The sequence below is a fragment of the Streptomyces sp. NPDC037013 genome (assembly GCF_055607265.1).
Genome location: NZ_JBVJRV010000005.1, coordinates 225,592 through 339,738, shown reverse-complemented (window position 1 = coordinate 339,738; position 114,147 = coordinate 225,592). Strand labels below are relative to the sequence as shown.

94 protein-coding genes and 1 pseudogene (2 of these 95 cut by a window edge) are annotated in these 114,147 nt (G+C 73.1%); 38 read left to right on the top strand and 57 right to left on the bottom strand.

The window, feature by feature from the left end:
• The 5 genes from rbsD to ACZ7DY_RS20505 form a co-directional block, all read right to left on the bottom strand.
• Positions 1-285, bottom strand: the 5' portion of a protein-coding gene (gene rbsD, locus ACZ7DY_RS20525) for a D-ribose pyranase (protein WP_471137251.1). Its footprint begins 105 nt before the window's first position; only the first 285 of its 390 coding nucleotides appear in the window; its start codon is at positions 283-285; its stop codon lies off the left edge, out of view.
• Positions 282-1,208 carry a ribokinase gene (locus ACZ7DY_RS20520; RefSeq protein ID WP_471137249.1) on the bottom strand — a complete coding sequence of 309 codons (927 nt, stop codon included), beginning with the start codon at positions 1,206-1,208 and terminating at the stop codon, positions 282-284. Before ACZ7DY_RS20520 ends, rbsD begins: the two co-directional genes overlap by 4 nt.
• Positions 1,209-1,269: 61 nt before the next feature.
• Positions 1,270-3,216, bottom strand: coding sequence for an ABC transporter permease/substrate-binding protein (locus ACZ7DY_RS20515; protein WP_471137248.1), 1,947 nt, complete (start codon positions 3,214-3,216; stop codon positions 1,270-1,272).
• On the bottom strand, positions 3,206-4,792 hold the full coding sequence (locus ACZ7DY_RS20510; protein WP_471137246.1) for a sugar ABC transporter ATP-binding protein: 1,587 nt from the start codon (positions 4,790-4,792) through the stop codon (positions 3,206-3,208). Before ACZ7DY_RS20510 ends, ACZ7DY_RS20515 begins: the two co-directional genes overlap by 11 nt.
• Entirely contained in the window at positions 4,789-5,829 is a 1,041-nt protein-coding gene (locus tag ACZ7DY_RS20505) for a LacI family DNA-binding transcriptional regulator (protein ID WP_471137244.1), read from the bottom strand. The genes ACZ7DY_RS20510 and ACZ7DY_RS20505 overlap by 4 nt, the downstream gene beginning before the upstream one ends.
• Before the next feature lie 400 nt (positions 5,830-6,229).
• Between ACZ7DY_RS20505 and ACZ7DY_RS20500 the strand changes: the two genes are divergently transcribed.
• A complete protein-coding gene (locus tag ACZ7DY_RS20500) occupies positions 6,230-6,484 on the top strand; it encodes a Pycsar system effector family protein (RefSeq protein WP_471137242.1) in 255 nt (84 codons plus the stop codon).
• A gap of 118 nt (positions 6,485-6,602) precedes the next feature.
• Here the strand turns inward: ACZ7DY_RS20500 and ACZ7DY_RS20495 are convergent, their stop codons facing one another.
• Positions 6,603-7,937 carry a cytochrome P450 gene (locus ACZ7DY_RS20495; RefSeq protein WP_471137238.1) on the bottom strand — a complete coding sequence of 445 codons (1,335 nt, stop codon included), beginning with the start codon at positions 7,935-7,937 and terminating at the stop codon, positions 6,603-6,605.
• Positions 7,934-8,824: an alpha/beta fold hydrolase gene (locus ACZ7DY_RS20490; RefSeq protein WP_471137236.1), complete on the bottom strand. Its 891-nt coding sequence runs from the start codon at positions 8,822-8,824 to the stop codon at positions 7,934-7,936. The genes ACZ7DY_RS20495 and ACZ7DY_RS20490 overlap by 4 nt, the downstream gene beginning before the upstream one ends.
• Positions 8,825-9,023: 199 nt before the next feature.
• On the opposite strand from ACZ7DY_RS20490, the gene ACZ7DY_RS20485 reads away from it, so the two are divergent.
• The 4 genes from ACZ7DY_RS20485 (at position 9,024) to ACZ7DY_RS20470 (ending at position 14,449) form a co-directional block, all read left to right on the top strand.
• Positions 9,024-11,399, top strand: a complete 2,376-nt coding sequence (locus ACZ7DY_RS20485) for a GTPase-associated protein 1-related protein (RefSeq protein ID WP_471137234.1) — start codon at positions 9,024-9,026, stop codon at positions 11,397-11,399.
• A 130-nt stretch (positions 11,400-11,529) separates the two neighbouring features.
• Positions 11,530-12,189, top strand: coding sequence for a vWA domain-containing protein (locus ACZ7DY_RS20480; RefSeq protein WP_471137716.1), 660 nt, complete (start codon positions 11,530-11,532; stop codon positions 12,187-12,189).
• Complete coding sequence (locus ACZ7DY_RS20475) at positions 12,186-13,106, top strand: protein phosphatase 2C domain-containing protein (protein ID WP_471137232.1); 921 nt, start codon at positions 12,186-12,188, stop codon at positions 13,104-13,106. The genes ACZ7DY_RS20480 and ACZ7DY_RS20475 overlap by 4 nt, the downstream gene beginning before the upstream one ends.
• Positions 13,100-14,449: a protein kinase domain-containing protein gene (locus tag ACZ7DY_RS20470; protein ID WP_471137230.1), complete on the top strand. Its 1,350-nt coding sequence runs from the start codon at positions 13,100-13,102 to the stop codon at positions 14,447-14,449. The genes ACZ7DY_RS20475 and ACZ7DY_RS20470 overlap by 7 nt, the downstream gene beginning before the upstream one ends.
• Before the next feature lie 28 nt (positions 14,450-14,477).
• Here the strand turns inward: ACZ7DY_RS20470 and ACZ7DY_RS20465 are convergent, their stop codons facing one another.
• Genes ACZ7DY_RS20465 through ACZ7DY_RS20425 form a run of 9 tightly spaced genes read right to left on the bottom strand, consistent with a single transcriptional unit; the run spans position 14,478 to position 31,361 of the window.
• The gene (locus ACZ7DY_RS20465) at positions 14,478-16,574 is read right to left on the bottom strand and encodes a hypothetical protein (RefSeq protein ID WP_471137228.1); all 2,097 of its coding nucleotides are present in this window, start codon (positions 16,572-16,574) and stop codon (positions 14,478-14,480) included.
• Positions 16,575-16,577: 3 nt separating this feature from the next.
• The gene (locus ACZ7DY_RS20460) at positions 16,578-17,069 is read right to left on the bottom strand and encodes a hypothetical protein (RefSeq protein WP_471137227.1); all 492 of its coding nucleotides are present in this window, start codon (positions 17,067-17,069) and stop codon (positions 16,578-16,580) included.
• Positions 17,066-18,559: a hypothetical protein gene (locus ACZ7DY_RS20455; RefSeq protein ID WP_471137225.1), complete on the bottom strand. Its 1,494-nt coding sequence runs from the start codon at positions 18,557-18,559 to the stop codon at positions 17,066-17,068. Before ACZ7DY_RS20455 ends, ACZ7DY_RS20460 begins: the two co-directional genes overlap by 4 nt.
• Positions 18,560-18,587: 28 nt before the next feature.
• Positions 18,588-20,621: an Hsp70 family protein gene (locus ACZ7DY_RS20450; protein ID WP_471137223.1), complete on the bottom strand. Its 2,034-nt coding sequence runs from the start codon at positions 20,619-20,621 to the stop codon at positions 18,588-18,590.
• Positions 20,618-22,759, bottom strand: coding sequence for an Hsp70 family protein (locus ACZ7DY_RS20445; protein WP_471137221.1), 2,142 nt, complete (start codon positions 22,757-22,759; stop codon positions 20,618-20,620). Before ACZ7DY_RS20445 ends, ACZ7DY_RS20450 begins: the two co-directional genes overlap by 4 nt.
• Positions 22,756-23,190 carry a nucleotide exchange factor GrpE gene (locus tag ACZ7DY_RS20440; RefSeq protein ID WP_471137220.1) on the bottom strand — a complete coding sequence of 145 codons (435 nt, stop codon included), beginning with the start codon at positions 23,188-23,190 and terminating at the stop codon, positions 22,756-22,758. The genes ACZ7DY_RS20445 and ACZ7DY_RS20440 overlap by 4 nt, the downstream gene beginning before the upstream one ends.
• The gene (locus ACZ7DY_RS20435) at positions 23,183-23,551 is read right to left on the bottom strand and encodes a hypothetical protein (protein WP_471137219.1); all 369 of its coding nucleotides are present in this window, start codon (positions 23,549-23,551) and stop codon (positions 23,183-23,185) included. Before ACZ7DY_RS20435 ends, ACZ7DY_RS20440 begins: the two co-directional genes overlap by 8 nt.
• The gene (locus ACZ7DY_RS20430) at positions 23,548-29,595 is read right to left on the bottom strand and encodes a CHAT domain-containing protein (protein WP_471137218.1); all 6,048 of its coding nucleotides are present in this window, start codon (positions 29,593-29,595) and stop codon (positions 23,548-23,550) included. The genes ACZ7DY_RS20435 and ACZ7DY_RS20430 overlap by 4 nt, the downstream gene beginning before the upstream one ends.
• Positions 29,568-31,361, bottom strand: a complete 1,794-nt coding sequence (locus ACZ7DY_RS20425; RefSeq protein ID WP_471137216.1) for a hypothetical protein — start codon at positions 31,359-31,361, stop codon at positions 29,568-29,570. Before ACZ7DY_RS20425 ends, ACZ7DY_RS20430 begins: the two co-directional genes overlap by 28 nt.
• 1,692 nt (positions 31,362-33,053) lie before the next feature.
• Here ACZ7DY_RS20425 and ACZ7DY_RS20420 point away from each other — a divergent pair.
• Entirely contained in the window at positions 33,054-33,374 is a 321-nt protein-coding gene (locus ACZ7DY_RS20420; protein WP_471137214.1) for a hypothetical protein, read from the top strand.
• Between the two features lie 374 nt (positions 33,375-33,748).
• Here ACZ7DY_RS20420 and ACZ7DY_RS20415 read toward each other — a convergent pair whose 3' ends face one another.
• Positions 33,749-34,261: a hypothetical protein gene (locus ACZ7DY_RS20415; RefSeq protein ID WP_471137212.1), complete on the bottom strand. Its 513-nt coding sequence runs from the start codon at positions 34,259-34,261 to the stop codon at positions 33,749-33,751.
• A gap of 322 nt (positions 34,262-34,583) precedes the next feature.
• On the opposite strand from ACZ7DY_RS20415, the gene cyc2 reads away from it, so the two are divergent.
• Positions 34,584-36,749: a germacradienol/geosmin synthase Cyc2 gene (gene cyc2, locus ACZ7DY_RS20410; protein ID WP_471137210.1), complete on the top strand. Its 2,166-nt coding sequence runs from the start codon at positions 34,584-34,586 to the stop codon at positions 36,747-36,749.
• A 185-nt stretch (positions 36,750-36,934) separates the two neighbouring features.
• The gene (gene phsA, locus ACZ7DY_RS20405) at positions 36,935-38,848 is read left to right on the top strand and encodes an O-aminophenol oxidase PhsA (protein WP_471137209.1); all 1,914 of its coding nucleotides are present in this window, start codon (positions 36,935-36,937) and stop codon (positions 38,846-38,848) included.
• On the opposite strand, the gene ACZ7DY_RS20400 is transcribed toward phsA, so the two are convergent.
• Positions 38,845-39,639, bottom strand: a complete 795-nt coding sequence (locus tag ACZ7DY_RS20400) for a CTP synthase C-terminal region-related (seleno)protein (protein ID WP_471137207.1) — start codon at positions 39,637-39,639, stop codon at positions 38,845-38,847. The genes phsA and ACZ7DY_RS20400 overlap by 4 nt on opposite strands.
• An 85-nt stretch (positions 39,640-39,724) precedes the next feature.
• Here ACZ7DY_RS20400 and ACZ7DY_RS20395 point away from each other — a divergent pair, with 85 nt between their 5' ends.
• The 3 genes from ACZ7DY_RS20395 to ACZ7DY_RS20385 all read left to right on the top strand — a co-directional run bounded on the left by ACZ7DY_RS20395 (position 39,725) and on the right by ACZ7DY_RS20385 (position 42,554).
• Complete coding sequence (locus ACZ7DY_RS20395; RefSeq protein ID WP_471137205.1) at positions 39,725-40,603, top strand: LysR family transcriptional regulator; 879 nt, start codon at positions 39,725-39,727, stop codon at positions 40,601-40,603.
• A 49-nt stretch (positions 40,604-40,652) separates the two neighbouring features.
• Positions 40,653-41,306 (top strand): PDZ domain-containing protein, encoded by a 654-nt coding sequence (locus ACZ7DY_RS20390; protein WP_471137203.1) that lies wholly within the window; start codon positions 40,653-40,655, stop codon positions 41,304-41,306.
• Positions 41,307-41,405: 99 nt separating this feature from the next.
• Positions 41,406-42,554 (top strand): aminopeptidase P family protein, encoded by a 1,149-nt coding sequence (locus tag ACZ7DY_RS20385; protein ID WP_471137201.1) that lies wholly within the window; start codon positions 41,406-41,408, stop codon positions 42,552-42,554.
• Positions 42,555-42,601: 47 nt separating this feature from the next.
• Here the strand turns inward: ACZ7DY_RS20385 and ACZ7DY_RS20380 are convergent, their stop codons facing one another.
• Both ACZ7DY_RS20380 and treZ read right to left on the bottom strand, forming a co-directional pair.
• Positions 42,602-43,615 (bottom strand): aldo/keto reductase, encoded by a 1,014-nt coding sequence (locus ACZ7DY_RS20380; protein WP_471137199.1) that lies wholly within the window; start codon positions 43,613-43,615, stop codon positions 42,602-42,604.
• Between the two features lie 102 nt (positions 43,616-43,717).
• Positions 43,718-45,463 (bottom strand): malto-oligosyltrehalose trehalohydrolase, encoded by a 1,746-nt coding sequence (gene treZ / locus ACZ7DY_RS20375; protein ID WP_471137197.1) that lies wholly within the window; start codon positions 45,461-45,463, stop codon positions 43,718-43,720.
• A 145-nt stretch (positions 45,464-45,608) separates the two neighbouring features.
• Between treZ and ACZ7DY_RS20370 the strand changes: the two genes are divergently transcribed.
• Entirely contained in the window at positions 45,609-46,160 is a 552-nt protein-coding gene (locus ACZ7DY_RS20370) for an FHA domain-containing protein (RefSeq protein WP_471137195.1), read from the top strand.
• A 37-nt stretch (positions 46,161-46,197) separates the two neighbouring features.
• On the opposite strand, the gene ACZ7DY_RS20365 is transcribed toward ACZ7DY_RS20370, so the two are convergent.
• On the bottom strand, positions 46,198-47,445 hold the full coding sequence (locus ACZ7DY_RS20365) for a M14 family zinc carboxypeptidase (protein WP_471137194.1): 1,248 nt from the start codon (positions 47,443-47,445) through the stop codon (positions 46,198-46,200).
• 323 nt (positions 47,446-47,768) lie between these two features.
• Between ACZ7DY_RS20365 and ACZ7DY_RS20360 the strand changes: the two genes are divergently transcribed.
• Positions 47,769-48,869 (top strand): cytochrome P450, encoded by a 1,101-nt coding sequence (locus ACZ7DY_RS20360; RefSeq protein ID WP_471137192.1) that lies wholly within the window; start codon positions 47,769-47,771, stop codon positions 48,867-48,869.
• 12 nt (positions 48,870-48,881) lie between these two features.
• On the opposite strand, the gene ACZ7DY_RS20355 is transcribed toward ACZ7DY_RS20360, so the two are convergent.
• The 3 genes from ACZ7DY_RS20355 to treY form a co-directional block, all read right to left on the bottom strand.
• Positions 48,882-50,012: a N(5)-(carboxyethyl)ornithine synthase gene (locus tag ACZ7DY_RS20355; protein ID WP_471137190.1), complete on the bottom strand. Its 1,131-nt coding sequence runs from the start codon at positions 50,010-50,012 to the stop codon at positions 48,882-48,884.
• Positions 50,013-50,159: 147 nt separating this feature from the next.
• Positions 50,160-50,582, bottom strand: coding sequence for an ester cyclase (locus tag ACZ7DY_RS20350; protein ID WP_471137188.1), 423 nt, complete (start codon positions 50,580-50,582; stop codon positions 50,160-50,162).
• 49 nt (positions 50,583-50,631) lie between these two features.
• Positions 50,632-53,067: a malto-oligosyltrehalose synthase gene (gene treY / locus ACZ7DY_RS20345; protein WP_471137713.1), complete on the bottom strand. Its 2,436-nt coding sequence runs from the start codon at positions 53,065-53,067 to the stop codon at positions 50,632-50,634.
• Between the two features lie 90 nt (positions 53,068-53,157).
• Here treY and ACZ7DY_RS20340 point away from each other — a divergent pair, with 90 nt between their 5' ends.
• Positions 53,158-54,510, top strand: a complete 1,353-nt coding sequence (locus ACZ7DY_RS20340; RefSeq protein ID WP_471137186.1) for an MFS transporter — start codon at positions 53,158-53,160, stop codon at positions 54,508-54,510.
• Here ACZ7DY_RS20340 and glgX read toward each other — a convergent pair.
• A complete protein-coding gene (gene glgX / locus ACZ7DY_RS20335) occupies positions 54,485-56,593 on the bottom strand; it encodes a glycogen debranching protein GlgX (protein WP_471137184.1) in 2,109 nt (702 codons plus the stop codon). The two genes, ACZ7DY_RS20340 and glgX, sit on opposite strands and share 26 nt — an antisense overlap.
• A 157-nt stretch (positions 56,594-56,750) precedes the next feature.
• On the opposite strand from glgX, the gene ACZ7DY_RS20330 reads away from it, so the two are divergent.
• The 4 genes from ACZ7DY_RS20330 (at position 56,751) to ACZ7DY_RS20315 (ending at position 61,113) form a co-directional block, all read left to right on the top strand.
• Positions 56,751-57,542, top strand: coding sequence for a Tat pathway signal sequence domain protein (locus ACZ7DY_RS20330; RefSeq protein ID WP_471137182.1), 792 nt, complete (start codon positions 56,751-56,753; stop codon positions 57,540-57,542).
• A 64-nt stretch (positions 57,543-57,606) separates the two neighbouring features.
• Complete coding sequence (locus ACZ7DY_RS20325) at positions 57,607-58,926, top strand: copper amine oxidase (protein ID WP_471137180.1); 1,320 nt, start codon at positions 57,607-57,609, stop codon at positions 58,924-58,926.
• A 101-nt stretch (positions 58,927-59,027) separates the two neighbouring features.
• Positions 59,028-60,269: an SAV2148 family HEPN domain-containing protein gene (locus ACZ7DY_RS20320; RefSeq protein ID WP_471137178.1), complete on the top strand. Its 1,242-nt coding sequence runs from the start codon at positions 59,028-59,030 to the stop codon at positions 60,267-60,269.
• A gap of 139 nt (positions 60,270-60,408) precedes the next feature.
• A complete protein-coding gene (locus ACZ7DY_RS20315; RefSeq protein WP_471137176.1) occupies positions 60,409-61,113 on the top strand; it encodes an exonuclease domain-containing protein in 705 nt (234 codons plus the stop codon).
• Positions 61,114-61,132: 19 nt separating this feature from the next.
• On the opposite strand, the gene ACZ7DY_RS20310 is transcribed toward ACZ7DY_RS20315, so the two are convergent.
• Together ACZ7DY_RS20310 and ACZ7DY_RS20305 are read right to left on the bottom strand one after the other, a co-directional pair.
• Entirely contained in the window at positions 61,133-62,176 is a 1,044-nt protein-coding gene (locus ACZ7DY_RS20310) for a hypothetical protein (RefSeq protein WP_471137174.1), read from the bottom strand.
• 205 nt (positions 62,177-62,381) lie between these two features.
• Positions 62,382-63,245 (bottom strand): phosphotransferase enzyme family protein, encoded by an 864-nt coding sequence (locus ACZ7DY_RS20305; protein ID WP_471137172.1) that lies wholly within the window; start codon positions 63,243-63,245, stop codon positions 62,382-62,384.
• A gap of 238 nt (positions 63,246-63,483) precedes the next feature.
• Here ACZ7DY_RS20305 and ACZ7DY_RS20300 point away from each other — a divergent pair, with 238 nt between their 5' ends.
• Genes ACZ7DY_RS20300 through ACZ7DY_RS20290 form a run of 3 tightly spaced genes read left to right on the top strand, consistent with a single transcriptional unit; the run spans position 63,484 to position 66,535 of the window.
• On the top strand, positions 63,484-64,407 hold the full coding sequence (locus tag ACZ7DY_RS20300) for a carbohydrate ABC transporter permease (protein WP_471137170.1): 924 nt from the start codon (positions 63,484-63,486) through the stop codon (positions 64,405-64,407).
• A complete protein-coding gene (locus ACZ7DY_RS20295; protein ID WP_471137168.1) occupies positions 64,404-65,240 on the top strand; it encodes a carbohydrate ABC transporter permease in 837 nt (278 codons plus the stop codon). Before ACZ7DY_RS20300 ends, ACZ7DY_RS20295 begins: the two co-directional genes overlap by 4 nt.
• Positions 65,240-66,535 carry an ABC transporter substrate-binding protein gene (locus ACZ7DY_RS20290; RefSeq protein WP_471137166.1) on the top strand — a complete coding sequence of 432 codons (1,296 nt, stop codon included), beginning with the start codon at positions 65,240-65,242 and terminating at the stop codon, positions 66,533-66,535. The genes ACZ7DY_RS20295 and ACZ7DY_RS20290 overlap by 1 nt, the downstream gene beginning before the upstream one ends.
• Before the next feature lie 26 nt (positions 66,536-66,561).
• Here the strand turns inward: ACZ7DY_RS20290 and ACZ7DY_RS20285 are convergent, their stop codons facing one another.
• Positions 66,562-67,278, bottom strand: coding sequence for a response regulator (locus tag ACZ7DY_RS20285; RefSeq protein ID WP_471137164.1), 717 nt, complete (start codon positions 67,276-67,278; stop codon positions 66,562-66,564).
• On the bottom strand, positions 67,275-68,480 hold the full coding sequence (locus tag ACZ7DY_RS20280; RefSeq protein WP_471137162.1) for a sensor histidine kinase: 1,206 nt from the start codon (positions 68,478-68,480) through the stop codon (positions 67,275-67,277). Before ACZ7DY_RS20280 ends, ACZ7DY_RS20285 begins: the two co-directional genes overlap by 4 nt.
• Before the next feature lie 277 nt (positions 68,481-68,757).
• On the opposite strand from ACZ7DY_RS20280, the gene ACZ7DY_RS20275 reads away from it, so the two are divergent.
• Positions 68,758-70,986 (top strand): MMPL family transporter, encoded by a 2,229-nt coding sequence (locus tag ACZ7DY_RS20275; protein WP_471137160.1) that lies wholly within the window; start codon positions 68,758-68,760, stop codon positions 70,984-70,986.
• Between the two features lie 75 nt (positions 70,987-71,061).
• Here the strand turns inward: ACZ7DY_RS20275 and ACZ7DY_RS20270 are convergent, their stop codons facing one another.
• The 3 genes from ACZ7DY_RS20270 to ACZ7DY_RS20260 form a co-directional block, all read right to left on the bottom strand.
• Positions 71,062-71,295 carry a helix-turn-helix domain-containing protein gene (locus tag ACZ7DY_RS20270; protein WP_471137158.1) on the bottom strand — a complete coding sequence of 78 codons (234 nt, stop codon included), beginning with the start codon at positions 71,293-71,295 and terminating at the stop codon, positions 71,062-71,064.
• Entirely contained in the window at positions 71,295-71,879 is a 585-nt protein-coding gene (locus ACZ7DY_RS20265) for a DUF2975 domain-containing protein (RefSeq protein WP_471137156.1), read from the bottom strand. The genes ACZ7DY_RS20270 and ACZ7DY_RS20265 overlap by 1 nt, the downstream gene beginning before the upstream one ends.
• Positions 71,880-71,987: 108 nt before the next feature.
• Positions 71,988-73,061 carry a hypothetical protein gene (locus ACZ7DY_RS20260; RefSeq protein WP_471137154.1) on the bottom strand — a complete coding sequence of 358 codons (1,074 nt, stop codon included), beginning with the start codon at positions 73,059-73,061 and terminating at the stop codon, positions 71,988-71,990.
• A gap of 143 nt (positions 73,062-73,204) precedes the next feature.
• On the opposite strand from ACZ7DY_RS20260, the gene ACZ7DY_RS20255 reads away from it, so the two are divergent.
• The 7 genes and pseudogenes from ACZ7DY_RS20255 to ACZ7DY_RS20225 all read left to right on the top strand — a co-directional run bounded on the left by ACZ7DY_RS20255 (position 73,205) and on the right by ACZ7DY_RS20225 (position 79,462).
• Entirely contained in the window at positions 73,205-73,657 is a 453-nt protein-coding gene (locus ACZ7DY_RS20255) for a MarR family winged helix-turn-helix transcriptional regulator (protein WP_471137712.1), read from the top strand.
• A pseudogene (gene mgt / locus ACZ7DY_RS20250) lies at positions 73,647-74,973 on the top strand (macrolide-inactivating glycosyltransferase). Before ACZ7DY_RS20255 ends, mgt begins: the two are co-directional and overlap by 11 nt.
• Positions 74,974-75,165: 192 nt before the next feature.
• Positions 75,166-76,152, top strand: a complete 987-nt coding sequence (locus ACZ7DY_RS20245; RefSeq protein ID WP_471137152.1) for a CDP-alcohol phosphatidyltransferase family protein — start codon at positions 75,166-75,168, stop codon at positions 76,150-76,152.
• Positions 76,153-76,500: 348 nt separating this feature from the next.
• A complete protein-coding gene (locus ACZ7DY_RS20240; protein ID WP_471137150.1) occupies positions 76,501-77,709 on the top strand; it encodes a S8 family peptidase in 1,209 nt (402 codons plus the stop codon).
• A gap of 73 nt (positions 77,710-77,782) precedes the next feature.
• Positions 77,783-78,334 carry a DUF1697 domain-containing protein gene (locus ACZ7DY_RS20235; RefSeq protein ID WP_471137148.1) on the top strand — a complete coding sequence of 184 codons (552 nt, stop codon included), beginning with the start codon at positions 77,783-77,785 and terminating at the stop codon, positions 78,332-78,334.
• A gap of 4 nt (positions 78,335-78,338) precedes the next feature.
• A complete protein-coding gene (locus ACZ7DY_RS20230; RefSeq protein ID WP_471137711.1) occupies positions 78,339-78,710 on the top strand; it encodes a nuclear transport factor 2 family protein in 372 nt (123 codons plus the stop codon).
• Positions 78,711-78,805: 95 nt separating this feature from the next.
• Positions 78,806-79,462, top strand: a complete 657-nt coding sequence (locus ACZ7DY_RS20225; protein WP_471137146.1) for a mycothiol-dependent nitroreductase Rv2466c family protein — start codon at positions 78,806-78,808, stop codon at positions 79,460-79,462.
• 2 nt (positions 79,463-79,464) lie between these two features.
• Here the strand turns inward: ACZ7DY_RS20225 and ACZ7DY_RS20220 are convergent, their stop codons facing one another.
• The 16 genes from ACZ7DY_RS20220 to ACZ7DY_RS20145 form a co-directional block, all read right to left on the bottom strand.
• Positions 79,465-79,980: a GNAT family N-acetyltransferase gene (locus ACZ7DY_RS20220; protein WP_471137144.1), complete on the bottom strand. Its 516-nt coding sequence runs from the start codon at positions 79,978-79,980 to the stop codon at positions 79,465-79,467.
• A gap of 67 nt (positions 79,981-80,047) precedes the next feature.
• The gene (locus ACZ7DY_RS20215; protein WP_471137142.1) at positions 80,048-80,905 is read right to left on the bottom strand and encodes an SCO6745 family protein; all 858 of its coding nucleotides are present in this window, start codon (positions 80,903-80,905) and stop codon (positions 80,048-80,050) included.
• A gap of 11 nt (positions 80,906-80,916) precedes the next feature.
• The gene (locus ACZ7DY_RS20210; protein ID WP_471137140.1) at positions 80,917-81,687 is read right to left on the bottom strand and encodes a sirohydrochlorin chelatase; all 771 of its coding nucleotides are present in this window, start codon (positions 81,685-81,687) and stop codon (positions 80,917-80,919) included.
• Positions 81,688-81,693: 6 nt separating this feature from the next.
• The gene (locus tag ACZ7DY_RS20205; RefSeq protein ID WP_471137138.1) at positions 81,694-82,644 is read right to left on the bottom strand and encodes an ABC transporter permease; all 951 of its coding nucleotides are present in this window, start codon (positions 82,642-82,644) and stop codon (positions 81,694-81,696) included.
• Positions 82,631-83,422: an ABC transporter ATP-binding protein gene (locus tag ACZ7DY_RS20200; protein ID WP_471137136.1), complete on the bottom strand. Its 792-nt coding sequence runs from the start codon at positions 83,420-83,422 to the stop codon at positions 82,631-82,633. The genes ACZ7DY_RS20205 and ACZ7DY_RS20200 overlap by 14 nt, the downstream gene beginning before the upstream one ends.
• A gap of 36 nt (positions 83,423-83,458) precedes the next feature.
• On the bottom strand, positions 83,459-84,562 hold the full coding sequence (locus tag ACZ7DY_RS20195; RefSeq protein WP_471137134.1) for an ABC transporter substrate-binding protein: 1,104 nt from the start codon (positions 84,560-84,562) through the stop codon (positions 83,459-83,461).
• Between the two features lie 237 nt (positions 84,563-84,799).
• A complete protein-coding gene (locus ACZ7DY_RS20190) occupies positions 84,800-86,170 on the bottom strand; it encodes a sulfate adenylyltransferase subunit 1 (RefSeq protein WP_471137132.1) in 1,371 nt (456 codons plus the stop codon).
• A 2-nt stretch (positions 86,171-86,172) separates the two neighbouring features.
• Positions 86,173-87,108 carry a sulfate adenylyltransferase subunit CysD gene (cysD, locus tag ACZ7DY_RS20185; protein WP_471137130.1) on the bottom strand — a complete coding sequence of 312 codons (936 nt, stop codon included), beginning with the start codon at positions 87,106-87,108 and terminating at the stop codon, positions 86,173-86,175.
• Positions 87,105-87,686, bottom strand: a complete 582-nt coding sequence (gene cysC, locus ACZ7DY_RS20180) for an adenylyl-sulfate kinase (protein WP_471137128.1) — start codon at positions 87,684-87,686, stop codon at positions 87,105-87,107. The genes cysD and cysC overlap by 4 nt, the downstream gene beginning before the upstream one ends.
• Positions 87,683-88,399, bottom strand: a complete 717-nt coding sequence (locus ACZ7DY_RS20175; RefSeq protein ID WP_471137126.1) for a phosphoadenylyl-sulfate reductase — start codon at positions 88,397-88,399, stop codon at positions 87,683-87,685. Before ACZ7DY_RS20175 ends, cysC begins: the two co-directional genes overlap by 4 nt.
• Positions 88,396-88,575, bottom strand: coding sequence for a hypothetical protein (locus tag ACZ7DY_RS20170; protein ID WP_471137124.1), 180 nt, complete (start codon positions 88,573-88,575; stop codon positions 88,396-88,398). Before ACZ7DY_RS20170 ends, ACZ7DY_RS20175 begins: the two co-directional genes overlap by 4 nt.
• A complete protein-coding gene (locus tag ACZ7DY_RS20165) occupies positions 88,572-90,269 on the bottom strand; it encodes a nitrite/sulfite reductase (RefSeq protein ID WP_471137122.1) in 1,698 nt (565 codons plus the stop codon). Before ACZ7DY_RS20165 ends, ACZ7DY_RS20170 begins: the two co-directional genes overlap by 4 nt.
• A gap of 145 nt (positions 90,270-90,414) precedes the next feature.
• Positions 90,415-90,498: a putative leader peptide gene (locus ACZ7DY_RS20160; RefSeq protein WP_317850861.1), complete on the bottom strand. Its 84-nt coding sequence runs from the start codon at positions 90,496-90,498 to the stop codon at positions 90,415-90,417.
• Between the two features lie 124 nt (positions 90,499-90,622).
• Positions 90,623-91,210 (bottom strand): GNAT family N-acetyltransferase, encoded by a 588-nt coding sequence (locus tag ACZ7DY_RS20155; protein ID WP_471137120.1) that lies wholly within the window; start codon positions 91,208-91,210, stop codon positions 90,623-90,625.
• Positions 91,211-91,237: 27 nt separating this feature from the next.
• Positions 91,238-92,494: a GAF domain-containing protein gene (locus ACZ7DY_RS20150; RefSeq protein ID WP_471137118.1), complete on the bottom strand. Its 1,257-nt coding sequence runs from the start codon at positions 92,492-92,494 to the stop codon at positions 91,238-91,240.
• Positions 92,495-92,803: 309 nt separating this feature from the next.
• Entirely contained in the window at positions 92,804-94,438 is a 1,635-nt protein-coding gene (locus ACZ7DY_RS20145) for an acyl-CoA dehydrogenase family protein (RefSeq protein WP_471137116.1), read from the bottom strand.
• Positions 94,439-94,455: 17 nt separating this feature from the next.
• Between ACZ7DY_RS20145 and ACZ7DY_RS20140 the strand changes: the two genes are divergently transcribed.
• Positions 94,456-95,646, top strand: coding sequence for a YihY/virulence factor BrkB family protein (locus tag ACZ7DY_RS20140; protein ID WP_471137114.1), 1,191 nt, complete (start codon positions 94,456-94,458; stop codon positions 95,644-95,646).
• Between the two features lie 23 nt (positions 95,647-95,669).
• Here the strand turns inward: ACZ7DY_RS20140 and ACZ7DY_RS20135 are convergent, their stop codons facing one another.
• Complete coding sequence (locus ACZ7DY_RS20135) at positions 95,670-96,527, bottom strand: Rossmann-fold NAD(P)-binding domain-containing protein (protein WP_471137112.1); 858 nt, start codon at positions 96,525-96,527, stop codon at positions 95,670-95,672.
• 80 nt (positions 96,528-96,607) lie between these two features.
• On the opposite strand from ACZ7DY_RS20135, the gene ACZ7DY_RS20130 reads away from it, so the two are divergent.
• Entirely contained in the window at positions 96,608-97,546 is a 939-nt protein-coding gene (locus tag ACZ7DY_RS20130; protein WP_471137110.1) for an AraC family transcriptional regulator, read from the top strand.
• 25 nt (positions 97,547-97,571) lie between these two features.
• Positions 97,572-98,297, top strand: a complete 726-nt coding sequence (locus ACZ7DY_RS20125) for a helix-turn-helix domain-containing protein (protein ID WP_471137107.1) — start codon at positions 97,572-97,574, stop codon at positions 98,295-98,297.
• On the opposite strand, the gene ACZ7DY_RS20120 is transcribed toward ACZ7DY_RS20125, so the two are convergent.
• Positions 98,280-98,708, bottom strand: a complete 429-nt coding sequence (locus tag ACZ7DY_RS20120; protein ID WP_471137106.1) for a VOC family protein — start codon at positions 98,706-98,708, stop codon at positions 98,280-98,282. The genes ACZ7DY_RS20125 and ACZ7DY_RS20120 overlap by 18 nt on opposite strands.
• Positions 98,709-98,936: 228 nt before the next feature.
• On the opposite strand from ACZ7DY_RS20120, the gene ACZ7DY_RS20115 reads away from it, so the two are divergent.
• Positions 98,937-99,347 carry an NUDIX hydrolase gene (locus ACZ7DY_RS20115; protein WP_471137105.1) on the top strand — a complete coding sequence of 137 codons (411 nt, stop codon included), beginning with the start codon at positions 98,937-98,939 and terminating at the stop codon, positions 99,345-99,347.
• A gap of 38 nt (positions 99,348-99,385) precedes the next feature.
• Here ACZ7DY_RS20115 and ACZ7DY_RS20110 read toward each other — a convergent pair whose 3' ends face one another.
• Both ACZ7DY_RS20110 and ACZ7DY_RS20105 read right to left on the bottom strand, forming a co-directional pair.
• Positions 99,386-100,147 carry a cupin domain-containing protein gene (locus tag ACZ7DY_RS20110; protein ID WP_471137104.1) on the bottom strand — a complete coding sequence of 254 codons (762 nt, stop codon included), beginning with the start codon at positions 100,145-100,147 and terminating at the stop codon, positions 99,386-99,388.
• A gap of 41 nt (positions 100,148-100,188) precedes the next feature.
• Positions 100,189-101,598, bottom strand: coding sequence for a hypothetical protein (locus ACZ7DY_RS20105; RefSeq protein ID WP_471137103.1), 1,410 nt, complete (start codon positions 101,596-101,598; stop codon positions 100,189-100,191).
• 63 nt (positions 101,599-101,661) lie between these two features.
• Here ACZ7DY_RS20105 and ACZ7DY_RS20100 point away from each other — a divergent pair, with 63 nt between their 5' ends.
• The gene (locus ACZ7DY_RS20100; protein ID WP_471137101.1) at positions 101,662-102,474 is read left to right on the top strand and encodes a dienelactone hydrolase family protein; all 813 of its coding nucleotides are present in this window, start codon (positions 101,662-101,664) and stop codon (positions 102,472-102,474) included.
• Between the two features lie 47 nt (positions 102,475-102,521).
• Here the strand turns inward: ACZ7DY_RS20100 and ACZ7DY_RS20095 are convergent, their stop codons facing one another.
• A complete protein-coding gene (locus ACZ7DY_RS20095) occupies positions 102,522-105,392 on the bottom strand; it encodes a glycoside hydrolase family 2 TIM barrel-domain containing protein (RefSeq protein WP_471137099.1) in 2,871 nt (956 codons plus the stop codon).
• Positions 105,393-105,646: 254 nt separating this feature from the next.
• Between ACZ7DY_RS20095 and ACZ7DY_RS20090 the strand changes: the two genes are divergently transcribed.
• Positions 105,647-106,312 carry a pyridoxamine 5'-phosphate oxidase family protein gene (locus ACZ7DY_RS20090; RefSeq protein WP_471137708.1) on the top strand — a complete coding sequence of 222 codons (666 nt, stop codon included), beginning with the start codon at positions 105,647-105,649 and terminating at the stop codon, positions 106,310-106,312.
• Between the two features lie 16 nt (positions 106,313-106,328).
• On the opposite strand, the gene ACZ7DY_RS20085 is transcribed toward ACZ7DY_RS20090, so the two are convergent.
• On the bottom strand, positions 106,329-107,597 hold the full coding sequence (locus tag ACZ7DY_RS20085; RefSeq protein ID WP_471137097.1) for a hypothetical protein: 1,269 nt from the start codon (positions 107,595-107,597) through the stop codon (positions 106,329-106,331).
• Positions 107,594-108,856: a hypothetical protein gene (locus tag ACZ7DY_RS20080; RefSeq protein ID WP_471137095.1), complete on the bottom strand. Its 1,263-nt coding sequence runs from the start codon at positions 108,854-108,856 to the stop codon at positions 107,594-107,596. Before ACZ7DY_RS20080 ends, ACZ7DY_RS20085 begins: the two co-directional genes overlap by 4 nt.
• A gap of 188 nt (positions 108,857-109,044) precedes the next feature.
• On the opposite strand from ACZ7DY_RS20080, the gene ACZ7DY_RS20075 reads away from it, so the two are divergent.
• Positions 109,045-111,597 (top strand): polysaccharide lyase family 8 super-sandwich domain-containing protein, encoded by a 2,553-nt coding sequence (locus ACZ7DY_RS20075; RefSeq protein WP_471137093.1) that lies wholly within the window; start codon positions 109,045-109,047, stop codon positions 111,595-111,597.
• Positions 111,598-111,657: 60 nt separating this feature from the next.
• Here the strand turns inward: ACZ7DY_RS20075 and ACZ7DY_RS20070 are convergent, their stop codons facing one another.
• On the bottom strand, positions 111,658-111,867 hold the full coding sequence (locus ACZ7DY_RS20070) for a ferredoxin (protein ID WP_471137091.1): 210 nt from the start codon (positions 111,865-111,867) through the stop codon (positions 111,658-111,660).
• Positions 111,868-111,875: 8 nt separating this feature from the next.
• A complete protein-coding gene (locus tag ACZ7DY_RS20065; protein ID WP_471137089.1) occupies positions 111,876-113,093 on the bottom strand; it encodes a cytochrome P450 in 1,218 nt (405 codons plus the stop codon).
• Between the two features lie 359 nt (positions 113,094-113,452).
• On the opposite strand from ACZ7DY_RS20065, the gene ACZ7DY_RS20060 reads away from it, so the two are divergent.
• Both ACZ7DY_RS20060 and ACZ7DY_RS20055 read left to right on the top strand, forming a co-directional pair.
• The gene (locus ACZ7DY_RS20060; RefSeq protein WP_471137088.1) at positions 113,453-114,010 is read left to right on the top strand and encodes a GNAT family N-acetyltransferase; all 558 of its coding nucleotides are present in this window, start codon (positions 113,453-113,455) and stop codon (positions 114,008-114,010) included.
• A 42-nt stretch (positions 114,011-114,052) separates the two neighbouring features.
• A protein-coding gene (locus ACZ7DY_RS20055; protein WP_471137087.1) for an aminoglycoside phosphotransferase family protein crosses the window boundary here: on the top strand, positions 114,053-114,147 show its 5' portion. It continues 805 nt past the right edge of the window; only the first 95 of its 900 coding nucleotides appear in the window; it begins with the start codon at positions 114,053-114,055; its stop codon lies off the right edge, out of view.

Genomic DNA, 114,147 nt, shown 5'->3' with positions numbered 1-114,147 from the left:
CGGCACGAGATCGAGCGCGGGCAGGGACTCCCGCAGCAGCCGCGCCGCCGCCGGGTTCGCCTCCCGCACCTCGTGCGCCGCCGTGCCGCCCTCCACCACCAGCTCGGCGAGGAGGCCGTCGAGGACCTCCGCGAAGGAGGGGACCCCGGCGCGGAACGCCAGGTCCACCAGGCGCGGCCCGGCCGGCACGGGCATGCCCGCGTCGCAGACGAGCACGGTGTCGCCGTGCCCCAACTCCGCGAGCGCGCCCGCCAGATGACGGTTGAGGATGCCCGACTTCTTCACCGGGACGAGGCCTCGGGGGCGGCGGGCAGCTCCGCGGCCGTCGGATAGGAGTCCTGCGCCCCCTTGCGGGTGACCGCGGCGGAACCCACCCGTACCGCGTACGCCACCGCCGTCGCCAGATCCTCGCCGAGGCCGAGCCGCCAGCCGAGCGCGGCGGTGAAGGCGTCGCCCGCGCCGGTGGTGTCCACCGCATCGACCTTCGGGCTCGGAATCCGTACGGACGAGCCGTCCGGGCCGTCCGCGGCGAGCGCGCCCTCGGCGCCCAGCGTGATCACCACGGAGCGGGGGCCGAGCGCGAGCAGCCCGCGCGCCCACTCCTCGGGCGCCTCGCCCGCGTCCTCGCCGAGGATGACGCGCGCCTCGTGCTCGTTGACCACCAGCGGGTCGCACGCGGCGAGCACCTCGGCGGGCAGCGGGGCCGGCGGGGAGGGGTTCAGGACGAAGCGGGCCCCGGGCCGCAGCGTGCGGATGACCTCGGCGACCGTCTCCAGGGGGATCTCCAGCTGGCTGGAGACCACCCGCGCCGCGCCGAGCAGGCCGCCCGCCGCACGGATGTCCCCGGGGGTGAGCCGGGCGTTGGCACCGGGCGACACCACGATGCTGTTGTCGCCCGACGGGTCGACCGTGATCAGCGCGACACCGGTGGGCGCGCCGCCCACCAGGACCCCGTCGGTCTCCACGCCGGCCGCGCGCTGGGCGTCCAGCAGGAGCCTGCCGTGGGCGTCGTCGCCGACCCGGGCGAGCAGCGCGGTGCGGGCGCCGAGCCGGGCGGCGGCGACCGCCTGGTTGCCGCCCTTGCCACCCGGGTGGACGGCCAGGTCGGAGCCGAGGACCGTCTCGCCGGGCGCGGGGCGGCGCTCCACGCCGACCACCAGATCGGCGTTGGCGGAGCCCACGACAAGGAGTTCGTAGTCGTCGTTCATGTGGGGATTCCTGCTTTCGTACGGTGCGGGGGCGGCGGTCACCCGCGGTGCGGGGCCGCCGTCACGAGAAATTGTCGACGTTCTTCGCCGTGACGATCTTCACCGGCACCTTCACCGTCTCGCGGACCTTCTCGCCGCGCGCCGACCGCACCGCGTTGCGGACCGCGATCTTCCCGAGCTCCCTGGGCTGCTGCGCCACCGACGCGTACAGCGTGCCCGCCTCGACGGCCTTGAGCCCGTCGGGCGTGCCGTCGAAGCCGACCACCGGGACGGACCCGCGGGCCTTGCCGCCGAGCGCCTTGACCGCGCCGAGCGCCATCTCGTCGTTCTCCGCGAAGACACCGTCGACGCCCTTGTGGGACTGGAGGAGGTTCGTCATGACGTCCAGGCCCTTGGTGCGGTCGAAGTCCGCGGGCTGCCGGGCGACGACGTCGATCCCGGGGTACGCCTTGATGCCCTCGGCGAAGCCCTGCCCGCGCTCGCGGCTCGCGGAGGTGCCGGGCGTGCCCTGGAGGACGATCACCTTGCCCTTGCCGCCGAGCCGCTCGGCGAGCGTCTTCGCCGCCAGCCTGCCGCCCGCGACGTTGTCGGAGGCGACCAGGGTGGCGGTCTCCGCCTTGTTGACGCCGCGGTCCGCGGCGATCACCGGGATGTCCTGCTTGTTGGCGCCCCGCACGGCCGGGCCCACCGCGTCGGAGTCCACCGGGTTCACGATGATCGACTTCACCCCCGATCCGGTGAAGTTCTGCAGCTGGTTGCTCTGCTGCGAGGCGTCGTTCTGCGCGTCGGTGACGGTCAGGTCGATGCCCGCCTTCTCGGCCTCCGCCTGCGCGCCCTCCTTCATCTGCACGAAGAAGGGGTTGTTGAGCGTGGACAGCGACATGCCGACCTTCGTCGAGGTGCCGGACGAACCCGGGTCGAAGTAGGAGACCGCGCCGATCACCGCGGCCACGACCACGGCGGCGACCGCGTACTTCACCGCCTGCGGCCCCTTGCCCCGCACCCCGCCCGCGGCGCCCGAGGAGGCGCCGGGCGTCGCGCCCGCCTTGCGCCGCAGCGTGTCCAGGAGGACCGCGAGCGCGATGACGACACCGATGACCACCTGCTGCCAGAAGGCCGACACCGACAGGAGGTTGAGGCCGTTGCGCAGCACCGCGAGGATCAGCGCGCCGATGAGCGTGCCCGACGCCTTGCCGACGCCGCCCGCCAGGCTCGCGCCGCCGATGACGACCGCGGCGATCGCGTCCAGCTCGTACCCCTGCGCGGCCTGCGGCTGCGCGGAGACCAGGCGCGAGGCGAGGACGATGCCCGCGACGGCGGCGAAGAGGCCGGAGAGCGCGTAGATCACCAGTTTCTGCCGCTTGACCCGCAGACCGGAGAGGCGCGCCGCCTCCTCGTTGCCGCCGATCGCGTACATGGAGCGGCCGATGAACGTGCGCCCGAGGACGAGCGCCGTCACCAGACCCATGCCGACCATCACGATGACCGGTACCGGCAGCCGGCCGCCGATCGTGTCACCGAGGTGCGAGACCGAGTCGGGGAAGGCGATCGGGCTGCCCTGCGATATGACCAGGGAGAGGCCGCGGGCCACCGACAGCATGGCGAGCGTCGCGATGAACGGCGGCAGCTTCCCGTACGAGACGAGCAGGCCGTTGACGAACCCGCAGGCCATGCCCGTCGCCACGGCGAGGACCACCGCCAGCCAGACCGGCAGCCCCTGTGAGGTCGCCGTCCAGGCGAGGACGGTCGCCGACAGCGCGGCCACCGAGCCGACCGACAGGTCGATGCCCGCCGAGACGATCACGAAGGTGACGCCGAACGCCAGGATCGCGGTCACCGCGGCCTGCACGCCGACGTTGAGCAGGTTCTGGGTGGTCAGGAAGTCGCCGGAGAGCAGCGACATCGCCACCACCAGCACGATCAGGGCGCTGAGCGCGCCGTTGTCCAGCAGGACGCGGCGGAGCGTCGGTGCGCCACCCGCGTCGCGCTTCAGGGTTTCAGTGGCCACGGGAGCCCTCCGCTGTCTCGTCGTCCACGTTCCGTACTGTTTCTGCCTTTTCCGCCGCCGGGGCGGCCGCGTCCGCCGGACCCGCCGCGGCGCTGCTCACGGCGAGGGCCATCACGGCGTCCTGGGTGGCCTCTTCGGCCGTCAGCTCACCGGCGATCCGGCCCTGCGCCATCACCAGCACCCGGTCGCTCATGCCGAGCACCTCGGGCAGATCGCTGGAGATCATCAGGACCGCGTGGCCGGACGCCGTCAGCTCGTTGATCAGCTGGTAGATCTCGACCTTCGCGCCGACGTCGATGCCGCGCGTCGGCTCGTCGAGGATGAGCACCTTGACGTCGGCGAGCAGCCACTTGCCGATGACGACCTTCTGCTGGTTGCCGCCGGAGAGGGTACGGACGTGCTGGCCGAGCCCGGCCATCCGCACCCCCAGCTGCTCGGCGATCCGGGCCGCCGCCCGGTGCTGCCCCTTCAGGTCCACAAGGCCCGCCCGCGTCGCCGAACGCAGCGTCACCAGGCCGAGGTTCTCCCGCACGGACGCGTCCAGGACGAGCCCCTGCCCCTTGCGGTCCTCCGGGACCAGGCCGATGCCCGCGCCCATCGCCGCGTTCACGTCGTGCCGCGGCAGCCGCTCACCGTGTACGTCGACGGAGCCGCGGTCGTACGCGTCGGCGCCGAAGACGGCGCGCGCCACCTCCGTCCGGCCCGCCCCGACCAGACCCGCGAGACCCACGACCTCACCGGCCCGCACCTCGAAGCTGACGTCGTGGAAGGCGCCGTCGCGGGTGAGACCCTCGACCCGCAGCAACGGGGGCCCGATCTCGGGGCGTTGACGCGGATACTGCTGCTCGATGCTGCGCCCCACCATCAGACGTACGAGCTCGTCCTCGTCGGTCGACGCGGGCACCTGGGCGACGCTGCGGCCGTCGCGCAGGACGGTGACGCGGTCGCCGAGCGCGGCGATCTCCTCGAGGTGGTGGGTGATGAACACGACGCCGACGCCGTCCGCGCGCAGCGTGCGCACGATCCCGAAGAGCTTGTCGACCTCTTCGGAGGTGAGGACGGCGGTCGGCTCGTCCATGATCAGTACGCGCGCGTCCAGGCTCAGCGCCTTGGCGATCTCGACCATCTGGAGCCGGGCGATGCCCAGTTCGCGGACCTTCGCGCGCGGCGACACGGCCACGCCGACCCGCTGGAGCAGCTCCTCGGCATCGGCCTCCATCCTCTTGCGGTCGACGAGACCGAAGCGGCGCGGCTGGCGCCCCAGGAAGATGTTCTCGGCGACGGTCAGGTCGGGGACGAGGTTGAACTCCTGGTAGATGGTGGCGATGCCGAGCCGTTCGGCGTCCTGCGCGCCGTGGATGCGCACCTCGCGCCCCTCGGCGAGGATCCGCCCGCTGTCGGGGCGGTAGGCGCCGGAGAGCATCTTGATGAGGGTGCTCTTGCCCGCGCCGTTCTCACCGAGCAGGACGTGCACCTCGCCGCGGCGCAGATCGAAGTCGACGGAGTCGAGCGCGACGACACCGGGGAACGTCTTGCGTATGCCCTCGATGCGCAGCAACTCCTGCTGGCTGCTCACGGGTTGCTCCTTCGTGCGGAGGTGTCCCCGCCGGCCGGCTCGCCGCAGGAACGGCGGACGACGAGGCGGGCGGGCAGGGTGACGGAGTGCGGGCGCCTGCCCTCGATCAGGTCGATGAGCGCCCCGACGGCGGCCCGGCCGAGGTCGCCGGTGGGCTGGGCGATCGCCGTGACGGGCGGATCGGTGTGCACGAACCACGGGATGTCGTCGAAGGCGGCGAGCCCGACGTCGTGCGGGACGCGCAGGCCGTGCGCGCGGATCGCGTCGAGGGCGCCGAGCGCCATCAGGTTGTCGGCGGCGAAGACGACGTCGGGCGGCTCGGGCAGGGCGAGGAAGCGCTCGGTGGCGCGCCGTCCGCTGTCGGCCTGGAAATCGCCCTGCCCGATGTACGCCTCGGGCAGCGCGGTGCCGTGCTCGCGCAGCGCGTCCCGGAAGGCCTCGACGCGCTCGCTGCCGGTGGTGGTGGCGGCCGGGCCCGCGATGATGGCGAGCCTGCGGTGGCCGAGCCCGTGCAGGTGGGCGACGAGGTCGCGGACGGCCTGCCGGCCGTCGGAGCGGACGACGGGGACGTCGACGCCGGGGATCCACCGGTCCACGAAGACCATCGGGGTGCCGGCCCGGACGGCGTCCAGCATAAGCGGCGAGCCACCGTCGGTGGGGGAGACGAGCAGTCCGTCGATCCGCCGGTCGAGCAGGGTCCGCACGTGGTGGTCCTGGAGCTCGGGCCGCTCGTCGGCGTTGCCGATGATCACGCTGTAGCCCAGCGCGCGGGCGGCCTCCTCGACGGAGCGGGCCAGCTCGGTGAAGTACGGGTTGAGCACGTCGCTGATGACGAGCCCGAGGGTGCGGGTCTGGTCGGTGCGCAGGGACCGGGCGACGGCGTTGGGCCGGTAGCCGAGCGCCTCCACGGCGGCGAGCACCCGGCCGCGGGAGGCGGGGCTGACGGAGGGGTGGCTGTTGAGCACGCGCGACACGGTGGCGACGGACACGCCGGCCTCGGCCGCGACGTCCTTGATGCTCACCGAGCTGGTTGCCATCGTCGGTCCACCTCCTCGTGGAATCGATTACATCGAGGATTGGAAACGATTACACGGGGGCGTGACAAGGGGGTGAGGGGGCGTGAGACCTGATCGTGATGTGGGGGGCAGGTTGGTGCTGGGCCCGAGGAGACGGGGGGAGGCGGAACCTCACGGGCGGCGCGCCGCGTCGAACGGAGCGGACGCGGGGTCCCGACGGGAGGGGGTGCGGGTATGGCTTCCCGTGCGCAGGAGGAATCGGCCGTGGTCCGCTCCGAACTGCATAGCGCCAACACCCAGGCCTCGATCATGCTCGCTGGGCTCGCGGTCGCGGTGGCCTCGTTCGGCGGGCGGGCCGGGGACCTCTTCCGGCAGCCGTGGCCGGTCACGGTGCTGGGCGCCACCGGGAGCGGGGCGGCCCTTGCGGCGGGTCTGGACGCTCCTCGGGGTCGTCCTCCCGCGCCTCGACGCCTCGGGGCGCGGCAGTTTTCTGACGTGGGCGGAGTGCGAGCCGGACCGCCTGGGCGAGGCACTCGAAGCGGACCACGACCTCGACGAACTCCGGGTGCTGTCACGCATCGCCGTGGCGAAGTACAGGGGTCTGCGCCGGTCCGGGCGACTGATCAAGGTGGCGCTGGTCGCGTCGGCGGCGGCTTCGGTCCTTGGTGCGTGGTGAGGGTGGGGCGGGGGGTGTGGCGGTGGGGTCGTGGTCGGGGTGGGATTACGCGGCGGGGCGCGCGTCGATCCCGCGCCTTACGCGGCGACGCGCCCCGTACCTCACACGCCCCCGCACATCACACTGCCCTCCCGCCCCGCGCGGGTGCCTCGATGCGTAGCGTCTTCAGGCCGTTGATGAAGTGTGAGACTAGTCGGCGTGGTGGCTCCGTCAGGCGGATGACTGGCAGTGTGCGTGTCAACTCCTCCAGGAACACCCGGAGTTGGAGTCGGGCGAAATGGGCGCCCAGGCAGATGTGTGGGCCGTCGCCGAATGCCACGTGTGGGTTTGGTGAGCGGGAGAGGTCCAGGCCATGGGGGGTGGTGAAGACGCGTTCGTCGTGGTGGGCGGAGGCGTGGAAGACGACGACCTTGTCCCCGGCCGCGATGCGCGTACCGGCCAGCTCGGTGTCGCGGGCCGCCGTGCGGCGGAAGCTGAGCACCGGCGGGTGGCTGCGCAGCAGTTCCTCGACCGCGCTCGCGGCGGTGACCCGCCCTGCGCGCAGCCGCTCGTACTCGCCGGGGTTCTCCGCGAGCGCGAGCACCCCGCCGGGCGCGGCGCTGCGCACGGTGTCGTTGCCCGCGACGGTGAGCAGGAAGAAGAACATCTCCAGCTCCGCCGCAGTGAGTTCGGGGTCCGTGGCGAGCGTGGTCAGCACGTCGTCGCCCGGGTGCACGCGCTTGTGCGCGGCCAGCGTGTGCGCGTACGCGAACATGTCGCGCAGCATCGCGGGCGAGCGCGGGTTCAGCGGCCGGCCGTCGGGACCCGGCACCGGCGGGGCGGCCTCGTCCGGGTCCTGGTAGCCGATGACGCGCTGCGTCCAGCGCAGCAGCAGGCCGCGGTCGGAGGCCGGGATGCCGAGCAGGTCCGCGAGGCCGAGCAGGGCGTAGTCGTCGGTGACGGCGGTGACGACGTCGAACGTGCCGTCACCGTCCCTGGCCGCGTCCACCGCGGCCGCGAGCAGGGTCCGCGCCCGCTCGCGCGCCCCCGCCTCGAAGCGCTCGATCCGCCGGGGCGTGAACGCCCGGCTGACCAGTCTGCGCAGCCTGCCGTGGTCGGCGGCGTCCGCGCCGCCGGCCGGGGCGCGGGCCCCCGCGGAAGGGTCCTGGTTGAGCATCATGCGGCGGATGAACGGCAGATCCCCCGGCGCGGGATCGCGGATCTGGGTGGCGCCCAGGTACGAGGAGTACGTCGCCGGATCCTTGAGGACACGCACCACGTCCGCGTGCCGGGTGACCGCCCAGAAGCCCGGGCCCGCCGGCCAGCCGAGCACCTCCCGTTCCTCCTGCCACGCCACCGGATGGTGGTCGCGCAGCACGCGGTAGCGCTCGTGCGGGATGCCCTGCGCGTAGAGGCGCGGGTCGAAGACGTCGGGGACGGGCGGTGCCCCGGAGGGGGCGGCGCGCACGCTCACGCGGCGCCCCCGTGCGAGGGGCCTCCGGTGCCGCCGGTGTCGCCGTCCGGGGTGGCACCAGCACCAGCATCGGCACCGGTACCAACACCAGCATCGGCACCAGCACCCGCACCCGTGTCGGTGTCTGCGCGCAGGAAGTCCTCCACCGTGCGGATCAGGTCCAGGGGAGCCTCGTCCATCGCGTAGTGCCCGGCGCCGGGCAGCTCCGCGAGCTCACCCTGCGGGAAGGAGCGCAGCCAGGTGCCGCGCATGAGGTCGGCGGAGAGCGCGGGGTCGAGCGCCCCGGTGACGGCGAGCGCGGCGACGGGCGAGCCGTCCACCTCGTCCCGGAAGTCCTCGCCCGCCCAGGAGTCGAGCCAGGCGCGGACCGCCTTCACGTCGCTGACCGCGAAGGAGCGGCGCACCATCCGGTCGAGCCAGGCCCCCGGACGTACGCCGCCCGTGGTGAAGTCGATGATGGTGCGCCGGTTCTCCGGGGTGTGCGCGGCGGAGGCGAACAACTCCCATTGTTCCGGCGGGAGTCGAAGGCCCGTGGCCGGGACGGGCGAGACCCCGACGAGGCGGCGCACCCGGTCCGGGGCCGCGGCCAGGACGCGCTGGGCGACGCTGCCGCCCATGGAGTGCCCGACGAGCGAGAACCGCTCCCAGCCGAGCCGGTCGGCCAGCGCGAGCACGTCGGCGGCGCCCTCGGTCGTGGTGTACGCGCCCGCGGCGTCCTTGGCCTCGCCGTATCCGCGCAGATCCACCACCGCGTACTGGAACGCGCCGCCGTCGAGGTCCGCGAGCACCGGCGCGTACGCCGTCCGGTCGGCGAACCAGCCGTGCACCGCGATCACCTTGTGCGGGCCTTCGCCGAGCAGGGTGTGGGGGAGCAGGAAGGGGGTCACTGCGACTCCGATCGCCGACGGGTCCGGGCGGCTCCGGCCCGGAGCGGGGCCGTGACCACGGTGTCCCCAACCGGTGCGCCGCGCAAGAGTGCCCCCGGGCCGTCGTGTGTTCGACCGGGGGTGTGCGCGGTGTGTCCCGGGCGGGGGTGAACTTGGCGGACGGCCTGCGGGCCGGTGCCGCGGTTGGTCAGAATGTGGCATGGCCATCCGTCGCCTCAGTTTCCGGTTCGACCAGGAGCCGGACACCGGAACCGCCTGTCTGGTCCCCGCGGATCCGCCCGGGACCGCAGAGCAGCAACACCCGCCGGAATCGGCAGAGTTAGGGCCCGTCGTCGAGCGCGTCACGGGTGCCGGTGCCGGACTGAGCTACAGCCTGCTCCCGGACGGCGGCCGGCTCCTGTGCGCCGCCCTGCCCGAGCGGCGCGTGGAGGCCCTGCACCTGAGCGCCGACACCCCGGGACCGGGGCCCGCGTGGCCGATCGACACGTGGGACGCGGCCGTCTGGGAGCCGGACGCCGGGGCCGATCTCGGCGCCGGGTTCGTCGAGTCCGGACTGCCCGCGCCGAAGCCGCACTTCGACCGCGAGCCGCTCGTGGAGTTCGCCCGGGCGCGCGCGGACCGCCTCGCGCCCTTCCTCACCGATGTGCGCCGGCTCTTCGAGGACCCCGCCGGGCGGCAGATCGTCCTCGTCGAGGAGGACCCCGGGACCGTGGCCCGCTGGATCGCGCTCGCCTGCGCCTCCCTGCCCGAGATGTACGTGCCCGCGCTGACGTTCACCACCTGGACCACCGACCCGTGCCGCGCCCCGCAGCAGATCATCGGCGTCGGCCCGGACGCCGGGTTCGACCGCTCCGACGACGCGACCGTCGAGTATCTCTACCGGGTGTACGACAGCACGGGCGGCCCCGAGAGCCCGCCGCCCGCCGCACCCGACGCCTGGGCCCGCCTGACGGCCGAGCGGTGGCTCGCGGGGAACCCGCCGTGCCCCGCGGCGGGCCCCGAAGACCCCTTCGCCCTCCTCCCGCTGCTCTCCGCGGCGCCGGCCGACGCGGCAGCACCCGACGGGGCGGACGGTCTCTCCGGTGCCCAACTCGCCGGGCTGAGCGGCGAGTCACTGCGCGTCCTCTTCGACGCCCTCGCCGGCTCCGTGAGCCGGGGCGAGAGCGGCCCACACACCCTCGACGACCTCGACCGGCTCTGCCGCGGCCTCGACGGCGACCACGCCCTCGCCGCACGCCCCCTCGCCCTCGCCCTCGTCAGACACCGGCTCGACGCGTCCCGCGGCCACGGGACCCTCCCCGACCTGGCCGCCTTCGAGGGGCTCCCGCTCGGCCAGGAGGCCTGGCGGGAGCTGCGCGAGGAGTACGGTGACCGCGCCGACGGAGCGCTGCGCGCCCGGCTGCGCGACCCCATCTCCGCCTGGACGGAGCCGCTGCGCCTCGCCCTCGCCGTGGGCGCCGACGGCGGGCCCGGCCTCGCCGAGGCCATGGACCGGCTCGCGGACGCCCTGCTGCACCCCGAGCGGCGCGAGTGCGCCCAGGCGGTCGAGGTCCTGACGGCGCTCGACCACGTCGGGTTCAACCGCCGCGTCTTCCGGCTGATCCTGGTCGACTTCACCGAGCGCAAACTGGACCGCCTGCGCGCCCTCGCCAACTCCGCCCAGGGCGACTGGCTGCGCCGCAACATCGAGGACGCGCCGCTCACCATCCGCCTCGCCGCGGCCGCCGCGCACTGGAGCGGACCCCCGGACCACCTGCGCGGCGCCGAACTCTTCGAGCGGCTCACCGAACTCCTCGCCGGGCAGCGGGTCGAGGACGTCAGGACGCTGCGCCTGCTCTGGCGCCTCGTCTGGCGCAACGAACCGCCCGACCGCGCCGAACAGCCCTGGGTCGCCCGTACCTGCACGCCCCGCCTGATCGTCGAGGCCGACCTCGGCCGCCGCGTCATGGGCTGGCTCAAGGCCCCGGACCGCTGCGACCTCGAACTCGTCGAATTCGCCCGGGAGATGCGCCTCGACCGCAAGCTCGGCGCCCAGGACCGCGACACCGCCGAACTCCTCGTGACGGCCCAGGACCTCGCCGACGGCCGGCTCCCCGTGCGCCGCTCCTCCGTCGACCGGGTCAGGGAACTCTCCCGGAAGGTGGCACCGATCGGCGTCGTCCTGCAACAGGGCATCGACGAGCGGCTCGGCCGCGCGCTCGCCCGGGCCAACCCCCGCGACGTCTGCGAGTCGCACGGCCTCGAACTCCTCGTCGCCGGCCGCCCCGACCTGCTGAAGATCTACCGCGCACAGATCCTGGACCCCGGACACACCGACCGTATGATGCGCGAACTGCCGTCCAAACCAACCGAGTTGGCGGCCTACTACCATCTCTGGCGGCCCCGCAGACGGCACGGCGTCACCGAGCGGTGGCGGACCGTCGCGGCGGAACTCCTCGACCAGGCCCTCGCCCCCGTCCTCTGCCACCTCGACGAACACCACCTTGGACAGGTGGCGACCGTCCTTCAGCGCAAGGGACAGGACGTACAGGAATGGACGGCGTGGCGCCACCGGGTGGCCCAGGAGCAGAACTGACCGCGCCCGGACCGCGTCCAGTACGGAGCGGCACACCGGCCGCGCGTGCGGCCGTCCCCACCCTCTTCCCCACGAAAGGACCAGCGTGAGCGAGTCCCAGACCATCGTCGACAACTTCCCCGGCGGCAGTATGGCCAGCCGCCCCGTGCACTTCATCTGGATGCTCGACTGCTCGGGCTCCATGGGCGTGAACGGAAAGATCGGCGAACTGAACTTCGCCATCCGCGAGGCCATCCCCGAGATGCAGCAGGCCGCCCAGTCCAACCCCGCCGCCTCCCTCCTGGTGCGCGCCATCACCTTCGCCAGTGGCGCCAGCTGGCACGTCGGCGAACCCACCCCCGTGGACCGGTTCTCCTGGGAGGACGTGCACATCTACGGCGGTACGGACATGGGCGCGGCCTTCAAGCTGGCGGCCGGCGCGCTGCAGACCCCGCCGATGCCCCAGCGCGCCCTGCCGCCGGTGCTCGCCCTCGCCTCCGACGGGCAGCCCACCGACGACTGGCGGGCCGGACTGCGCGCCATCGACGCGACGCCGTGGGGCAAGCGCGCCGTGCGCGTCGCCGTGGCCATCGGCGACGACGCGGACAAGAGCATGCTCAAGGAGTTCCTCGGCAACCCCGAACTGGAGCCGCTCCAGGCGAAGAACCCCCGCCAGCTCGCGGCCGCCATCCGCTGGATGTCCACCGCGGTCGTCAAGGACGCCTCCACCCCGAAGGTCGACGACGGCACGAAGACCACGACGCCGATCGACGTGCCGTCGCTGACCAAGGGCGAAGACGACATCTGGTGACCGGACCGCAGACGACGACCGGCGCGGGAACCGGGACGGCCGCGCCCTGGGCGCTGCTCAGCGGGGCGGTCAAGGGAGTGGCGAAGAAGTACAGCCAGGACCGCGGCGCGGCGCTGCCCGCGGCCGGCGGCCGTGCCGTCGTCCTCGCGGTCGCCGACGGGCATGGCAGCGCCGCGCACTTCCGCAGCGACCTCGGGGCCGGCTGGGCGGTCGAGGAGTTCACGCGGTGCGCGCGGGCCTTCGCGCACGCGGCCGTCCGCGTCGGCGACGATGCCGCGCGCTGGCCCGCGCTGCGCGAGGAGGCGCGCCGCCTGCCGCAGCAGGTGGGCCACCGCTGGCACGAGTGCGCCCTGCTGTACGACGCCAACACGCCGGCCCACGGCGCCCGGCCGCTCCCCGCGGTCCCCCCGGCCGGACCCGCCGAGCGCCGCGGCACCCCGGACCTGGCCGCCTACGGCAGCACCCTCATCGGCGCGGTCATCACCGAACACATGCTGTTCGCCTGGCAGTTGGGGGATGGCGACATCGTGCTCGTCGACGACGCGGGCGTCCCGCACACCCCGCTCTCCACCGGGCCCGACATGGGGGACGAGACCGACTCGCTCTGCGAGCCGGAACCCTGGCGCAAGATGCGCTTCCACTGGCAGCCCTTCACCGGCGGGGCGCCGCCGTGCGTGCTGCTCTCCACCGACGGACTCTCCAAGAGCTTCGCCGACCACCAGGGGTTCCTGGATTTCGCCACCGGCCTCGGCGAGCGCGCCGCCGGACAGGGCGTGGCGGCGGTCCAGGCCCAGCTCACGGACTGGCTGGGGCGGGCCGCCAAGTTCTCCGGGGACGACACGACCCTCGTGGGCGCCATAACGGTGCCCCCACAGCGCAGCGACGAAGATCAAGGGCAGAGAGGAACAGAATGGTGAACGGCATGCTCGCCGCCGGAAAGACCCTGGTGGCCGAGTCGGGGGAGAAGCTCAAGGTCGCCGAGCTCTTCGGCTCCGGCGGCCAGGGCGAGGTCTACCGCGTCCAGAGCCCCACCGGCGACCGGGCCGTCAAGTGGTACTACCCCCAGCTCGCCGACGCGCGCCAGCGGGAGATCCTCGAAGGGCTCATCGCCAAGGGCTGGGACGACCCGCGCTTCCTGTGGCCCCGCTCCATCGTCATGGACCCCGAGGGCAGGCAGCCCGGCTTCGGCTACCTCATGGACGTACGTCCCGCACGCTTCTGCGACCTGCCCGCACTGTTCCGCCGTGACCCGTCGGTGGCCTCCGCCACGATGCGCACCCTGGTGACCGTCGCCCTGCACACCGTCGAGGCCTACCGCGCCCTGCACTCCCGGGGCATCGCCTACCGGGACATCAACTGGGGCAACATCTTCTTCGACCCGCGCACCGGTGACGTCCTGATCTGCGACAACGACAACGCCGTCGTGGAGGGCGCGGAGGCCGGCGTCGCGGGCACGATGGACTTCATGGCCCCCGAGCTGGTCCGCGGCGACAAGGGGAAGCAGCCCGGCACCCAGAGCGACCTGCACTCCCTGGCCGTCCTGCTCTTCCTGCTCCTGATGAACGACCACCCCTTCAACGGCGCCCTCGCCCTGAAGATCCGCTGCATGGACGAGGCCGCCAAACGCCGGCTGTACGGCACCGACCCGGTCTTCGTCTACGACCCTTCGGACACCCGCAACCGCCCCGTGCCCGGCGAACAGCCCACCGTCGAGGCGACCTGGGCGGCGCTGCCGAAGATCCTGCGCGACCTCTTCATCGACACCTTCACCAACGGCCTGCGCAACCCCGCGGTGCGGGTGCGCGAGACGGTGTGGCGCGACGCGCTCAGCCAGGTCCTCGACGCCATCACCCAGTGCGGCGCCTGCGGCAAGCAGAATCTGACCCAGCCCGACGGCGCCCCGCCCAACTGCTGGAAGTGCCGCACCGTCCTGACGCTGCCGCCCCGCCTCGAACTGTCCACCGGCACCGGCACGTTGCGCTCCAGGCGCAGCATCAGGCTCGCCCCGAGCGCCCGCGTCTACGCCCACCACCTGCGCGACGACCCCGACCGGCACGACTTCTCCGCGGTGGTCGGCGAGGTCACCGAACACCCGCAGCAGCGCGGCCGGTTCGGCCTCACCAACCGCACCACGTCCGTCTGGACGGCGCGCAAGGACGACGGCACGGTGCGCGACGTCGACCCGGGCAAGACGATCGCCCTGCGCTCGGGGCTGCTGATCGAGTTCGGCGGCGGGACGGAGGCGGTCGTCAAGGAGTGACGCCCTCCAGGGTCCTTCGCGCGCCGCGTCAGGACCACAGCCGCCTCCAGCGGCGCCACCAGCCGGTCCACCGGGGCGGCGCCGGAGGCGGCGGGGGCGGCGGGGGTGCGGCGGGCAGCACCGCGCGGGTGGCCGGCGCGCCGATCGCCACGGCGTCGGGGCGGGGGAGGGGGGTCACCGTGACGACGCACTCCGCGGCGGAGACGGGCAGGGTGACCGCGTGGCCGGCCCGATGTGTGCTGCGGGGCACGTGGTGTTCGCCGCCGCGCCGGCCGTCGGTCCACGCGGCGCGCACCAGGACCGCAGGCTCCGGCCAGTCGAAGTACAGCTCGGCACAGTCGTCGGAGACCCGGATCACCTGCAACTCGCCGATGGCAGCCGGGCGTTCGATGACGACGCTGGGCCCGGAGACGGCGCGCCCGCCGAGCACGCTGACCGCCGTGACCCTGACCCGGCGCTCCGGCGGCGGCGTCACTTCGGCGCTGGACTCCGCGCCGGTCACGGTCGCCGGGATCCGGTCCACGCGGCCCACCACATCGGAGACGTCGGTGCCCGGCGCGACCGGGCCCGCCGTCCACGGCAGAAGCAGCCCGTCGCCGACCTCGGGCCGCCGCCAGCCGATCGTGACCCGCCCGTCGTCCTCGTGCCGCCGCACGGTGAGCTCCGCCACCTGGGACGGCCACTGTTCGGCGCGGACGGTGACGGTGACACCGCGGGACCACTCCAGGCCGCCGCCCAAGTCGCGGTAGCCGCACCGCACTTCGTACGTGTACGTCCCCGCGGCGAGCGGCACGTCGAGCACCCGGTCGCGCTCGCAGGGGACCCGCACGAGAGAGGAACCGCCCCAGCCCTCGCTCTCCGTACCCGTCCCCGACCGGGTGACCCGCACCTCGGCGGCGGCCGGGTCGGGCCGCCAGTCGAGCCGTACCCCGCCGGGTACGACGGTGCCGCGCAGCTCGGTGACGACCGGGGTGAGCAGGACCGGGGCGGTCACGCGCGGCACCCCGGCGACGCGGCCCCGGCAGAGCGGGACGACGGCGTACCGCAGCGGACGGCCGACGGGCGCGTCCCGGTCGACGCCGCCGAGCCCCGTCCCGCCCGCCGCGGTCTCGACCGCCAGGTGCGGCGCGCCGTCCGGGAAGCGCAGGACGCGGTACGACACGTCGGCCGCGCGCCGGGTCGGGGCGCACCAGGACAGGCGTACCGCACGGTCGTCGGTCGCGGCGGTCACCCGCGAGGCGGCCGGGGTGGACGGGGCGCCGGCGAGGAGCGCGGCCGCCCGCAGCAGCCCCGTCCGCGCGTGCGGGTCGTCCCGGGCCAGGCGGAGCGCGCGGAGCCAGGCGCGGGCGGCGGTGTCCGGGGCGCCCGCGGCCTCGGCGGCGGCGCCGTCGGCGGCCAGCCGCCGGACCTCCGCGGAGCGGGCGCGGACGGAGTCGACGAGCGCGGCGAGGCGGTGGTCGTCCGGCCCGTCCGGGTAGTCGGACGGGTGGGGGAGCTGGGCGACGAGCCGCTCGGCCGCGCGCAGCCGCTCGCCCGGCCAGATGTCGTTGAGGGTCTCGGCGGCCTGCCGTCCCGGGCCGGCCGCGGGGAACCCCGCCGTGACGGCCGCGGCGAGCAGGGCCGCCTCGCTGCCGTGCACGCCGAGGGCGGTGGCGTCGGCCTCCGTGGGCTTCTCGGAGCCGTCCCGCAGCAGACAGCAGACCTCCCACAGGACCAGGCGCCGCAGCCCCATCGCGTCGTCCCGCACCAGGGTCTCCAGGGTGTCCACCAGGGCTGCCGCGGTGTCGGCACGCGGGTCCGACGAGGAGAGCCACCGACCGCGCGCCTGGCGGACGAAGGGCAGGTCGACGCGTTGCCAGATGCCGCCGCGCCCCGGGAACCAGAGCCCGTCGAGGATCCGGAAGCCGTCGTCCGTGGCGGCCCTGGGCAGGGTGCCGAAGACGGTCTCGTTCGTGGGGGCGGGCGCGGGGGCGCGCAGGACGTCCGCAGCGTGCCTGAAGCGCAGTTGGCGCAGCGCTTCGTGCAGGGGGACGTAGCCGCGCAGGCCGGGGCAGCGCGGCAGGGCGGGCAGCGGCGGGCGGCCGCCGCTCGCCTGCGGGTGTTCGCCGGGGCGCAGCACGGCCATGGCTCAGCCGCCCGGCGCCGTGTAGAAGTACACGCGGACCACGGCGGTCTCCGTGCGTCTGCCGAGGTTGTGGTAGTCGTCCGTGGCCGTCTTCCGCGTGAACATCCCCGGCCGGGCCTTGCCGAGCAGGGTGTTGACGCGGTGGGCGTAGACGGTGCCGTTCGAGCTGCCGCCGAAGGTGAGCACGAGCGCGGCCTCGCGCCCCGACCACTTGCGGGTGTCCCGGGTGATCTGTTCGACGAGGTCGCCCTTGTCCGCGCCCGCCACCTCGAACTCCTCGAAGTGGCGGTCCACGGAGCGGGGGCCCGTCGGGGTCGGGTGCGCCGTACGGCTCTTGGACGGGCGGGGCCCGGGGTGGTCGTCGGCCTTCGGGTCCGGGCGGTCGGCCATCGACACCAGCGCGAGCACCAGCAGCAGATCGGCGAAGAGCCACCCGGCGAGGACGACGACCCCGACCCGTCCGCCGCGCCGCCGCGCGGTCCGGCCACGGCTCACGCGGCGCCCCCGCCCCTCGGCCCCGGCGGCGGCAGACGCGTCGTCGGAGCGTCGAGGGGGGTGTCCAGCGGGGGATCGAGGGGGGTGTCGAGCGGGGGATCCACGGGCGGTTCCGCGGTTCGCCCCGGCGCCGGGACGGAACTGCCGTCGGTGGGACGGCCGTTGGCGTGCCCGCCGTTGGCACCGGTGACGGTATTCCCGCCGTACGTGCCGCCGCTCGGCGCGTACGCACCCGCGCCGGGGTCGTACGCCCCGCTCCGCTGCGGGGGCGGCGACGTGGCCGAGGACGGTGATCGCGGGTGCTGCGACTGCGGGTGCTGCGGGTGCTGTGGCGGCTGGTGGGGCAGTGAGGGCAGTACGCCCGCCAGCGTGTCCATGCGGGCGTCGAGCCGCGCCGCCGCGTCCTGCCAGTGGGCCGCCGCCGCGTCCCAGCGCTCAGTCGCCTCGCGCATGCCGTCCACCGCCTCGCCGGTGCGGCCGGTGCTCGACACGAGGGCCCGGGAGGCCTGTTCGGTCGCCTTCGCCACCGACTCGGACTTCGCGACGAGCGACTGCTGGGCGGCGACCAGGGCCTTGAGGGAGGCCTCCACGGTGTCGCCCGCCGACTTGACGTGGTCGGCGATGCCCCGGGCCGCGAGCGCGTTGGCCCGGCCCGCCTTCGCGGTCGCCTCCGTGCCGTTGCGCAGGGTGGTGTCGATGCGGTTCGCCGCGTCGCCGAGCTTGGGCACCTCGGTGGTGAGGGCCTGGGTCGCCTGTCGGAGCGCGTCGATGGCCTGGCCGACCGAGGCCGTGGCGCCGGTGAGCGCCTTGTGGCTCTTCTCCGCCTTCTCCGTCACCAGCTGCATCTTGTGGGCGGCCTTGGTGAGTTCGGCGGTGAACTGCTGGGGCGAGGCGCTGCGGTGCGAGGCGAGGAGCATCTGGGTGCGGGTGAGCACCGACGCCAGCTCCGCAAGGATCTTCTCCCTCTCCGCCTCCTGGGCATCCTCGTCGCGCTCGGCGCGCACCCGCACGCGCGCGTGCCACACCGAGAGCGTGACGAGGAGTGCGATCAGGAGGACGGCCATCAGGGCCACGTTCTCGAAGCGGCCGAGCGAGGCCAGGTGTCCGCCGAAGCCGGTCTGCCACAGCTGGAGGAAGGGGCGCGTGGCCTGGTCGGGGCGCTCCTCGGCGAGTTCCCCGTACGCGCGCACGGCCTCCCGCAGGCCGAACCAGGTGATCAGGAGCGGCACGAAGACCAGTACGCCGAGCGCCGCCTCCAGCAGGCGGTCGTGCCGCCCCGAGGCCGGGCCGGCGGCCGTCCGGACGCTCTCCGGGCGCGCGTAGGCCTGGACGAGGTCGATCTCGGCCCAGCGGTCGAGCTGGTTGGACGCGGCCAGATCCTGGTGCAGGACGGTCAGTTCGGCCGAGCGCGGGGCGAGCGCGGGCCGGTCCGCAAGGCGCCGCAACTCCTTGACGATCAAGGCCTTGTCGAGCAGTTGTGCGGGCGTCAAACGGGTCCCTCCCTGGCTTGCGGGGCGCTCACGGGGGCGGTTCGAGGGGTCTCTGTCCGAGGACGTCCCCCCTGCCGCGCCGGTTCCTGCCGTCACGGTTCAACCGCCGCAACAACGCTTCCGCGTCGGCGTGTTCAGGATCCCATGTCAGGCACTTCCCCAGGGCCTCAATCGCCTCATCCCGCTCCCCGCGCCGGTCGAGTTCCACCGCGTGCCGGAAGGTGCGCTCGGCGAGGAGCCCGCGCACCCGCACGTTCGTCGGGTCGTGGTTGTACGCGCAGTTGAGCCACTGCTCGGCGTCGGCGAAGTGCTCGGGCGCCATGTCGGCCATCGCGGCCGCGCAGTGCACGTCGATCATCGCGTCCAGCATGTCGGCGCCGGCCGGCCTGGTCGCCGCGTCCTGCCAGGCGAGGTGCGCCGCCTGCACCGCCTGGTCGTACCGGCCGAGCGACAGGAGCTCCCGGGCGCGGGCGAGCCGGCGCCGCGACGCGGGATCGAGGGCCGGCGGGTCGGCGGGCCCGGCCGACTGCTGGGGGACGGTCTCCGGGGCGGCCCGGGTGCGGGCCTGCGGGGGCGCGGGACGGTCCAGCGCGGCGAGCAGCTCCTGCGCCTCGCCGATGATCTCGCGCAGCAGCGCGGCGGCCTCCGGCTCGCGCCCCTGCCGGACGAGCAGCCGCGCCCGCTCCACGCCCAGCCCCCCGTCCCCGTCCTGCGCGACCCGCGGGTCGCGGTGCACGGCCGTGTCGTGGACCATGGGCGCACCGCTCGCGGCGCCCGTCTCCCGGACCGCCCGAACCTCCCGTACGCCCCCGTCCCGCACCCCTCCGTCGCGCGCGCCCCCCTCCCGTACACCTGACCCGTCGGATCCCTGCTCCTCCGCGCCCACCAGCGTCGCCGTGAGCGGCGGGGCGTCGGAGAGCGTGTCCTGGGCCGGCGCGGCAGGTTCGAGCGGGCCCTCCTCCAGGGCCGCCGGGCCCGAGGACGCCGCGCCGCCCGCCAGCCGCACCGCGTGCTTCAGCGCGCCGAGCGCCAGCAGCTCGGGCGGCGCCTGCACGCTCCGCCGGCCGAGCACCGCCACCCGCGAACGCACTTGCTCCATACGGGTGCTGCCGCCCACGAGCAGCAGCGTGTCGATGTCCGACGGCACCATCCCCGACTGGTCGAGCAGCGCCCTGGCCCGGTCCAGAGTGCGCCCCACATGACGCTCCAGATACGTGTCGAGATCGGGCCGCGCGAACCGCACCCAGAGCGCGGGACCCGCACCGAGCTCCAGGTCGAGCACGGCCGCCCGGGGACCGTCCGGCACACCGAGCGCCTCCCGCGCCCGCTGCCCCCGCGCGCGCAGGTCCTGCCAGACGGCCGGGTCGACACCGGTCACCGAGCCCGAGCCGCGGTGCCTGCGCAGCAGCCGGACCGCCGACGACAGCGCCTCCGCGTCGAACGCGCGCCCCCCCGACGTCGCCCCGCCCTCGTACCCGAGCGAGCGGAAGTGGCCGCGGACACTGCGGATCAGGCCGAGCTCGAACCCCTCGTACCCCATGCCGTAGACCAGGCACGTACCGCTGTCCCGCTCCGTCATGTGGCCGATCACCGCGGCCATCGAGTCGCTGACGAGCCGGGCCGGGTCGAGCCCGGCCTCGCGCGCCGCGTCCCGCAGCGCCGCCCGCTGCGCCGAACCGAAGTGCGCGGGCACGCTGATCACGGTCTGGGTCACCCGCCCCGGTGCCGCCGCCTCCACCCGCTCCCGCACCGACCGCAGCAGCCGCGCCACCACCCGGTCCGCGTCCAGCGCCTTGCCCCCGACGTGCACCGGACGGCCGCTGCCCAGCCGGCTCTTGAGGCTCGGGAAGGTCACCGGCAGCTCGCCCACGTCGGCCGGTTCGCACAGCAGCCACGGACCGTCGCCCCACTCGGGCTCCAGCCGCCGCCCCACGCCGTCCCGGGGCGCGTAGAGCGCCCGGATGCCCGTGGCGCCGAAGTCGATGCCGAGGCTGACCGGTGCCGCCTCCGCTCCCGTCCCCGCCCCCGTCGCGGGCAGGGCCGCCGGCCGCGCCTGCGTCATCCGCCCGCCGTCTCTTCGGCGAACCGCAGGATGCCCTCGTAGTCCGGCTTGTCGGGCAGCGCGGGCACGGCCCGCTCGGACTGGGCGATCGCCACCAGGTTGACCAGGTTGCGCGCCTGCTGCGCGGTGGTGACCTGATTGCCCTGCCGGTGCGCCTGCTTGACGTACTCGACGGCCTCGTTGATCTGCCGAACCGTCTCCGGCGGCGCGCCCTCCGAGGCGAGCTCGGCCTGCCGGAACTGGCTCGCCAGGCCGCACTGCCGGTACATGTCGTCGAGCAGCAGCTCGGTCAGCCGCTTGTACTCGCCGCTGTCGCCCATCGCCACCGCCCGCTGCGCCTGCTCGATGTCGCGGCGCACCTTCATCGCCTGCACCGGCTCGATGTAGGGCCCGTACCGCTTCAGGAAGTGGTCGGCCTCCCGCTCGGCGTAGCCCAGCTGTTCGCGCAGGACCGCGCTGTCCAGCTCCTCGACGGGCTCCGGGGGCGGGGTGCGCGGTTTCTCGCGGTTGGGGGTGGCCTCCAGGACCATGTCCGTGCCGCGCACGGAGATCTTCACCGTGATGATCCGGTCCGCCGAGTAGTTGAAGGAGACGTCCACCTGGCGGTTGATCTCGATCTCCTGCGGCAGCTCGAACTCGACCACGCCCTGCTCGTGGTTCTCGCTCGCCACCTTGCTGTCGCCCTCGTAGACGGGCACCCGGATGCGGCGGCTGTCCGTCGCGTGGAACGTGCGCCGGCGCGGCTCGGAGAGCGGATAGGGCGAGCCGGCCTCGATGATCTCGACGAACACGTCGCGCTGGCTGCCCTTGATCGCGGCGATGCCCATCGCCATCGGCGTCGACTCGTAGAGCCCCGTGTCGCCCTTGGAGCGCCCGTCGGCCAGGCTGCGGCCGCACGCCGCGCACGCGTCGGCACCGTACTCGTTGACCCTGGCGCACTCCGGGTCCGAGCACTCCACGCCGTGCAGCGTCTCGGCGAGCACGCCCGCGCCGAAGGCGACGCACTCCATGGGGTTGATGTTGCGGCGGACCTTGTCCGCCCCGAAGAACGTCTCGACCGCCTCGTACACCGGCCGGGTGAGCGTACCGCCGCCCACGAGCAGCACGTCGGAGATGTCGTCGGTGGAGAGCTCGTAGCGGGCCAGGGACTCCTGGACCAGGTTCATCGTCTGCGCGACCAGCGGCGCGATCATCGCCTGGAACTCGCCGCGGGTCAGCTTCATCTCGACGTCGAGGACGCCGTTCTCGCTGCGGTACGCGGCCGGGATCACGATGTACGTCTCCGGCAGGTCGTTCAGCTCCCGCTTGGCGCGCTCGGCGGCCTTCTTCGCCTGGAACAGGAACGCCTTGTCGCCGGCCGGGTCGACGTGGTGCTCCTCGCGCATCCACGTGATGATCCGCTCCACGATCGCCAGGTCGAAGTCGTCCCCGCCCAGCCAGATGTCCCCGGCCGCCCGCAGGACCTGGAACTGGCTCCTGCCCTCCTTGTCCTTGACCGTGTTCAGGATCGAGATGTCGAAGGTGCCGCCGCCCAGGTCGTAGACGAGCACCCGGCTGCGCTCGCCGCCGGGCTTGTGCAGACCGAAGGCGACCGCGGCCGCCGTCGGCTCGTCGACGATCTTCTTCACCACCAGGCCGGCCTTCTCGGCGGCCTCGCGCGTGGCGGCGCGCTGGGCGTCCCGGAAGTAGGCGGGCACGGTGATCACCGCGTGCGTCACGGGCTCGCCGAGGACCCTGGAGGCGTCCCTGACCAGCTTGTCCAGGATCACGCTGGAGATCTCGGCGGGGGTGCGGGCCCGCCCGCCGAGCAGGACGTAGGCGCGGGGGTCCTCGTCGGGGCCCTCCACGATGTCGTAGCTCATCCGGGCGCGGGCCTGCGCCACCGAGTCGTCGGCGAAGTCCCGGCCCATCAGCCGCTTCACGGAGACGATGGTCTCCTTGGGCTGCCTGATCGCCCAGTTCAGCGCGTCCTCGCCGACCAGCGGCTGGTCCTTGCCGTCGCGGTGCACGACGCCGACGACGGACGGGGTGAGCCGCTCGCCCTTGCTGTTGGTCAGCACCGCGATGTCAGCGCGGTGCGGATCGTGGGCGGCGACCGCGCTATTGGTGGTGCCGAGGTCGATGCCGATGGCCTTCATTCCCGCTCCGTCCCTTGCTCCGTGCCGCCGTCGGCGGCGACGACCACCCGGGCGGCGCGCAGCACTTGCCCCCGGTATCGATACCCGCGCTGGAGGATCTCAAGGACCTCGTCGCCGGCCGTTCCCGGCGGCGCGGGCCGCACGTCGGCGATGTGGTGCGTGGCGGGTTCGGCGCGCTCGCCGACGTGCCCGACGCGTTCGAGCCCCTCCTCGGCCAGTCCCCGCTCCAGCTGTCCGGCGATCAGCGCGAGGCTCCTGCGGTACGCCGCCACGTCGTCCGTCGTGCCGTCCCCGGCGAGGAGCCGGTCGAAGGAGTCCAGGACGTCGGCGCAGCGCAGCAACAGCCGTTCGGTGAGCGCCCGGTGGGCGGCGTCACGGGCGGCGAGCGCGCGGGCGTGCTCGTAGGCGAGCCGGGCCGTCGGGTCAGACATCGAACCGGATCAGTTCGTCCAGGAGCCGCGCGGTGGCCTCCGGGAGCGGCCCCGGCGGCGCCTGCGCCTCGTCCTCGACGCCGGGCCCGGCCGCGAGCGCCCGGTCGATGTCCGCCAGGGCGGGCGGCAGTTCGGCGGCCAGGTCCACGTCGTACAGGAACAGGTCGACGAGCAGCCTGCGGCGCACGCCGCGCAGCGCGTCCCACGCCTGCTGGGTGGCGGGCGTCATCAGATGCCGGGCCAGCAGGTCGAAGGAGACGTCCTGCATCTCCTTGTGGGTCGTCCAGGGGGTCACGCCCGCCGGGGCGAGCACGTCGTAGGGGGTTGATCCGGTCCCGTCCGCGGAAGGATCCTTGATCACGTGAGGCTGCCTCCTTCTTCGACTTGTTCGACTTCTTCGGCTTCTTCAGCTTCTTCGCCCGCTTGTCCCGCCTCGCCCGCCTCGCCCGCCTCGCCCGCCTCGACCGCTTCGTCGTCGAGTGCGCGGGTGCCGGGGTCCAGCTGGGCGAGCCAGCGGTGCACCGCGTCGAGCAGGGCCCGTCTGATCCGGCTGTCGGTGGGCTCCGCGCGGGTGGCGCGGATCAGGTGGTGCAGGGCCCACAGGATGTCGCCGCCGAGCAGCGCGCGCTCCGCACGGGCCGTCAACTCCGCCGCCCAGGCAGGCAGATCGTCGTCGTCCGGCGGGGCCTCCTGCCCGTCGCTGCGGATCAGGTCGCCCATGCCCTTGACGCCGAGGTGCCGGGTGAGGAGCTTCTCCATCTCGTCGAGGGCCTCGCCGAGCGTCTCGCGGTACCGATGGGTCAGCGCCTGGCCGAGGCCCACGTCGAGGAGACCGAGCGCCTCGTGGAGCAGCTTCAGCCGTGCGGGCACCTCATGGGTGCGGTCGTCGAGGGTGAAGACGAGGGCCCGCGCCAGATTGTCGCGGGCGTGGCTCGACTCGGGGTTGAGGGCGAGCGCCCGGCGCAGGTCGTTCTCGGCGCCGTACGTGTCGGAGCGCATGCCGTGCTTGGTGCGGGTGTAGCCCCGCCACACGCCCCGCATGGACAGCAGCGCCGACAGTTTCGCGTGCAGCTGGCTGAGCAGCTCGCGGTCGAGCGGGTGCAGGACGGTGATGACCGACTCGACGAGCGTGACGGCCTCGTCCAGGCAGTCGCCCAGCTGGACGCCGTCCTCGTCGGTGAGCGCCTCGACACGGCCGAGCACGGTGCGGATCACCGCCTTCTTGGAGCGGGCCTGCATGCCCGCGTCGCGGGAGACCCGCACCAGCTCGCCCCAGTGGGCCAGCGCCTCGTCGAGCCCGCCGTCGCCGCGGGTCAGGGCCGCCCTGCCGAGTGCGAGCCGGACGTGCACGGCGAGTTCGACGCCGTCCTGGAGGAGGCGGGCGTGCCGGCGCGGCAGCCGGACGTAGGCGGGGTTGCGCCGCACGAAGTCCGCGCAGTGTCCGCACCCCTCGATGTGGCCCGGGTCCGCCGAGGGCCCCGCGCAGTCGTCCGGCAGGGTCGTCAGGGTGCGAAAGCCCGGCAGCGAGCGCAGTGCGGCCTCGAACTTGCGCACCTCCGAGAGGGCGAAGCTCTGCGCCAACTCCGAGAACGCCCACCGCAGTTCGCGTGCCGCGTACTCTCCGGGGTCCTTGCCCCGCTGGGCGGCCGCGTCGAGCCCGGCGGCGAGCTCGGCGAGCGGCTCCTGGAGCCGCAGCAGCCGCAGATAGCGCGGCCCGCAGGCCAGCGTGGAGCCCGCACCCGGCACGGACGGCAGGCCGCCCACGTCCTTGAGGATCCGCGCGCCGCCAAGCTCCGACTCCAGGAGGGCCGCCAACTCCCGGTAGTCGGAAGCCTGTTGGGGCCTGTCCTGCTCGGTGTGGCGCTGCTCGTACGCCGCCAGCTGACCGAAGAGGTGCCGGCTGAGCTCCCAGCGCAGCGACGCCATGTCGTCGTGGGTCAGCTCCCGCCGGTACGCGGCGGCCCGCTCGGCACGCCAGCCGTCCCAGTACTCGTCGTCGCTGAGCAGCGTCGCCCAGTACGCGAGCGCCGACTCCCAGGCGCGCACCGCGTGTTCCCACGCCCCGCTCTGCTCCAGCTCCTGCGCCTGCCACAGCCTGGCCGCCGCGAGACCGTGCACCACGGCCATGTCACCGGGCGCCCGGCGCAGCCGCCGCTCCCACTCGGCGGCGGCCGTCTCCCGGTCCCGGGCGAGGAGGAGCAGCAGCGGCGCGTCCTGCGGGGAGCGCGCGCACAGCGCGTCGAGCAGGCCGGGCCCGTCGTCCGGCGAGAGCTCGGCGAGGGCGTCGCGCAGGGTGTCGGGGGAGTGCCAGCGGTAGAGCAGCGCGTCGAGCTGGAGGCGCCGCCCGGGCAGCCGCAGCCGCTCCAGGGCGACGCGCTCGTGCCAGGACATGGTGCCGCGTTCCAGCAGGGTGTACGAGGCGTTCTTGACGACGTCCATGGAGGCGCCGGGGTCCACACCGGCGTCCCGCAGGGCGAGGTAGGGGAACGCCCGGTCCCGTACGGCGAAGGGGTCGGCGACGAGCGGCGCGCTGATCAGCCCGTCCGCCCACGGGAGCAGCCCGATGAGCCGCCGCAGCCTGCGGCATCGCACGTCGGCCCGGTCCAGGGCGCCGCCCGCCCGCTCGTACGCGGCGACGGCCTCGCTCCACCGCCCCGCCGCCTCCAGCAACCGCCCCTCCGCGTACGCCAGATGGGCGTCGGCGTCCCGGTGGCCCCGGCACTCCCGGAACGCGTCCGCCGCCCGCTCCCACTCCTGGTGCGCGTCGGCGAGACGGCCGCGGGCGTAGGCGGCGACGGCGGGCGCGTCGCGGTGCGGGCCCAGCGCGTCGGCCTCGGCGGCCACGCCGGCCCAGTCCGCCTCGGCCTCGGCGGCCCGCACGCGCGCGTACCGCCCTCGCGCGGCGGCGTCCACGCCCGGGAGCTCCTCCCGCTCCAGGGCCGCGTAGGCCTCGGCGACGCGCTGCCACGCCGCCGCGTCCGCCGCCGCCTCCTCGTCGAGCCGCGCCTCCACGTACCGCCTGCGCACCCCGACGTCGCACCAGTCGTCGTCCATCTGCCGGCAGACGTCGAGCGCCTCCCGCCACTCCCCGGCCGCCTCATGGGCGCGGGCGAGGGCGTAGCGGTAGAGGTGGACGGCCTCATGGTCCGGCTCCTTCCCGGCCGCCGCGCCGGGTGCTGTCGCCTTCGGCACGCCTCGCGGGAAGGCACGCGCGTGGATCCCGCACGCAGCCGCCCAGTCACCGTTCTCCTCGGCGCGGCGCCCCTCCGCCTTGCGGCGCAGGGCGGCCACGGCGCCCTCACGTGCCGTGTCCGGCACGCCGGCCAGGAGGCTGAGGACCGCGGCCCAGTCGCCGCGCAGATCGGCGGCCACGCGCGCGCGTGCGTAGAGCCGCCGGGCGCCCACTTCACCCTCCGCGTACGTGTCGGGCAGCCGCCCGAACCCGTCGATGACGCCGTGCCAATCGCCGCGCGCGTCGGCGGCGCGCCCGCGCGAGTAGAGCACCCGGTCCGACACGTCCGCCAACGCGACCGGCAACGCCCCGAACAGCGCCACCGCGTCGTCCCACCGTCCCTCGGCCTGACACAGGCGTCCTTGGGCGTACGTGCAGCGATCGTGCGCGTCGGCTAGGACGCGGGGGGTGGCGGTGGGTGGGCCTGTGGCTGTGGCTGTGCTGGTGGCTGTGGTGGTGCCCGTGGCTGTGGTTGCGGGGGTGGCTTCGGGTTTGGTCGTGGTGGGGTGGTGGGGGGTGTGGGGCGGCCGGGATGGCCGAGGGGTGTCGTTCGGGCTGTCGGGGCCGTGGTCTCCGTGATCTCTGTGGTCTGTGTGGTCTCCGTGACCTGTGGGGCCGGTGTGGTCGGCCGGGCGGCGGGGTGCGCGGCCCGCCTCCCCGGCGGCGGGCGCGCCCGTCGTCCCGCCGCCCGCGGACGCGTCCGCCGTGCACTCGCCGAACGCCCGCGCCGCCGCGGACCAGTCGCCCTCCGTCGCCGCGAGCCGCCCTTCCGTGTACCGCCGCAGGGCCCGTGTGGCGTGGAAGTCGTCCGGGAGCGGGGCCGCATGGGTGAGTACGGACGGCCAGTCGCCCGCCTCCGCGGCGGACAGGGCCGCCTCGTACACGCGGCACCGCAGCTCACCGAGGAACGGCTCGGTGTCCCACCCCTGCGCCGACGCCGCCGCCAGGTCCGTCAGCGCGTCGCCGAAGCGGCCCGCGTCCGCCGCGCCGCGCCCCCGCGCGTAGAGGAGGCGTACCGCGCTGTCCAAGTGGCCGTCGGCCGCCGCGTAACCCTCCGCCGCCGCATCCCACAGCCCCGCCGCGTCGGCCGCCCGCCCCGCCGCGTACCCGCCCCACGCCCGGCAGTCGGGCCCGGCCTGCGCGAAGGCGTCCCGCGCCGCGGCCCAGTCGCCGCCGTCCGCCGCTTCCCTGCCCCGCGCGTACGCCGCCCGGGCCGCCGCGTCGCCGAGCTCCGCGCAGGTGGCGTACGCGGCCTGCGCCGCCCGCCAGTCCCCGCCCGCCTCGGCGGTCCGCCCGGCGACATAGGAGACCCAGGCGGTGGCCGTCCCGTGGCCCGGGCGCAGCGCCAGGACGGCCGCGTACGCCTGCGCCGCCGCGTCCCAGTCGCCCGCGTGCCGGGCCCGCTCCGCGTCCTCGCAGATCCGTGCCACGTGCAGTTCGTCCCGGGCCGCCGCGAGCCGTTCGGCCACGTCCCGCAGCCCGTCCGGCCTGGCCGCGAGCACCTCCTCGTAGCGGGCGATCGCCGTAGGCCAGTCGCCCGCCGCCTCCGCGGCCCGCGCCTCCCCGACCAGTGCGGCGAGCCGCCGCAGCCCGTCCACCTCCGCCGCGAGCGCGCCGGGCACCGGCCCCGGCAGCCGCTGCCGCACCACGTCGAGCTGGGCCTCCGCGCCCGCCGCGTCGCGCTCCCCGGCGAGCAGCCCGCACAGCTTCTCCAGCTCGGGCCAGGCCAGTTCGAAGGCCGCCTCCGCGCGCATCCGACGCTGCTCGTCGGCGTAATCCCGCGTCGGTGTCCGCAGGATGCGCTGCACTTGCTCCCAGTGCCCGAGATCGCGCTGGAAGCGGGCCGCGCCGATCAGGACGGCCGATCCGACGTGGCCGACAGGGCTCTGGAAGGTCCGCAGGGCCTCCGCGCCCTCGCGCAGCGGATCGGCCGCCGGGCCCGCGCCGAACGCGTCGTCACGCACCTCGCGCGCCTTGAACAGCCAGCCCTGCCTGCACTCCTCGTGCAGGAACAGCGCGGGGGTCGCCCACTCCACCGCCGTGTGCTCCGGCTGGTTGTAGAGGCGCAGCCGCGCGGCGGCCATCGCCTCGTCGACGGTCTTGTTCGCCGCGATGCCCTTCAGTAGCTCCGGGCTGAACGCGCCCGCGGAGACGTCGCTGACCCGCCCCCGCATCGCCACCACGGCCGGCACCCCGCCGCCGATCAGGGCCTGGGCGAGCCCGGAGAAGGGTTCGAGGTGCGAACTGTCCGCCCCGGAACAGAGATTGAGCGCGACGAGCCTGAGCCGCCGGGCGTTGAGGAGGGTGGCGCTGAGCAGATCCGCGGGCACCCGGTCGATGCCGCCGCTCTCCGTCTCCAGGGCCACCACGCCCTTGCCGATCTCCCGGTCGTACGCTCCGTGGGCGATCAGCAGCACGGCGGTGGGCAGTTCGGGGTGGCTGCCGAGCGCGGCGTCCAGGCTCGCCCGTGTGGTGCGCTCCAACACCGTGAGCTGCACGGTCACTTCGGGAAGATCCTGGCGCAGTACGGCCACCTCGTCGGCGGCGCGCAGCGGGTCGAGGCCGCGGGGGGAGGCGCAGGCCACCAGGAGGCGGATCACGCTGGGCTCGTCCGACGGTTCGGGGAGCCGCCGGCCCAGCGGGCCGCCCGGCAGTGAACGCACCAGCGAATAGCCGTGGTTGAGGGCGAGCGTCTGCTGTGGGCTGCCGGGCGGCGCGCACAGCGACTCCAGGGGCAGGTCGCGCAGTTCGGGCGGCAGGTCGAAACGGACCCGCAGCCCGCGCGCCGGACGCATCCGCTGGGCGCGGTCGAACGACGTGTCGACGCACCGGCCGACGCGCGCCCCCACCCCCTCGCACGGCCCCTGCCCGCCCCCCTCCTCGGCGGGCCCGCCGTCGCCGAAGAGCAGCCGGAACACGCCGCGCCCCAGCGCCCGCAGCTGGGGCACCGTGTGCTGCTCGCCCATCGGACCGAGCCCGAGCTCCGCGGTGATCAGCCGGTCCCACTGCTCGCGGAAGGCCGCGGGCTCCGAGCCGACCGCGATCACCTCGGCGGCGCACGCCGGGCCGCTCGCGGTCATCAGATAGCGGGCCGCGCCGACACGGCGGACCCGGATGCGGAGTTCCTCGTAGGCGAGCACGGCCGTCACTGCTCGCTCTCGTCGGGCTGCCACATCACGTGGTTGAGGTCGGCGACCGCGGCTTCCCGCTGCTCCTCCAGGTCGGGGTCGTCGGGGAAGTACGTGAGGGCGTCGGTGAGTTGGTCGATGGCCTCGCGCAGGGTGGCGCGCGCGCCCGAGAGACTCCCGGAGCTCCAGCGGGCCGCGGCGAGACCGCGCAGCACGATGCCGAGACTGACCTGCGCCCGCAGCAGATGAGGGTTGAAGGCGACGGACCGGCGCAGGTCGGCGACGGGCTGGTCGAGGAGTGCCTCCGCGTCGTTCGCCACCGAGATGCCGCGGTCGGCGAGGACCCGGGCCAGCTGCCCCTCCAGGCGGGCGCGCGCGTTGGCGCCGATCACCGCGCGGGTCGTGTCGAGCGTGGCGACGGCGAGACTCAGCCGTCCCGCGTGGTGGGCCGCGCGCGCCGCGCCGAGCGCCATGTCGACGATGGCGGTCTGTGTCTCGCGGTACCGGTCGAGCTCCCTGCTGTGCACCAGCGCACGCCGCCAGTACGCGGCCGCCGCCCCGAAGTCCGGTCGTACGGCGGTGAGTTCGCTCAGCCCCATGGTGAGCCGCGCCTCCAGAGCGAGCCCCCGCGCGTCGAGGGAGAGCCTGCGGTGTTTATCGGGGAGACCCGCGTAGCCGGGGTTCAGCGCGTCGAAGCGCGCACACCCGGGCTCACACACGGCCGCCGCCCGGGGTCCGCCGCGCGCCCGGCAGCCGGCGCAGCGCAGCTCGCTCAGGGCGGCGAGGGCCTCGGCGGGCTTGTCCTGGCCCAGGAGCAGCCGGGCGAAGCCGAGTTCGGAGAAGGCGTACGTGAGCGCGGGCTGCACGCCCGCCACGTCCTGCGCCGCCGCGAAGGCGCCGAACTCCGCCGACCTGCCGAGCTCCGCGACGCGCAACGGCCCGCAGAACAGCGGCCCGCTCCCCACGGACGGAAAGCCACCGACGGCCGCGAGCAGCTTCGCCGCGTCGGCCTCGCGGCGGAGAAGCGGCCCGGGCGGGACGCGCGTGCCGATGTCACCGTCGGGCATGCGCTGTTCGAGCGCCTCGCGCAGCCCGGCACGCAGGGCGGGCACGAGCCCGGCCTCCACGACGACGCCGTACCGCCGGGAGGCGGCCCCCAGGACGTGCTCCCAGAAGCGGGGGTCGTGCAGCAGGGCGGCCCAGGCGGCGATGCAGGGTTCCCAGAGGGGGGTGGGGGCGACACCAGAAGTGGGGTCGGCCGGGGTGGAGTTGAGGAGGGCCAGGGCGAGGGCGTGGGTCACGCGGTGGTCGGCGGGGTCGTCCCGTACGGCATCGGAGAGCAGCGCGACGGCGGCCTCCCGCCGTCCACCGCGTACGAGCGCCACGGCGTGCAGCGGGACGAACGACCAGGTCTCCCCGCCGACTCCCTCGGCGGCCTCGACCTCGCGCGCGGCCGCGATCAGCTGCCCGGCGCGCTCCCACTCCTGCGTGTCCGGCGACTCGTGCGTCGGCCCGGCGGCCCCCGCCAATGCGGAAAGGGCCGCTCTACGGAGCCGCAGCGCCACCTCACGCGCGGAACGGCACGACAGCGCGGCCAGCACCCAACGGGCATCGTCGTCCAGCGGCCCGGCCAGCGCGGCGGCGTGCAGATCCCTGCGGGCGGCCTCGGGGTCGCCCGCACGGGCGTGGACGTAGGCGCGCTGCACCAGACTGCGACGGTGCGGGACGGCGCAGGCGAGGGAGGCGGTGAGATGCCGCTCGGCCGCGACGAGATCCCCACGGTGCGCTGCCGCGCAGCCCAGCCAGTGCAACGGCCCCGCGGCGCCGGGCCGCAGGGCATGCGCACGCCCGAACTCGGCCTCCGCATTGTCGATCTCACCGCGAGCAAGCCGGACACGCCCGGCCCCGGTACGGGCCCGAGCAACAAGACGCGCCTCACCGGGCGTACGGGGGGCGCTGTTTGGGGCGCTGGGGGGCTGGGTTGTGTCGCTTTCGGCGTGGCGAGCGGGGGTGGGGCGGGGGTCGGGGGAGAGACCTTGGGCAGCTGGGCCCGGGGCATCCGGGGCCGGCGCATCCGGGCTCGGCGCGCCGTGGCCTGGTGCGGGGACGCTGGGTACGGGGTGGCGCTGACCCTGGGCCGGAGCGTTCTGTGGGGACACGCCCTGCACCGGAACGTTCTGAGGGGGCACGCCCTGCACCGGAACACCGGGTGCGGGACCGCCCCGTGAGGGCACGTCCCGCGCCGGACCGCTCGGCGAGGGAACCTCCCGCGCCGGACCGCTCCGTGGGGGCGCGTCCCGCGCCGGAACGTCCCGTACGGGCACGGTCTGCGCGCCCGCGCCCGGGCCCCCAGCGAGAATTCCCTGCGCCGAGCCACTCTGAGCCGGCACTCCGTCCGCGTCCGCATCCTGAGCCGGGCCGCCGTGAGCCTTCGCATCCTCACCCGGCTCGCCGTGCACGCCTGCATCCCGTGCCAGCGCTCCGTGCGCGGCCGCATCCTGCGCCGGGCTGCCGTGCGCGCCCGCATGCTGAGCCGGGTGGTCATGTGCGCCCGCATCCTGAGCCGGATTGCCGTGCGTCCCCGCATCCCCTGCCGGGTCGTGGTGCGCGCCTGCATTCCGTGGCAGCGTTCCGTGCGCGTCCGCACCCTGCGCCGAGCTGCTGTGCGCGCCCGCGTGCTGAGCCAGACGGCCGTGCGCCCCCTCATCCCGTGCCGGGTCGTGGGCGCCTGCATCTTGTACCGGGTCGTCGTGCGCGTCTGCGTCCCGTGTCAGCGCTCCGTGCGCGGCCGCGCCCTGCGCCGGGCTGCCGTGCGCGCCCGCGTGCTGAGCCGGGTCGCCATGGGCGCCCGCATCCTGAGCCACACCGCCGCGCGCCTCCGCATCCCGTGCCGGGTCGCGGCGCGCGTTCGTATCCTGAGCCGGGCTGTCGTACGCGTCTGCATCCCGTGCCAGCCCTGTGCGCGCCGCCGCCGCTCCCTGAGCCGGGCTGCCGTAGGCGCGCGGATCCGGTGCCGGGTCGTGGTGCGCGTCTGCATCCAATGCCGGGCTGCCGTGAGCCTTAGCCTCCTGAGTCGGCACCCTGTGCGCGCCCGTCCCCTGAGCCGGTCGGTCGTGCGCCCCCGCGCCCTGCGCCGGGCTGCCATGGGCGCGCTGATCCTGAGCCGGATTACCCTGCGTCCCCGCGCCCCGTGCTAAGTCGTCGTGTGTGTCCGCGTCCCGCGCCGGCGCTCCGTGTGCCCTCGCTCCTTGAGCCGGGCTGCCTTGGGCGCCTACATCCTGAGTCGGTACTCCGCGCGCTCCCGCACCCTGCGCCGGGCCGTCATACGCGCCCGCGCCCTGTCCAGGCCCGCCGTGCGCGCCTGCATCTCCTGCCGGGCCGTCCTGCGTCTCGGCATCCCGCGTCAGCGCTCCGGGTGCCTCCGCTCCTTGAGCCGGGCCGTCGTAGGCGTCCGCACCCTGAGCCGACCCGTCGTACGCGTCCCTACCTTGTGCCGAAACGTCGTGCGCGCCCCCATTCCGTGCCGGAACGCCGCCCGCACCCGCCCCCTGTGCCGGATCCCCGTGCGCCCCCGGACCCTGAGCCGTACCGCCGCGCGTCCCCGCACCCCGCCCCGGAACACCCGGCCCGCCCAAGCCCGAGCCGGCCACGCCCCGCTCGGTCATTTCCTCCGCAACGTCGTCCTGGCCGGCGTCGCCGTCACCGCTTCGGCCCCTGCCCCCGTCACTGCTCCGGCCGCCGCCGAGGTCACCGTCCCGGTCGGCGCCGACGTGACCGTCCCGGCCGCCGCCCTCCCCGTCACCGCTCCCATCTCCGTCCCGTAAACCGTCCCCCTCACCACCCCAGACGCCACCCCCAGAGCCGCTTCCCTCACCACCCCAGACGCCACCCCCAGAGCCGCTTCCCTCACCGCCCCAAGCGCCACCCCCAGAGCTGCCTCCCTCACCGTCCCCGTGTCCGTCCCCGGAGTCGTCCTCGGAGCCACCCCCGCCCCAACCCCCTGCACCCGTCGCCCCCACCAAAGACAGCGCGCGCCGGAAATGTTTCTCTGCCGACGGGAGGTCACCGCGCGCGAGGGCCGATTCGCCGTCGGCGCAGGCCTGTTCGGCGTGGGTCAGTTCCGCCGTGGCGGTCTGTGCAGTCACAGTCAGCCCCCCGATCCGCGGCGGCCGGCCCGCCGCGTCCTGTGGCCGGCGGGTCAGCCGGCGGCCTCGTCAAGGACCGAACGCCAGCGGCCCTGGGCGCGGTCGTAGTGCAGTGGCCCCACCGCGTACTCGCCCAGGTCCAGTGCGGCGAGCCTTGCGTACGCCTCGGCAGGAAGGTCGGGCTCCAGCACGACGTCGAGCCCCGTCGCCGCGTCCTGCAGCACGATGGGCCGCCCCGCGCGCGGGGAGCCGCCGTTCCCGCCCTGGGTGCCCGGCGTCCCCGGGTCGGCGTCCGACGCCGCCCGGCCCGTCCGCCGTACGACACCCTTGAACGTCTCGTACGCGTCCCTGACCGCCTCCGCCCCAAGCCCGCTGAGGAACGCCTGGAGCGGCAGCGACGCCAGGACGAGCCAGGGGATGTCGGCGGCCCCGCGGTGGCCGAGGGCGCGACGGACCCGCACCGGTGGGGCGCCGAGCCCGTCGAACGCGGCCACCAGCTCCTGGCGGAGATCCTCGGGGACCTCCCGGTCCAGGAGCAGCTCCGCTCGCAGCGGCGCATCGGTCATGAAGGTGCTTCCTTCCGGGGACGTGAACGGCAGCCTAGAGGCGCGGGTCCCGCGTACGCGGGGAAACCGGCGATTCGGTGGATGGACCTGGGCCATCGACTCGGGACCCGGCCAACGACTAGGGACCCGCGCCCCCGGCCCCGCGCCCCCGGCCCCACGAAGCCACGAAGCCCCGAAGCCACGAAGCCGCACCCACCCCCCACCCGCGCCCCCCTTCCCCCCGCACGCCCCCACCACCCCCCACACGCCCCCGATTCACGCGATGGTGCGATCATGTGCCCTGCCCCGGATGGCAGGTGGGCGCCCCGGGTAGGGCCGGGCCATGACGCAGCCGTTCGAACTGCCGCACTTCTACATGCCGTACACCGCCCGCCTCAATCCCCACCTGGACGAGGCGCGGGCGCACTCCGCGCGGTGGGCGCGGGACATGGGCATGCTGGAAGGTTCCGGCATCTGGGAGCAGAGCGACCTCGACGCGCACGACTACGGTCTGTTGTGCGCGTACACGCATCCGGACTGCGACGGCCCGGCGCTGTCGCTGATCACCGACTGGTACGTATGGGTCTTCTTCTTCGACGACCACTTCCTGGACACGTACAAACGCACGCAGGACAGCAAGGCGGGAAAGGCCCACCTGGACCGTCTGCCCCTGTTCATGCCGATGGACCTCTCCACCCCGGTGCCCGAGCCGCGGAACCCCGTCGAGGCGGGCCTCGCCGACCTGTGGGCGCGCACCGTGCCGGCCATGTCCGTCGAGTGGCGGCGCCGCTTCGCGGAGTCGACGGAGCATCTCCTCAACGAGTCGATGTGGGAGCTGTCCAACATCAACAGCGGGCGGATCGCCAACCCCGTCGAGTACATCGAGATGCGCCGCAAGGTGGGCGGCGCCCCCTGGTCGGCGGGGCTCATCGAGTACGCGACGGCCGAGGTGCCCGCCGCCGTCGCCGGGTCGAGGCCGCTGCGTGTGCTCATGGAGACGTTCGCCGACGGCGTGCACCTGCGCAACGACCTCTTCTCGTACCAGCGGGAGGTCCAGGACGAGGGCGAGCTCAGCAACGGCGTGCTCGTCCTGGAGACCTTCTTCGGCTGTACGACGCAGGAAGCGGCCGACATGGTCAACGACGTGCTGACGTCGCGGCTGCACCAGTTCGAGCACACGGCGGTCACCGAAGTGCCCGCGCTCGCCCTGGAGAAGGGCCTCACGCCGCCCGAGCTCGCGGCGATCGCTGCGTACACCCGTGGACTCCAGGACTGGCAGTCGGGCGGCCACGAGTGGCACCTGCGCTCCAGCCGGTACATGAACGAGGGCGCGCTCACCGCCTCGCCGCTCGCCGGGCCCACCGGCCTCGGCACGTCCGGCACCGACGTGGGCACGCTGCTCGCCGCCGCCGGTGCGGAGCGCCTGCGGGCCTTCACGCACGTGCCGTTCCAGAAGGTGGGGCCCTCGCGGATCCCCGAGCTCCACCAGCCGTTCCCGCTGCGGATCAATCCCGGCCTGGAGACCGCGCGGCAGCGGCTCACCGGCTGGGCGCGGGCGATGGGGGTGCTGTCCGAGGGCGTCTGGGACGAGGACAAACTCGCGGCGTACGACCTCCCGCTGTGTTCCGCCGGGATCGACCCGGACGGCACCCAGGAGGCCCTCGACCTCAGCGCGCAGTGGCTGGCCTGGGGCACGTACGGCGACGACTACTACCCGCTGGTCTTCGGCCACCGCCGCGACCTCGCCGCCGCGAAGCTGTGCACCCAGCGCCTCGTCGCCTGCCTGTCCCTGGAGGGCGAGCCGACCCAGGTGCCCGAGAACGCGATGGAGCGCGGCCTCGTCGACCTGTGGGCGCGCACGACCCGCGACATGACCGGCGAGCAGCGGCAGTCCCTGCGGCACGCCGTGACGATCATGGTGGAGAGCTGGGTGTGGGAGGTCTTCAACCAACTGCACAACCGCATCCCCGACCCGGTGGACTACCTGGAGATGCGCCGCGCCACCTTCGGCTCCGACCTCACCATGAGCCTGTGCCGGATGGGCCACGGCCCGGCCGTGCCGCCGGACATCTACCGGAGCGGACCTGTCCGCTCCCTGGAGAACGCGGCCATCGACTACGCCATGCTCGTGAACGACATCTTCTCGTACCAGAAGGAGATCGAGTACGAGGGCGAGATCCACAACGGCATCCTGGTGGTGCAGAACTTCTTCGGCTGCGACTATCCCGCGGCCCTGCGCGTCATCCACGACCTGACGACCCGGCGGATGGAACAGTTCGAGCACGTCGTCGCGCATGAATTCCCGGCCCTGTACGCCGACTTCGAGCTGTCCGGCGAGGGGCGTGCGGCCATGGACGGTTACGTCGACGATCTGCGGAACTGGCTGGCGGGCATCGTCAACTGGCATCGTGGCTGTCGCCGTTACGGCGCCGACGACCTGGCCCGGCGCGCGCACGGCTTCGTGCCCGACCTGGTGCCGCGGGCGCCCGCCGTGGCCGGCCTCAGCTGACCCACGAACCGCCGTTCCGGGCACCCGGGAGGGGGCTCCACCGGGCGAACCGGAGTGCCCCCTTCGGGCTATTTGATCCGGAATGCAGGATTCGCGGAACTGCACGGGTGCGCCGGGAGTCTTCATGAGTGAAGGCGGTCGGCGACGGCCGCGACACGGGGGAAAGAACACGGGGGTGTTCGACCATGACCGACATCATTGAGCGCGTCACGGACCGGCGCGCACATGAAGGAGCGGAGAAGGAGAGGCCCGCCGACGGTGAACTGACGCCGTTCGTCGCGCCGTTGACCGTCCCGCCGATCCTGCGGCCCTGCTCCGCGGACGTGCGCGAGGAGACGGAGATCGCCCTGCGGCCGACCTGGATCCGGCTGCACCCGCAGCTGCCGCCGACCCTGATGTGGGGGTATGACGGCTCGGTGCCCGGACCCACCATCGAGGTCCGGCGCGGACAGCGGATCCGCATCGCCTGGACCAACCGCATACCGCGCGGCGAGTATCCCGTCACCGCCGTCGAGGTCCCGCGCGGCGACCCGCGGACGGACCCGCCCGGCACCAAGCCGGGCCGCGCGGGCGTCGCACCGAACAAGGACGTGGCGGCACTGCCCGCCTGGACGGTCACGCACCTGCACGGCGCGCAGACGGGCGGCGGCAACGACGGCTGGACGGACAACGCCGTGGGATACGGCGACGCCCAGCTCTCCGAATATCCGAACGACCACCAGGCCGTCCAGTGGTGGTACCACGACCACGCCATGAACATCACCCGGTGGAACGTGATGTCCGGCCTCTACGGCACCTACCTCGTCCGCGACGACGAAGAGGACGCGCTGCAACTCCCGTGCGGAGACCGCGAGATCCCCCTCATCATCGCCGACCGCAACCTCGACACGGACGAGCACGACGGCCGGCTGAACGGCCGCCTGCTCCACAAGACCACGATCATCGACCCGAAGAACCCCGAGACCGGCAAGCCCGTCACCCTGCCCTTCCTCGGCCCGTACACCACGGTCAACGGCCGTATCTGGCCGTACGCCGACGTGGACCCGGCCTGGTACCGCTTCCGCCTGGTCAACGCGTCGAACGCACGCATCTACGACCTCGTCCTGATCGACGAGGACGACAACCCCGTCCGGGGCGTCCTCCACCAGATCGGCAGCGACGGAGGACTCCTGCCGCGCCCCGTGCCGGTCGACTTCGACGGGGCGCTGCCCACGCTCACCGTGGCGCCTGCCGAGCGCATGGACCTGCTCATCGACTTCAGGGAGCTCGCCGGACAGCGGCTGCGCCTGGTCAACAAGGGGCGGGACGGTGCGCCGGGCGAGCCCGACGTGGCGAACGACGTGCGCTATCCGCAGGTGATGGAGTTCCGGGTCGGCGAGTGGGCCGAGCCGGACACCTTCGAACTGCCGGAGATCCTCTCGGGTTCGTTCCGGCCTCTCACGCACGACGTCGCGCACGGCCACCGGATGATCGTGCTGACCCCGCCCGTCACGAAGGGCGGCGGCGGGCACCCCGAGATCTGGGAGATGGCCGAGGTCCCGGAGCCGGGCGACATCCAGATCCCCACCGAGGGGATCATCCAGGTCCGCGGCGAGGACGGCAGGGTCAAGACGTACCGCCGGATCGCCCGCACCTTCAACGACGGCCTCGGCATCACCATCGCGGAGGGCAGCCACGAGCAGTGGAGCTTCCTCAACCTCGCGGTGAACCCGCCGGTGACCCACCCCATGCACATCCACCTGGCCGACTTCCAGCTCCTCGGCCGCGACGCGTACGACGTCTCGGGCTTCGACGTCACCATCGGCGGCACCCGCGCCCCCATCGCCTTCGACCCGGGGCGACCGATACCGACGGCACCGAACGAGCGCGGCTGGAAGGACGTCTACCGGGTCCCCGGCGGCCAGCTGGTGCGCATCATGGGCCGGTTCGACGGCGCGTACGGCCGCTTCATGTACCACTGCCACTTCCTGGAGCACGAGGACATGGGGATGATGCGGCCCTTCGTGGTGATGCCGGCGGAGGCCATGAAGTTCGACCACGGCGCGGGGCACGGCGGCCACGACGGCCACGAGGGTCACCCGGGCCAGGACACGCCCTAGGCGGGCACGCACGCGTGGCGTACGGCGGCTCGGGCCAGCGCCCGCACGATCGGGTGCGGCCGCGAGCCGTCACCGGCCAGTTCCGGCTGGAAGAGGGTGGCCAGGAAGAAGGGGTGGCCGGGGAGTTCGGCGATCCGGGGCCGGCCCGCCTCGTCGGCGCCGCTGAAGCGCAGCCCGTGGGCGAGCAGCGTGTCGAGGTGCGCGCTCGGTCCGTAGGAGCAGTGGTAGCGCTCCAGGGTCCGGTCGGCGCCGAGCACCGACTCCGCGAGCGAGCCGGGGGCGACCGTCACCGTGCCCTCGTGCCCGACGAGCGAGCAGGCCAGGGGGGCGATGACCAGATCGTCGGCGTCGGCGTCAGGGTCGTTCTCGGCGTGCGCGGCATCGGCGAGGCCGCACACGTTCCGCGCGTACTCGAGCAGCGTGTGCTGGAAGCCGCCGCACGTGCCGAGGAAGGGCACGCCGTCCTCGCGCGCCGTGCGGATCGCGGCCAGCACGCCCGCCTCGCTGCGGTAGGGGCTGCCCGGCAGCACCCACACCGCGTCGAAACCGCGCACCGCGTCCGGCTCCTCGGCGTCCTCGGTCGGGATCCAGTACGCGTCGAGGACGAGGCGGTCGCGGACCGCGAGGGCTTCCAGGAGGAGAGGGATCCGGGTGTGGGAGACGACGTTCGGCGAGCGGTCACCGACCAGGGCGATACGGGCGGTGCGGGAACCCTGCGGGGCATCGGCGGTGTCGAAGGTGGCGGCGTGGCCGACGGCTTCGGTGGCGGCGTGAGTCTGCATGCCGTTCATCCTGGGCGCGCTCCCCAGATCACGTCCAACGACGAAATCTGCACCCTCCATAAGCGTCTCTGATGGCGCAGGTCATCCTTGCCGCATGGACCCGCATCTCCTGCGCACCTATGTGACGGTGGCCCGCCTCGCCTCGTTCTCCGAGGCCGCACGGCAGCTCGGCTACACCCAGTCCGCCGTCTCCCAGCACATCGCCGCCCTGGAGCAGGACCTCGGCGCACCCCTGCTGACCCGCCGCCCGGTCGCGCCCACCCCGGCCGGCGCCCGTCTCCTCGAACACGCGGGCCCCTTGCTGCTGCGCCTGGACGCCGCCCGCGCCGAGGTCGTCCGCATGGCGGCCGTCGACGGCGAGCAGGGACTGACGCTCGCGGCCGCGCCGACCGCGCTCTCCCCGCGTACGCTCAGGTCCCTGCCCCCGGCGGGCGTCACCCTGTCCGTGCTGCCCCGCGACGAGATACCCGCCGCCGTCGCGAGCGGCGCCGCCGACCTCGGCCTCGTCGACGGACTCGCCGCCCCCAGCGACCCCCTGCGCCTGCCCGACGTCGCGCCGCTGACCGCGCGCGGCATCGCCGAGGAAGCGGTCTCCGTGCTGCTCCCCGAGGGGCATCCGCTGGCCCGCCGTGCGGGACTGCGCCTCGGCGACCTCGTCGACGCCCGCTGGCTCGACGCCCCGGGCACCGGCCTGCCCCTGGCCCAACTCCGTACGGCCAACGGCACATCGGGGTTCCGGCCCGCGCTGCGCTGCGACGGCACGGACCTGCGCACCCTCGCCGCGCTGGCCGCCGCGGGCCACGGTCTCACCCTGCTGCCGCGGACGGTGGCCGAAGAGACGCGGGGCCGGGGCACCGTCGCCGTGCCGCTGACGGCACCCCGTGTCGTGCACCGCACCGAACTGCTGCACACGGGCGCCCTGAGCGGAGCCGCGGCGGCGCTGACCGCACAGCTGGACGTCACCCGTTCGTGAGGCGTCGGCGCGGGGTCACTCCGGGTAGAGCTGTGGCCGGAGGCGAGCCATGGATCAGACCACGTTGCGTCCCAAGCCGATGCCGGGCCGGCACCCCGGCCAGACCCCGGGCCCGGCCCCCGGAAAACGCCCGGGATGGTTCTCCCGTACGAAGAAGAGCCGCCGGCCGCATGCCGCGCGACGCCGGGGGAGGCGTCTGACGACCCTGCTGTTCGGGGTGGTCTGCGCGCTGGTCCTCCTGCTCTGCGGAGTCGGACTCGGCACGGTCGGCGCGACCGTCGTCGGCATGAGCAAACTCGCGGACATGCAGAAGGCGGCATCGCGCTCCGGTGGCGGCGCCCCCGGAGCGAAACCACCCGGCGCCCCCGCCCACGCCCCTGCTCCCGCTCCCACCCTCGCCCCGGCTCCCAAGCCGCTGGCCCCAGCCCCGGCCCCGACCGCCACCCTCGGCGTCGAGGCCATCGACGCGCCCGGAGGCGCGGGCGCGCTCCTCGTTGGGGTGCATGTCCCCGGCCCTGGCTACACCGCGGGGCTGGTGCGCGGCGACACCCTGGTCCTGTTCGGCAGGCGGCGCATCGACTCGGCGGCCGAACTCGCACGGTTCGTCGGCGCCGCGCGCCCCGGCAGGCAGGTGACCCTGACGGTCCGCCACCACGGCGGCACCCGCCAGGCCCTGTCGATCCGACCGGGCATCGTGACCTGACCTGACCTGACCTGACCTGCCCCCCCCACCCCCCCAATACAGGCTCGCGGTCGCCCCCGGGTGCAGGCAAGATGCAGGCGTAGCCAACAGGAGGTCTCCATGAGCACCGCGCCCTCGCCCGCGTCCGCGCCCACCCCCACGCCCTTCACCGCCGACGACTACAAGGCCCGCATGGAACGCGCCGCGCAGGCCGCCGCCGACGCCGGTCTGGCGGGCGTCCTCGTCGCCCCGGGCCCCGACCTCGTGTGGCTCACCGGCTACCAGCCGACCGCGGCGACCGAGCGCCTGACCCTCCTGGTGATCGCGCCCGGACAGGAACCCGTCCTCGTCGTGCCCACCCTGGAGGCCCCCGACGCCGAGCGCGTCGCCGGAGCGTCCGCGCTCACCCTGCGCGACTGGACCGACGGCAAGGACCCGTACGCCATCACCGCCCCCCTCCTGGACGCGACCGGTCGCTTCGGAGTGAGCGACAACGCCTGGGCGATGCATCTGCTCGGCTTCCAACAGGTGCTGCCCGGCACGTCGTACGTGTCGCTCACCGAGGGCCTGCCGATGCTCCGCGCGGTCAAGGACGCCGCCGAGCTCGAGCGCCTCGCGGCCGCGGGCGCGGCGGCCGACGCCACGTACGAGGAGATCCAGAAGGTCTCCTTCGCGGGCCGCAGGGAGAGCGACGTCGCCGCCGATCTCGCGGACCTGCTGCGGCAGTTCGGGCACTCGCAGGTCGACTTCACGGTCGTCGGCTCGGGCCCCAACGGCGCCAACCCGCACCACGAGGCGGGTGAGCGCGTCATCGAACGCGGGGACATGGTCGTCCTCGACTTCGGCGGCCTGCTGCACGGCTACGGCTCGGACACCTCCCGCACGGTCCACGTCGGGGAGCCGACCGCCGAGGAGCGGCGCGTCCACGACGTGGTGCGCGAGGCGCAGGCGGCCGGTTGCGCGGCGGTGCGGCCCGGCGTCGCCTGCCAGGAGGTCGACCGCGCGGCCCGCGCGGTGATCACCGAGTTCGGCTACGGCGAGTACTTCATCCACCGCACCGGCCACGGCATCGGCGTCACCACGCACGAACCGCCCTACATGATCGAGGGCGAGGAGCAGCCGCTCGTGCCGGGCATGTGCTTCTCCGTGGAGCCCGGCATCTACCTGCCGGGCCGGTTCGGGGTGCGCATCGAGGACATCGTGACGGTGACCGAGGACGGCGGTCGGCGGCTGAACACCACCGCCCGCGAGATGGCGATCGTCGACTGACCCCAGCACACCGAACGACCCCGCCAAAAATATGAAGTGACGGCCCCTCAGGCGTATTCGGTGCGCGGGCCGTCGCGCGGCTCGCGGCCCGGGTAGTTCGCCAGGACGTCGTACGGGTAGGGCAGCGGGCGCGCGCTCGCCGTCGTCAGCCGCTCCACCTGCCCGGGCGTCAACTCCCAGCCCACCGAGCCCAGGTTGTCGGTGAGCTGCTCGACGGAGCGCGCCCCCACGATGGGCGCGGTCACCCCCGGCCGCTGGAGGAGCCAGCGCAGGGCCACCTGGGCCGGCGTGCGCCCGGTCTCCTCGGCGATCTCCAGGACGGCGTCGACGACCCGCCACGTCTCCTCGGTGGCGCGCTCCCGCCACGTCCCCGCGCCCCGCGCCCCCTCGGGCGGCGCGGCCATCCCGCGCCGGAACTTGCCGGAGAGCCAGCCTCCCTGGAGCGGGCTGTACGGGATGACGCCGACGCCTTCCGCCTCGCTGAGCGGCAGCAGCTCCCACTCGGCCTCGCGGGCGAGGAGGTTGTAGAGCGGCTGCAGACAGGAGTACGGCTCCCAGTCGTGGGCCCGCGCCACGTCGAGCGCCTTTTGCAACTGTGCCCCGGAGTGGTTGCTCGCCCCCAGATAGCGGACCTTTCCGGCCTTCACGAGGGTGTCCAGGGTGGACAGGGTCTCCTCGACGGGCGTCGTCGCGTCCCACACGTGCGTCTGGTAGAGGTCGATGTAGTCGGTGCCGAGCCGCCGCAGGCTCGCCTCGACCGCCGACAGGAGGTTCTTGCGGCTCAGGCCGCCGGCGTTCGGTCCGTCGCTCATCGTCGCGAACACCTTGGTGGCCACGACGAGTTCGTCCCTGCGGCGGCCCTTGAGCCAGCGGCCGAGGATCTCCTCGGACACCCCGCGCCCGTACATGTCGGCCGTGTCGATGAACGTGCCGCCGGCCTCCGTGAACGCGTCCAGCATCCGGTGCGAGGTCGCCTCGTCCGCGCCGCTGCCGAACATCATGGCGCCGAAGCAGAGTTCGCTGACGCGCAGGCCGGTCCGGCCCAGGAAACGTTGCTTCATGATCCGACTCCTCGGGATGGCTCACTCACGCCGGATAATACGTACGGCCCCGCCCGCCGGTCCGCGCCGACCCGCGCGCCGACCCGCGCGCCGGGCGGCCCGTCACGCGGTGGCCAGGATCACGCACGACTCGGCGGGCAGGCGCACGACCCCGTCCGTGCCGGGCGCGGCGACGGGCTCCCAGGCGGCCAGCACGCGCGCGTGGCGCCCGTCCAACGGTACGACGACGGGCTCCTTGCCGAAGTTCACCGCGATCCGCAGGTCCCCGCGCCGGAACGCGAACCACCGGGCGCCCTCGTCGTACGCGACCCGCACCGCGGCGAGGTCCGGGTCGGTGAGGTCGCCGCGGGTGCGGCGCAGCGCGATCAGCTCGCGGTACCAGGCGAGGAGCCGGGCGTGGTGGCCCCGCGACGGTTCGGACCAGTCGAGGCAGGAGCGGTCGCGGGTGGCGTGGTCCTGCGGGTCGGGGATGTCCTCCTCGGCCCACCCGTGCGTCGCGAACTCCCGGCGCCTGCCCCGGCGTACGGCCTCGGCGAGCTCCGGATCGGTGTGGTCGGTGAAGAACTGCCACGGTGTGGCGGCGCCCCACTCCTCGCCCATGAACAGCATCGGGGTGAAGGGGCTCGTGAGGGTGAGGGCGGCCGCGCAGGCGAGCAGGCCGGGGGAGAGGGTGGCCGAAAGGCGGTCCCCCTGGGCGCGGTTGCCGACCTGGTCGTGGGTCTGGCTGTAGCCCAGGAACCGGTACGCGGGGGTCCGTGCGCGGTCCACGGGCCGCCCGTGGCCCCGGCCGCGGAAGGTCGAGTACGTCCCGTCGTGGAAGAAGCCGTGGGTCAGCGTCTTGGCGAGCGCGGCGAGCGGGGCCCGCGCGAAGTCCGCGTAATAGCCCTGCGATTCGCCGGTGAGCGCCGTGTGCAGGGCGTGATGGAAATCGTCGTTCCACTGCGCGTGCAGACCGAGGCCGCCCCCCGCGCGCGGGGTGACCGTCCGCGGATCGCCGAGGTCGGACTCGGCGATCAGGGAGAGCGGCCTGCCGAGCTCCTCGGACAGGGAGTCGACGGCCGCGGAGAGTTCCTCCAGGAAGTGGCACGCGCGCGTGTCCCGCAGCGCGTGCACCGCGTCGAGCCGCAGTCCGTCGATGCGGTAGTCGCGCAGCCAGGCGAGGGCGCTGCCGATCAGATACGCGCGGACCTCGTCCGAACCGGGCGCGTCCAGGTTGACCGCGGCCCCCCAGGGCGTCTGGTGGGTCTCCGTGAAGTAGGGGCCGAAAGCCGGCAGGTAATTGCCCGACGGGCCGAGGTGGTTGTGGACGACGTCCAGGACGACACCGAGGCCGTGCGCGTGCGCCGCGTCGACAAATCGTTTCAGCGCCTGCGGGCCGCCGTACGGTTCGTGCACCGCCCACAGCGACACGCCCTCGTACCCCCACCCGTGCCGGCCGGGGAAGGGGCACAGCGGCATCAGTTCCACATGGGTGACGCCGAGCTCCGCCAGGTGGGCCAGCCGGCCCGCCGCCGCGTCCAGCGTGCCCTCGCGTGTGTACGTCCCCACGTGCAGCTCGTACAGGACCGCGTCCCGCACCCCGCGCCCCGGCCACGGCGTGCGCCACGCGTACCGGTCGTGGTCGACGACGGCGCTCCGTCCGTCGGGGCCGTCCGGCTGGCGCCGTGAGCGCGGGTCGGGCAGGACGGGGCCCCCGTCGAGGGAGAAGCCGTAACGCTCCCCGTCCTCGGCCGGCGCCTCTCCCGACCACCATCCCGCGCGGTCCGCGTCGCGCTCCAGCGCGCGCGTGGCACCCCCGCACTCCAGCTCGACCCGCTCGGCCTCCAGCGCCCACACTTCGAACCTCACCGACGGTTCCCCTTCGTCCGCTGTCCGTCACACCGTGTGGTCCATGGTGCGTCAGAAACCCTCCTGTCGTGGCGGGAAGCCACCGATCGGCCGACCGTCGCGGCCGTTCTGGACACCTGTGGTGCGGTTGCCCGACAATCTCCTGGTGACCTCCTCTTTCGAGTTCTCCACGTACCCCGCGCGGGTGACGGACGCGGAGCGCGACCGGGCGCTGGACGCACTCAAGGAGGGTGCGGCCGTCGGCAGGCTCTCCCACGACACGTTCGTGCGCCGCATGGAGCTCGCGCTCGCCGCCCGCAGGCCGGAGGAACTCGCCGTGCTCACCGCTGACCTGCGCACCGAGGGCCGCTGGACGCGCCGGCTGCTCGACGGCGTCGGGGCGGTCTCCGGGTTCACGATGAAGCTGCGCAGGGCCTGGCAGGCCGAGCGGCTGCCGAAGCTGCTGCTGCCCTCACCCGACAACCCCCACCCGCTGCGCATCGGCCGCGACCCCGCCAACGGCCTGCGCCTCAGCCACGACACGGTCTCCCGGGTCCACGCCGAACTGCGCCGGCAGGGCGGCATGTGGGTGCTGCGCGACCTCGGCTCCACCAATGGCACCTCCGTCAACGGCCGCAGGGTGACCGGCGCCGCCCTCGTCCAGGACGGCGACATGGTCAGCTTCGGCCGGATGGCCTTCCGCCTCGCCACGAGCTGACGCCCTCGCCACCGAGGGCTGACAACCGCGCCGTGTCTCAATCGCGGTCCTCGCCGGACGCCACCCGCGCGTGCCACGCGGCCGCGACCGTCGTGCGCGACTGGTGTTTCACCTGGTGCTCCAGTGGCACCCAACGCGCCCGGAACCGCTCGGCGAACGCCTCGCTCCACTGCGTCACCAGCCGCTCCAGCCGGGGCGCCGCCCGGTCGCCCGCCTCGTCCAGGACCCGCAGCAGCATCGCCGCCGCCCGCAGCGGCAACCGCCTGCCGAAAGCGTCGACGCTCCCGATGTACGCCATGGAGTCGCCCGCGGGCGGCAGCCGCCGCCAGTCGTCGGCGAGGCCGGGTGCGAGGGCAAGCGCCCAGCGCGCCGCCCTCAGCAGCGGCCCGTCGGCGCCCGGCAGCCGCGGCAGCGCCTCGGTGAGGATCTCCTCGACGAGCCGCGCGTCCCGCCGCAGGCGCCGCGCCAGCACCCGCATCGCCCGTACCGGCGCCGGATGCCTCGCCGGATCGTCGACCAGGTCGCTCGCCCACATCGGCACCTCGACGATCGCGGTGCGCCCGCCGTAGCGGTGGGTGCGGTGCCAGGTGGTGAGCCGGGCGTCCTCGGGCAGGCTCGGGTACGCGGCCTCGGCGCCCGGGCCCGGAAGCACGTGGACCCCGGGCCCCGAGACCCGCCACCCCGCCGCGTCCGACGCCCCCGTCTCCACCGGTATGTGCAGCTCCGCCGCCGACTTGCCGAAGGGTTCGGCGAGACCGGGGATGTCCTTCGTCAGCTGCACCCAGCTGCCGCCCAGATCGGTGCCGTGCAAGGACACCTGGAGGTAGGGCCGCACCTCGTCGATGACGCCGTTCAGGGCGCGCGTCTCGGGCGGCAGCCGGTCGGGCGGCAGCACGGACGGCGACCACTCGGGCTGTTCGGGGCCCGCGGGGCGGAAGAAGTTCCTGTGGTAGTCCAGGAGCGTGCGGGGGGCCGGCGTGCGGTGCAGGCTCGCGCCGTCGGGGTCCGCGCAGAGCAGGAAGTGCCACGCGGTGTCGGCGCGCAGCCGCCGGTCGCGCAGGGCCTGTTCGGCGAGGTGCAGGAGGGTGGAGCCGCCGGTCGGCTCGTTGGCGTGCGCCCCCGCGACCACGAGGACCGCGCGCGCGGAGTGGCCCACGGAGAGCAGGTGCAGCGGCCGGCCCGCGCGCGAGACGCCGACCTGGCGCAGCGTGGTCAGTTCGGGGCGGTGGGCCGCCAACTGGCGGGCGGAAAGAACAAGTTCAGGAACACTTGGGTAGTGCTGCACCGCCGGTTGGCCCCCCGTCCGGTCCTCCACTGAGGCAATCGCAGTACGCCACGTGCCCGGAGTGGTGTCAAGGACGCCTGGGGGCGCGGTGCCGGGTGCGACATCACCCGTACGGCCGTACGCGGCCTGCGGCGGAGGCCGGGCGGTGGTCGGCTGGTCACACCCGCGCGGCCGCTCGCCGCGCCGACGCACAGGTCGGAGCCGCGGTGCGCTGCCTCCCCGTTCCGCCCGACGGTCCGATACCGGCCGCCGGGTCCTCGTCCGCGGCCCTTTCGGAGCATGCCGGCGGGCCCGCGCCCGCCCCGCGCGCCGGTCGGCGCCGGGTGCCGCCGCCGAGCCTCGCCTCGCCCGAGGTCGCCCGGAACCCGTACCCCGCCTTCCGCACGCTCCGCGAGCACCACCCCCTCGTACGCGACGAACTCCTCGGCGCCTGGCTGGTGAGCCGGTACGGGGACGTGCGCGACGCCCTGGCGTCCCCGCGGCTCGTCGCGCTGCCGCCGGGGCGGACCCTCGCCCACATGGAGGGCGCCACCCACGACGCCCACCGCGCGCTGGTCGAGCCGGGGCTGCGCGGCCGCGCCCTGGTCGCCCTGGCGGCCGGCGCCACGCGCACCGCCCACGTCCTGGCCCACCGCATCGCCGCGCGCCACGAGGCCGACCTCGTCGCCGAGTTCTGCCGGTGGCTGCCGGCAGCCGCGGTCGTCACCGCCCTGGGCCTGCCCCGCGAAGACGCCGCGCGCCTCCAGGAGTGGTGCCGCGGCGGCCTCACCCACCTGGGCGGCCACCACCACGACCTGGACGCCTCTCTCCGCCCCCACCTGGCGGGACGGCGGGCCCGCCCCGGCGACGACCTGCTCTCCGTGCTGTGCACCGCCGAGATCGGCGGCCGCCCCCTGTCGGACGAGACCGTCGCCGGCCTCGTCGGCTCGCTGCTCGGCGGCGGGGGCGATGCCACCGCGCTGGCGCTCGCCTCGTTCTTCGCCAATCTCCTCGCCGACCCGGGCCGCTGGGCGCTGGTCCGCGAGCACCCCGGGCTGATCCCGGCCGCCTGGGCGGAATCCCTGCGCCGCGACCCGCCCGTACCCGTCGTGCTGCGCCGCGCGGTCCACCCGGTCGTCGTCGCGGGCACCTCGCTGCCCGCGGGGGCGGTCGTCGCCTGTCTGGTCGGGGCGGCGGGCCGCGATCCGGCGCGGTTCGCCGACCCCGACCGCTACGACATCCTCCGGGCGGACGCGGGCCACCTCGCCCACGGCGCGGGCCACCACTCCTGCCTCGGCGCCCGGCTCGCGGGCGGCGTCGCCGAGTACGGCCTGCGCGCCCTGCTCGACGCCATGCCGGGGATGCGCTGGGCGCCGGGGTTCACGCCGGCGCCCCGGGGGCTTCTGACGCGCGGGCCGCGGACCCTGCTCGTACGACCGGCGTGAAGGGGTGGGCGTTCAGAGCCGGGCGTGCGGGTACTGCTCGGCGCGGTGCTGGAAGGCCAGGACCGCGGGGTTCTGTACGGTGCCGCCGCGGATTTCGATCGCCCGGTGAATCGTGCGGTCACCGTCCCAGCCTTCGGGCCCCTGGAGGACCGTCCGCAGGAAGGGGATCAGTGCCTCGCTGTTCTCCCAGGTGGCGGCGTCCCACAGGTAGGAGGGGCTGTGGTCCACGGCGTAGTGGTGGACGTGGTCGCCGACGGTGAACATCGGCTCGTCGAAGGTGGTGGGCCGGGCCCAGGCGAAGCCCATGCCCTGGTCACAGGAGACGTCGATGACGAGGGTGCCGGGTGCGAGCTTCGGCAGGTCCTCCTCTATCAGGAACATCAGCGGCGCCGCGGTGTCCTGGAGAACGCAGTTCACGATGATGTCGTGCCCGGCGAGGAACTCGGCCAGCGGCTGAGGCCCGCCCTCCGTGAGCACGACGCTGCGTCGTGGGTCGAGGGTGTCGTCGGCCGCGTCGTGGTCGAAGTGCACGATGCGCGCCGAGTGGATCGGTGAGCTGACGGCAGCTATGCCGCGGGCGGTCAGTACGTCCACGTCGTGGACGCCCAGCGCGCTGAGCGCGGTCACCGCGCCGCGGGCGGTGGCGCCGAAGCCGATCACCACCGCGCGCCGCCGACGCCCGTAGTCACCGGTCGTCCCGGTCAGCTGCATGGCATGCAGCACCGACGAGTAGCCGGCCAGCTCATTGTTCTTGTGGAAGACGTGCAGGTTGAACGAACCGTTCCTGGTCCAGTGGTTCATCGCCTCGAAGGCGATCACCGTGAGCTCGCGGTCGATGGCGGCCTGCGTGACCTTCTCGTCCTGCACGCAGTGCGGCCACCCCCACAGCACCTGCCCCTTCCGCAGCTCGGTCAGGTCCTCGTGCATCGGCTTGGCCTGCAGGATGACGTCACACTCGGCGATCAGCTCCTCGCGCGAGCGGAATCCGGCGACCCAGGGCGCGAGCTGCCGGTCCGGCACACCGAAGCGCTCCCCGTAACCGGTCTGCAGATGGATGCTGGGCTGGAGGTCGGCGTCGATGCGTTCGAAGTGCGCCGGGTGGATCGGCAGACGACGCTCGTTCTCTTTGCGGGTCTGCGACATGATTCCGAGCTTGAGCTGCTGCAAAGTGCCCCTTTGGTTACCGCCTGTCTAACACACTCCGGGGGCAGGAGAGTTGGCCGGCAGTGTTTCGCCGCGTGCGGGGGACGTGCCGTTCGCCACGAAGCGACCAGCACGATCACCGCATCGCTACGCCGTCTTCGGCCACTCCCAGCCGAGCTGGAGGAAGAGGCCGAGACGGTCGCTCACGGCACGGATCTCGCTGATCTTGCCCTCGGTGAGGGTGAAGATCCAGATCGCCTCGTTCTCGAAGCTGCGGCCCGTCGGCTCGGGCATGCGCGGGTGGGTGCCCCCGTGGACCCCACGCTGGGTGACGCGAGCGACCACCTGGTCGCCCTCGCCGATCAATTCGTGCGCGTGGACGGTGAGCGGTTCGAATGCGACCAACTGCTGACGTAGACCCTCGAACGCGGCGCCCGGCTCGTCGGCCTCTCCATGGATGATCTTGTTGTGGTCCACGACATCGCGTGCCATGAACAGGTCGAGGTCCGCGAGCCGACGGTCGCTGACCGCTTCGAAGAAGCCCAGGACGACCTTCTTGTTCTGATCCACCACTGAAACCCCCGCCTCATCGATTCTCAGGCACCGCATCCTAGTTGCGCTACTGGCCGACCCGTTCCAGGAGTGCCACCGGTGACACCTCGAAGAGCTCCGCCACGCGCGTGTGCCCCTCGAACTCCCGCCCGGGAGCGAGCAGATCGGCCCACCGGCCCGCGGGCAGCGCCAGCTCCGTCTCCCCCCACCCGCCCCGGTCGGCGAGGCGCAGGGAGAGCCGGGTCGCCGCCGCCACGACCTCACCGGCGCGCGCGAACGCCACGCAGTGCCCGGCCCCCGGGCCCTCGGCGGTCAGCGGCTCGTACGTCGACGCGGCCCCGAACAGCTCGGGCCGCCGCCGGCGCACCCGCAGCGCGGCCGAGGTGAGCGAGAGCTTCTCCGCCGACAGGTCCCCGTGCGCCTGCCGGAGATCCGGCCGCTTGGGAACGTCCCCGGGGAAGCGCACGGGATGCCGGTTGTCCGGATCGACCAGGGCGCGGTACTCGACCTCCGTGCCCTGGTAGACGTCGGGCACCCCCGGCATCGTCAGCTGGAGCAGCGCCGCCCCGAGGACGTTCACCCGTACATGCCCGGCCAGCTCCCGGGCGAAGTCCGCCACCGCGGCCCGCGGGGGCCCGCACGGCCCCGCCGCGACGAAGGCGCCCACCGCCTTCTCGTACGCCTCGTCGGGCTCTGTCCAGCTCGTGTGCAGGCCCGCCTCGCGCACGTGCTTCAGGAGCGCGTCGCGCAGCCGCTCGTCGTCGGGCGGGCCGAAGCCGACCGCCGTCTGCCAGGCGGCCCACGCCAGCTGCGGGTCGGGCGCGGACGCGCCGCCCACGCGCGCGGTCTGCTCGGTCAGCTCCACCAGGAGGTCGGCCCACCGGCCCGGGCACTGCGTCAGGACGGAGATGCCCGCCCGTACGTCGGCGCTGCGCTTGGTGTCATGGGTCGTCAGAACGGTGCCCGTAGAGGGCCAGTCGCGCTGCACGCGCGCGCAGTACGCGTGGAACTCCTCCACCGGCACCGCCGGACGCTCGGGCGCGCCACCCACCTCCGCCGCCGACAGGAGCGGCGCGTGCCGGTAGAACGCGGTGTCCTCGACGGCCTTGGCGCGCAGGGCGGACGCGGTCTGGGCGAACCGCACACGGAACTCCTCCCGCGCCTCCCGGCCCGGCGGCTCGTGCGCGGCCCGCGGCCGCCGGCCCAGTGCCAGATCCCGTACGACGTCCACGGCACCGGCCTCCTCGGGCACGGTGAAGGCCGCCCGCGCCTCCTCGGCCGCCCGGGGGGTGAGGACCGTCTCCGGCGCGTCGCCCCCGTGGGCGTACGGCCGGTAGACGGGCAGCCGCACCAGCAGCTCCCTGAGCGCCGTGCGCAGCGCCCACGGCGCGTGGTCGCGCAGGGCCGGGTCGGCCGCGCAGACCGCGGTGGCCACCCGCGTGAGCCGGTCGACCTCGGCGGCCAGTTCGTGCGTGACGACCCGGTACGCGGCGCGGCGCACCGTCGCGTCCCAGTCGCCGCCCCGGTCGGCGGGCGCGGCGGCGAAGCGCCGGTACTGGCCGAGCAGTTCGCCGGCGCCCGCCGGGTCGGCGAAGATGCCGTCCAGGTGGCGCAGCGCGTCGTAGCCGGTGGTGCCGGCCACGGGCCAGGCGGCGGGCAGGTGTTCGCCGTCGGCGAGGATCTTCTCCACCACGGTCCACCGGCCGCCGGTCGCCTCGTGCAGCCGTCGGAGGTACGCCCCGGGGTCCGCGAGGCCGTCGGGGTGGTCGATCCGCAGGCCTTCGACGACACCCTCGTGGAGCAGCCGCAGGATCGTCGCGTGCGTCGCGTCGAAGACGGCCGGGTCCTCGACGCGCACTCCGATGAGGTCCGAGATGGTGAAGAAGCGCCGGTAGTTGAGTTCCGTGCGGGCCAGCCGCCACCAGGCCGGGCGGTACCACTGCGCGTCCAGGAGCTCCGGGAGCGGCAGCCCTGCGGTGCCCTCCCGCAGGGGGAACGCGTGTTCGTGGTAGTGGAGGGTGTCCCCGTCGACCCGGAACTTCCCGAGCTCGTCGCCGAGCCTGCCGCCGAGGACCGGCAGCAGCACGCGTCCGCCGCCCGCCTCCCAGTCGATGTCGAACCAGCGCGCGTACGGCGATCCGGGGCCCTCGCGCAGGACCTCCCACAGGGCGTGGTTGTGGCGCGGCACCGCCGCCATGTGGTTCGGCACGATGTCCACGACCAGGCCGAGCCCGGCCGCGCGGGCGGTGCGGGACAGGGCGCGCAGCCCCGCCTCCCCGCCCAGCTCGTCCCGCACGCGCGCGTGGTCCACCACGTCGTACCCGTGCGTCGAACCGGGGACCGCCTCGAGCACCGGCGACAGGTGCAGGTGCGAGACGCCGAGCGAGGCCAGATGGGGGACGGCGGCCTCGGCGGCCGCGAAGGGGAAGTCCGGCTGGAGCTGCAGCCGGTAGGTGGCGGTGGGCGGCGGCGGGACCGCGGCCCCGGGGTCTTCCGGCGTCATACGCGTCATGTGAACGTACGTACCCCCCTCGGCGGCTTTCGTGTCATCCGCTCATGCGCGGACGGAGCACCGCGTCGTTAGCGTCGGACGATGGCTCAGAACACGCGGGACGCGTACCGCACGGTGCTGCACATGACGGGGGCGCTGCTGCCGGCCGTCTCGTTCTTCGGCAGGCTCCCCGTGGCCATGATCCAGTTCGGCAGCGTGCTGCTGGTGACCGAGACCAGCGGGTCGCTGGCGACGGGCGGGATCGTCGCCTGCGCCCTCGCGCTCGGCCAGGTGACGCTGGGGCCGTTCGTCGGACGCCTCGCCGACCGGCGGGGCCAGCGACCGGTCGTCCTTGCCTTCTCGCTCCTCAACGCCCTGGCGATCGCCGCGTACACCCTGGGCGCGCTCGCGGACCTGCCGACGCCCGTCCTCGTCGCCCTGGGCGCCCTCGCGGGCGCGACGGTCCCGGGCATCGGGCCGCTCGCCAGGGCCCGCGTCGTGCCGCTGGTCCGGGCCAGGGGCGGCGACGACCGGCTCGCGGGTACCGTGCTCTCCCTGGAGAGCACCATGGACGAGCTCTCCTTCGTGCTCGGCCCGGCCCTCGTCGGCCTCGCCGCCGTGGCGGGTCACCCGGCGTACGCCTTCGGGGCCGCCGCGCTCCTGGTCGCCGGCTGCGGCACGGCGTTCGCGCTGCACCCGACGGGCCGGACCCCCAGGGCGGCCGCCGAAGGGGGCACGCGCGCGCGTGGCCGGCGTCCGCGGCTGCCGCGCTCGGTGTACGTGGTGCGGGTCGGGCTGCTCTTCCTGGGCGTGCTGCTCGGCGCCTGCGGGGCCGGGATCACCGCGCTGACCCAGGAGGTGGGGAAGCCGGGGCAGGCAGGGCTGGTGTACGCGGCGATGGGGGTGATGAGCGCCGTGGTGGGCCTCTCCATGGCCGCGGTGCCCGAGCGCTTCGGACTGCTCGCCCGCTGGCGCGTGGCGACGGCGGCCGCGACGCTCCTGTCCCTGCCCCTGGTATGGACCGACAGCCTGACGGGCCTCTACGTAGTGGTCACTTTCTTCGGCGCGATCTACGCCCCGAACCTCATCACGGGGTTCGCCCTGACCGAGCGGGCCGTGCCGCCGCAGCGGCTTGCCGAGGGCATGACCTTCGCGGCGAGCGCCTTCGTCGGCGGCCAGGCGGTGACGCTCGCGGTGGCCGGGCGGCTCGCGGAGTCCCGGGGCGCGGGGGCGGCGTTCGCCCTCGGCAGCGCGGCCGCGGCGGTGGCGTTCGTGGTGGCGCTGATCGCCCGCCACGAAACACCCCGCCGACCGGCCCACGACGAGCCGCACGGCGCCACGGAGCACGCCGAGCCCACGGAGCACGCCGAGCCAACCGGGACCTCCGAGCCCGCCGCGACCCCCGCTCAGCCGCCCCGCGCCGCCGCCGTCACGCCGGACGCCGCAGCACCGTGAGGCTGCGGTCCGCCAGTGTGAGCCGGTCGCCGGCCCGCACCTTCGGCCCCGCGTCCGGCGGCACCCCGTCCTCCAGCGCCGTGTCGATCACGATCTGCCACTGCCTGCCGTGATTGACCGGCACCACGAACTCCGTCGGTTCCGGTGCCGCGTTGAACAGCAGCAGGAACGAGTCGTCACTGATCCGTTCTCCGCGCGGTCCGGGCTCGGAGATGGCGTTGCCGTTCATGAACACGCTCAGCGCCCGCGCGTGTGAGGCGTCCCAGTCGCTCTGCTCCATCTCCTCGCCCTCCGGTGTGAACCAGGCGATGTCGGACAGTTCGTCGCGCGTGCCCTGGACCGGGCGGCCGTGGAAGAAGCGGCGCCTGCGGAAGACCGGGTGGTCGCGCCGGAGCATCGCCATCGTGCGGGTGAAGGCGAGCAGGGAGTCCTCGCCGTCCGGCCAGCGCACCCACGCGACCTCGTTGTCCTGGCAGTACGCGTTGTTGTTGCCGCCCTGCGTGCGCGCGAACTCGTCGCCGTGGCTGAGCATCGGCACGCCCTGCGAGAGCATCAGGGTGGCGATGAAGTTCCGCATCTGCCGCGCGCGCAGGGCCAGGACGCCCGCGTCGTCCGTCTCGCCCTCCGCGCCGCAGTTCCAGGAGCGGTTGTGGCTCTCGCCGTCCCGGTTGTTCTCGCCGTTGGCCTCGTTGTGCTTGTCGTTGTACGAGACGAGGTCGTGCAGCGTGAACCCGTCGTGGCAGGTGGTGAAGTTGATCGACGCCAGGGGCCGCCGCCCGTCGTCCTGGTAGAGGTCGGAGGAGCCGGTGAGCCGGGAGGCGAACTCCGCGAGGGTGCGCGGCTCGCCCCGCCACAGATCGCGCACCGTGTCGCGGTACATGCCGTTCCACTCGGTCCACAGCGGCGGGAAGTTGCCCACCTGATAGCCGCCCTCGCCGACGTCCCAGGGCTCGGCGATCAGCTTCACCTGGCTGACCACCGGGTCCTGCTGCACCAGATCGAAGAAGGACGAGAGCCGGTCCACCTCGTGGAACTGCCGGGCGAGCGTGGCCGCGAGGTCGAAGCGGAAGCCGTCCACGCGCATCTCCGTGACCCAGTACCGCAGCGAGTCCATGATCATCTGGAGCACGTGGGGGGAGCGCATCAGGAGGGAGTTGCCGGTCCCCGTGGTGTCCATGTAGTAGCGGGGATCGTCCGTCAGGCGGTAGTACGAGGCGTTGTCCAGGCCCTTGTACGAGAGGGTCGGGCCCAGATGGTTGCCCTCGGCCGTGTGGTTGTAGACGACGTCGAGGATGACCTCGATGCCCGCCTCGTGCAGCGCCCTCACCGCCTGCTTGAACTCCAGGACCTGCTCGCCGCGGTCGCCCCAGGAGGCGTACGCGTTGTGCGGGGCGAAGAAGCCGATGGTGTTGTAGCCCCAGTAGTTGTTGAGGCCCATGTCCACCAGGCGGTGGTCGTTGACGAACTGGTGGACCGGCATCAGCTCCAGGGCCGTGACGCCCAGCTCGGTGAGGTGCTCGATGATCGCCGGGTGGCCGAGCGCCGCGTACGACCCGCGCAGCTCGTCCGGCAGCTCCGGGTGGAGCATCGTCAGGCCCTTCACATGGGCCTCGTAGATCACCGTCTCGTGGTACGGCGTGCGCGGCGGCCGGTCGTCGCCCCAGTCGAAGTACGGGTTGACCACGACCGACGTCATCATGTGCGGCGCCGAGTCCAGGTCGTTGCGCTTGTCGGGCTCATCGAAGTGATAGCCGTACACCTCCTCGCCCCAGTCGATGCGCCCGCTGACCGCGCGCGCGTACGGATCGAGCAGTAGCTTCGCGGAGTTGCAGCGGTGCCCCTGCTCCGGTGCGTAGGGACCGTGCACCCGGAAGCCGTAGCGCTGTCCCGGCATGATGCCGGGCAGATACGCGTGCCGCACGAACGCGTCGGACTCGCGCAGCTCGATGGCTGTCTCCGAGCCGTCGTCGTGCAGCAGACACAGCTCCACGCGCTCTGCGGTCTCGGAGAAGACCGCGAAATTCGTGCCGGCTCCGTCATACGTGGCACCTAAGGGATACGCCTGCCCAGGCCAGACCTGCATGTATACGACTCTTCCACTCACGCCCCCTCGAGACGGGGCCACTTTGGCCAGAGTCTGCCCGAAAGTGGGGCAACCACCCCGGAGTTGTGTCCGTCTAACCGTCTGACCACATGCTCGGCATGCCCCAAGGGGGGCGCCAGGGGAGTAGGGGGAGTAAGTGCGAGAGACAGTCAGACGCCACCTCGGGAAGATGGTGGCGGGCGCCGCGGTCGTGGCGACCGGCACCGCCGTGCTGGTGGGCGTCAACATGCCGAACTCGGGGGCGGGCGGTTCGGGGGACCGCCAGGCCAACGCGGCGGCCGCCGAACAGAACGCCATCGCCAAGGACGGCGTCGTGGAGGCCGCGCCCGAGGAGGGCGAGAAGGGCGTCGGCAGCGACCCGCTGACCGACGCCGAGATAGCACGGGCCGAGAAGGCATCCGTATCGGGCCAGATGCGCTCCAGCGCCCGGGACGTCGAGGGCGACCGCGGACCGCAGCTGCTGTCCACGAACCTCAGCGAGCCCGAGCCGTCGGACAGCGGGGCGGCACCGCCGCGCCGGGCCGAGGTCGTCTACTACGACTACAAGAAGGACGCGGTCATCACCAAGACCGTCGACCTGGCGAGCGGCAAGGTGGACGCCATCGTCACCACGCAGAACGTGCAGCCGCCGCCCAGCCAGGAGGAGCTCGCCGAGGGCGCCAGGCTGCTCATCGCCGACCCGCTCGGCAAGGGCCTGAAGAAGGACTTCCAACACGCCACGGGCAAGGCGCTGACCGGCCCCGGGCAGCTCCAGCTGAGCGGCATGGTCTTCCGCAAGGAGACCGTGAAGCGCGTGCCGTCCGACCTCACCGAATGCGGCAAGCACCGGTGTCTGCAGGTCGTCACCAAGGTCAAGAACGGCCCGTGGATCGACACCCGGTCCCTCGTCGTCGATCTGAGCACCCGCACCGTGGGCCGGCTCGGCTGACGCCGGGCGCCCGCGCACGACACCACACGCCACCTTCTCCTCGCACGAGGGAGTCCACTCAGCAATGCACGTCAACAGAGTCTCGCGCGCCCGCAAAAGGGTCACCATGGCCCTCGCGGTCCCCGCGCTCCTCGGCGGCGCCATGGCCGTCGCACCGTCCGCCTCCGCCGCCCCGCAGGCACCGCCCGCCGCCCCCGCCGCGGCGGCCGACTGCAGTGACGCCTACAAGATCGAGCAGACCGTCGACGGCGGCACGACCTGGCGCATGTGCTGGCACTACAACACGCTCTCCGGCCTGATCCTCGACAAGATCAGCTACCAGCCGAAGGGTGAGCCGAAGCCCATACCCGTGCTCACCAGCGCACGCCTCGCCCAGGTGCACGTGCCCTACGACGACGGCCAGGCGGAGTACGACGACGTCACCGGCACCGACTTCGGCCAGGCCCTGCAGAACCTCAACCCCGGCGAGTGCCCCGGCGGCACCATCAAGACCGTCAAGGTCCCCCACCGGGGCGACGTGAAGGGCCTGTGCGCCACCACGCGCGCGCGTGGCCACGCATACCGCCTGAACGACGACGCCTCGACCGGCGGCTCGGGCAAGGTCTTCTCCGCCCAGGGCAAGGACCTGCTCGTCTACACCGTCAACAAGGCGTCCTGGTACGAGTACATCACCGAGTGGCGGTTCTCCTCGGACGGCACCATCACCTCCAACGTCGGCGCGACCGGCAGCCTCTCGCCGTACGACTACGACGGCGGCGACAGCCGCGGCTGGCCCATCGGCAAGGGCGACCAGGCCAAGGCCGAAAGTCACTCCCACAACGTCTTCTGGCGGCTCAACTTCGGCCTGGACGGCTCCCCGAAGGCCAAGGTCGAGCAGTACGACTCCAAGGTCACCCCGCCCACCGGCGACGGCAGCCCCACCACCAAGACCACCCGCACCAAGGTCACCAAGGAGCTCACCGGCGACCACAAGGACATGCGCTGGTGGCGCGTGGTCAGCAATACCGGCAAGAACAAGGACGGCCACCCGCGGTCCTACGAGATCGTGCCCGGCCCCAGCAACAAGCACGCCGGGCGGGAATTCACCAAGCACGACGTGTACTTCACCCAGTACAAGGCGTGCGAGCAGTACGCGAGCAACAACCCCAGCTGCCCCAACGGCACGCCGACCAGCGTCGACAAGTGGGTGAACGGCCAGGCGATGGACCACCCCGTCACCTGGGTGCACATCGGCTTCCACCACATCGCGCGTGACGAGGACCAGCAGCCGATGCCGGTCCACTGGCAGGGCTTCTCGCTGGCCGCGCGCGACGTCACCGCTATGAGCCCGCTCACTCCGCAGGATCTCGCCGACCAGAACGGCCGTCCGCCGATGGGTGGTTGAGAATCCACCCCGTCCATCGGGCTGCACCGCCCGCCGCTCCCGGAGTACCCTTCCTTGATCGTTGACCGGGGGAGTGTTCGGGGGCGGAAGGCGGTGCGCGGGTGAGCTCGGGTGGTCGGGAGCTGCCCCCTGGTGACGAGCGTCACGAGGGGAGCTCCGCGGACGTGACCCCTGGAGCGGTGTCTCTGGCGCGGCCGATGGAGATGGGATCTCAGATCGGACCCGAACTGGACTGGGACGCCGACGCCTGGCGCGAGGTCCGTACGCGCGCACAGCGTGCCGGGCGGGCCTACATCTGGCTGAACCTGGTGGAGCAGCGGCTGCGCGCGGTCGTGGCCGCTGTTCTGCGTCCCGTCTACGAACCGGTCCACGCCGACGACTGGGTGGTCGCCGCCGCGGGACCCGCCGGCCAGGAGTGGGTCCAGCGGGCCGTGGCCGTCCGCGAGGTGAGCCGCCGCAAGGGCTATCTGCTCGACCCGGCCGACGACAACGTCCTCAGCTTCCTGACCCTGCCCCAGCTGCGCGAGCTGATGGTGCAGCACTGGCCGTGCTTCGAGCCGTACCTGGACGACCGGCGCGACGTCGAGCTTGCCCTGGACGAGCTGGAGGTCACCCGCAACGTCGTCTCCCGCAACCGCGCCCTCTCCCAGGCCGTCCTCGCCCAGGCCGAACGGGCCTCGGCCCGCCTCCTGGACATCCTCGGCGCGGGCACGGACACGCCGTCCGCGCGACGGCTGCCCGTCGACGCCGTGGAGGACCTCGTCGGCGACCGGTACGCGGACGTGGTGGCGGTGCACCCGGACCGGGTGCGGCTCCTGCGGCAGTTCCCCGCGGAGGACATCTTCGGCGGCGCCCGCCGCCTCGACGCGATCGGCATAGGCCTCAACCTCCTCGTGCAGAACTTTTCCGGACGCCGCCTGCTCCGGCTCGCGGAGTCCGGGTGCCGGGTGCGCCTGCTCTTCATCAATCCGGCGAGCAGCGCGGTCAAGCGCCGGGAGCGGGAACTGGGCATCAAAAAGGGCGAGTTGAGCCGTTCCGTCGAGATGAACATCCTGCACATGCGCCGGGTCAGGGCCCGCCTGCGCGACCCGGGCGCGTTCGAGATCCAGGTCTTCGACGAGACGCCGCGCTTCACCGCGTACCTGGTGGACGGGGACGGCGCGGACGGCGTCGCCGTCGTCCAGTCGTATCTGCGCGGGACCCGCGGGATGGAGGCGCCGGTACTGGTGCTGCGTGGCGGCAGCCGCGTGGTGAAGTCGGACGATCCGGGCGAGGGTGGTCTTTTCGCGACATACCGCGAGGAGTTCGAGCTGGCCTGGGCGGACTCGCGACCGGTGTCGTGACCGCACGCCGGGTACCGGTACCGGAGCAGGCCCGGTGACCTTTCGGCAGGGGTGAGACGGAACGCGCCACGTGGATTGTCAGTGGCGCGTGCGATCGTGGTGGTCATCGGGGGAAAGCACCACAAAGAAGGGGGCGGCCATGGGCTGGCACCGGGAGCTGCTGATCGGTTTCGACCTGGAGACCACGGGGACGGACCCGACCGAGGCACGCATCGTCACCGGCGCGGTGATAGAGGTGAAGGCCGGCGAGACGCTGGGCCACCGCACCTGGCTGGCGGACCCCGGCGTCCCGATCCCGGCCGAGGCGGTGGCCGTGCACGGCATCACCGACGAGCGCGTCGCGGCCGAGGGGAGGCCGGCCGCGGAGGTGGCGGAGGCGCTCGCGTCCGTCCTCGTCTCGTACTGGCAGGTGGGCGTCCCGGTCGTCGCGTACAACGCGGTCTTCGACCTGACCCTGCTCGCCGCGGAGCTGCGCAGGCACGGCCTGCCGTCCCTGCGCGACCGCCTGGGCGGCATGGACCCCGGCCCGGTGATCGACCCGTACACGATCGACCGCTCCGTGGACCGCTACCGCAGGGGCAAGCGGAATCTGGAGGCGGTCTGCACGGAGTACGGCGTGCTCCTGGAGAGCGCCCATGACGCCGCGGCCGACGCCCAGGCGGCGGCCCGCCTCGCCTGCGCGATAGCCGACCGCCACCCGAAGGTCGCCTCCCTCGGCCCGGCGGAACTGCACCTCAGCCAGATCGAGTGGTACGCGGCCTGGGCGGCGGACTTCCAGAACTTCCTGCGGAAGAAGGGGAACGAGGACGCGGTGGTGGACGGCGCCTGGCCGCTCCGGGGCTAGGCCGCTTCCGGGGGATCGGTCAGTACCTCTGCTTCATGTAGTAGAGGTAGGAGTAGGCCGTCACCGGGCGCGGAGGCCGCGTGGTGGCGGCGACGGCACTGGCGCCGGCCAACAGCGCTGCCGCGACGTCTCCCTGCACCGCGGTCCACGTGGCTCCCGCGAGGGAGAGGACGAGCGCCGCACCGGTGTGGCCGAATGCCCTTTTGAGAGATCCCCGCAGCTCGGCTGCCGTGTGGTCGATCTGCTCACTGCGATCACGCAACGCCGCCGCGAACTGGACGTCGGACATCTCCTCGGACGCCCTCACGAGATGTCGCAGTCCCGCCGCGTAGGCGCGGTAGTCCGCCCCGTGGCGGCTGCGGAAGTCCAGGATCTCATCGAGAGGAACCCTCGACAGGTCGACACCGACCTCACGCCAGTCGGCCTTGATCACACGGTGCATGGCCTGATTCCGGCGCCACGTCATCCGTGCGGGACGTTCGAGGTCCCGAAATGCCGGCCCCACGGAGTCCGGAAAGCTGCGCAGCCCCGTCATCACGGGCTGCAGCGTGATGTCCGCCGCCTGCATCTCCCGATGAAGGGCCCGGCAGTACGCCATGAGAATCATGAGGCGAACGTCCTCGTCGATCCGCCACAGGCCGTTGGCGGACTGGAATGTGCAACCTCGACGCCTCATCACCCGCATGAACCTCTCCGCCTCCAGGTTCGTCGACCAGTGGCGGGCCCAAGGCAGTGAAGCGACCGACGCTTCGACGACGCGACCGGGCGGAAGGCGGGGCCGGCTCTCCAACCAGTCGGTCAGCCCGCGGGCCAGCGTGGAGGAGGCCTCGGGACTCAGACTGGCGTCGGGGTCGAGGTTGACCAACAGCCCCTTGTCGTGCAGCGGCTGGGCCAGCCCCGGACTCCGGTCGAGCGTCTCGGCGGCGAGATCCGCCGGCAGGGAGAGCGCCACCCCGTCGAAGAACAGCAGGAGCGACTTGATGTAGCCCGCGTGATCGGCCGGCCAGATCCGGTCGGCCGCGTAGTAGAGGTAGTCCTTGGCACCCTCACGTTCGACCCCCATGAGGACGATGGTGCTCCGCGGGCACACATGTCCGTCCCCGGGTTGCGGCTTTCTCCGTAGGACTCACGCCCGGAACGCCAGGGGCTCCGCATGTTCCGTGCGTAGGCCGTCTCCCCCCCCAGACGACGGCACACGCATCGGCGCCCGTGCCGATCGGTGCTCCCCCGAGCGGACCGGACGCCGCGTATGACCCCGCGTACAACCCTCAGAAGGGATACCAGCGCACGGTCGGGTCGTCGTCTCGTAGCGACGCCACCCTTCTCCGGAACTCCGCGAGTGCCTTCGGGTTGGCCGGTGCGTGCTGCGCGACCCATGCGCAGCTGGCCGTCTCCCGGGCGCCACGCAGCACCTGACATCCCTCCCACTCCCGCACGTCCCAGCCGTACACCGAGACGAACCCGTCGTACGCCCGCGGGTCGAGCCCGTACCGGTCGCGGGAGAGGGCCATGACGACGAGGTCGTGCTCCCGCAGGTCGGCGGAGAAGGTCTCCAGGTCCACCAGGACCGGACCGTCCGGACCGACCAGGACGTTGCGGGGCAGCGCGTCCCCGTGGATCGGTCCCGGCGCGAGGTGCGGGGTCAGCGCGGCCGCGGCCGCCGCGAAGCCGTCCCTGCGCTCGCGCAGATAGTCGGCGTCGGCCGGATCGATCGCGTCACCCGCGAGCCTGAGCCACCGCTCCACGCCGCCGAGCAGTTCGCGGCGGGGGAGCTCGAACGAGGGGGCGTCCAGCCCGTGCACCAGACGGATCAGCGCGGCGAGGTCACGCGGCTCGGCGGGGCGCACGGCCTCCGGGAGCCGGTGCCAGAGCGTCACGGGGTGCCCGTCCACCAGGCGGGCGTCGGCCTCGGCGGGCCGCACGGCCGGCACGCCCGCCTTCTCCAGCCACCCGGCGACCGCCAGCTCCCGCCGCGCCCTCGCGAGGAGTTCGGGGGCGGCGCGGCCGACCTTGACGACCAGCTCGCCGACGGCGAACACCGCGTTCTCCCCGAGGGCGAGCAGCCGGGCACCCGCCACCGGAACCGCCAGCTCCGCCGCCCCCAGTACGTCCCGCGCCCGCGCCTCGTCCATCCGTGCCTCCGTGCCTTGGACCCAGTTCGCCGGACAGTCTCGCATTCACCCGGACCCCTGGGGCGTGCCGGGCGTGCCGGGCGGTGGCGCGGCGGGTGGCCGGGGCCGCTCGGGGGCCGTATTCGCGCTGGCCATGCGGTGTGCGCGGGTGCTTGACGTATACAGGTCGCATCAGCACGATGACGGGGGCCGCCCGGGCGGCCGCGCCCCGGCCGAGCCGCCCGAAGGAGCCGATTCCGTGACATTGGCGACCGCGCCGAAGCGGTCAGTGAGAGGTGCGCAGGGGCGCGGGTCCACGGATCTCGGCGCGTGGTTCCTCGTGCTGCCCGCGCTGATCCCGATCCTCGTCCTCAGTGTCGGCCCGCTCCTCTACGGCATCGCGCTGGCCTTCACCGACTCCCAGTCGGGCCGCACCGAGCCCACCCAGTGGATCGGTGCGCTCAACTTCCAGGACCTGCTGCACGACACGCTCTTCTGGGAGTCGTTCCGGATCGGCCTGCTGTGGGCGTTCGGCGTGACCGTGCCGCAGTTCCTGCTCGCCCTCGGCCTGGCGCTGCTGCTCAACCAGGACCTCCGCTTCCGCTGGCTGGCGCGGGCGCTGGCGATCATCCCGTGGGCCATGCCCGAGGTGGTCGTCGGCATCATGTGGCGGCTCGTCTACCACCCGGACGCCGGCGTCCTCAACGAGACGCTCGCCGACCTCGGCCTCGGGGACGGCAAGGACTGGCTGACCGGCACGGGCACCGCGCTCCTCGCCGTGATCGTCGTCGGGGTCTGGGCCGGCATGCCGCAGACCACCGTCGCGCTCCTCGCCGGGCTGCAGAACACCCCCAGGGAGCTGCACGAGGCCGCCGCGATGGACGGCGCGGGCGCCTGGCGCCGCTTCACCACCGTGACCTGGCCCGCCATCAAGCCCGTCGCCCTCGCCATCACGGCGCTCAACTTCATCTGGAACTTCAACTCCTTCGCCCTGGTCTACGTCCTCACCCAGGGCGGCCCCGGCGGCCGCACCCGCCTGCCCATGCTCTTCGCCTACGAAGAGGCCTTCCGTTACGGCCAGTTCGGCTATGCCGCCGCCATGGGCTGCGTCATGGTCGCGGTCATCTCGGTGATCCTCGCCTGCTACCTCGTCGGCCGGCTGAAGGGAGGCGACGAGGCATGACGCGTACGAAGAAGTCCACGCGCGCCGCACAGTACGCGGCGCTCGCCGCCTACCTCGTCTTCCTCGCCTTCCCGTTCCTCTGGCTGATCTCCACGGCCTTCAAGCCGGCCCGGGAACTGGGCAGCCTGCACCCCACCTGGATCCCCGAGAACCCGACCCTGGAGAACTTCCGGCAGGCCTTCGACGAGCAGCCGCTGCTGCGGGCCGCGGGCAACTCCCTGATCGCGGCGCTCAGCGCGGCCCTGATCGCGGTCGTCATCGCCACCCCCATGGCCTACGTCATGGCCAGGCACCGCAGCCGTCTGGCGAAGGCGGCGACGGGCTGGGTGGTGATCAGCCAGGCGTTCCCGTTCGTCCTCATCATCATCCCGCTCTTCCTGATCCTGAAAAACCTCCATCTGATCAACTCCCTGCCCGGCCTGATCGTCGTGTACGTGGTGTGGTCGCTGCCGTTCGCGCTGTGGATGCTCGTCGGGTACGTGCGCGCGGTCCCCGCCGAACTGGAGGAGGCCGCGGCGGTGGACGGCGCGAGCAGACTCCGCACCTTCGTCTCGGTCGTCGCCCCGCTGCTCGCGCCCGGCATCGTGGCCACGGCGATGTTCGCCTTCATCACCGCATGGAACGAGTTCTTCTTCGCGCTCGTCCTGCTCAAGACCCCGGAGAAGCAGACCTTGCCGGTCATCCTCAACCGCTTCATCGGCACGGAGGGCGTCGCCGACCTCGGGCCGCTCGCCGCGGCCGCGTTCCTCGCCACCATCCCCTCGCTGGTCATCTTCGCCGTCATCCAGAAACGGATCACGGGCGGCATGCTGGCCGGGGCGGTGAAGGCCTGATGCGTACGCGCCCCCGCCTCGTGACCGCCGCGGCCGCGGCCCTCGTCCTGCTGCTCGCCGGCTGCAGCGGCGACTCCGGCGGTGACGACGGCAGGATCACGCTCCAATTCCAGTCCCTGGCCTGGCAGAAGGAGTCCGTCGACGCCAACAAGGCGCTCGTCGACGAGTGGAACGCCACCCACCCCGACGTCAAGGTCGAGCTGATCCAGGGGAGTTGGGACAGCGTCCACGACCAGCTGCTGACCTCCTTCGAGGGCGGCGAGGCGCCGGACATCATCCACGACGCGACGGACGACCTCGCCGACTTCGCGTACGGCGGGTACCTCGCGGACATCGGCGAACTGCTGCCCGAGCGGCTGAAGTCCGACATCCCGCGGCGGAGCTGGCAGACCGCCACCTTCGACGACGGGATCTACGGCGTGCCGTTCCTCCAGGAACCGCGCGTCCTGATCGCCAACTCCAAGTGGCTGAAGAAGTCCGGCGTGCGCGTCCCGACACCCGCTAAGCCGTGGAGCTGGCAGGAGTTCCGGACCATCACCAAGAAGCTGGGCGACGGCACGGACGGAAAGTACGGCGTGGCCTGGCCGCTCAAGGAGCCGGTCTCCGCGACGCTCAACCTGTCGATGTCCACCGGCGGCCGGATGTTCCACCGCGGCGCGGACGGCAAGGTCGACGTCCGCTTCGACGCGGGGGACGAGGTCGTGCCGCGCACGGTCCACGACCAGGTCAACACCGACAGGAGCGCCTCGGGCAGCACCCTGGGCATGGGTGGCTCCGACACCCTGCCCGGCTTCTTCGGCGGCAAGTACGCGATGGTCCCGCTCGGCTTCTCCTACCGCCAGCAGATCGTCCAGCAGGCGCCCGAGGGCTTCGACTGGCAGGTGCTGCCCGCGCCGGCCGGGAAGGAGGGGCCCGCGCAGGGCGTCAGCCCGCAGACCCTGTCGGTCGCCGAGGACAGCCCGCACAAGAAGGAGGCGGTCGAGTTCATCGACTTCTTCCTGCGGCCGCGGAACATGGTGAAGCTGGCGCGCGGCGACTGGATGCTGCCGACCGGCGAGACGGCGCTGGAGGACCCGGCCCTGCGCACGGAGAAGAACGACTGGGCCGTGGGCACCGCCCTCGCCGCGCACCTGCGCCCGGCGCCCGCCCAGACCGTGCGGGGCTACCCCGAGTGGAAGGACAAGGTCGCAACCCCCGCGCTCCAGGAGTACTACAGCGGCGCGATCGGCCTGGACGAGCTGCGGAAACGGCTGGTGAAGGACGGCAACCTGGTCCTCGCCAGGTACCAGCGCTAGCCGCTCCCGGCAGCCGTACGCACGCCTCAGCCCCGGGTGCCGTTGCCCTGCCCCGCCCGTACGAGCCCCGACTCGTACGCCACGATCACCGCCTGCGCGCGGTCGCGCACACCGAGCTTGCCGAAGATGCCGGTGGCGTGGTTCTTCACGGTCTGGACGCCGATCCGCATCCGCTGCGCGATCTCGGTGTTGTCGAGCCCCGCGGCGATCAGACGCAGCACCTCGACCTCGCGCGGGGTGAGGCCGGAGAGGTCCTCGCCCGGCGGGTGCGCGGCGGGGGCCGGCGTCACGAACGTGGCGAGGAGCCGGGTGAGGAGGCGCGGTGCGACCACGGCCTCGCCCCGGTGCACGGTGCGCAGCGCGGCCACCAGCTCCTCGGGGGAGACGTCCTTGGGCAGGAAACCGGCCGCGCCCGCCCGCAGCGCGCCGACCACGTGCTCGTCCATGTCGAAGGTGCTGAGCGCGAGCACCCGGCAGCCGGGCAGTTCGGCGGCGAGCCGCCCGGTGGCCCCGACGCCGTCGAGGACCGGCATGCGGATGTCCATCAGGACCACGTCGGGGCGGAGTTCGCGGGCGGCCGCCACGGCCTGCTCGCCGTCGCCCACCTCGCCGACGACCTCGATGGCGGGGTCGGAGAGCAGGATCAGGGACAGGCCCCGGCGCACCAGCGGCTGGTCGTCGGCGATGAGCACGGTGATCCGGTCGGACCCGCCGCCGGCCCCTGGCTCGGTGGGAGTGGTCATCGGGTCCCTTCCTTGTCGTACGCGTCGGCGGGCAGCGGCACGCTCGCGGCCACCTCGAACCCGCCCTCCGCGCGGCTTCCGGCGCGCAGCGAGCCGTCGTGCAGGGCGATTCGTTCCCGCATCCCCAGCAGACCGTATCCGCCGCCCCGGGCGGACCCGCCAGACCCCCTGCCATCGCCTGCGCCGTCGTCGGCCACCTCCACGGTGACGCGGTCGGGGAGATAGGCGAGCCGCACCGTGGCGCGGGCCGGACCGGCGTGCTTGCGGGCGTTGGTCAACGCCTCCTGGACGATGCGGTAGAGGGTGAGGCCGACCGTCATCGGCAGCGGCCGCGGCCGGCCGGTGACGTGGAGTTCGGCGGGCAGGCCCGCGGCGGTCGTGTCGGCGACGAGCCGTTCGATGCCGTCGACTCCGGGCTGCGGCTGTGAGGGGGTCTCGTCGGGGGAGTCGGTGCTGCGCAGCACCCCGAGGAGCTGCCGCATCTCGCGCAGCGCCGTGCGGCCGGACTCCTCCAGGGTCACCAGGGCCTCGCGGGCGGTCTCCGGGTCGCGGTCCAGCGTCGACCTGGCCCCGCCGGACATCAGGTACATGGTGGTGATGTGGTGGGCGACGATGTCGTGGAGCTCACGCGCGATGCGGCGCCGCTCCTCGCCCACCGCGTGCTCGGCGAGGAGCCTGCGGTTGATGTCGAGCTGCCGCTTCCACTGGCGTACTCCGAGTCCCGCGCCGACGACGAGGGCGGGGGTGACCAGGACGTCGGCGGCGATGTTCGCGGCGGGCAGGTGGCCGAGAAGGTCCCGCACCAACTGGACGGGGAGCGTGGCCAGGACGGCGAGGGCCACGGCGCGTGGCCCGCTGTACCTGGCCACGGTGTAGAGGGCCACGGTGACGGCGCCGCCGTAGCTGTCCGCCATCGGGGTGCCCGGGTCGACGGCGAGCCCGAGATTGACGGCCGACTGCACGACGAGGACCGCGCCGAGCACCGGCAGCGGATGGTGGCGCCGATGGAGCAGCGGTGGCGCGGCGGCGACGACCAGCAGGACGCCGAGCACGGTGAAGCGCGAGCCCGGCGCTCCCTCCTCGCCGGGGGCGAGGTAGGCGAGGATGTCGAGCCCCGTGACGACGACGGCGAGCAGCGCGTCGCCCCACGTTGGCCGCGGCCCGCCCGTGGGCGGTACGGGCGGGAAGAAGTCGCGGCCCATCGGGGCGCCTCCAAGTCGAGCCGTTCTGTCGGGCCCTGGCGTCCCGATCTCCGTGCACCATTACATCCCGGTCCTCGCGCCCCCGGATCGGCGCGGGGGCGGTTCTCCCGCCCAGTACCCGAGTACTGCTCGCGGTGCCGTACCGGACCCGGGTCCCGGGCGCGTGCCCTTCCGGCGGCCGACGTCCGCGGGGGGCCCGGCGTGATGGCCTGTGAGAGGCCCCGGGGGGAATCTCGTGGGCCGTTCCGTCGCCCGGGAAAAGCAGGGAAAAGACCTCATGATCCGCAAGCTGACCTCGTTCTCCACCCGACATCGATGGATGACGGTCGTCGTCTGGACCGTCCTCGGGGCGGCGCTGTCCTTCGTGGGGCAGTCGATGATGTACGACGTCACCGGCTCCCGGGCCGGTGACTTCCTGCCCGAGAAGTACGACTCGGCCGTGGCGCTGCGCATAGCCGAGGAGGAGTTCGGCACCGAGCCGGACCCCAACGCCCTGACCGTGCTGGTCGCCAGGGACGACGGCGGCCGGCTCACCGCGGCCGACCAGCGGCGGATCGCCGGCACCGCGAACGACCTGGGACACCGGCGCGTCGTCGCGGCGAAACCCGAACCGCTGATGAAGGACCACTCCCAGACCCCGCGGGTCTCACCGGGCGCCGTCGCCCCGGACAGGACGTTCCGGCTGCTCACCGTGTCGCTCGACGGCAACCCCGCCGACCCCGGTCTGCAGGACGTGTACAAGAAGTTCCGGCACTCGGCGCAGGAGGAGTTCGCGGACGACGGTCTGCGCGTCGGGTTCACCGGCGGCATCGCCTCCACGGTCGACGACACGGACGCCGAGGAGTCCACGGGGAAGGTCGTCGGCGCCCTCACCATGGGCCTCATCGTCCTGCTGAACGTGCTGGTGTTCCGCAGCCCGGCCGCCGCCTTCGTGCCGCTGGTCGCGGTGGCGCTGATCGGCGGTGTCGCCTCGGGGGCGGTGGTCGGCGCGGCGAAGCTCTTCGACATCGGCCTCGACCCTTCCACCCCCTCCCTGATCGGTGTCGTACTCCTGGGCATCGGCATCGACTACTTCCTCTTCCTGCTGTTCCGCTTCCGTGAGCAGTTGCGCAACCACCCGGGACAGGACGCCCGCACGGCGGCGGCCGAGACGACCGGGCGGGTGGGCGGGGCGATCACGTCCGCCGCGCTGACGATCGTGGCGGCGTTCGCGACCCTGGGCCTCGCGAGCTTCGGGCAGTTCCGGGTGCTCGGCCCCGCCATCGCGATCGCGGTGCTCGTGATGCTCCTCGCCGCCCTCACGCTGATGCCCGCGCTCCTCGCCGTGTTCGGCCGCGGCATGTTCTGGCCCGCCCGCGCCTGGAAGAAGGAGCGCACGGGCGGGGTCGCCGCACGGCTCGGCCACGCGGTGAGCGAGCGTCCGCTGCGGTGCGTCCTGGCCGGACTGGTGCTGCTCGGCGCGCTGGGCGCGGGCGCGGTCGGCCTGAAGATGAGCTACGACCAGCAGGGACTGCACGAGACCGCGGCCGTCAGGACCGCCGAACAGATATCCCGCAGCCTCCCCGCGGGTGTCTCCGACCCGCATAGCGTCTACGTGCGCAGCACCGACGGCGGGCAGATCGAGGCCGGTTCCCTCACCGGGATGACCCGGTCCCTCGGCAAGGCGGAAGGGGTCGGACAGGTCGGCGAGCCGGTCTTCAACAAGGACCGCACCGCCGCCCGGGTCGACCTCTATCTGAGCGTGGAGTCCGCCACGCAGAAGGCGCGCGACCTGGTCTCGGGGCCCGTCAGGGACACCGTCGCCCGGACCGCGCCGCAGGGCACCGAGGCCCATGTCACCGGCACGGCGGCGGTCTTCGCCGACATCGCGACGGCCGTGGAGAAGGATCTGCGTCTGGTCTTCCCGGTGGCCGCGCTGCTGATCGCGGTGATCCTCTTCCTGCTGCTGCGCTCCCTGCTCGCACCGGTCGTGCTGATGATCGCCGTGGGGCTCGGCTTCCTCGCCACCCTCGGCGCGAGCACCCTGGTCTTCCAGCACGCGCTGGACCGCCCCGGCGTCTCGTTCACCCTGCCCCTGGTGCTCTTCCTCTTCGTCGTCGCCCTCGGCACCGACTACAACATCCTGATCACCGACCGGATCAGGGAGGAGATGGCGAAGCCGGTGACGGCCAGGCAGGCGGTGGCCGAGGCGGTGCGGCACACGGCACCGGCCATCGCGACGGCCGGCATCGTGCTCGCCGGCTCCTTCGCCAGCCTGGCCGCGAGCCCCGCCACCCAGGAGATCGGCTTCGCCACCGGCCTCGGGATCATCCTGTCCTCGCTGGTGCTTTCCCTGGTCCTGGTGCCCGCGCTGGCCGCGATCCTCGGCCGCGGGCTGTGGTGGCCGCGCAGGCAGCACCGGACGCCGGAGTACGGCGGGTCGCCGCGGGAGCCGTACGCCGCAGAGCACCACCAGCCGTACACCGCCGCTCCGGCCGAACCCGTCCACCGGTCGTCGTCCTGGTAGACCCTTCGCCCCCACCGGGCCGGCGCCCGGGAACCGAACCGGTCTTGCGGGTACGGGTGTTCGCCGCCGTCCCGCTCAGGCAGGACCGGTGGGGTCATGGGTGATCAGGTCCCCCGGCTGGCACCGCAGGACGTCGCAGATCCTCGACAGGGTCGAGAAGCGGATGGCCTTGGCCCGCCCGTTCTTCAGCACGGAGAGGTTGACGACGGTGATGCCGACCTGCGCGGAGAGTTCGGTCAGGGTCATGCCGCGCTCGGCGAGCATCCGGTCGAGGTGGATCCGGATCGAGTGGAGCTCCTCTTCGGCCATCAGATGGTCCCTTCGAGGTCCTCTCGCATCCGGACGCCTTCGCGCATGACCTTACCCATGATCACCGCGGCGAGTCCGGCCAGGACGAGTTCCATCGACCCGGAGACCGTGGGCCCCGAACCCACCATCGGCGCCATGCTCCCGACGAGCCAGGAGTGGGACCAGCCGGCGATGAATCCGGCCAGTGGTGTGCCGAGGGCGACGAACCAGCCGAGCCGGGAGAGCCGTTGGGCCACCTCCTCCGTGAACGGCCCCTGGTCCAGGACCGCCTTCAGGAGCCGGGAGAAGAGCAGCAGCGCGAGGGTGCCGAACAGCAGCCAGGGCAGCCGACCGCCGAGGTCGGCGGCGCGCTGTCCCACGGAGGGGCTGTCCCGGCAGAGGCGCTCGGCGCTGCTGGACGCCGTCACGCCCTTGGCCAGGGGCAACTCGTCGGCGAGCGACGCGTTGCGCCAGAACTGGGTCTCCACGCAGACCGCGCCGTCGTCGAGCATGTGCGTGACCGCCGTGCCGAGGAAGGCGAGCCCGCTGAGCACCGCCAGGAAGAAGGTGATCGAGGCCAGGGCCCTCGTGAGCCGCGTGTTCATAACGTCCCTCCCTATCGAATTTCGATATGCCCAACCTAGAGGAGCATATCGATATTCGACAAGTCGGGGCTGTCGGCGGCGTGGGCGCCGACGGGCCGGGGCGCGGTGTCACACCGCGACGGACTCCTCCATCTCCTCCTCGCGCTCGTCCTGTTCGGCGAGGGCCGTGTGCGGGGCGGCGGCAGGTGCCGGTGTGCCGCGCCGGCCCCGCTCCCAGAGCGCCGCCACGGCGACGGTCAGCAGGCCGAGCGCCAGCCAGCCGGCCAGGGTCCAGACGTGCGACGCCAGGTCGTGGCCGCCGAAGTAGAGGTGGCTGCGGATGCCCTCGACGAAGCCGGCGCCGTTCCAGAACGCGTGCAGGGAGCCGAAGAAGCCGTTCTGCAGCTCGGGACGGAAGAGACCGCCGGACGTCGTGAAGTTGAGCATCACGAAGAGCACCATCATGGCCAGCGTCGTCCAGCGCTTGAGGAACGTGTGCAGCCCGACGCCGATGAACAGGATTCCGGCCGCGTACAGCCAGGCCATCGCCCACACGCCCCACAGCCCGTGGTGCACCAGGTGGAAGATCGGCCCCGCGAGCGCCGCGCCGATCAGGCTGACGGCGAAGGAGACGCCCACGACGAGCCCGGCGCGGGCCCGCATCCGCAGCCCCGCGCCCGCCGCGCCGAGCACCGCCACCGACGCGTACGAGCCGATGCTCACGGCGACGAGCAGGAAGAACAGGCCCTGGCCCGTGGGGTCGTCGTCGACCGGGGGCGCCACGTCGGTGACCTTCAGGGGCAGGCCCTTGCCGGCCGCGACCGGCGTGAAGATCTTCTGCGCCGCCGTCGCGCTCATGTCGGATCCGGCGGTGGCCACGATCAGTTCGGGCGACTTCGCGTCCGGTACGTAGGCCCCCGCTATGTCCTGGGACTCGAGCGCGTCGACCGCCTGCGCGCGGGAGGTGAGGGTGCGCACATCCAGGGCGTCGCCCGCCTTGTCCTTGATGGTCTGGGCGAGTACCTGGGCCTCTGGTCCCGAGCCGACGACGGCGACCGGCATGTCGTTCGGCTCGGGCGTGACGAACGCGCCCATGTAGGCGAGGCCCATGCCGAGACACATCAGCAGGGGCGTGACCAGGTGCAGGAGGACATGGCGCAGCACGTCGCGCAGTCGGGGCGCGGGTTCCGCGGTGGCGGACATGGGGTCACTCCGGGGGTTCGGCCAGGGGGCTGGCGGAGGTGGTCGGTACAGGTAGTTGGTATATACAACTCTTTTCGATGTTGTACTCTACAACCATTCGCGGAGAGGGAGAAATCGTGACTGATCGAGACGGTGTGCGGCCCATGCCGGGGCCCGCGGGGCGCGACGGGTCCATCGAGGTCATCCAGCGGGAGATGACCGCCTTCGCCCGCCGGGCCAGGGCCACCGCCGCGCGGATGCACCCCGAGCTCTCGCTCGTCTCCTTCACGCTGCTCAGCCATCTGGAGTACCAGGGCGGCTGCCGGGCCACCGACCTCGCCGCGCACTACACCCTCGACAAGTCGACGATCAGCAGGCAGGTGGGGGCGCTGGAGAAGGCCGGCCTCGTCGAGCGGCGGCTGGACCCGACCGATCACCGGGTGCACGTCCTACACCTCACGGACCGGGGCAACGAGGTCCTCGTACAGGTCGGCGCCGCGCGGCGGGTCGCGTTCCGGGAGCGGCTCGCGGGGTGGAGCGAGGAGGATCTGACGCGGTTCGCGGAGTATCTGCTGCGCTACAACGAGGTCGCGGCGGACGGGGAGGGTGTCGCGTAAGGGGGAGCGGGCAGCCGCCGACGGTGGAGGCGAGGGCAAGGAAGCCTTGCACGAGACGTCTCGTCTCGTTTACTGTGTGAGGCATGATCACGCCTCGGCCCGCCCATATCGCCATGTTCTCCATCGCCGCCCACGGCCACGTCAACCCGAGCCTGGATGTCATCCGCGAGCTCGTCGCCCGGGGCCACCGGGTCACGTACGCCATCCCGCACGCCTTCGTGGAGAAGGTCGCCGCGACCGGCGCCGAACCGCGCCCCTACACCACGACCCTGCCCTCCGCCGACGACGACCCGGAGGCGTGGGGGACCGAACTGATCGACAACCTCGAACCGTTCCTCACCGACGCGATCGAGGTCCTCGACGAGCTCGCCCGCGCCTACGAGGGCGACGAGCCCGACCTCGTCCTGTACGACATCACCTCCTATCCGGCCCGCGTCCTCGCCCGGCGCTGGGGCGTCCCCGAGATCTCGCTCTCGCCGAACCTCGTCGCGTGGGACGGTTACGAGGAAGAGGTCGCCGAGCCGATGTTCGCGGAGCTGAAGGCGTCCGAGCGCGGGCGCGCGTACTACGACCGCTTCACCCGCTGGCTCACCGAGAACGGTGTCACCCAGCACCCGGACCCCTTCGTCGGCAGGCCACCGCGCTCGCTCGTGCTGATCCCCAAGGCGCTCCAGCCCCACGCGGACCGGGTCGACGAGAGCGTGCACACATTCGTCGGCGCCTGCCGGGGCGACGATGTGGCGCAAGGTCAGTGGGAGCGGCCCGCCGGGGCCGAGAAGGTGCTGCTCGTCTCGCTCGGCTCGGCCTTCACCAAGCAGCCCGCCTTCTACCGCGAGTGCCTCAAGGCCTTCGGCGACCTGCCCGGCTGGCATGTGGTGCTCCAGGTCGGCGCACACGTCACCGCGGACGAACTGGGTGACATACCCCACAACGTGGAGATCCACCCCTGGGTGCCCCAGGTCGCCGTCCTGGAGAAGGCCGACGCCTTCATCACGCATGCGGGCGCGGGCGGCAGTCAGGACGGGCTCGCCACCGCGACGCCCATGGTGGCCGTGCCGCAGGCCGTGGACCAGTTCGGCAACGCCGATATGCTCCAGGGGCTCGGCGTCGCCCGGCACCTGCCGATGGCCCAGGCGACCGCTGAAAGGCTGCGCGAGGCCGTGCTCGCCTTGGTCGACGACCCCGAGGCGGCCCGCAGGCTGGCGGAGATACGGGACGGGATGGTGCGGGAGGGCGGTACGGCGAGGGCGGCCGATCTCATCGAGGAGGAGCTCGCGAAGGCGCTGCCCGTTCGGGCCCTTGATAACACTCCGTGACGTTTTTGGTAACGTCCCGGTCATTCGGTAACGCTCAGGTAACGCGGCACCGTCCTGGAAGGGCCATCGACTCGTCCTGAAAAGGTGACCCATACCCCCGGCCAAAGGTTGTATGCGCCAGATCTTGTTCCTTGGACGAATGTCTTTCTAGCGTGGGGTGAACTTTCGCCGAACGCCAGGAAGTTGACCCCCATGCGTCGAGACATACCGCCCCTCGCCGAGGTGCGCCGCATCACCCAGAAGAAGCGCGACGCGTGGTGGACCGTGTTGCTTGTCGATCCGGTCGCCACGCCGTTGGTGCGGTTCACCGCGATGCGGACGAGAGTCACGCCCAACCAGATCACCTGGGGAGCGTTCATCCTCGGCCTCGGCTCGGCGGCGTGTTTCGCCTTCGGTGACTGGAAGTGGTTGGCGCTCGGCGCGGTCATCTACCACTTCAGCTTCATCTTCGACTGCATGGACGGCAAGCTCGCCCGGCTCACCGGGCAGGGCTCCGTCTTCGGCGCCTGGCTGGACTTCGTCTTCGACCGGATCCGCGTCATGGTGTGCGGCGTCGCGCTGATGTGGGGACAGTACGACCGCACCGGCGACACCCTCTACATCTGGCTCGCGCTCGCCGTCGTCGCGCTCGACACCCTGCGCTACATCAACTCGCTCGAGATCTTCAAGATCCGCCACACCATGCGCAAGCAGATCAAGTCGCGCATGCGGGCCGCACGCCGGGCGCAGAACGAGGCGGAGCTCGCCTTCATGGAGGACCTGCTCCGCGACAACCCGTCCGCGGACATCGAGCAGGACCTGCAGCGCGCCGCGGGCGAGGCCCCCTACGCGCAGCCGGCCGTGGAGGACGGTGCCGAGGGGGAGACGGCACCGGCCCCCAAGCCGCAAGTGATCGACCTGCACCAGGAATTCCGGCGCAAGTTCCCCGCGTACCTGCGGGCCCGTTCCTTCCTGCTGCGCCACCGCATCCGCGCGCACCTGGTGAGCGGCATCGAATTCCAGATGGGCGTCTTCATGATCGGCCCGCTCCTCGACGCGGTGATGCCCGCGACGATCATCTCGGGCGCGCTCCTGCTGATCTTCGAACTCGCCATCATCTACAAGCTGTTGCTCTCGACCCGGGACTTCACCCGGACCATCGACTCCTTCGAGGCGGAGAAGGTCGTCACCGCGGCGTGATCCGCGGTTCCTCACACCACCGGGCGGGCTGGAATCTCCAGCCCGCCCGGTGGTGCGTGTGGGGCGCAAACGCCTTGCTGTTACCGGGAGTTGCGGGTTCCGCGGCCCGGGATGTCCGTTCCGGTGGGACAGATCCGGTTTGTTATTACGGAACCTTGTTGAACAAGTCACAGCTGTATGTAGGTATTGATCTGCGCGCGTCAATCAGACAGGGTTTCGTCCCAACACCCGGAGATCTTCCGGCTCTCCAGGGGCGTCGCGATGAACCTGTCGCCGCGGCGAGCCTCTGGCGACACAGCTGAATACCCCCCACATCCCCCCACATTCACCACGAGGAGACCCCTCTTCATGGCAACTCACAAGCGTGCCCGCACGGTGAAGCTCACCGCCGCGATAGCCACCGCCGCCACCGCTGTCGGCGTGACCGTCTTCGCCACCTCCTTCGCCGGCGCGGCCACCCCCGCCGAGGGCAAGGTCTACGGCGCCGACGCCAAGGGCGCCGTCGCCGGGAGCTACATCGTGATGCTCGACGAGAAGGTCGACAAGGGCACCAAGTCCGAGCTCGCCGAGGAGTACGGCGGCTCGCTGGGGCGCAACTACTCCTCCGCCATCAACGGCTTCTCGGCCAAGGGCCTGACCGAGACCGAGGCCCGCCGCCTCGCCGCCGACCCGGCCGTCGGCAAGGTCGTCCAGTCGAAGAAGTTCTCCATCGACGCCACCCAGGACAACCCGCCGTCGTGGGGCCTCGACCGCATCGACCAGGCGGACACCGCGGGCGACAAGAAGTACACGTACCCCGACGCCGCGGGCGAGGGCGCCACCGCCTACGTCATCGACACCGGTGTCCGCGTCAGCCACAAGGACTTCGGCGGCCGCGCCACCTCCGGCTTCGACGCCGTCGACAACGACGACAACGCCGACGACGGCAACGGCCACGGCACGCACGTCGCCGGCACCATCGCCGGTGAGGCGCACGGCGTGGCCAAGAAGGCGAAGATCGTCGCCGTCCGCGTCCTGGACGACCAGGGCTCCGGCACCACCGAGCAGGTCGTCGCGGGCATCGACTGGGTCACCAAGAACCACAAGGGCCCCTCCGTCGCCAACATGAGCCTCGGCGGCGGCGCGGATGAAGCGCTCGACGCGGCCGTCCAGAAGGCCATCGACGCGGGCGTCACCTTCGCCGTGGCCGCCGGCAACGAGTCGACCGACGCCTCCCAGGGCTCCCCGTCCCGCGTGAAGGACGCCATCACGGTCGCCTCCTCCACCAAGGACGACAAGCAGTCCGACTTCTCCAACTACGGCTCAGTCGTGGACATCTACGCCCCCGGCTCGGACATCACGTCCGACTGGAACACCGGCGACGACGCCACCAACACCATCTCCGGTACGTCGATGGCGACCCCGCACGTCGTGGGCGCCGCCGCCGTCTACGTCGCCGCCCACCCGGATGCCAAGCCCGCCGACGTCGCCAAGGCGCTGACCGACGGCGCCACCCCGGACAAGATCTCCAACGCGAGCGAGGGCACGCCCAACAAGCTCCTGAAGGTCGTCGAGTAACCCGCACGGCCCCCTGAGCCGCGGCCGTCGTGCCCACCCCCACGGGGCACGACGGCCGCTCTATCGTGTCCGCATGACGATCACCACCTATGCGGCACTGCTCCGCGGCATCAATGTGGGCGGCCACAAGAAGGTGCCGATGGCCCGGTTGCGCACGCTCCTGGAAGGGCTCGGCCACGGCGGCGTACGCACGTATCTGCAGAGCGGCAACGCCGTGTTCACCGCGGACCACGGTGACGAGGAGTCGCTCGCCGCCGAGGTCCGCGCGGCGATCGAGGAGAGCCTCGGCTTCGCCGTCGACGTCCTGGTCCGCGACGCCGCCTACCTGAAGGCGGTCGCCGACGCCTGCCCCTTCCCGGCCGCCGACCTGGAGGCGAAACAGCTCCACGTCACCTACTTCTCCGCGCCCGTCGGCCCCGAGCGCTTCGCCTCCATCGACCGGGGCACCGCGCTGCCCGAGGAGTTCGCACTCGGCGACCGCGTCCTCTACCTCTACGCGCCGGACGGCCTCGGCCGCTCCAAGCTCGCCGAACAGCTGTCGAGACCCGCCCTCAACAAGGGCCTCATCGCCACCAGCCGCAACTGGAACACCGTCACGCGGCTCGTGGAGATGACCCGTGACTGAGCAGATGCCGGCCACACGCAACCCCGCCGTCGAAGCGGCCGTCGAGGCCGAACTGCGCCTGCTCGACCCACGGGTGCGCGCCTCTCCGGAGCTCTTCGGCGCGCTGCTGCACCCCGAGTTCACCGAGTTCGGCGCCTCCGGCGCGCGCTGGGACCGCGCGTCGATCGTCGAGGTCCTCACGGCGGCCCCGGCTCCCGGCGACCACCCCACCACCGCCTCCCGCATGCGGGGCGTCCAGCTCGCCGACGACCTGGTCCACCTGACCTTCGACACGGACAGCAACGGCCGCCGGGCCCACCGCAGTTCCCTGTGGCGGCGCACCCAGGACGGCTGGCGGCTCTGGTTCCACCAGGGGACGCCCTTCCACGAGGAGTGACCCGGGCGCGGCCCGGTCGGCGCCGGGAAGTGGCTCGGAGGAACAGGCCCTCAATGGCCCACGAGAGGGTGCCAATGGCCGGTTAGTGTCGGGGCATGACGAAGACGGCCACCGCATCCGATGCCACCACCGGCGCCAGCACCGGCGCCCCGACCCGCGTCGACTTCTACTACGACCCGGCATGCCCGTTCGCCTGGATCGCCTCGCGCTGGATCCTGGAGGTCGAACGCCACCGCGAACTCGACGTCCGCTTCCACGTGATGAGTCTCTTCTTCCACAACGTCGGCAACGACCTGCCCGACTGGTACCGGGACCTGGTCGACCGCTCGCTCACCCTCACCCGGATCGCCGCGGCCGCCGCGGACCGGCACGGCGAGGAGATCCACCGCGCCCTCTACACCGCCTTCGGCACCAGGATCCACCAGGAGAAGAACGAGGACTTCGACGAGGTCGCCGCAGAGGCCCTCGCCGAACTCGGCCTCCCCGCCGGCCTCGCGGCGGCCGGCCACGACGCCGCCTACGACGAACTGCTGCGCCGCAGCCACGACGCGGGCAAGGACCCGGAGGCCGACGGCTACGTGGGCACCCCGACGATCCACGTCGACGGCACCGTCTGGTTCGGGCCCGTGCTGCGGGCCGTCCCGCGCGGCGAGGAGGCCGCCCGCCTCTTCGACAGCTTCCGGGTCCTCGCCGGCCACCCGGACTTCTTCGAGCTCAAGCGCACCCGCACCGGCGGCCTGGACTTCTCCTGACGTCAGGCGGGTGTCACGCGCGAGGTGAGCTGGAGGGTGAGGGTGCCGTTCTCCTCCGGCACCTCACGCGTGCGCGTGTAGCCGAGCCGCTCAAGGACGGCGAGCGAGGGAGCGTTCCGCGCGTCCACCGTCGCGTGCACCTCGGCCAGCCCCAGGGTCTCGTGCCCGTACGAGGTGAGGAGCCCCGCGAGTTCGACGCCGAGCCCGAGACCCCAGCTCGACTTGTTCAGGCCGTAGACGATCTCGTGGCCGTCGAGCCAGGGCTCGGGCGAGGGCTTGATCTCGCCGTGCCCGATGTAGCGGCCTTCGTACCGGACAGCCCAGACGGGGAAGCGCTTCTCCGCGTAGATGACGCTGAATATCCGGCCGAACAGGGCACGGTCCTCCGCCGCGCTCTGCATGCCGTCCCCGAACCAGCGGCCCACGGGCTCGTCCTGGAAGAGCGCGACGAAGTCCGCCTCGTCGGCGGCGGCGTAGGGGGAGAGGAAGAGGCGCTCGGAGCGCAGTTCGGGAGTCACCCGGGTGACCGTAAGGGGGCGGACCCCACCCGGCAACCGGTTTCACCCGCCTCCCGGTGGTGATCGGTCACCCCACCGCCCGCGGCAGTCCGATCGGGTTCGGGAACGGCAGGACGTCCGAGTCCAGGATGCGCCGGGCGGCCGGCTCCAGGGCGGCGAGGAGGGCGTCCGTCTCCGCCCGGGACAGCGGATGCAGCAGCCGCCCGGCGAGGCGGTCCGTGTCGTCCTCGATCAACTCCCGTACGGTGACGCCGTGTTCCGTCACCCCGCCCGAGGCATCCAGCAGGCCCCTGGCGCGCAGCCGGTCCACGGCCGCCGTCCAGGCCTCCTCGTCCCAGCCGCGGTCCTGCCGGATGCCGGCCGGGTCCACGCGGTCGGTGGCGGCGGCCAGGACGAGGCTCTCGCGGGCGTCCAGACCGTGGTCGGCGAGTACCGCGATATGGGCATCGCCCCGGAACTCGCGTACGCAGGTGACCAGTTGCCACAGCCGCTCGACCGGGTCGGCGCGGTGCGCCAGGTCGCGGTTGGCGGCGAAGAGGGGACGGGCCAGCGAGGGGGCGTCCTCCACCATGGCGGCCAGGGGGTCGTTGACCGCGGCCGCCAGCGCGTCGGCGTAGGGGATCAGGTGGCGCAGGGCACCGGCGGTGAGCCGGGCCCGCTCCTCGACGACCCGGTCCGGGGAGGCGTACTCCCAGGCCGACGGGAGGGCGCGGGCCACCATGTCCGGCGCGAAGACACCGAGTGCCGCGGCCGCCACCCCCGGTCCGACCCGGCCCATCGGCGCGGTGCGGGCCGCGAAGTACCCCATCCAGAAGCCCTTGAGGCCGACGGCCCTGCCGAGGCCGCGGCAGCGCTCCTCGAAGTAGACCACCGCGTGCAGGGGTTCGGTCCGCAGCCACAGTGTGCGCGATCGGCTCGGGGTCATGAACCCACAAGCTAGGCCAGTGCGGGAATCCGCGCCAGGGGAGCAACGGGGCACGTGCCGGGCGCATAGGCCTCGTCGTAGCGCCGCAGCAAAAGGTGAGCCACTTCGGGGGCCGGGCCGAGGACGTCCGCGAGGACGTCGGCCTCGGCCTCGGCCGCGCCCCGGGCGATGCGGTCCGGCAGGAAGCCGGGGGCCAGGACATAGGGGGCGACGGCGACCCGCCGCACCCCGTCCACGGCCCGCAGTGCCCGCACGGCGTCCGCCGTGCGGGGCAGAGGTGCGGAGGCGAACGCAGGCCGCACGGCGCACCAACCGGTGTGCCGCCACTCCCGCGCGATGTCAGCGATCACTGCGATCGCCTCCGGGTCCGATGACCCCGCCGAGGCCAGCACGACCCCGGTCGAGGACTTGTCGGCGGGGTCGAGCCCCGCCTCGTACAGCCGCCGCTCCAGAGCGGAGACGAGCAGCGGCGACGGGCCGAGGACCGCCGCCCGGCGGATGCGGAGGCCGGCGGGGGCCTCCCGCAGCACCGCGGGGATGTCCGACTTGGCGTGGAACGCGCGGGTCAGCAGCAGCGGCAGCGCCACGACGTCGCGCACCCCTTCGGCCGCGAGCCGCTCCAACACACCCGAGACGGTGGGGGCGTTGAAGTCGAGGAACCCCGTCTCCACCCGCAGCCCCGGGCGCAGCGAGCGCACCCGGCGCACCAGCGCGCGCACGGTCGCGGCGTGCCGCGGGTCGCGGCTGCCGTGGGCGATGACGAGAAGGACGGGACGGTGCACGGTGGTTCAGCTCCTCACCAGGAGGCCGCGGCCGCGCAGGACGCGCCGCTCGAGCGGGCTGAAGATGAGCAGGTCGATGGCGATGCCGACGATGAGGATGAGGAAGATGGCCAGGAAGATCATGGGCATGGAGCTGGCGTTGCGGCCGTTCTCCAGGAGCTGGCCGAGGCCGACGCCCAGTTCGGGCGAGGAGGCGATGATCTCGGCGGCCATCAGCGAACGCCAGGAGAACGCCCAGCCCTGCTTCAGCCCCGCCAGGTATCCGGGCAGGGCCGCCGGAAGCACGATGTGCCAGGTGTGGAGCAGCCCCGTCGCGCCGAGCGTGCGGCCCGCGCGAAGGTAGAGCGGGGGCACCTGGTCGACGCCGGAGACCAGGCCGTTGGCGATGGAGGGCACGGCGCCGAGCAGGATGACCGCGTACATCATCTTGTTCTCCAGGCCCAGCCAGAGCACCGCCGGCGGGACCCACGCCACGGACGGCAGTGACTGAAGGCCGGAGAGGATCGGCCCGATGGCGGCCCGCACGAACCGCACCCGGGCCACGATCAGGCCCAGCGGGGTGCCGATCGCGAGGGCCATCAGGAAGCCGAGCAGGCCGCGCGAGACCGAGGTCCAGATGTAGTCGAGGAGCGTGCCCTGCAGCCAGGCCGCGCGCACCTCGTCCCAGACCGCGGACGGCGAGGGCAGCTTGCCCGGGTCGTCGACGATCTCGAAGGTGACCAGCGCCTGCCAGACCAGGAGCACCAGCAGCACCGCGGTGAGCGGCGGCAGGACCTTCTGCACCAGGACCTGGCGCACCGGGGTACGGGTGGGGCCCGCGGTCGACTCCAGGGCGTCGAGACCCGCCTCCAGACCGGCGAGGTCCTGGCCGTCGCCGGTCTCCTTGCGCGGCCCGCCCGTCTCGCCGGCCGGGCCGGTCGTCTCGCTGACCGGGCCGGTCGTCTCAGTCCTTGCCATGGCGGCGGATCTCCCCACGCAGTTGTTCGGTGATCTCGACGGACAGTTCCGCGACGGCGGTGTCCTCGATGCGGCGCGGGTGCTCGATGCCGACCCGCCACTCGTGCGCCACCCGGCCGGGACGCGACGAGAGGAGCACGACGCGCTGGGCCAGGCGGACGGCCTCGCGGACGTTGTGCGTGACGAAGAGGATGGAGACGTCCGTCTCGCGCCAGACGCGGGTCAGTTCGTCGTGCAGTACGTCGCGGGTGATCGCGTCGAGCGCGGCGAACGGCTCGTCCATCAGGAGCAGCCGGCTGTCCTGGGCCAGGGCGCGGGCCAGCGCCACCCGCTGGCGCATGCCGCCGGACAGCTCGTGCACCCGCTTGCCGTACGAGCCCTGGAGCCGGACGAGTTCGAGGAGTTCCTCGGCCTTCGTGCGGCGCTCGGCCTTGGGCACGCCGCGCAGTTTCAGGGCGAGTTCGATGTTCTTGCCCGCGGTGAGCCAGGGGAAGAGCGCGTGCTCCTGGAACATCAGGGCCGGGCGGCCGTCGGTGGTGATGGTGCCCGCGGACGGCCGGTCGAGCCCGGCGACCAGGTTGAGCAGGGTCGACTTGCCGCAGCCGGAGGCTCCCAGGAGGGTGACGAACTCGCCCGGCGCGACATCGAGCGTGATGTCGTCCAGGACCAGCTGGGGTCCGGCGGGTCCGCCGAAGGACTTCGAGACGTGCTCGATGCGGGCGGCGTGCGCGGCCGTGGTGCGGATGTCCTCCGCGGCCTTGGCGAGGGTGGTTGCCATGGTCGTCACCTCCTGGGAACGGTCGTCTTTCCGGGGTTACTTGACGCCGAGGCCGGCGTCGTCGACCGGGGACTTCCCCGCGGCCTTGAGGACCTTGTTGAGCGGGCGGAGGTCGTAGATGCCCTTGAGGTCGGGCTTCTCCAGGAGGCCTGCCTCGACCGCGTGGTCCGCCTCCGTGCGGAGCGTCGACGCCAGCGGGTCGTCGGTGGTCGTGATCGACTTCCACGCGGGGTCGAGCACCGAGGCGGGCAGCGGCTTGCCCACGTCGGCCTTGAGCCGGGCGTTCGCGGCGGCCTTCGCCTTGCCGGGGTTCTTCGCGATCCAGGCGTTGGTCTTCACGGAGCCGCGCAGGACGGCCTCGACGACCTTCGGGTGCTCCTTCAGGAACTCCTGCCGCACGATGATGTTGGTGATCACGAACTTCTTGTCCGGCCAGAGGTCGGCCTCGTCGAGCAGCACCTTGCCACCCTCGGCGACCAGCTTGGACGCGGTCGGCTCCGGCACCCAGGCGCCGTCGATGGAGCCGGACCGGTAGGCGTCCGGGGTGATCTTGTTGTCGGTGCGGACCACCGACACGTCGCCCTTGCCGCTCTGCGCGTCGGTGTGCCAGCCCCGCTCGGAGATCCAGTTGAGGAACGCGACGTCCTGGGTGTTGCCGAGCTGCGGGGTCGCGATCTTCTTGCCCTTGACGTCGTCGAGGGACTTGATCTTGTCCGGGTTGACCACGAGCCGCACGCCGCCGGAGGCCGAACCGCCGATGATCCGCAGGTTCTTGCCCTGCGACTTCGTGTAGCCGTTGATGGCGGGGGAGGGGCCGATCCAGCCGATGTCGATCGACCCGGCGTTGAGCGCCTCGATCTCCGAGGGGCCCGCGTTGAACTGGGAGTACTTCGCCTCCGTGCCGCCGAGCTCCTTCTGGAGGATGCCCTCCTGGTTGCCGACCAGGGCGGTGGCGTGGGTCAGGTTCGGGAAGTACCCGAGCTTCACGGTGTCCAGGCCGTCGATCTTCTCGGCACCGGCGGCGACCTTGGACTTCTCGTCGGTCTCGGCCGCATCGGAGCCGTAACCGCAGGCACCGAGGGCGAGGGCCAGCAGGGGCAGCGCCGCGAGGGCGGCGCGTCGGGTACGCGGGGCAGGCACGGGAGGTGGTCCTCTCGTAGGCCCGGTCTCACGCCGTCAGGTCGTGGCCGGGCGGTCGGCAGGTCTTCGTCGTCGAACAAAGCGGCCCCCGGGGAAGGGGCGGGCGAGGGCGCGCATGCGGTGCGCGTACGTCAGCGCGCACATCGCGCCACCCCGCCCTGTCCGCTGCCGAGGGCGCCGCTGCCGATGCGGCCGCCCTCTTTCGCGAACGTCGCGAACACGTCGACGTAGGTCATGTCAGAAGTCCCAGCTCTCGTCGTCCGCCGGGGTCCCGGCCTCCGCCACGGCATCGGCGGCCGCCGCGAACGCGTCGCCCGCCATGCCCGCCGCGAGCGTCGTGCCGTCCGCCGGGTCGATCAGCAGGAAGGAGCCGGTGCGGCGCGAGTCGGCGTACGCGTCGACCGCGAGCGGCTCGGCGGTACGGACCTTCACGCGGCCGATGTCGTTGGCGACGAGCTGCCCGGGCTCCGGGTGCTGGGAGAGGTCGTCGAGGGTGAGCCGCGACGGGATCTCCTTGACGATCGCCTTGACCGTACGGGTGGTGTGCTTGAGCAGCACCCGCTGGCCGACGGTGAGGGCGGTGTCCGCCACGTGGCAGACCGTCGCCTCCAGCTCCTGCGTGGTCGGCGGGGTGTCACCGCTCGGCACGATCAGATCGCCGCGCGAGATGTCGATGTCGTCCGCCAGGAGCAGGGTGACGGACTGCGGCGTCCAGGCCACGTCCACCGCCTTGCCGAGCAGGTCGATGCCGGTGATCCGCGAGGTGCGGCCGGACGGCAGGACCGTAACGGACTCGCCGACGCGGAAGGTGCCGGCCGCGATCTGGCCCGCGTAGCCGCGGTAGTCGGGGTGCTCGGCGGTCTGCGGGCGGATCACGTACTGCACGGGCAGCCGCGCGTGGCAGGAGGCGAGGTCGTGGCTGACCGGGACCGTCTCCAGGTGCTCGAGGACGGTGGGGCCGCCGTACCAGTCCATGTTCGAGGACGGCTCGACCACATTGTCGCCGGCCAGCGCCGAGATCGGGATGGCGGTGATCTCCGGGACGCCCAGCTCGCTCGCGTACGCCGTGAACTCCTCGGCGATCTCCGCGAAGACCTTCTCCTCGTACGCGACGAGGTCCATCTTGTTCACGGCGAGGACCACGTGCGGGACCCGCAGGAGCGCGGCGACCGCGGCGTGCCGGCGGGTCTGCTCGATGACGCCGTTGCGGGCGTCGACGAGGACCACGGCGAGGTCGGCCGTGGACGCGCCGGTGACCATGTTCCGGGTGTACTGCACGTGCCCCGGCGTGTCGGCGAGGATGAACCGGCGCCGGGCCGTGGCGAAGTAGCGGTACGCCACGTCGATGGTGATGCCCTGCTCCCGCTCGGCCCGCAGGCCGTCGGTGAGCAGCGCGAGGTCGGGGGTGTCCTGACCGCGGTCCTGCGAGACCCGCTCGACGGCCTCCAGCTGGTCGGTGAGGACCGACTTGGAGTCGTGGAGGAGGCGGCCCACGAGCGTGGACTTGCCGTCGTCGACGGAGCCCGCGGTGGCGAACCGCAGCAGGGTGGTGGCCGACAACTGCTCGGTGGAGAGCGGCTGTACCGGCTCAGTGGTGCTCTTGCTCATGGTTAGAAGTACCCCTCGCGCTTGCGGTCTTCCATCGCGGCCTCGGAGAGCTTGTCGTCGGCCCGGGTGGCCCCGCGCTCGGTGAGGCGGGACGCGGCGATCTCGGTGATGACGGCGTCCAGCGTCGTGGCGTCCGAGTCGACCGCCCCGGTGCAGGACATGTCGCCGACGGTGCGGTAGCGGACCAGCCGCCGCTCGACCGTCTCGCCCTCCTTGGGGCCGCCCCACTCGCCCGCGGTCAGCCACATGCCGGAGCGCTTGAACACGTCCCGCTCGTGCGCGAAGTAGATGCCCGGCAGCTCGATCTCCTCACGGGCGATGTACTGCCACACGTCCAGCTCGGTCCAGTTGGAGAGCGGGAAGACGCGGACGTGCTCACCGGGCGCGTGCCGGCCGTTGTAGAGCTGCCACAGCTCGGGGCGCTGGCGGCGCGGGTCCCACTGCGAGAACTCGTCGCGCAGCGAGAACACCCGCTCCTTGGCGCGCGCCTTCTCCTCGTCGCGGCGCCCGCCGCCGAAGACCGCGTCGAACCGCTCGCTCTGGATCTTCTCGGTGAGCGGCACGGTCTGCAGCGGGTTGCGCGTCCCGTCGGGGCGCTCGCGCAGCTTGCCCGCGTCGATGTACTCCTGCACGGAGGCGACGTGCAGCCGCAGCCCGTGCTCGGCGACGACGCGGTCGCGGTACTCGATGACCTCGGGGAAGTTGTGCCCGGTGTCCACGTGAAGCAGCGAGAAGGGGACCGGCGCGGGGGCGAATGCCTTGAGCGCCAGGTGCAGCATGAGGATGGAGTCCTTGCCGCCGGAGAAGAGGATCACCGGCCGCTCGAACTCTCCCGCCACCTCGCGGAAGATGTGCACCGCCTCGGACTCCAGGGCGTCCAGGTGGCTGAGCGCGTACGGGCTGTCCGTCTCCTCGGAGACGCCTGCGACGGTCGTCATGCGAGACCCCTCTCGGTGAGCAGCGCGTGCACGGCGGCAGCTGACTCCTGCACGGTCTGGTCCTGCGACTCGATGCGCAGATCCGGTGATTCGGGCTCCTCGTACGGGTCGTCGACCCCGGTGAGACCGGAGATCTCACCGGCCGCCTGCTTGGCGTACAGACCCTTGACGTCGCGTACGGAGCACACCTCGACCGGCGTGGCGACGTGCACCTCCACGTAGGCGCTGCCGGTCTCCTGGTGGCGCTTGCGGACCGCCTCGCGGCTGTCCGCGAACGGCGCGATCACCGGTACGAGGGCCAGCACGCCGTTGCGGGCGAGGAGTTCGGCGACGAAGCCGATCCGCTGCACGTTGGTGTGCCGGTCCTCGCGGCTGAAGCCGAGGCCCGCCGAGAGGAACGTGCGGATCTCGTCGCCGTCGAGCACCTCGACGCGGCGCCCTTCGGCGCGCAGCCGGCCCGCCAGTTCGTAGGCGATGGTGGTCTTGCCGGCGCTGGGCAGGCCGGTGAGCCAGACGGTGGCTCCGGTCGTCACGTGGTTCTCCCGGGTCTGTTGCTGCTGAGTCTGCGGCGCGGTCATCCGTGGATCCCGCACTCGGTCTTGGCGTTCCCGGCCCAGCGGCCGGCCCGCGCGTCCTCGCCCTCCAGGAGGCGGCGGGTGCAGGGGGCGCAGCCCACCGAGCCGTAGCCGTCCATCAGGAGCGGGTTGGTCAGGACGCCGTGCTCGGTGACGTACGCGTCGACGTCGTCCTGGCTCCAGCGGGCGATCGGCGAGACCTTGACCTTGCGGCGCTTCTCGTCCCAGCCGACGACCGGGGTGTTGGCCCGGGTCGGCGACTCGTCGCGGCGCAGGCCCGTGGCCCAGGCGGCGTATCCCTGGAGCCCGTCCTCCAGCGGCCGCACCTTGCGCAGCGCGCAGCACAGGTCGGGGTCGCGGTCGTGCAGCCTCGGGCCGTACTCGGCGTCCTGCTCGGCCACGGTCTGCCGCGGTGTCAGCGTGATGACGTTGACGTCCAGCACGGCCTCGACGGCGTCGCGGGTGCCGATCGTCTCCGGGAAGTGGTAGCCCGTGTCCAGGAACACGACGTCGACACCGGGCATGACCCGCGAGGCGAGGTGGGCGACGACCGCGTCCTCCATCGAGGAGGTCACGCAGAACCGGCTCCCGAAGGTGTCCGCGGCCCACCGGAGGATCTCCGTGGCGGAGGCGTCCTCCAGATCGCGCCCGGCCTGCTCGGCGAGCGCCTTCAATTCGTCGTCCGTACGCTTCAGTTGATCCTGAGCGGTCGTCATATCTGGTCCCCTCCACCGCTGGTGTGCTGAACGCCCCGGGCGAGGAGCCCGAGGAACTTCAGCTGAAAGGCGCGGTTGCACCCCGCGCATTCCCAGGCGCCGTGACCGGTCTCGTTCGGACGCAGGTCCTCGTCGCCGCAGTAGGGGCAGTGGAAGGGGGCGGCGCGCTCGCTCACTTGAGGGCCTCCTCGGACGCGCGGGCCGTCCAGGCGGCGAAGCGCTCGCCGTCCTCGCGCTCCGCCTGGAAGCGACCGAGGACCCGCTCGATGTAGTCGGGCAGCTCGGTGGCGGTGACCTTCAGGCCGCGGACCTTGCGGCCGAACCCGGCGTCCAGGCCGAGCGCGCCGCCCAGGTGCACCTGGTAGCCCTCGACCTGGTTGCCGTCGTCGTCGAGGACCAGCTGGCCCTTGAGGCCGATGTCGGCGACCTGGATGCGGGCGCAGGCGTTCGGGCAGCCGTTGATGTTGATGGTGATCGGCTCGTCGAACTCCGGGATGCGGCGCTCCAGTTCGTCGATGAGCGAGGCGCCGCGCGCCTTGGTCTCGACGATGGCGAGCTTGCAGAACTCGATGCCGGTGCAGGCCATGGTGCCGCGCCGGAACGGCGAGGCGTTGACGCGAAGGTCGAGCGCCTCCAGGGCGGAGACGAGCGAGTCGACCTGCTCCTGCTCGACGTCGAGCACGATCATCTTCTGCTCGGCGGTGGTGCGCAGCCGGCCCGAGCCGTGCGCCTCGGCCACCTCGGCGATCTTGGTGAGGGTGGCGCCGTCGACGCGGCCGACGCGGGGCGCGAACCCGACGTAGAAGCGGCCGTCCTTCTGCCGGTGGACGCCGAGGTGGTCGCGCCAGACGCCGGCGGGCTGCTCGGGCGCGGGGCCGTCGACCAGCTTCCGCTCGAGGTACTCGTCCTCCAGGACCTGCCGGAACTTCTCCGGGCCCCAGTCGGCGACGAGGAACTTCAGGCGGGCGCGGTTGCGCAGGCGGCGGTAGCCGTAGTCGCGGAAGATGCCGATCACGCCGCCGAACACGTCCGGCACGTCGTCGAGCGGCACCCAGGCGCCAAGCCGCACGCCCAGCTTGGGGTTGGTGGAGAGGCCGCCGCCCACCCACAGGTCGAAGCCGGGGCCGTGCTCGGGGTGGTGCACGCCGACGAAGGCGACGTCGTTGATCTCGTGGGCGACGTCGAGCTGCGGGGAGCCGGAGATCGCGGTCTTGAACTTGCGCGGCAGGTTCGAGAAGTCGGGATTGCCGATGAAGCGGCGCTGTATCTCGTCGATCGCGGGGGAGCCGTCGATGATCTCGTTCTCGGCGACACCGGCGATGGGCGAGCCGAGGATGACGCGGGGCGTGTCGCCGCAGGCCTCGGTGGTGGAGAGCCCCACGGCCTCCAGGCGGCGCCAGATCTCGGGGACGTCCTCGATGCGGATCCAGTGGTACTGGATGTTCTGCCGGTCGGTGAGGTCGGCGGTGCCGCGCGCGAACTCCTGGGAGACCTCGCCGATGACGCGCAGCTGCTCGGTGGTGAGCCGGCCGCCGTCGACGCGCACCCGGAGCATGAAGTACTCGTCGTCCAGCTCCTCGGGCTCCAGGATCGCCGTCTTGCCGCCGTCGATCCCGGGCTTGCGCTGTGTGTACAGCCCCCACCAGCGCATCCGCCCGCGCAGGTCGTTGGGGTCGATGGAGTCGAATCCACGCTTCGAATAGATCGTCTCAATACGTGTCCGCACATTGAGACCGTCGTCGTCCTTCTTGAACTGCTCGTTCCCGTTGAGCGGCGTGAAGTGACCGACGGCCCACTGGCCCTCGCCGCGGTGACGGCTCGCCTTGCGGCGGGGCGTGGCTGGGGCGGGCTTTTCTGGCGTGGCGGCCATGGTGGTACGTCCTTCGGGGCAGCGGGAAGCTTCTCTGACCTGCGGATATGGCACATGGCCGCGAGTGGTGGCACATGCGGAAATGTGCGCGCGGCGCTGCGCAGGGAGGTAGTTCAGGGAAAAGAGAGCGGCGGTGCTGAGTCGATCAGCGAGCCGGACACATGGCGCTGGACATGCGGCCGAGGTCGACGTGACGTCGACTCACCAAGGCGTTTCCAGTGCGATCCATGCCGGAAGCGTGTCATGGGACTTTCGGCCCAGTCCAGCATTATCCAAAATGTGGACACCCTTGTCCCGCATCGTGGACAAGGGTGTCGCCGGTCACAGGGGGCCGGGGTGGGGCAAGGGAGAAATCAGCCGCGCTCGGCGCCGGGCCACGGTCCCGGCGCGGGCACCTCGGCCTCCTGCTCGACCTTGGTGTCGAAGAGCCGGAAGCCGCGCCGCAGGTAATTGTCCATGGCGTGCTCGCCGTCCTTGGAGCAGGTGTGGAGCCAGACCCGTTCGGTCGGCGCGAGCTGCGGCCACCGCTCGGCCAGGTCCCAGGCGCGGGCGGTGGCGTACGACAGGAGGTGGCCGCCGATGCGGCGCCCGCGGAAGGCGGGGAGCAGGCCGAAGTAGACGATCTCGACGACGCCCTCCGCCGCGTCCCCCCGCTCGCCGCGCGCCGCCAGCTCCACGTACCCGGCGGGCGTCCCCCTGTCGTAGGCGACCCAGGTCTCCACGCCCGGCCGGTCGAGCAGTTTCTGCCACTCGGCGTGGGTGAGGGAGAGCCGGTCGGTCCAGTGGATGTCCCCGCCGACGGACGCGTACAGGAAGCGGCTCAGCTCCGGCGAGGGCACCTCGGCGCGCACGATCCGTACGTCGCCCTCGGGCGCTTCGGCCGGGAGCAGGTCGGAGGGAGAGGTCTGTTCGAGGGACCAGGTGGTGACAGTGATGCTCATGGGGCTCAGAAAATCATGGGTGGGGTCTCAAGGTTCCGCCGCGTGTCTCGCCGCCCGCACCGCCGGAGCCGTCGAGTGGGGCAGCAGGTCCACCGGGCGCTCCGGCATGATCACGTCCACGTCGACGTCCTCGTGGAGGCGGTAGGGGCGGTGGGCGAGGAGTCCGCCCAGATAGCGCCGCACCCGGGACAGTTCCGCGCGGACCGTCACCGTGCGGGCCGGGTCGCCGAACATGTCCTCGGCCAGACCGGAGGCGGTGCGTCCGCCGCGTGCGGTGCAGAGCAGATAGAGCAGCTCGGCGTGGCGCGGGCTCAGGTCGTGCGTCCAGTCGCGGGCACCGCCGAGCACGGAGAGCGTCCACCGGCGCGGGCTGCTCACGTCCAGGACGAGGCGGGTCGCGGTGGCCGGGCGGGGGGTGTCGCCGGGATCGTCGAGCCGCAGCAGCCAGCCGCCGGGCAGGGGCTCCACCAGGCAGGAGCCGAGCGAGGGGAGCCAGGTGCGGCCCGCGCCGAAGGACTTGGGCAGGGCGAGGCGGTCGGCCGGGGGCATGCCGGTCACCGCGGCGGTCCAGCCGTGCACGTCCACCGCGAGCGCCCGCCCGTCGAGCCGGGCCAGCACCGGCGCCGCCACCGCGCGCAGCCGGTCGAGTGCGGTCACGTGCCGGTCCCGCAGCCGGGCCTCGGCGAGCTTGGCGACCGAGTCGACCAGGGAGAGCGTCGCGGGGTGGATGGTCCGCAGCGGTCCGCTGACGTCGACCACGCCGAGCAGCCTGCCGTCGCGCGGGTCGGTGATCGGGGCGCCCGCGCACGTCCACGCGTGGTGGGTCCGCACGAAGTGCTCGGCGGAGAAGACCTGTACGGGGCGGCGCACCACCAGCGGCGTGCCGACGCCGTTCGTGCCGACCACGCTCTCCCGCCAGTCCGCCCCCGGTTCAAAACCGAGCGCGTCCGCCTTGCGCAGCACCGAGGCGTTGCCCTCCCGCCACAGCACCCGGGCGTCCGCGTCGCAGACCACCATGATGTGCTGCGCGGCGTCGGCCACCGAGACCAGCGCGTGGCGCAGGACCGGCAGGATCTCCGCGAGCGGCGAGGCGCGGCGGCGCTCCTCCAGCTCCTCCTCGCTGAGCAGCCGCGACCGGACGTCGCGGTCCGGGTCGACGCCGCCGAGCATCATCCGCCCCCACGAGTCACCGATCACCGGACGCGGCAGGACCTGTGGCGGCCGCCCGGAGAGCGTGGCGTCGCGCACGCCTTTGAGCAGCTGTGCGGCGTGCGCGAGGTCCATGGCGGATATCCGCGCGAGATCTATCGTCGACGGGGCGTTCATGGCCACTGGGTCCTTTCCGGCCAGACCAGTGTGCGGGGGCTGGTTTCCATCGTGCCCCGTCGGTGTCTCCCCGGGTGACGCATCGGCGATGAAACGGGCTGGCATCACAGCGAGTTGCAACCTCCTGCAACTCTGGCCAACGCCCGAGGGGTACAGGAATGTGGGCACAACACCGCCCGTGCGGTGTTCATGCTCCTCAAGGGGGCTGAGAGACGGGGGTGGTGCCGTGTCGGCGCGGCACCACCCCCGTATCGTCCCGCAGGCGCCCTAAAGCGCCGGAGCGGTCCGTTCCACCACGGCGGCCAGATCCAGACTGTGCGGCAGCGTGCCGAACGCCGCGCCCCAGTCCCCGCCGAGCCGTGAGGCACAGAACGCGTCGGCGACCTCGGCCGGCGCGTACCGCACGAGCAGCGACCCCTGGAGCACCAGCGCCATGCGCTCCACCAGACGGCGCGCCCGCGCCTCGATGCCCTCCAGGTCGGCCAGTTCGGTCAGCAGGTCCTTGATCGCCCCGTCCAGGCGGTGGTCGGCGCCGCGCGCCGCGCCGACCTCCCGCAGGAACGCGTCGAGCGCCTGCGGCTCGCGCTGCAGCGCCCGCAGCACGTCGAGCGCCTGGACGTTGCCCGAGCCCTCCCAGATGGAGTTGAGCGGCGCCTCGCGCAGCAGCCGGGGCATGCCCGACTCCTCCACGTAGCCGTTGCCGCCCAGGCACTCCAGCGCCTCGCCCACCAGCGGCGTGCACCGCTTGGTCACCCAGTACTTCGCGGCCGGCACCGCGAGCCGCAGGAACGCCCGCTCCTGCTCGCTGCCGTCGTCGTACGCCGCCGCGAGCCGCAGCGCCAGCGTCGTCGCCGCCTCCGATTCAAGGGCCAGATCGGCCAGTACGTTGCGCATCAGCGGCTTGTCGACCAGTTTGCCGCCGAACGCCTCCCGGTACGTGGCGTGGTGCACGGCCTGCACCACGGCCTGCCGCATCAGCGCGGCCGATCCGATCACGCAGTCGAGCCGGGTCGCCGCCACCATCTCGATGATGGTGCGCACCCCGCGCCCCTCGTCGCCGACCCGGCGCGCCCACGTCCCGTCGAACTCGACCTCGCTGGAGGCGTTGGACTTGTTGCCGAGCTTGTCCTTGAGCCGCTGGATGGCGAAGGCGTTGCGCGTGCCGTCCTCCAGGACGCGCGGCACCAGGAAGCAGGTCAGCCCCTGCTCGGCCTGTGCCAGCACCAGGAACCCGTCCGACATGGGCGCGGAACAGAACCACTTGTGGCCGGTGAGGGCGTATGTGCCGTCCTCCGCGAGCGCCCGCGCCCGCGTCGTGTTGGCCCGCACGTCGCTGCCGCCCTGCTTCTCCGTCATCCCCATCCCGAAGAGGACGCCGGCCTTCTGGGACGCCGGGCGCAGCCCCTCGTCGTAGACCATCGAGGTCAGGCGCGGCTCCCACTCGGCGGCGAGCGCGGGGTCGGCGCGCAGGGCGGGCACCGCGGCGTGCGTCATCGAGACCGGGCAGCCGTGGCCCCCCTCGGCCTGCGTCCACACCAGGAAACCCGCGGCCCGCCGCAGGTGCCCGCCCGGCCGCGACCAGGCGGCGGTCAACCCGCCGGAGACGGCCTTGCCGAGCAGCCGGTGCCACGCCGGATGGAACTCGACCTCGTCGATCCGGTTCCCGTACCGGTCGTGCGTGTGCAGGACGGGCGGGTTCTCATTGGCCTGATTTCCCCACTTCTGTGCCTGGGCCGAGCCCGCCGAGCGGCCGAGCAGGGAGAGTTCGTCGCGGGCGGAATCGAGGAGCGCGGGGTCCAGATGCCGCTCGACGCCCTCCACGAGGGCCCGGTCGGACGTGAATACGTCGTATCCCACCAGGGGCGGAGCCTGGTTGGTCACTGTGTGGGTGCTGGCTGCCATGCCGCTACGGTAAGGAGGTGCACCAGGCAAAAGAAACACCCGGGCGGCCGTCGGGCCGTTGGAAACGGGCCCGCGCTCTCTACCGGAACGTCTCCAAACGCAGGACCGCCTGGCTGCTGCTCAAGGACACCGTCAACTCGTGCGTCGAGTACCGCATCCTGGGGCTCGCGGCCGAGGCGGCGTTCTTCACGCTGCTCTCCGTGCCGCCGCTGCTCCTGAGCCTCATCGGGCTGCTCGCCTACGTCGACCGGTGGACCGGCGCCGACACCATCGCCAGCGTCCAGAACAACATCCTGGAGGCGTCCCGCACGGTCCTGTCCGACCGGGGCGTCAGCCAGATCGCGGAACCGATACTGGAGGACGTGCTGCGGGTCAGCAGGCCCGACGTCATCTCCATCGGCTTCCTCTTCGCCCTGTGGTCCGGCTCGCGCGCGGTGAACGTCTTCATCGACACCATCACCGTCATGTACGGCCTCGACGGCGTGCGCGGCATCGTCAAGACCCGCATCCTCGCCTTCGGCCTCTTCATCGTGGCGCTGCTCATCGGCTCGGTCGCGCTGCCCCTGATGGTGGCGGGCCCGGACGCGGTGGTGAACCTGCTGCCCGGCTCCACCACGGTGGTCCAGATCCTCTACTGGCCGGTCGTCGTCATCCTCTCCGTGGTCTTCCTGACCACGCTCTACCACGTCTCCGTGCCGGTGCGTTCGCCGTGGGTCGAGGACATGCCCGGCGCGCTGATCGCCCTCGCCATGTGGGTGCTCGGCAGCTTCCTGCTCCGCATCTACCTCACCAGCACGGTCGAGGGCCCCACCATCTACGGCTCGCTCGCGGCCCCCGTCGCCGTGCTGCTGTGGATCGGCGTATCGGCCTTCGCGGTCCTGGTCGGCGCCGCCGTCAACGCCGCCATCGACCGGGTCTGGCCGTCCGTCGCGACGGCCGCGGCGCGCGCCGCCAACGACCGCATAAGGGAGGCGCAGGCCGCCGAGGTGGTGGCCCGGGCGGCCGCCGCGCGCGAGGCGAGGGCGGAGCTCGACGACCCCGACGACCCCGAGATGCCCTCCGAGTTCCCCGAACGCTGGTCGCGCTTCCTGCCGCCCGACGACGTGACGTCCCGGCTGCGGGCGCCGGCGAAACCCACGAAGCAGCAGCCCAAACACGCGAAGCGGAACGGCACGGGGAGCGGGGGAAACAGCCCCTCCGGCGACTGAGGAGCGCGGCCGGGGCCGCGGCGTCAGCTCTTCCAGGTGCCTGCCTCGGCCTCCTCCCGGGCGAACTCCGCGAAGTCCCTGGGGTCCCGGCCGAGCACCTCCCGCACCCCCTCGGAGAGCCGCGCGTTGCGCCCGTCGAGGTTGGTCTCGAACAGCTCGACCAGGAACTCCACCTCCGGCGCCGGCACCCCGAACCCGGCGAGCGCCGCCCCGTAGTCGCGCGCCGACACCGGCACGTACGTCATCTCCCGCCCCGTGGCCGCCCCGATCTCCGCGACGGCCTGCCGGAACGACAGCAGCCGGGGCCCGGTGAGGTCGAGGGTCCGGCCCGCGAACCGGTCCCCGGAGGTGAGCGCGGCGACCACCACGTCGGCGATGTCCCGCGCGTCGATGAACGGTTCGAGGACCTCGCCGGCGGGGAAGACCAGCTCCCCGGCGCGCATTCCGTCGAGGAGCGGACCCTCGTTGAGGTTCTGCGCGAACCACGCGGCGCGCACGACCGTCCACCGCGCCCCCGCCTCCCGCACGGCCCGCTCCGTCGCGTGCGCCTGCGGCTCGCCGCGCGCCGAGAGCAGCGTGAGCCGCTCCACGCCGAGCCCGACCGCCAGGCGGGCGAAGGCGCCCACCGTCTCCGCCGCGCCCGGCGCGCCGACATCCGGCAGATACGCCAGGTGTGCCGCGTCGGCGCCCCGCAGGGCCGGTTCCCAGGTCGACCGGTCCGCCCAGTCGAACCGCACCGCGCCCGAGCGCGAGGCCGCCCGCACCGTGAGCCCGGCCGCTTCCGCGGACTCCACCACCCTGCGTCCCACCCGCCCGGTCGCCCCCGTCACCAGGACCGTCGTCTCCGCCGTGTGTGCCGTGTGATTCGTGTTCGTCGTCATGGCTTCAGTGAACTGCCCGGCGTCAGACGGAACCATCGCCGAGGAGCTCACGGCCATACGCGTGCGTCTACGCTGCCGTCATGGACGTACTGGCCGGCCTCCTGGAAGGACCGCGTGCGCGGGGCGCCTTCATGATCCGCGCGCTCTTCGACCCGCCCTGGTCCGTCCGCATCGCGGACGAGGCGCCCATCTCCGTCATGATCATGGTGCGCGGGACCGCGTGGATCGTGCCCGAGGACGGGACGCCGGCCCGGTGCCTTCGCCCCGGCGACCTCGCCATCGCCCGCGGCCCCGACCACTACACCTGCGCCGGCGAGGCGGACACCGCGCCCTACGCCGAGATCCGGCCAGGCGAGGTCTGCGTGCCCCTGGACGGCGCGCCCGTGGCGCGCTACCGCGACCTCGGCCTGCGCGCCTGGGGCGAGTCGCGCGACGGCTCGGTGGAGATGCTGATCGGCACCTATCAGCTGCGGGGCGAGATCACCGGCCGCCTCCTCGACGCGCTGCCACCGCTGCTCGTCCTGCCCGCCGACGTGTGGGAATGCCCGCTCACCCCGCTGATCGCGGAGGAGATCGGCAGGGACGAACCCGGCCAGGCCGTCGTCCTCGACCGGCTCCTGGACCTGCTCCTCATCGCCGCGCTGCGCGCCTGGTTCTCCCGCCCCGAGGCCGAGGCGCCCGCCTGGTACCGCGCCATGGGCGACCCCGTCGTGGGCCGCGCGCTGCGCCTGCTCCAGGACGATCCGGCCCACCCCTGGACCATCGCGGACCTCGCCGCGAAGGCGGGCGTCTCGCGGGCCGCGCTGGCCCGGCGGTTCGCGGAGCTGGTGGGGGAGCCCCCGATGACGTACCTCACCAACTGGCGGCTCGCGCTCGCCGCGGACCTGCTGCGCGACAGCGGGCTGACCATCGCCTCGATAGCCCGCCGCGTCGGGTACGGCAGCGCGTTCGCGCTCTCCGGGGCCTTCAAACGGGTCTACGGGATCAGCCCGCAGGAACACCGCACGGGCGCCGCCTGAATCCCCTCCGGCGTAGCCTTTTCCCATGGCCCACGACAGCGCCGGGCGCGCCGCCTACCGGGAACGGGCCGCCCTGCTGACCGACGCGGTGGTGTGGACCCGTGAGATCACCGGCGCCCCCGGCGACTCCCGCCCGGTGCTGCCCGACGGCTGCATGGACCTGCTGTGGACGGAGGGCAGGCTGTACGTCGCGGGCCCGGACACCCGCGCGTACGTCCCGGACGGCACCGTCGCGGGCGGCCGTCACGTCGGCGTCCGCTTCTACCCCGGCACCGCGCCCGCGCTCCTCGGCGTCGCCGCCCACGAACTGCGCGACCGGCGCGTGGAACTGGCCGACCTGTGGGGCGCGGGCCCGGCGCGCCGCCTCACCGAACGGGTGGACGGCGCGCGTGACCCGATGGCCGCCCTGGAGGCGGTCGCGGTGGAGCGCGCGGCCGGGGCCGGACCGCCCGACCCGTTCCTCACCGCGGTCGTCGGCGCCCTCGAAGCGGGCCGTTCGGTCGCCGGGACCGCGGCGGCGCTCGGGGTCGACGCCCGCCTGCTGCACCGCCGTTCCCTGCACGCGTTCGGCTACGGGCCCAAGACGCTGGCCCGGGTGCTGCGCCTGCAACGGGCGCTCGCACTCGCCCGCGAGGGGCTGCCGTACGCGCGCACGGCGGCCGTCGCGGGCTTCGCCGACCAGGCCCATCTCGCCCGCGACGTCAAGGAGTTCACCGGAGTGCCGCTGGGTGAGCTACTGGGCGGCGGCTGAGCCGAGCGGCGCGAACAGGTCGACGCCGTTGCCGTCCGGGTCGAGCACGACGGCGTACCGCTGGCCCCAGGGCGCGTCGAACGGCTTGAGCTCACTCGCGTGCCCGGCGCCTGTGACCTCCTCGTACACGGTGTCGACCCCGGCGGGCGTCCCGCAGTGGAAGGCGAGCCCGATCCGGCCCCCGCCCGTGGGCCGCCGCCAGCCGGGGTGGAAGGACCTGACGGTCTCCTCCGTGTCGAAGGCGATGCGCAGGCCGCCGGGGAGGTCGGCCTCGACGTGCGGCTCGCTCTCGGCCCCGGCGGGGAACCGGAGGCCGAGCCTGCGGTAGAAGGCGAGGGAGGCGGTCAGGTCGGAGACGACGAGACCGATGAGGTCGAAGCGGGGTGCGGGTGGCGTCGGTGTGCTGTCCATGTCCGGCAGCGTAGGCAGCGGCCCGCCGGCCGGTCTTGAAGAAAACGGACACCGGCACGGGTATCGGTGAGGGGGGCCGTCCGTCGACGCATGTGGGTGACGGCCTACGGCACTCTGTTGACGGACGTCTACGTTCCGTCCGGCCCCGACCAGCGGGAACGCGAAACGGTGGCCGAGGGCCGCCGTCCCGGCTGTCACGCCCCCCGATTCCCCGCTACGTTGGAAGACATGGACTATCCCGGTGACAACCGGCTCGCGGCGGCCGTAGTGGCCCACCGCGGGCGGGTGCTGCTCGTACGACGCAGCGAGACCGAGCGGTTCCTGCCCGGGGTGTGGGGCGTGCCGTGCGGAAAGCTGGAACCCGACGAAACGCCCCGGGACGGTGTCCTCAGAGAGCTGAAGGAAGAGACGGGACTGCTCGGCCAGGTGCTCCGCAAGGTCGGCGAATCCTCCTTCCTCAGTACCTACCGCGGCCACGAGGTGAAGAACTGGCAGGACAACTTCCTCGTCCGCCCCCTCACCTTCGACGTGACCCTGCCCCTGCCCGACCAGGCCCACCGCTGGCTCGCCCCCGCCGAGCTGGGCTCGGTCAGGATCGACGACTACAACCGCGAGATCGTCCGCCAGGCATTTGGTTGAGACCGAGGGGCCCGCCGGTCCGACGGCCGGCCGGACCGTCAGCCGAGCAGCTCCGCCAGTGCGGAGAGCTCCGCCAGATAGTCCCGCACATCCAGAGGCTTCTTCGCCACCGAGCGCCCGGTCATGTCCGCGCCGGTGAGGTCGGTGCCGGCCGCTTCCGAGCCCGGGCCGGCGAACACGTCCGTGTAGCGCCTTCGCCCCGCCCCCGTCTCCAGGAACAGCGTGACCGTCGTCCCGGACGAGGCGCACCAGGCGCGGTGCAGGACGTGCGGCGGCAGCGCGTAACCGCTCCCCGCCGCGTACCGCGCGGTCTGCGTCAGCCGCAGCCGCGCCCCGCCCACGGGTTCGAGGAGCCAGTCGCCCTCCTCGCCGGAGAGGGACTCCCGGTACCAGGACGTGTCCAGCCCCTCGCCCGCGTCGGTGCCGGGGGCGGCGGGTTCGTACAGCTCCATGCCGAGCGCGCCCCGCACCACGCACGAGGCCAGCGGCGAGCGGTGGTTGTGGATGTCCTCCTGCGTGCCCCGGCCGGGGTGCCACACGTGGGCGCGGAGCATGTGCCGCGGACCACCGTCGATCAGCAGCAGCTTGTCGAAGCCGAGGACGTGCCGGTACGAAAGGAGCGCGCACCCCGAGGGGTCGCCCGCGCCGGCCGCCAGCTCCCGGACCAGCGGCAACAGCAGGCCCGGGGCGGCCAGTTCGGCCACGGCCGTACGGGCGGCCCGCACCAGCGCGTCACCGGTGGCCCGGTCGAGGGCCTCCTCCAACAGCCGCCTGGCGTCGTGCACATGCTGACCGCCCACCGCACTCTCCCCCTCGTCCGCGCACGTGCCGCCCCCACGGCTCAGGCCCCCGCCTGATACATCCATACGGCATGTGCCCGCAGCGCCGAAAGGCCTTGATAGGTCATCCACAGCGGGTAGGCGAGATCGGCCCCGTCCCACGTCCAGATCCCGTTGTCCTGCTGCCGCCACACGCAGGCGGCGGCGCCCGCCAGCAGCTCCTGCCAGGCCGCTTCCCGGCCCTCGTCGGCGGCGACCGCGGGGGCGTCGGGGGTGAGCAGCGCCCGTACCACCCAGGCCGCCGAGAAGTGCCGCACGTTGAGCACCTCGGAGCGCGACGCGTCGGCCGGGTGCGGTCTGCGCACCGTCTCGTGGCCGCTCTCCAGGTCGTCGCAGCCGTCGTGCGCGGGCCCGGGGCAGGAGAGCAGCCAGCGGATGCCCTCCTCGCGCGTGGCGCGGGCGTTCGTGTCCTCGCCGAGCACCCGGGCCGCCCGGTCCAGGGCGACGACGGCCTGCGCCGTGTGCACGGCCGACGGCGCCACCGTCCTGCCGCGCGGCGGCGTGAGACGGGAGCCCCAGCAGCGCCGGTGGCCGCGCGCCGGATCGGTGACGGCCCCGTCGACGAGCGCGTCCCGCAGGACGGGCAGGGCGGGCGAGTCGGGTGCGGCGCGCAGCAGTCCGCGCAGCACCGTCGTGACGACGTGGGTCAGCTCCGCGCCTGCGGGCTCCAGTTCGCGGGTGAAGCGCTCCGTGCACCGCGCCGCCTCCGCGGCGAGGAGCCGGCCGTCGGCGCCCGCCCTGGCGAGCGCGCCGAGCACCAGCGCCGTCACCTCGGGACGCCCCACCGCGCCCTGCGAGCGGGCCGACCAGCCCCCCTCGGGCAGCCGCAGCCGCCAGAGCGTCTCCACCAGCTCGGACGCCCTCAACCGGCCGTCGGGCATGCCGAGTTCGAGGACGATGTGCAGTCCGTACGCGGTGCCGGTCGGTGTCGGCCTGACCGGCTGCGGCTGCTCGTCGAGCGCGTGCGACCAGCCGGTGAGGCGGCCGCGCGGCGGATCGTCGAAGACCGTCAGGCGCTCGACGAGGGTGGCGTACGTGGCGGTGGAGAGCCCCGGCAGCGGACCCGGCACCGGGGCCCTCGCGCCCGGTGCCGGGGCGCCCGCGGGACGGCGCCGGGGAGCGGGCACGCCGTCCGGGGCGCCACCCGCCCCGTCGTCCGCCCCGTCGTCCGCCGCCGGCCCGGACCGCAGCAGCGCGGCGGCCAGCCAGGCGCAGACGCCCGTGCCGACGCCGCTCACCACGGCGAGCGAGTAGCGGGCGGTCTCGCCGAAGAGCCCGTCGGGCAGCAGGCCCACCAGGGACTGGAACACGGCGTACCCCACGGCGACCGGGCCGAGCCTGCCCAGCCACGCCACGAGCCGTCCTGGCGGGTCTCCGGGCGGCGGCCCGGCCGGGTCTGTGCTTCCGCGCATGGGTGCTGTAGGCATGAACTTCACTTACCCATATGGCACTTGTGACGAAAGGGAGTGAGCACCGTGTCCGGTCCGAAATCGACGGCGGATCTCACCGGCTGGCAGAAGGCCCCGTTCACCGGCGCGGGACTCACCCATGATGTCCACGAGAAGGGGACGGGTCCGGGTGTCGTCCTGGTTCCCGAGATCCCCGGAGTGCACCCGGGAGTGCTGGGCCTGGGCGAGCACCTGGTGAAGGAGGGCTTCACCGTCGCCATCCCGTCCCCGTTCGGCGAACCGGGCCGCCCCCTCACCGCGCCGTACGTCCTGAACGTCTTCCCCCGGGTGTGCGTCTCCGCCGAGTTCCGCGCCTTCGCCACCAACGCCCGCCGGCCCTTCGCGGACTACCTGCGGGCCCTCGCCCGCGACCTGGCCGCCCGCACCCCGGCCGCCGGGGTCGGCGTCATCGGCATGTGTTTCACGGGCGGCTTCGCGCTGGCCGCCGCCACCGACGACACGGTCCTCGCCCCGGTGCTCAGCCAGCCCTCGCTGCCGCTGCCCGTCAGCGGCGCCCGCAAGGTCGATCCTGGCATGTCCCGCGCCGAGCTCGACACCGTCGTGGCCCGCACAAGGAACGACGGCCTGTGCGCGCTCGGCCTGCGCTTCACCGAGGACAAGCTGGTGCCGGACGAGCGCTTCGCCACGCTGCGCCGCCACCTCGGGGACGCGTTCGAGGTCATCGAGCTGGATTCGTCGCCCGGCAACGCGGCGGGGTTCGCCCGGTCGGCGCACGCCGTGCTCACCGAGGAGGTCCGCGAGGAGCCGGGCCACCCCGCCTACGCGGCGCGCGAGCGGGTCGTGGCGTTCCTGCGGGAGCGGCTGGTCCCCGCCGGCTGACCCACCCGCCCGGCCGGCCGGTCCGGCGACCGGGCGGGCACCTCGCCTCACTCCCCGGCGGGCGAGAAGACGCAACTGAACGACAACGGCTCGTGCCCGGCCCGCAGTTCGTACCGCGGCAGCACGCCAGGACCGCACGACCCGGTGCCGATGCCGTGCCGGGCGGCGTCGAGGTTGACCCAGACCGTGTCGCCGGGGACGAGGTCGGTGCGGTGCCGGGCCGCGTCGAGCTGCTCCGTGGTCCAGCGGCGCGCGGTGAACGCGGGTGCCCCGTCGCTCTCCACCCGCAGCCCGCCGATCTCCACCCACCGGATGTCGGGCCTTGACCCGTTCTCCTGCGGCCGTACGTACGGGGTCTGCAGCGCGTCGACGTCCGACTCCCAGAGGCCGATCATCGAGGCGGCCGTCGTGTCGGGGTAGGCCTCGCCGGGCCCGCCGCCGAACCACCGCACCCGGTCCGCCGCGCCCGGAAGCCCGAAGCGGACGCCGACGCGGGGCAGCGGCACCGGCCAGTCGCCCTCCGGCGTCACGGTCATCCGCAGCTGGAGCCGGACGCCGTCCGACACCCAGTGGTACTCCGTGCGCAGCGCCAGGTCGCTCGCCGCCGGTGCCATCCGGGTGCGTACGGTCAGGGCGTCGGCGCCCGGCTCGACGGCGTCGACGCGGTGCCGCATCCGGTCCAGGCCCAGGGCGCGCCAGCGGGCGGCGACGGAGGGTTCGGGGCGCCAGGGCATGCCGTTGTCGTTGTCGGTGGGGGCCCGCCACACGTCCAGGCGCAGCTCCTTGATCGCGCGGTCCCGGAAGGTGAGGAGCGTGCCGGTGCGGGCGTCGAACGTCGCCGCGCCGAGCGTGATCCGGCGCCCCGCCGCGTCCCGCACCGGTGCCGCGCCGCCGGGCACCGGCAGGATCACGCCGTCCTCGACGGGGAGTTGGGCCCAGGCCACCAGGTGTCCCGCGCTCGCCCACGCCGTGTCCCGGGCGAGCGTCGCCCGCACCGTCCACCGGGTCTCGGTGTCCGGGGCGCGGCGCGGCGGAGGCGGCAGTCTCACCTCGGCGCGCGCGCCGGGCCCGGTCGGCGGCACCGTGAGGACCCCTTCCGCGACCGTCCTGCCGTTCCTCTCGAAGGACCAGGTGAAGGCGAGGTGGGAGAGGTCGGCGAAGTCGTACAGGTTGGTGATCGTGACCGTGCCGGCCCGTCCGTCGCCCTCGATCCGGACCGGCTCGATCACCTTCTTGTACTCGACCAGGCCGGGGGAGGGCGTCCGGTCGGGGAAGACGAGGCCGTCGCAGACGAAGTTCCCGTCGTGCAGCTCCTCGCCGAAGTCGCCGCCGTAGGCGAAGCCGTACTCGGGGTGGGCGATGCCGTGGTCGATCCACTCCCAGACGAAGCCGCCCTGGAGCCGCTCGTGACGCTCGAAGAGGCGCTGGTACTCGCTGAGTCCGCCGGGTCCGTTGCCCATGGCGTGCGCGTACTCGCAGAGGACGAAGGGGAGGCCGCGGCGGTGTTCCGGCCCCTCGTCGACGCCCTGCCCGAGCCGCTCGACCTCGGCGTGGTCGGCGTACATCCGCGCGTACATGTCCGTGTCCGCGCAGGAGCGATCGCCCTCGTAGTGGAGGAGGCGGCTGCCGTCCCGCGCGCGGATCCACTGGGCCATGGCGGTCAGGCCGCGTCCCGTCCCGCACTCGTTGCCGAGCGACCAGACGATCACCGACGGGTGGTTCTTGTCGCGCTCGACCATGCGGGCCGCGCGGTCCAAGAGGGCGGGCGTCCAGCGGTCGTCGTCGACGGGGTTGTTGCGCCAGCCCACGGCCTGGAACCCGTGCGTCTCCAGGTCGCACTCGTCGATCACCCACAGGCCGAGCTCGTCGCAGAGGTCGAGGAAGGCCGGGTGGGGCGGGTAGTGGCTGGTGCGGACGGCGTTGATGTGGTGACGCTTCATCAGCAGGACGTCCGCGCGCATGGTTTCGGGGTCGAGGGCGCGGCCCGTCTCCGGGTGGAACTCGTGGCGGTTCACGCCCCGGAAGAGGAGCGGACGGCCGTTGACCGTGATGAGGCCGGACTCGACGGCGACCGTGCGGAAGCCGACCCGCAGCGGGATCCGCTCACCGGGCGTGGCCAGCGTCGCGTCGTACAGGCGGGGTGTCTCGGCCGTCCACGGCGCCACGGGGACGGTGACGTCCTCGCCGGTCGGCACGTCGATGCCGAGCTCGGGGACGGTGACCCGGCCGTGGACCTCGGAGTCGACCCGCAGCGTGCCCGTGCCGGCGCGGTGGTCGTACGCGGCGTGCACGAAGAAGTCGCGGGCACACCCCTCGGGCCGGTGCAGCAGCGTCACGCCGCGGAAGATGCCCGGCAGCCACCACTGGTCCTGGTCCTCCAGGTACGAACCGGACGACCACTGGTGGACGCGGACCGCGAGGACGTTGCCGCGGGGACGCAGCAGCGTGCCGACGGCGAACTCGTGGGGGAGGCGGGAGCCCTTGAAGTGGCCCAGCTCCGTGCCGTTCAGCCAGACGCGGGCACAGGACTCCACGCCGTCGAAGCGCAGGACGGCGGTGCCGTCCCGGGGCCAGTCGGCGGGCAGGTCGAAGGTGCGCAGGTGGTCGCCGGTCGGGTTCTCGGTGGGCACGCGCGGCGGGTCCACCGGGAAGGGGTAGAGCTGGTTGGTGTACCGGGGTGCGCCGTGCCCTTGCAGCACCCAGTGGCCGGGGACCGTGATCTCGGTCCAGGTGCCCGGGGCGTCGCGGTCGTGGCCGCCGGTCGCGAAGGTGTCGTCCTCGGTGTCGGCGGTGGGGGAGAGGCGGAAGCGCCAGGTGCCGTCGAGACGGAGAGCGGCGGCGTCCGACGTCGCGTACCACGCGCGGGGCGGGAGGCAGCCGGTGCCGGGGGACACGTCCTCGTGGTGGGGAAGCTCCATGCGTTCCATCAGACCGCGCGGGGGACGGGGGCCGCCATCGTCGCGGCGGGGGAGTCGTTGGATTCTTCGGGGACGACTTGGACACCGCACACGCGAGGTGCGGATATCGCAGAGATCCCCTTACGTGGCAGCGGAAACCGTCGAACCATGGCGTCGGGCACGCGATATCGGTAACTTGTCGCGGTGTGAACGATCACCCCGACCACCAGCTTCCCCCGGCTCCGCCGACCGGCCCGGACGGCGAGGGCGCCACGCTGTCCGCGATCCTCCCCGTCACCGACCGCACCCGCCACCGCCGCCTGCGCGAGCAGGGCAGCCTGGCACGCGCCGACCTGGAGGCGATCCTCGACGCCGGTTTCGTCTGCCACCTCGGCGTCGTCGTCGACGGCCACCCGATGGTCGTACCCACCGTCTACGGCCGCGACGACACCCAGCTCTTCCTGCACGGCTCCGTCGCCAGCCGCAGCCTCGCGGCCGACCCCGAGACGCCCGTCTGCGTCACCGTCACCCACATCGACGGGCTGATACTCGCCCGCTCGGTGTTCGAGCACGGCGTCAACTACCGCAGCGCGATGATCCACGGGGTCCCGCGCCGGGTGACCGACCCCGACGAGAAGCTGCGCGGCCTGCGCCTGCTCACCGAGCACGCGACACCGGGACAGTGGGAGTACGCACGCAGCCCCAGCCGCAAGGAACTCGCCGCGACCACCCTCCTCGCGCTCTCGCTCGCCGAGGCCTCGGTGAAGGTCGCGGTCGGCCCGCCGGAGGACGGGGATGGCCCGGACGCGGAACTCGGCGTATGGGCCGGAAACCTTCCGCTGACCGCCACTTGGGGCGCGCCGGTGCCCGATCCGCTGCTGCCCGCCGGGATCGCACCGCCCCCGCACATCGCGGACCGGGCCGGCACCCGGCAGGGCTGAGGACGCGACTCCGGACTCAGGGCAGCTTCGGCGTCGCGCAGCCGTGTGCCCGCGCCGAGTGCCGCGCGAACACCTTCAGGGCGGCGCGCTCGTACGCCAGGTCGGCCGCGGAGGGCCCGGCGCGCCGCTCCCTTTCGTCGTACGAGCCGGACCTGTCCGCGTCCCAGGCCGCTTCGTCGCGCACCGTGAACAGCGCGGGACCGCCGCCCCGGCACTCCGCGCTCGCCCAGTGACCGCCGCCCGGGAGCCGCCCCGCGGCGGCCTCGCCGGGGCCGGGCTTCCCGGAGTACCGGCCCCGGCGCTCCTCGTGGTCGAGCCGCTGGGCCTGCGCGTACGGGCCGTAGTACGCGGCGAGGTGGTAGCGGCGGGCCTCGCCCGGGACGGGGAGCGGCTCGCCGGGCCGGCCGGACGCCACGACGCAGACCTCCACCGGCCCGCCGTCGCTCGTGCTCTCCCACGCCCGGGAGATCCGCCCGCCCCGGCCGGGCACGCCCCGGCAGGTCCCGGACGCGTCGGCGAGCGGCACCTCCTCGTCGCGGTCGACCGGGAGCGCCACCGTGCGCAACGGCGTGCCCAGATCGGCGTCGCAGCCCCACTTCCCGGCGGCCTTCGCTGCCGTCGCGGTGGCGATCCGCGCGTATGCGGTGCGGTGGCGCGGGTCGTCGAGGGTGACGTCCTCCTCCTTCACCCCCACCGTGACGAGCAGGCCGCCGCGGTCGCGGGCGCACTCCAGGAGCACCGTGGCGGTCGCCGCGCCGTCGCCGGACGGGGACCCGTAGGACTCATCGGTGCTGAAGAGGCCGTGCCAGCCGTGGCCGAGCGGGGCGGGCGGCAGGTCGGTGGCGACCGGCGGGTACAACGGGCCGTAACCGCCCGGCAGTTCGGCGGGCAGGCCGGCCGAGCTGCCGTCCGTCGCGGGTTCCGGCACCCGCCGCACGTCGACGTCGACCGAGGCGTCGCGCGTCGGATGCCCCGCGTGGTGCTCGGTGTCGCGGCTGACGCTGCACGACACCTGCCGGCTCCCGCCCCGCTCGTGCTCCCCGGGGCGGCCCGCGTCGCGGAGGCCGGAGCTGCCGGGCCCGCTCCGGTACGGCCCGTCACCGAGCACGGCCCGCAGCTCCTGCGCGGGCAGCACGCCCCGGCACGCCTCGTCGAGGACCTGCCGCGCCACGCTGCGCTCGTGCGGGCCGCCCCACCAGTAGTAGCCGCCCGCGATCAGGGCCAGGGCGACGACCGCGCCGCAGGACGACAGGACCATGCGACCCGCCCTGGTCCGCCAGGTCATCCGTGCCACCCTGCCACCTCTCCGATGATCTTCGTGTCCCGGCAGTGCGCGCGCCGCGGCCAGCCGTCGGGCGCCTTCAGATAACGGTCGAGTACGGCACGCGCCCGCTGCGAGATCCGCCGCTGGTCCGCCGGTTCGAGGACGAGCGTGTCGTCCTCGCGTGTGGAGTCGGCCCGCAGCTCGGGCGTCACCGCCACGCGGTGGTAGGTCGGCCCCGCCGCGCACACCGACCGCGCCCACAGGGCGAGTTCGGGGTCGTCACCGGACCGGTCGACCTTCACCGGCTTCCTGGCCGCCGGTGGCGCCTTCGGGTCGGGCACCTCCCCGTCGGCCTGGTGGCTGTCGTACGCGCCGACCGCGAGGACGCCCGACCAGCTCCGCGCGCTGGCGGCCTTGATCGTGAGGTCGCCGGGGGAGCCCGCGGTGTCGTCCCACCGGCCGGCGCACGCACCGGCCCGGCGGCCGAACCTCTTGTCGCTCCCGGCGAAGGACCACTTCCCGGGGGTCAGCCGCAGCGCCTCGGGGGAGAGCCAGGCGCAGAGCTTCCGGCCCTTCTCGGGAGCGGGGAACGACGTCTTCGCGGCGCCGGTGCCCAGCGGCCGGCCGCCGCAGCCCTGCTCGGCGGTGACCCATTCGGCGACCCGCATCGCCGTGCGGGCGGTGAGCCGCCGGTCGGCCTCGGGCACGTGGTACTCCCCGGCCTCCGACGGCAGTTCCACGGAGACGAGCAGGTCCCGCGCGGGCCGGACCCGGCCCGTCAGCCCCTTCGGGCAGTCGACGAGCAGGGAGGCCGTCACCGCGCCGCCGCGCAGGCGGTCGTCGGTGCCCACGGCACCCGTCGCGCTCTGCGGCAGGGGCAGCCCGAAGTCGCCGGTGACCGCCTCCGGCGGGGTGCGGGTCAGGACGGCCTCGGCCCGTACCCGGGCGCGCGCGTCCGGCTCCCAGGCGTCACCGCCGCCGCCCCAGGAGAGCGTGCAGTCCAGGAGCGCGCGGCTCGGCTGCCGGGGCCGCAGCATCGTCCCGAACTCGTCGAGTACGCCCGGTTCGTCGTCCGGCACGTACGAGCGCAACTCGTCCGGGAGCAGGCCCGCGCAGGCCCGCGTCAACTGCTCCTGGTTGGCGGCGAGCCGGTCCTCGCGGTCCGCGGCCCGTGACACCGCGACCCACGTCACCGACGACCCGACGAGCAGGACCCCCGCCAGCGCGGCCGTCGGCCAGATGCGCCGCCATGGCGCACGCGACGCGCCCTCCTTCGGCATGGCGCTCCCCTTCCCCCGTGAACGGCACCATGATCGGAGCCATGACCGGCACCATGATCGGAGTGGACGCTATCAATCCGCCGCGGCGCGACGGCGGGCCGGGACCCTTGTCGCCGGTGGGGACCTCTGCTTGACTCCGCTCGCCGAACGCCCGCGGAACGCCCTGTACGTCACCGTTGGAGGCCGCCATGGAGATGACCCGCAGACGCCTGCTGTCCGCCCTGTCGGCCGCCGGTCTCCTGGCGGCGGTCCCGGTGGGCCCGGCGAGCGCGGCCACCGCCGCGGCGGACCGCACCCGGCTCCTCGCCAACACCGTGGCCGTCTTCGCCGGGACCACCGAGTCGAACGCCCGCCCGGAGACCGACGCGAAGCTCGCCGCCGTCGAGAGGACCGCGCGGGCCGGCCTGAAGTCGATGGACGACGCGGGTGAGGGCGAGATCTTCGCCGGCCTGGTCCTCGGCACCGACGAGGCCAACCTGAACACCGCCTACCGCAGGCTGTACGAGATCGCCCTCGCCACCCGCACCCCGGGCCTCCCCCCGGACCTGTACGGCAGCACCGCCGTGCAGCGCCGGGTGATCGACGCCCTCGTCCGGCTCCACGAGCACTACTACGGCGACCAGTCCAAGGGCTACTACGGCAACTGGTTCCACTGGGAGATCGGCATCTCCCAGCACATCAGCAAGACCCTGGTGCTGCTGGCCGACGCGGTGGCCGCCGACCGCCCAGGCCTCGTGGCCACCTATGTCGCGTCCATGGACGCCTACCTGCGCAACGGCACCGGCGGCGACGTCGACCTCGACTCGCGCTTCCACACCGGCGCCAACCTCGCCGACATCACCACCAACAGGATCCTGCAGGGCGCCCTGCTGGGCGGCGAGCCCGGCGACGCGCGGATCCGCAAGGCACTCACCGACCAGCTGACGGTCTTCGTCACCATCGACCCGTACCACCTCCGCCACGGCGTGACGGACGGCCACTACGCGGACGGCTCGTTCATCCAGCACTCCTCCGTCGCCTACACCGGCTCGTACGGCAAAGGCCTGCTCACCCGCGTCGTGCAGACCCTCAAGATCATTGACGGCACGGGCTTCGCACACGGCGTGGAGCTGGTGCCCACCGTGGTCGGCTGGGTGCGCAACGGGTTCGCCCCGCTGATCTTCGAGGGCTGGATGATGGAGACCGTCAAGGGCCGGGCCGTGTCGCGCACGGACTCCGGCTACGCCGACGTGGCCGCGGTCGTGGAGGCCGTCGTCGACCTCTCCTCACTCGCCGCGGGCGCCGAGGCCACCGCCCTCAAGAGCTACGTCAAGCACGTACGGGAGGCCTCGCGGGCCGCACTCGACCCCGCCCGGTTCGTCTCCCCGGTCAGCGTCGTGCGCTACGCCGACATCGTCGACGACGCCGCGATCCCGCCGGCCGACCTCAACCCCGCGGCGCGCAGCGTCGCCTTCAACGCCATGGACAGGACCGTGCACCGCAGGCCCGGTTACGCCTTCGCGCTCGCGCGCAGCTCCGACCGGATCAGCAAGTACGAGTACATGAACGGCGAGAACCTCATGCCGTGGTTCCAGGGCGACGGCGCGCACCACCTCTACCTCGCCGGACAGGACCAGCGGCAGGCGTACGGCGTCGACCACTACGCCACGGTCTCCCCGTACGGACTCGCGGGCGTCACCGCGCCCGTCGAAGAGCGGCGCACCGTACCGGAGTTGTACGGCAAGCCGTACTACGACAACCCCGGCCACCCCCTCCACTTCACCTCGTCGTCGGAGTCGCAGAACACGTACGTCTACTTCCCGCGCGGCACCAACCGGTACTCGGGCGGCGCGGTGCTCGGCGCGTACGGCTCGGCGGGCATGGTGCAGTCCAGCGACGTCGCCTACCGCGACCGGCGCCTGCTGCCCGACGACTTCGTGGTGTACCGGGGCGCGACGGCGACGAAGTCGTGGTTCCTGCTCGACGACGAGATCGTGGTGCTCGCCGCGGACGTCGGCGACCCGGCGGGCCGGGCCGTCACCACCACCGTCGACGCCCGCACCGCCGACCCGGACGACCGGATCTCGCTCACCGGCGTGCGCCGCGACGGCCGCCCCTGGACCGGCCCGGGCACCGCCGACCTGCGCTGGCTGCGCTGGGCCAACGCCACGCGGGACGCCGCGGTCGGCTACCTCTTCCTGGACACCCCGCCGGTGCGGGTGACCCTGGAGGAGATCACCCGCAGCCGCCGGGTGGTCCGCACCGCCAACCCCGATACGGACGTGACCCGTTCGGTCCTCGGCGTCACGCTCCACGGGCCGGCCGGCGCCCATCCCGCCCGCTTCGCCTACGCGCTGGTGCCGAACGCCGCCGACGACGACCCGCACGCCCGCCGCCACGGGCCGCAGCCGCTGAAGGTCCTCGCCAACTCCCGTCGCCTCCAGGCCATCACGCACACCGGGCTCGGCCTCACCGCGGCCAACACGTTCACGCCGGGCCGGCACGACACCGCGGGGCTGCGCGTGCACGGCCCCGCCTCGGTCATCGTGCGCGGGGACCGGCGGGGCGCGACCGTCTCCCTCGCGGTGTCCGACCCGACGATGGACCGGGACACGGTGACCGTCGAGCTCCGGGGCCGCCCCCTGCGGAAGGTCACCGCGGACCCCGGGGTCCGGGTGAGCCGGACCCCGGGCGGTACCCGTGTCGACGTCGACACGCACCACGCGTACGGGAGGAGCTTCACGGCCACGCTCGGCGCGTGAGCCGGCGCCGGGACCCAGCGCCGGTACTGGGTGCCGGGACTCAGCGCCAGCCCGTCGGTGTCAGGATTCCTCGACCGTGATGGCCTGGACCGGACAGGCCCGTGCGGCCTCCCGCACCAGGGGGTCGCCGCCGCCGTCCTCACGGCCCGGCAGCACCTCGCTGAAGCCGTCGTCGTCCTGGGTGAAGACGCCCGGCGCCGTGAGGGCGCACATGCCCGCCCCCACGCACCGGTCCTTCTCCACGTGGATCACCGTGCTCGTGCTCTTCATGCCGACTCCTACCAGGTGACGGGGAGTTCGAGCATCCCCTGGATCGTGTCGCCCGGCTTGAACGGGATCTCCTGGGCGGGCACCGCGAGACGAAGGCCCGGCAGCCGTTCGAAGAGGGTGCCGAGGGCGATCTCCATCTCGGCGCGTGCGAGGTTCTGGCCCAGGCACTGGTGGACGCCGAAGCCGAAGGCGATGTGGTGACGGTCCGGGCGGTGCCAGTCCAGCTCCTCGGGGGTCTCGTAGGTCAGGTCGTCGCGGTTGATGAGGGAGGTGGCGAAGACGACGCCGTCGTCGGCCCGGATGGTGCTGCCCGCGCACTCGATGTCCTCCGTCGCCACCCGCAGCAGCCCTTCGGCGATGGAGAGGAAGCGCAGCAGCTCCTCGACGGCGGCGGGCATCAGCGGCGGGTCGGCGCGCAGCCCGGCCCGCAGTTCGGCCAGCCGCTCGGGGTGCTGCAGCAGCGTGAACGTACCGAGGGAGATCATGTTCGCGGTGGTCTCGTGCCCGGCGATCAGCAGGATGGTGGCGAGCCGGACCAGCTCGTCGCGGTCGACGGCGCCCGAGTCGAGCTGCCGCTGGATCAGCTCGTCGAGGAGCCCGTCGCCCGGGTGGGCCCGCTTCTCGTCGATCAACGCGTAGAAGTACGCGTCGAGTTGGTCCCGCGCCTGCTCGGTGTCGTCGGCGGTGGGGCCGCGCAGCAGCCGGCGCGACTGCTCCTCGAAGAACTCGTGGTCGGCGTAGGGCACCCCCAGCAGGGCGCAGATCACCATGGAAGGCACCGGCAGCGCGAAGGCGCTGACCAGCTCGGCGGGCGGGCCCTGTTCGATCATGGCGTCGAGGAGCTGGTCGACGGTCTCCTGGATCCGTGGGCGCATCGCCGCGATGCGCTTGACGGAGAAGCTGGGGATCAGCATGCGGCGCTGGGTGTTGTGCTCCGGGTCGTCGACGCCGAGCAGGGCGATGCGGCGGTCGCTGAGCCGGGCGAAGCGTTCGGTCGGCGAGGGGAACGCCTTGTGCTGGCGGTCCGAGGAGAGGCGGCGGTCGGTGAGCAGCTCGCGCGCCACCTGCTGCCCGGTGACCACCCACACGGAGCGGCCGTCGAACAGCTTGACGTGGGAGAGCGGCCGGGTCTCGCGCAGTGGCGCGTACGCGGTGGGCGGCTGGTAGGGGCAGGTGCGGTCCTGGGGGAAGGAGACGGTTTCCATCGCCTTCGTTGACTCCGTCATGGATGTACCTCGCAAGCGCAGTTCTTCCCTTTTCCGTCCCCCATTGGATGCCTGGGGCATCTATCTCGTCCACGGCAAGACCGGCCAGATCGCCGCGGAACGACATCTGTCCGGAATCACTACCTCCGCTCAACCTGCCTGCGTCGACGGCCATGCGGAGCGTCGGGGTCCACGCGGACCCGGCTCTGCCAAGGGAATTGGGCCCGCGCCGTGCCACGGACGGCGCACCTCTCAGGGGCCGGGCCCCGCCATCCGCCCGCCGGCGCGCGCACGGAACGGCCGCACGGCGCGTAATCCGGCCGACTTCCCGGACGCGCCGTGCGAGGATCACGGAAACCGTGCGGTCATGGAGGAAGAGGATGTTCGCGATATCCCTGGGCGACGGCGCGCACCTGTGCCCGCTGGAGCCGTGGCAGGCCGAGGAGTTCCTCGCCCACATGGACCGCGGCCGCGACTACATCGGCCGCTACGTCGGACTCCCCGACGTCACGGCCGACCTGGACTCCGCCCGCGCCTGGCTCCAGCGGTTCGCCGACAAGGCCGCGGCCGACACGGGCCGCCTGTACGGCATCCGGCAGGACGGCGAACTCGTCGGCGGCGTGATGCTCAGGGTCTTCGACACGGCGACGGGCACCTGCGAGGCGGGCTGCTGGCTGGAACCGGCCGCCGCCGGCCGCGGCCTGGTCACCCGCGCGGTCCGTGTCCTCATCGACTGGGCGGTCGAGGAGCGCGGCATGCACCGGGTGGAGTGGCACGTCTCCCCCGAGAACACGCCGAGCATCAACGTGGCCAAGAGACTCGGCATGCGCCGCGAGGCACTCAAACGCGAGGACGACCCCTACCGAGGCATACGGCAGGACACGGAAATCTGGTCGGTCCTGGCGCGGGAGTGGCGTGCGGCACGGGACGCGCGCTGAGGCCCGGAACCACCCCTGAACATCCCACTACTGTGGCTCCGTATGACCGACTCCGAGAGCCAGCTCACCGCGGACGCGATCCGCGACCTGCTGCGGGAGCAGCACCCGGACCTCGCGGGACTGGAGATCCGCGAGGT

Excerpts from the sequence above, each read along its gene's own strand:
- ACZ7DY_RS20355 (WP_471137190.1), bottom strand. The coding sequence starts at position 50,012 with ATGTCGCAGACCCGCAAAGAGAACGAGCGTCGTCTGCCGATCCACCCG.
- ACZ7DY_RS20200 (WP_471137136.1), bottom strand. The coding sequence starts at position 83,422 with ATGGCAACCACCCTCGCCAAGGCCGCGGAGGACATCCGCACCACGGCC.
- ACZ7DY_RS20395 (WP_471137205.1), top strand. The coding sequence starts at position 39,725 with ATGGACCCGCATCTCCTGCGCACCTATGTGACGGTGGCCCGCCTCGCC.
- ACZ7DY_RS20265 (WP_471137156.1), bottom strand. The coding sequence starts at position 71,879 with ATGAACACGCGGCTCACGAGGGCCCTGGCCTCGATCACCTTCTTCCTG.
- ACZ7DY_RS20280 (WP_471137162.1), bottom strand. The coding sequence starts at position 68,480 with ATGGGCCGCGACTTCTTCCCGCCCGTACCGCCCACGGGCGGGCCGCGG.
- ACZ7DY_RS20175 (WP_471137126.1), bottom strand. The coding sequence starts at position 88,399 with ATGACGACCGCTCAGGATCAACTGAAGCGTACGGACGACGAATTGAAG.
- ACZ7DY_RS20085 (WP_471137097.1), bottom strand. The coding sequence starts at position 107,597 with ATGACCTGGCGGACCAGGGCGGGTCGCATGGTCCTGTCGTCCTGCGGC.
- ACZ7DY_RS20065 (WP_471137089.1), bottom strand. The coding sequence starts at position 113,093 with ATGACGGAGTCAACGAAGGCGATGGAAACCGTCTCCTTCCCCCAGGAC.
- ACZ7DY_RS20160 (WP_317850861.1), bottom strand. The coding sequence starts at position 90,498 with ATGGATCGCACTGGAAACGCCTTGGTGAGTCGACGTCACGTCGACCTC.
- ACZ7DY_RS20235 (WP_471137148.1), top strand. The coding sequence starts at position 77,783 with ATGACGATCACCACCTATGCGGCACTGCTCCGCGGCATCAATGTGGGC.
- ACZ7DY_RS20205 (WP_471137138.1), bottom strand. The coding sequence starts at position 82,644 with ATGGCAAGGACTGAGACGACCGGCCCGGTCAGCGAGACGACCGGCCCG.
- ACZ7DY_RS20270 (WP_471137158.1), bottom strand. The coding sequence starts at position 71,295 with ATGGCCGAAGAGGAGCTCCACTCGATCCGGATCCACCTCGACCGGATG.
- ACZ7DY_RS20230 (WP_471137711.1), top strand. The coding sequence starts at position 78,339 with ATGCCGGCCACACGCAACCCCGCCGTCGAAGCGGCCGTCGAGGCCGAA.
- ACZ7DY_RS20115 (WP_471137105.1), top strand. The coding sequence starts at position 98,937 with ATGGACTATCCCGGTGACAACCGGCTCGCGGCGGCCGTAGTGGCCCAC.
- ACZ7DY_RS20105 (WP_471137103.1), bottom strand. The coding sequence starts at position 101,598 with ATGCGCGGAAGCACAGACCCGGCCGGGCCGCCGCCCGGAGACCCGCCA.
- ACZ7DY_RS20150 (WP_471137118.1), bottom strand. The coding sequence starts at position 92,494 with ATGGACCTCGCGCACGCCGCACAGCTGCTCAAAGGCGTGCGCGACGCC.
- ACZ7DY_RS20255 (WP_471137712.1), top strand. The coding sequence starts at position 73,205 with ATGCCGGGGCCCGCGGGGCGCGACGGGTCCATCGAGGTCATCCAGCGG.
- ACZ7DY_RS20480 (WP_471137716.1), top strand. The coding sequence starts at position 11,530 with ATGGCCAGCCGCCCCGTGCACTTCATCTGGATGCTCGACTGCTCGGGC.
- ACZ7DY_RS20415 (WP_471137212.1), bottom strand. The coding sequence starts at position 34,261 with ATGACCGATGCGCCGCTGCGAGCGGAGCTGCTCCTGGACCGGGAGGTC.
- ACZ7DY_RS20285 (WP_471137164.1), bottom strand. The coding sequence starts at position 67,278 with ATGACCACTCCCACCGAGCCAGGGGCCGGCGGCGGGTCCGACCGGATC.
- ACZ7DY_RS20390 (WP_471137203.1), top strand. The coding sequence starts at position 40,653 with ATGGATCAGACCACGTTGCGTCCCAAGCCGATGCCGGGCCGGCACCCC.
- phsA (WP_471137209.1), top strand. The coding sequence starts at position 36,935 with ATGACCGACATCATTGAGCGCGTCACGGACCGGCGCGCACATGAAGGA.
- ACZ7DY_RS20135 (WP_471137112.1), bottom strand. The coding sequence starts at position 96,527 with ATGACGACGAACACGAATCACACGGCACACACGGCGGAGACGACGGTC.
- ACZ7DY_RS20325 (WP_471137180.1), top strand. The coding sequence starts at position 57,607 with ATGCACGTCAACAGAGTCTCGCGCGCCCGCAAAAGGGTCACCATGGCC.
- ACZ7DY_RS20275 (WP_471137160.1), top strand. The coding sequence starts at position 68,758 with ATGATCCGCAAGCTGACCTCGTTCTCCACCCGACATCGATGGATGACG.
- ACZ7DY_RS20155 (WP_471137120.1), bottom strand. The coding sequence starts at position 91,210 with ATGAGCATCACTGTCACCACCTGGTCCCTCGAACAGACCTCTCCCTCC.
- treY (WP_471137713.1), bottom strand. The coding sequence starts at position 53,067 with ATGACGCCGGAAGACCCCGGGGCCGCGGTCCCGCCGCCGCCCACCGCC.
- ACZ7DY_RS20145 (WP_471137116.1), bottom strand. The coding sequence starts at position 94,438 with ATGGCAGCCAGCACCCACACAGTGACCAACCAGGCTCCGCCCCTGGTG.
- ACZ7DY_RS20440 (WP_471137220.1), bottom strand. The coding sequence starts at position 23,190 with ATGTCTGACCCGACGGCCCGGCTCGCCTACGAGCACGCCCGCGCGCTC.
- ACZ7DY_RS20305 (WP_471137172.1), bottom strand. The coding sequence starts at position 63,245 with ATGGACGAGGCGCGGGCGCGGGACGTACTGGGGGCGGCGGAGCTGGCG.
- ACZ7DY_RS20380 (WP_471137199.1), bottom strand. The coding sequence starts at position 43,615 with ATGAAGCAACGTTTCCTGGGCCGGACCGGCCTGCGCGTCAGCGAACTC.
- ACZ7DY_RS20295 (WP_471137168.1), top strand. The coding sequence starts at position 64,404 with ATGACGCGTACGAAGAAGTCCACGCGCGCCGCACAGTACGCGGCGCTC.
- ACZ7DY_RS20125 (WP_471137107.1), top strand. The coding sequence starts at position 97,572 with ATGGCCCACGACAGCGCCGGGCGCGCCGCCTACCGGGAACGGGCCGCC.
- ACZ7DY_RS20190 (WP_471137132.1), bottom strand. The coding sequence starts at position 86,170 with ATGAGCAAGAGCACCACTGAGCCGGTACAGCCGCTCTCCACCGAGCAG.
- ACZ7DY_RS20340 (WP_471137186.1), top strand. The coding sequence starts at position 53,158 with ATGGCTCAGAACACGCGGGACGCGTACCGCACGGTGCTGCACATGACG.
- ACZ7DY_RS20245 (WP_471137152.1), top strand. The coding sequence starts at position 75,166 with ATGCGTCGAGACATACCGCCCCTCGCCGAGGTGCGCCGCATCACCCAG.
- ACZ7DY_RS20095 (WP_471137099.1), bottom strand. The coding sequence starts at position 105,392 with ATGGAGCTTCCCCACCACGAGGACGTGTCCCCCGGCACCGGCTGCCTC.
- ACZ7DY_RS20445 (WP_471137221.1), bottom strand. The coding sequence starts at position 22,759 with ATGAAGGCCATCGGCATCGACCTCGGCACCACCAATAGCGCGGTCGCC.
- ACZ7DY_RS20080 (WP_471137095.1), bottom strand. The coding sequence starts at position 108,856 with ATGCCGAAGGAGGGCGCGTCGCGTGCGCCATGGCGGCGCATCTGGCCG.
- ACZ7DY_RS20400 (WP_471137207.1), bottom strand. The coding sequence starts at position 39,639 with ATGAACGGCATGCAGACTCACGCCGCCACCGAAGCCGTCGGCCACGCC.
- ACZ7DY_RS20120 (WP_471137106.1), bottom strand. The coding sequence starts at position 98,708 with ATGGACAGCACACCGACGCCACCCGCACCCCGCTTCGACCTCATCGGT.
- ACZ7DY_RS20505 (WP_471137244.1), bottom strand. The coding sequence starts at position 5,829 with ATGGCAACCAGCTCGGTGAGCATCAAGGACGTCGCGGCCGAGGCCGGC.
- ACZ7DY_RS20215 (WP_471137142.1), bottom strand. The coding sequence starts at position 80,905 with ATGACCCCGAGCCGATCGCGCACACTGTGGCTGCGGACCGAACCCCTG.
- ACZ7DY_RS20385 (WP_471137201.1), top strand. The coding sequence starts at position 41,406 with ATGAGCACCGCGCCCTCGCCCGCGTCCGCGCCCACCCCCACGCCCTTC.
- ACZ7DY_RS20465 (WP_471137228.1), bottom strand. The coding sequence starts at position 16,574 with ATGGCCGTGCTGCGCCCCGGCGAACACCCGCAGGCGAGCGGCGGCCGC.
- ACZ7DY_RS20165 (WP_471137122.1), bottom strand. The coding sequence starts at position 90,269 with ATGGCCGCCACGCCAGAAAAGCCCGCCCCAGCCACGCCCCGCCGCAAG.
- glgX (WP_471137184.1), bottom strand. The coding sequence starts at position 56,593 with ATGCAGGTCTGGCCTGGGCAGGCGTATCCCTTAGGTGCCACGTATGAC.
- ACZ7DY_RS20260 (WP_471137154.1), bottom strand. The coding sequence starts at position 73,061 with ATGTCCGCCACCGCGGAACCCGCGCCCCGACTGCGCGACGTGCTGCGC.
- cyc2 (WP_471137210.1), top strand. The coding sequence starts at position 34,584 with ATGACGCAGCCGTTCGAACTGCCGCACTTCTACATGCCGTACACCGCC.
- ACZ7DY_RS20315 (WP_471137176.1), top strand. The coding sequence starts at position 60,409 with ATGGGCTGGCACCGGGAGCTGCTGATCGGTTTCGACCTGGAGACCACG.
- ACZ7DY_RS20240 (WP_471137150.1), top strand. The coding sequence starts at position 76,501 with ATGGCAACTCACAAGCGTGCCCGCACGGTGAAGCTCACCGCCGCGATA.
- ACZ7DY_RS20290 (WP_471137166.1), top strand. The coding sequence starts at position 65,240 with ATGCGTACGCGCCCCCGCCTCGTGACCGCCGCGGCCGCGGCCCTCGTC.
- ACZ7DY_RS20060 (WP_471137088.1), top strand. The coding sequence starts at position 113,453 with ATGTTCGCGATATCCCTGGGCGACGGCGCGCACCTGTGCCCGCTGGAG.
- ACZ7DY_RS20520 (WP_471137249.1), bottom strand. The coding sequence starts at position 1,208 with ATGAACGACGACTACGAACTCCTTGTCGTGGGCTCCGCCAACGCCGAT.
- ACZ7DY_RS20130 (WP_471137110.1), top strand. The coding sequence starts at position 96,608 with ATGGACGTACTGGCCGGCCTCCTGGAAGGACCGCGTGCGCGGGGCGCC.
- ACZ7DY_RS20310 (WP_471137174.1), bottom strand. The coding sequence starts at position 62,176 with ATGGGGGTCGAACGTGAGGGTGCCAAGGACTACCTCTACTACGCGGCC.
- ACZ7DY_RS20225 (WP_471137146.1), top strand. The coding sequence starts at position 78,806 with ATGACGAAGACGGCCACCGCATCCGATGCCACCACCGGCGCCAGCACC.
- ACZ7DY_RS20485 (WP_471137234.1), top strand. The coding sequence starts at position 9,024 with ATGGCCATCCGTCGCCTCAGTTTCCGGTTCGACCAGGAGCCGGACACC.
- cysC (WP_471137128.1), bottom strand. The coding sequence starts at position 87,686 with ATGACCGCGCCGCAGACTCAGCAGCAACAGACCCGGGAGAACCACGTG.
- ACZ7DY_RS20470 (WP_471137230.1), top strand. The coding sequence starts at position 13,100 with ATGGTGAACGGCATGCTCGCCGCCGGAAAGACCCTGGTGGCCGAGTCG.
- ACZ7DY_RS20450 (WP_471137223.1), bottom strand. The coding sequence starts at position 20,621 with ATGACGCAGGCGCGGCCGGCGGCCCTGCCCGCGACGGGGGCGGGGACG.
- cysD (WP_471137130.1), bottom strand. The coding sequence starts at position 87,108 with ATGACGACCGTCGCAGGCGTCTCCGAGGAGACGGACAGCCCGTACGCG.
- ACZ7DY_RS20070 (WP_471137091.1), bottom strand. The coding sequence starts at position 111,867 with ATGAAGAGCACGAGCACGGTGATCCACGTGGAGAAGGACCGGTGCGTG.
- ACZ7DY_RS20075 (WP_471137093.1), top strand. The coding sequence starts at position 109,045 with ATGGAGATGACCCGCAGACGCCTGCTGTCCGCCCTGTCGGCCGCCGGT.